Annotated in this window: 90 protein-coding genes, 4 tRNA genes and 2 pseudogenes (1 of these 96 running past the window's edge); 54 read left to right on the top strand and 42 right to left on the bottom strand. The window is 33.1% G+C overall.

The annotated features are described in order from the left end of the window. Window positions 1–1,333 carry the 5' end (the start) of a translocation/assembly module TamB domain-containing protein gene (locus tag HM982_RS16290; protein WP_246296893.1) on the bottom strand. 3,071 nt of this gene lie to the left of the window's left edge, so 1,333 of the gene's 4,404 nt are visible here — the first part of the coding sequence; it begins with the start codon at window positions 1,331–1,333; the stop codon falls past the left edge of the window. A gap of 169 nt (window positions 1,334–1,502) precedes the next feature. On the opposite strand from HM982_RS16290, the gene tsaD reads away from it, so the two are divergent. The 10 genes from tsaD to HM982_RS16240 all read left to right on the top strand — a co-directional run bounded on the left by tsaD (window position 1,503) and on the right by HM982_RS16240 (window position 8,483). After that, window positions 1,503–2,525, top strand: coding sequence for a tRNA (adenosine(37)-N6)-threonylcarbamoyltransferase complex transferase subunit TsaD (tsaD, locus tag HM982_RS16285; RefSeq protein WP_179354394.1), 1,023 nt, complete (start codon window positions 1,503–1,505; stop codon window positions 2,523–2,525). Between the two features lie 289 nt (window positions 2,526–2,814). After that, window positions 2,815–3,447: a peptidylprolyl isomerase gene (locus HM982_RS16280; protein WP_179354393.1), complete on the top strand. Its 633-nt coding sequence runs from the start codon at window positions 2,815–2,817 to the stop codon at window positions 3,445–3,447. Beyond that, entirely contained in the window at window positions 3,447–4,151 is a 705-nt protein-coding gene (locus tag HM982_RS16275) for a 16S rRNA (uracil(1498)-N(3))-methyltransferase (protein WP_179354392.1), read from the top strand. The genes HM982_RS16280 and HM982_RS16275 overlap by 1 nt, the downstream gene beginning before the upstream one ends. 4 nt (window positions 4,152–4,155) lie before the next feature. Further along, entirely contained in the window at window positions 4,156–4,797 is a 642-nt protein-coding gene (locus HM982_RS16270) for a DUF4159 domain-containing protein (RefSeq protein WP_179354391.1), read from the top strand. Window positions 4,798–4,850: 53 nt separating this feature from the next. Next, complete coding sequence (locus HM982_RS16265; protein ID WP_179354390.1) at window positions 4,851–5,360, top strand: TrmH family RNA methyltransferase; 510 nt, start codon at window positions 4,851–4,853, stop codon at window positions 5,358–5,360. 82 nt (window positions 5,361–5,442) lie between these two features. Further along, the gene (locus HM982_RS16260) at window positions 5,443–6,531 is read left to right on the top strand and encodes an AI-2E family transporter (protein ID WP_179354389.1); all 1,089 of its coding nucleotides are present in this window, start codon (window positions 5,443–5,445) and stop codon (window positions 6,529–6,531) included. A 6-nt stretch (window positions 6,532–6,537) separates the two neighbouring features. After that, window positions 6,538–7,716 (top strand): class I SAM-dependent methyltransferase, encoded by a 1,179-nt coding sequence (locus HM982_RS16255; protein WP_179354388.1) that lies wholly within the window; start codon window positions 6,538–6,540, stop codon window positions 7,714–7,716. 445 nt (window positions 7,717–8,161) lie between these two features. Beyond that, window positions 8,162–8,250 (top strand) — tRNA-Ser (locus HM982_RS16250). A gap of 51 nt (window positions 8,251–8,301) precedes the next feature. Further along, a tRNA-Pro gene (locus HM982_RS16245) sits at window positions 8,302–8,376 on the top strand. Window positions 8,377–8,409: 33 nt separating this feature from the next. Continuing rightward, window positions 8,410–8,483 (top strand) — tRNA-Arg (locus HM982_RS16240). A gap of 698 nt (window positions 8,484–9,181) precedes the next feature. Here HM982_RS16240 and HM982_RS16235 read toward each other — a convergent pair. The 7 genes from HM982_RS16235 to HM982_RS16205 form a co-directional block, all read right to left on the bottom strand. Then, a complete protein-coding gene (locus tag HM982_RS16235) occupies window positions 9,182–10,090 on the bottom strand; it encodes a leucine-rich repeat domain-containing protein (RefSeq protein WP_179354387.1) in 909 nt (302 codons plus the stop codon). Between the two features lie 71 nt (window positions 10,091–10,161). Beyond that, entirely contained in the window at window positions 10,162–18,069 is a 7,908-nt protein-coding gene (locus HM982_RS16230) for a LamG-like jellyroll fold domain-containing protein (RefSeq protein WP_179354386.1), read from the bottom strand. 298 nt (window positions 18,070–18,367) lie between these two features. After that, window positions 18,368–20,368 carry a cytochrome-c peroxidase gene (locus tag HM982_RS16225; protein WP_179354385.1) on the bottom strand — a complete coding sequence of 667 codons (2,001 nt, stop codon included), beginning with the start codon at window positions 20,366–20,368 and terminating at the stop codon, window positions 18,368–18,370. A 1-nt stretch (window position 20,369) separates the two neighbouring features. Then, window positions 20,370–22,226, bottom strand: coding sequence for a cytochrome-c peroxidase (locus HM982_RS16220; RefSeq protein WP_179354384.1), 1,857 nt, complete (start codon window positions 22,224–22,226; stop codon window positions 20,370–20,372). A gap of 668 nt (window positions 22,227–22,894) precedes the next feature. Further along, window positions 22,895–23,398 carry a DUF523 domain-containing protein gene (locus HM982_RS16215; protein WP_179354383.1) on the bottom strand — a complete coding sequence of 168 codons (504 nt, stop codon included), beginning with the start codon at window positions 23,396–23,398 and terminating at the stop codon, window positions 22,895–22,897. 546 nt (window positions 23,399–23,944) lie between these two features. After that, window positions 23,945–24,409, bottom strand: coding sequence for a GNAT family N-acetyltransferase (locus tag HM982_RS16210; protein ID WP_179354382.1), 465 nt, complete (start codon window positions 24,407–24,409; stop codon window positions 23,945–23,947). Window positions 24,410–24,413: 4 nt separating this feature from the next. Next, a complete protein-coding gene (locus HM982_RS16205; protein ID WP_179354381.1) occupies window positions 24,414–24,947 on the bottom strand; it encodes a hypothetical protein in 534 nt (177 codons plus the stop codon). A 314-nt stretch (window positions 24,948–25,261) separates the two neighbouring features. Between HM982_RS16205 and HM982_RS16200 the strand changes: the two genes are divergently transcribed. The 7 genes from HM982_RS16200 (at window position 25,262) to HM982_RS16170 (ending at window position 38,378) form a co-directional block, all read left to right on the top strand. Then, window positions 25,262–26,476 (top strand): DNA polymerase Y family protein, encoded by a 1,215-nt coding sequence (locus HM982_RS16200; protein ID WP_179354380.1) that lies wholly within the window; start codon window positions 25,262–25,264, stop codon window positions 26,474–26,476. Then, window positions 26,476–29,433 (top strand): DNA polymerase III subunit alpha, encoded by a 2,958-nt coding sequence (locus HM982_RS16195; protein WP_179354379.1) that lies wholly within the window; start codon window positions 26,476–26,478, stop codon window positions 29,431–29,433. Before HM982_RS16200 ends, HM982_RS16195 begins: the two co-directional genes overlap by 1 nt. Window positions 29,434–30,386: 953 nt before the next feature. Beyond that, window positions 30,387–31,358, top strand: a complete 972-nt coding sequence (locus HM982_RS16190) for a hypothetical protein (protein WP_179354378.1) — start codon at window positions 30,387–30,389, stop codon at window positions 31,356–31,358. A 239-nt stretch (window positions 31,359–31,597) separates the two neighbouring features. Then, window positions 31,598–33,946: an EcoAI/FtnUII family type I restriction enzme subunit R gene (gene hsdR, locus HM982_RS16185; RefSeq protein WP_179354377.1), complete on the top strand. Its 2,349-nt coding sequence runs from the start codon at window positions 31,598–31,600 to the stop codon at window positions 33,944–33,946. Beyond that, a complete protein-coding gene (locus HM982_RS16180; protein ID WP_179354376.1) occupies window positions 33,943–35,421 on the top strand; it encodes a type I restriction-modification system subunit M in 1,479 nt (492 codons plus the stop codon). The genes hsdR and HM982_RS16180 overlap by 4 nt, the downstream gene beginning before the upstream one ends. Before the next feature lie 3 nt (window positions 35,422–35,424). Continuing rightward, complete coding sequence (locus HM982_RS16175) at window positions 35,425–37,089, top strand: restriction endonuclease subunit S (protein WP_179354375.1); 1,665 nt, start codon at window positions 35,425–35,427, stop codon at window positions 37,087–37,089. After that, complete coding sequence (locus tag HM982_RS16170) at window positions 37,086–38,378, top strand: SIR2 family NAD-dependent protein deacylase (RefSeq protein ID WP_179354374.1); 1,293 nt, start codon at window positions 37,086–37,088, stop codon at window positions 38,376–38,378. The genes HM982_RS16175 and HM982_RS16170 overlap by 4 nt, the downstream gene beginning before the upstream one ends. A 357-nt stretch (window positions 38,379–38,735) precedes the next feature. Here the strand turns inward: HM982_RS16170 and HM982_RS16165 are convergent, their stop codons facing one another. Next, complete coding sequence (locus HM982_RS16165) at window positions 38,736–38,981, bottom strand: helix-turn-helix domain-containing protein (RefSeq protein WP_179354373.1); 246 nt, start codon at window positions 38,979–38,981, stop codon at window positions 38,736–38,738. Window positions 38,982–39,377: 396 nt separating this feature from the next. On the opposite strand from HM982_RS16165, the gene HM982_RS16160 reads away from it, so the two are divergent. The 5 genes from HM982_RS16160 (at window position 39,378) to HM982_RS16140 (ending at window position 48,547) form a co-directional block, all read left to right on the top strand. Further along, the gene (locus HM982_RS16160; protein WP_179354372.1) at window positions 39,378–39,911 is read left to right on the top strand and encodes an RNA polymerase sigma-70 factor; all 534 of its coding nucleotides are present in this window, start codon (window positions 39,378–39,380) and stop codon (window positions 39,909–39,911) included. 60 nt (window positions 39,912–39,971) lie between these two features. Further along, entirely contained in the window at window positions 39,972–41,141 is a 1,170-nt protein-coding gene (locus HM982_RS16155) for a FecR family protein (RefSeq protein ID WP_179354371.1), read from the top strand. A 226-nt stretch (window positions 41,142–41,367) separates the two neighbouring features. Next, window positions 41,368–44,523 carry a SusC/RagA family TonB-linked outer membrane protein gene (locus HM982_RS16150; RefSeq protein ID WP_317167436.1) on the top strand — a complete coding sequence of 1,052 codons (3,156 nt, stop codon included), beginning with the start codon at window positions 41,368–41,370 and terminating at the stop codon, window positions 44,521–44,523. A gap of 13 nt (window positions 44,524–44,536) precedes the next feature. Then, window positions 44,537–45,928, top strand: a complete 1,392-nt coding sequence (locus HM982_RS16145) for a RagB/SusD family nutrient uptake outer membrane protein (RefSeq protein WP_246296888.1) — start codon at window positions 44,537–44,539, stop codon at window positions 45,926–45,928. Window positions 45,929–45,958: 30 nt separating this feature from the next. Continuing rightward, window positions 45,959–48,547, top strand: coding sequence for an alpha/beta hydrolase family protein (locus tag HM982_RS16140; protein ID WP_179354370.1), 2,589 nt, complete (start codon window positions 45,959–45,961; stop codon window positions 48,545–48,547). Between the two features lie 20 nt (window positions 48,548–48,567). On the opposite strand, the gene HM982_RS16135 is transcribed toward HM982_RS16140, so the two are convergent. The 5 genes and pseudogenes from HM982_RS16135 to HM982_RS16120 form a co-directional block, all read right to left on the bottom strand. Then, a complete protein-coding gene (locus HM982_RS16135) occupies window positions 48,568–48,837 on the bottom strand; it encodes a DUF6520 family protein (protein WP_179354369.1) in 270 nt (89 codons plus the stop codon). 74 nt (window positions 48,838–48,911) lie between these two features. Next, window positions 48,912–49,883, bottom strand: a complete 972-nt coding sequence (locus HM982_RS16130; RefSeq protein ID WP_179354368.1) for a hypothetical protein — start codon at window positions 49,881–49,883, stop codon at window positions 48,912–48,914. Window positions 49,884–50,000: 117 nt separating this feature from the next. Then, window positions 50,001–50,393: pseudogene (locus HM982_RS18695) on the bottom strand (MauE/DoxX family redox-associated membrane protein); the annotation flags it as partial. 98 nt (window positions 50,394–50,491) lie between these two features. Continuing rightward, window positions 50,492–51,439, bottom strand: a complete 948-nt coding sequence (locus HM982_RS16125; RefSeq protein WP_179354367.1) for a helix-turn-helix domain-containing protein — start codon at window positions 51,437–51,439, stop codon at window positions 50,492–50,494. An 89-nt stretch (window positions 51,440–51,528) separates the two neighbouring features. Continuing rightward, the gene (locus HM982_RS16120) at window positions 51,529–51,903 is read right to left on the bottom strand and encodes a DUF7793 family protein (RefSeq protein WP_173589331.1); all 375 of its coding nucleotides are present in this window, start codon (window positions 51,901–51,903) and stop codon (window positions 51,529–51,531) included. Between the two features lie 202 nt (window positions 51,904–52,105). Here HM982_RS16120 and HM982_RS16115 point away from each other — a divergent pair, with 202 nt between their 5' ends. The 6 genes from HM982_RS16115 (at window position 52,106) to HM982_RS16090 (ending at window position 58,358) form a co-directional block, all read left to right on the top strand. Next, window positions 52,106–54,508, top strand: a complete 2,403-nt coding sequence (locus HM982_RS16115) for an aminotransferase class I/II-fold pyridoxal phosphate-dependent enzyme (protein ID WP_179354366.1) — start codon at window positions 52,106–52,108, stop codon at window positions 54,506–54,508. 27 nt (window positions 54,509–54,535) lie between these two features. Further along, window positions 54,536–55,375 (top strand): RteC domain-containing protein, encoded by an 840-nt coding sequence (locus tag HM982_RS16110; RefSeq protein ID WP_173589329.1) that lies wholly within the window; start codon window positions 54,536–54,538, stop codon window positions 55,373–55,375. A 275-nt stretch (window positions 55,376–55,650) separates the two neighbouring features. Beyond that, window positions 55,651–55,929 carry a helix-turn-helix domain-containing protein gene (locus tag HM982_RS16105; RefSeq protein WP_179354365.1) on the top strand — a complete coding sequence of 93 codons (279 nt, stop codon included), beginning with the start codon at window positions 55,651–55,653 and terminating at the stop codon, window positions 55,927–55,929. 8 nt (window positions 55,930–55,937) lie between these two features. Further along, window positions 55,938–56,585: a hypothetical protein gene (locus HM982_RS16100; protein WP_179354364.1), complete on the top strand. Its 648-nt coding sequence runs from the start codon at window positions 55,938–55,940 to the stop codon at window positions 56,583–56,585. Continuing rightward, complete coding sequence (locus HM982_RS16095; protein WP_179354363.1) at window positions 56,569–57,225, top strand: P-loop NTPase family protein; 657 nt, start codon at window positions 56,569–56,571, stop codon at window positions 57,223–57,225. Before HM982_RS16100 ends, HM982_RS16095 begins: the two co-directional genes overlap by 17 nt. 11 nt (window positions 57,226–57,236) lie before the next feature. After that, complete coding sequence (locus tag HM982_RS16090) at window positions 57,237–58,358, top strand: exonuclease/endonuclease/phosphatase family protein (RefSeq protein WP_179354362.1); 1,122 nt, start codon at window positions 57,237–57,239, stop codon at window positions 58,356–58,358. A 112-nt stretch (window positions 58,359–58,470) separates the two neighbouring features. Here the strand turns inward: HM982_RS16090 and HM982_RS16085 are convergent, their stop codons facing one another. Continuing rightward, entirely contained in the window at window positions 58,471–58,827 is a 357-nt protein-coding gene (locus HM982_RS16085; protein ID WP_179354361.1) for a 6-phosphogluconate dehydrogenase, read from the bottom strand. A 574-nt stretch (window positions 58,828–59,401) separates the two neighbouring features. On the opposite strand from HM982_RS16085, the gene HM982_RS16080 reads away from it, so the two are divergent. Further along, window positions 59,402–60,382 (top strand): hypothetical protein, encoded by a 981-nt coding sequence (locus tag HM982_RS16080; protein ID WP_179354360.1) that lies wholly within the window; start codon window positions 59,402–59,404, stop codon window positions 60,380–60,382. A gap of 620 nt (window positions 60,383–61,002) precedes the next feature. Here the strand turns inward: HM982_RS16080 and HM982_RS16075 are convergent. Next, on the bottom strand, window positions 61,003–61,656 hold the full coding sequence (locus HM982_RS16075; RefSeq protein WP_179354359.1) for an N-acetylmuramoyl-L-alanine amidase family protein: 654 nt from the start codon (window positions 61,654–61,656) through the stop codon (window positions 61,003–61,005). 188 nt (window positions 61,657–61,844) lie between these two features. Here HM982_RS16075 and HM982_RS16070 point away from each other — a divergent pair, with 188 nt between their 5' ends. The 7 genes from HM982_RS16070 to HM982_RS16040 all read left to right on the top strand — a co-directional run bounded on the left by HM982_RS16070 (window position 61,845) and on the right by HM982_RS16040 (window position 68,730). Then, window positions 61,845–62,132 (top strand): hypothetical protein, encoded by a 288-nt coding sequence (locus HM982_RS16070; RefSeq protein WP_115812857.1) that lies wholly within the window; start codon window positions 61,845–61,847, stop codon window positions 62,130–62,132. Window positions 62,133–62,402: 270 nt separating this feature from the next. Then, window positions 62,403–64,805 carry a TraG family conjugative transposon ATPase gene (locus HM982_RS16065; protein ID WP_179354358.1) on the top strand — a complete coding sequence of 801 codons (2,403 nt, stop codon included), beginning with the start codon at window positions 62,403–62,405 and terminating at the stop codon, window positions 64,803–64,805. Window positions 64,806–64,872: 67 nt separating this feature from the next. After that, window positions 64,873–65,448 (top strand): conjugal transfer protein, encoded by a 576-nt coding sequence (locus HM982_RS16060; RefSeq protein ID WP_449489501.1) that lies wholly within the window; start codon window positions 64,873–64,875, stop codon window positions 65,446–65,448. Between the two features lie 2 nt (window positions 65,449–65,450). After that, entirely contained in the window at window positions 65,451–66,293 is an 843-nt protein-coding gene (locus HM982_RS16055; RefSeq protein WP_179354356.1) for a hypothetical protein, read from the top strand. Between the two features lie 11 nt (window positions 66,294–66,304). Beyond that, a complete protein-coding gene (locus HM982_RS16050) occupies window positions 66,305–66,919 on the top strand; it encodes a conjugal transfer protein TraK (protein ID WP_179354355.1) in 615 nt (204 codons plus the stop codon). Between the two features lie 20 nt (window positions 66,920–66,939). Continuing rightward, a complete protein-coding gene (gene traM, locus HM982_RS16045; RefSeq protein ID WP_179354354.1) occupies window positions 66,940–67,866 on the top strand; it encodes a conjugative transposon protein TraM in 927 nt (308 codons plus the stop codon). A 30-nt stretch (window positions 67,867–67,896) separates the two neighbouring features. Continuing rightward, entirely contained in the window at window positions 67,897–68,730 is an 834-nt protein-coding gene (locus HM982_RS16040; RefSeq protein ID WP_179354353.1) for a DUF4138 domain-containing protein, read from the top strand. A gap of 126 nt (window positions 68,731–68,856) precedes the next feature. Here HM982_RS16040 and HM982_RS16035 read toward each other — a convergent pair whose 3' ends face one another. From HM982_RS16035 to HM982_RS15915, 25 genes are all read right to left on the bottom strand, one after another. After that, window positions 68,857–70,107 carry a type II toxin-antitoxin system HipA family toxin gene (locus HM982_RS16035; protein WP_179354352.1) on the bottom strand — a complete coding sequence of 417 codons (1,251 nt, stop codon included), beginning with the start codon at window positions 70,105–70,107 and terminating at the stop codon, window positions 68,857–68,859. A 5-nt stretch (window positions 70,108–70,112) separates the two neighbouring features. Beyond that, window positions 70,113–70,400 carry a helix-turn-helix domain-containing protein gene (locus HM982_RS16030; RefSeq protein ID WP_092470001.1) on the bottom strand — a complete coding sequence of 96 codons (288 nt, stop codon included), beginning with the start codon at window positions 70,398–70,400 and terminating at the stop codon, window positions 70,113–70,115. A 75-nt stretch (window positions 70,401–70,475) separates the two neighbouring features. Then, entirely contained in the window at window positions 70,476–72,062 is a 1,587-nt protein-coding gene (locus tag HM982_RS16025) for a type IV secretory system conjugative DNA transfer family protein (RefSeq protein ID WP_179354351.1), read from the bottom strand. Between the two features lies 1 nt (window position 72,063). Continuing rightward, on the bottom strand, window positions 72,064–73,092 hold the full coding sequence (gene mobB / locus HM982_RS16020; RefSeq protein WP_179354350.1) for a MobB family relaxase: 1,029 nt from the start codon (window positions 73,090–73,092) through the stop codon (window positions 72,064–72,066). A gap of 4 nt (window positions 73,093–73,096) precedes the next feature. Beyond that, the gene (locus tag HM982_RS16015; RefSeq protein WP_179354349.1) at window positions 73,097–73,489 is read right to left on the bottom strand and encodes a BfmA/BtgA family mobilization protein; all 393 of its coding nucleotides are present in this window, start codon (window positions 73,487–73,489) and stop codon (window positions 73,097–73,099) included. Between the two features lie 397 nt (window positions 73,490–73,886). Continuing rightward, complete coding sequence (locus tag HM982_RS16010; protein WP_179354348.1) at window positions 73,887–74,060, bottom strand: hypothetical protein; 174 nt, start codon at window positions 74,058–74,060, stop codon at window positions 73,887–73,889. A gap of 60 nt (window positions 74,061–74,120) precedes the next feature. Continuing rightward, window positions 74,121–74,501, bottom strand: a complete 381-nt coding sequence (locus HM982_RS16005; RefSeq protein ID WP_179354347.1) for a DUF6876 family protein — start codon at window positions 74,499–74,501, stop codon at window positions 74,121–74,123. Between the two features lie 77 nt (window positions 74,502–74,578). Continuing rightward, window positions 74,579–74,932 carry a single-stranded DNA-binding protein gene (locus tag HM982_RS16000; RefSeq protein ID WP_179354346.1) on the bottom strand — a complete coding sequence of 118 codons (354 nt, stop codon included), beginning with the start codon at window positions 74,930–74,932 and terminating at the stop codon, window positions 74,579–74,581. Window positions 74,933–75,557: 625 nt separating this feature from the next. After that, a complete protein-coding gene (locus HM982_RS15995; protein WP_179354345.1) occupies window positions 75,558–76,103 on the bottom strand; it encodes a hypothetical protein in 546 nt (181 codons plus the stop codon). Between the two features lie 16 nt (window positions 76,104–76,119). After that, the gene (locus tag HM982_RS15990) at window positions 76,120–76,281 is read right to left on the bottom strand and encodes a hypothetical protein (RefSeq protein ID WP_179354344.1); all 162 of its coding nucleotides are present in this window, start codon (window positions 76,279–76,281) and stop codon (window positions 76,120–76,122) included. Window positions 76,282–76,539: 258 nt separating this feature from the next. After that, a complete protein-coding gene (locus tag HM982_RS15985) occupies window positions 76,540–78,336 on the bottom strand; it encodes a ParB/RepB/Spo0J family partition protein (protein ID WP_179354343.1) in 1,797 nt (598 codons plus the stop codon). Between the two features lie 459 nt (window positions 78,337–78,795). Continuing rightward, window positions 78,796–80,748: a heavy metal translocating P-type ATPase gene (locus HM982_RS15980; protein ID WP_179354465.1), complete on the bottom strand. Its 1,953-nt coding sequence runs from the start codon at window positions 80,746–80,748 to the stop codon at window positions 78,796–78,798. A 31-nt stretch (window positions 80,749–80,779) separates the two neighbouring features. Continuing rightward, complete coding sequence (locus HM982_RS15975; RefSeq protein WP_226543850.1) at window positions 80,780–81,274, bottom strand: methyltransferase family protein; 495 nt, start codon at window positions 81,272–81,274, stop codon at window positions 80,780–80,782. A 153-nt stretch (window positions 81,275–81,427) separates the two neighbouring features. After that, a complete protein-coding gene (locus HM982_RS15970) occupies window positions 81,428–81,844 on the bottom strand; it encodes a Fur family transcriptional regulator (protein ID WP_179354342.1) in 417 nt (138 codons plus the stop codon). Between the two features lie 3 nt (window positions 81,845–81,847). Further along, on the bottom strand, window positions 81,848–83,047 hold the full coding sequence (locus HM982_RS15965; RefSeq protein WP_179354341.1) for an efflux RND transporter periplasmic adaptor subunit: 1,200 nt from the start codon (window positions 83,045–83,047) through the stop codon (window positions 81,848–81,850). 4 nt (window positions 83,048–83,051) lie between these two features. Beyond that, the gene (locus HM982_RS15960) at window positions 83,052–87,386 is read right to left on the bottom strand and encodes a CusA/CzcA family heavy metal efflux RND transporter (protein ID WP_179354340.1); all 4,335 of its coding nucleotides are present in this window, start codon (window positions 87,384–87,386) and stop codon (window positions 83,052–83,054) included. 123 nt (window positions 87,387–87,509) lie between these two features. After that, the gene (locus tag HM982_RS15955) at window positions 87,510–87,821 is read right to left on the bottom strand and encodes a DUF6660 family protein (RefSeq protein WP_179354339.1); all 312 of its coding nucleotides are present in this window, start codon (window positions 87,819–87,821) and stop codon (window positions 87,510–87,512) included. 107 nt (window positions 87,822–87,928) lie between these two features. Continuing rightward, complete coding sequence (locus HM982_RS15950; protein ID WP_179354338.1) at window positions 87,929–88,375, bottom strand: heavy-metal-associated domain-containing protein; 447 nt, start codon at window positions 88,373–88,375, stop codon at window positions 87,929–87,931. A 21-nt stretch (window positions 88,376–88,396) separates the two neighbouring features. Further along, window positions 88,397–90,175, bottom strand: coding sequence for an efflux RND transporter periplasmic adaptor subunit (locus tag HM982_RS15945; protein WP_179354337.1), 1,779 nt, complete (start codon window positions 90,173–90,175; stop codon window positions 88,397–88,399). Continuing rightward, window positions 90,165–90,647 carry a DUF305 domain-containing protein gene (locus HM982_RS15940; RefSeq protein WP_179354336.1) on the bottom strand — a complete coding sequence of 161 codons (483 nt, stop codon included), beginning with the start codon at window positions 90,645–90,647 and terminating at the stop codon, window positions 90,165–90,167. The genes HM982_RS15945 and HM982_RS15940 overlap by 11 nt, the downstream gene beginning before the upstream one ends. 19 nt (window positions 90,648–90,666) lie before the next feature. Next, entirely contained in the window at window positions 90,667–93,165 is a 2,499-nt protein-coding gene (locus tag HM982_RS15935; protein WP_179354335.1) for a heavy metal translocating P-type ATPase, read from the bottom strand. Next, on the bottom strand, window positions 93,165–94,385 hold the full coding sequence (locus tag HM982_RS15930; RefSeq protein ID WP_179354334.1) for a TolC family protein: 1,221 nt from the start codon (window positions 94,383–94,385) through the stop codon (window positions 93,165–93,167). The genes HM982_RS15935 and HM982_RS15930 overlap by 1 nt, the downstream gene beginning before the upstream one ends. Further along, complete coding sequence (locus HM982_RS15925; protein ID WP_179354333.1) at window positions 94,382–98,110, bottom strand: efflux RND transporter permease subunit; 3,729 nt, start codon at window positions 98,108–98,110, stop codon at window positions 94,382–94,384. Before HM982_RS15925 ends, HM982_RS15930 begins: the two co-directional genes overlap by 4 nt. A gap of 111 nt (window positions 98,111–98,221) precedes the next feature. Then, window positions 98,222–98,635 carry an HYC_CC_PP family protein gene (locus HM982_RS15920; RefSeq protein ID WP_179354332.1) on the bottom strand — a complete coding sequence of 138 codons (414 nt, stop codon included), beginning with the start codon at window positions 98,633–98,635 and terminating at the stop codon, window positions 98,222–98,224. Between the two features lie 213 nt (window positions 98,636–98,848). After that, window positions 98,849–98,930, bottom strand: a tRNA-Leu gene (locus tag HM982_RS15915). A 284-nt stretch (window positions 98,931–99,214) separates the two neighbouring features. On the opposite strand from HM982_RS15915, the gene HM982_RS18585 reads away from it, so the two are divergent. From HM982_RS18585 to HM982_RS18575, 3 genes are all read left to right on the top strand, one after another. After that, a complete protein-coding gene (locus tag HM982_RS18585; protein WP_317167435.1) occupies window positions 99,215–99,355 on the top strand; it encodes an Arm DNA-binding domain-containing protein in 141 nt (46 codons plus the stop codon). A gap of 132 nt (window positions 99,356–99,487) precedes the next feature. Next, on the top strand, window positions 99,488–99,697 hold the full coding sequence (locus HM982_RS18660; RefSeq protein ID WP_317167438.1) for a phage integrase SAM-like domain-containing protein: 210 nt from the start codon (window positions 99,488–99,490) through the stop codon (window positions 99,695–99,697). Between the two features lie 266 nt (window positions 99,698–99,963). Continuing rightward, complete coding sequence (locus HM982_RS18575; protein WP_394354362.1) at window positions 99,964–100,320, top strand: tyrosine-type recombinase/integrase; 357 nt, start codon at window positions 99,964–99,966, stop codon at window positions 100,318–100,320. Between the two features lie 171 nt (window positions 100,321–100,491). On the opposite strand, the gene HM982_RS15905 is transcribed toward HM982_RS18575, so the two are convergent. Then, window positions 100,492–101,193 (bottom strand): MFS transporter, encoded by a 702-nt coding sequence (locus HM982_RS15905; RefSeq protein WP_394354363.1) that lies wholly within the window; start codon window positions 101,191–101,193, stop codon window positions 100,492–100,494. A gap of 89 nt (window positions 101,194–101,282) precedes the next feature. Between HM982_RS15905 and HM982_RS15900 the strand changes: the two are divergent. The 15 genes and pseudogenes from HM982_RS15900 to HM982_RS15830 form a co-directional block, all read left to right on the top strand. Continuing rightward, window positions 101,283–101,645 (top strand): annotated as a pseudogene (locus HM982_RS15900) (DUF4138 domain-containing protein); the annotation flags it as partial. 181 nt (window positions 101,646–101,826) lie between these two features. Next, on the top strand, window positions 101,827–102,018 hold the full coding sequence (locus HM982_RS15895; RefSeq protein WP_179354331.1) for a hypothetical protein: 192 nt from the start codon (window positions 101,827–101,829) through the stop codon (window positions 102,016–102,018). A 417-nt stretch (window positions 102,019–102,435) separates the two neighbouring features. Beyond that, window positions 102,436–103,017: a hypothetical protein gene (locus HM982_RS15890; protein ID WP_179354330.1), complete on the top strand. Its 582-nt coding sequence runs from the start codon at window positions 102,436–102,438 to the stop codon at window positions 103,015–103,017. A gap of 492 nt (window positions 103,018–103,509) precedes the next feature. Continuing rightward, on the top strand, window positions 103,510–104,640 hold the full coding sequence (xerA, locus tag HM982_RS15885) for a site-specific tyrosine recombinase/integron integrase (protein WP_179354329.1): 1,131 nt from the start codon (window positions 103,510–103,512) through the stop codon (window positions 104,638–104,640). 112 nt (window positions 104,641–104,752) lie between these two features. Further along, window positions 104,753–105,424: a hypothetical protein gene (locus HM982_RS15880; protein WP_179354328.1), complete on the top strand. Its 672-nt coding sequence runs from the start codon at window positions 104,753–104,755 to the stop codon at window positions 105,422–105,424. 151 nt (window positions 105,425–105,575) lie between these two features. After that, window positions 105,576–106,676 (top strand): PD-(D/E)XK nuclease family protein, encoded by a 1,101-nt coding sequence (locus HM982_RS15875; protein WP_179354327.1) that lies wholly within the window; start codon window positions 105,576–105,578, stop codon window positions 106,674–106,676. A 136-nt stretch (window positions 106,677–106,812) separates the two neighbouring features. Then, on the top strand, window positions 106,813–107,667 hold the full coding sequence (locus HM982_RS15870; RefSeq protein WP_179354326.1) for a hypothetical protein: 855 nt from the start codon (window positions 106,813–106,815) through the stop codon (window positions 107,665–107,667). Between the two features lie 177 nt (window positions 107,668–107,844). Next, the gene (locus HM982_RS15865; RefSeq protein WP_179354325.1) at window positions 107,845–108,381 is read left to right on the top strand and encodes a hypothetical protein; all 537 of its coding nucleotides are present in this window, start codon (window positions 107,845–107,847) and stop codon (window positions 108,379–108,381) included. Window positions 108,382–108,531: 150 nt separating this feature from the next. Then, window positions 108,532–109,422 carry a carboxypeptidase-like regulatory domain-containing protein gene (locus tag HM982_RS15860; protein ID WP_179354324.1) on the top strand — a complete coding sequence of 297 codons (891 nt, stop codon included), beginning with the start codon at window positions 108,532–108,534 and terminating at the stop codon, window positions 109,420–109,422. A 42-nt stretch (window positions 109,423–109,464) separates the two neighbouring features. Beyond that, window positions 109,465–110,379, top strand: a complete 915-nt coding sequence (locus HM982_RS15855) for a hypothetical protein (RefSeq protein ID WP_179354323.1) — start codon at window positions 109,465–109,467, stop codon at window positions 110,377–110,379. 148 nt (window positions 110,380–110,527) lie between these two features. Beyond that, entirely contained in the window at window positions 110,528–111,331 is an 804-nt protein-coding gene (locus HM982_RS15850; protein WP_179007420.1) for a hypothetical protein, read from the top strand. Window positions 111,332–111,494: 163 nt separating this feature from the next. Next, window positions 111,495–113,183, top strand: coding sequence for an ATP-dependent nuclease (locus tag HM982_RS15845; protein WP_179354322.1), 1,689 nt, complete (start codon window positions 111,495–111,497; stop codon window positions 113,181–113,183). A gap of 159 nt (window positions 113,184–113,342) precedes the next feature. After that, a complete protein-coding gene (locus HM982_RS15840) occupies window positions 113,343–113,900 on the top strand; it encodes a receptor L domain-containing protein (protein WP_179354321.1) in 558 nt (185 codons plus the stop codon). Then, the gene (locus HM982_RS15835) at window positions 113,857–114,567 is read left to right on the top strand and encodes a hypothetical protein (RefSeq protein ID WP_179354320.1); all 711 of its coding nucleotides are present in this window, start codon (window positions 113,857–113,859) and stop codon (window positions 114,565–114,567) included. The genes HM982_RS15840 and HM982_RS15835 overlap by 44 nt, the downstream gene beginning before the upstream one ends. Before the next feature lie 158 nt (window positions 114,568–114,725). Further along, window positions 114,726–115,145, top strand: coding sequence for a hypothetical protein (locus HM982_RS15830; RefSeq protein ID WP_179354319.1), 420 nt, complete (start codon window positions 114,726–114,728; stop codon window positions 115,143–115,145). Window positions 115,146–115,343: the final 198 nt, after the last annotated feature.

Below are 115,343 nucleotides of genomic sequence, written 5' to 3'. Positions count from 1 at the left end.
AATCGAGTACAAAGATATCTCCTGTTACTTCGGTACTTAAATTATCTATCGTAAAGCCTTTTCCATCGACATCAAGGTTTAAAGTGGTTGTTTTAACTAAGGGGTCATTAATTAGTTTTCCGATGTCAAATTCTTCTAAAACAACATTTCCAACATAACTTGCATTATCTATATTATTGATATTTGTAAGTTGTAAATCGGATTTTATAAACCCTAAATCAGTATTTATATCAATTTTGGCTCCTAACTGTTTTGCTGTGATATACGAGGTACCTTTTATTTGAAAATTTCCAACTTTAGAAATCACACTCGGAATAGAGTTACCTAATAGACTTGGTAATAACGCTGTTAAATCATTATAATTTGATGCTAAGTTTTTAAAATCACCTTGCAGAGCAAAGCTATCCTCCTCATTACTAAATAAATTTTTAAAAGTGATATCACCAATAATTCTGGTATTAGTAGATGTACTAACATTAAGGTTAGTTGCATTAAGATTATTTAAAGTCCCAGATAAATCAGCATTAAAATTAGCATGTTGATCAATTCCAAATTCATCAAAAAAGACATTAAGCTCTGTTAGTGAAATATCCGAATCCCTAAAACTTGCCTCAACATTAACTTTATCTTTAAAATATTTTAAATCTTCACGTTTATAGTCAAACCTTAAATCACCTTTTAAATCTGACAATTCAGTTTTAATATTTAGATCACTAAAATTCATGTGATCTAGCGTATATTCAAAATTTGCCATTAAATTTTTAACCGCAATACCTCTACTATCTCTAAAGCTAAACTTATTAATCCGACAACTTACCTCAGGACCATTAATTAAAAAATTAGTGGTATTGGCGTTTAATGCTGTAAATTCAAAAACTTTTGGGGTTTCTAAGTTTTCGTCTGAGAGTTTAAAAACACCTCCATCTATAGACACGTCACTCGAAGAAAACAGAAATTCGCTAGGCCCAACTCTTGGGTTGTCATTATCGAATTTAGCAACAAACACATCTAAATTCGTTTCGGCTTCCCCTTTATAGGTCTTTAAGTTAAAAAGTACATTTTGAAGTTTTATATCTCCAAAGTTCAATTTACTGTTGTACAAATTGCTAAAACTAATGATAGAGCTATTTAATACACCGACACTAATTAAGGTATCTTTTTTGTAATCTCTAATCAGTATTTCTTTGAGCTCTATATCGCCATTAAGTTGAAGACCAACACGCCCTACATTAATATCGGTTTTAAAATCATTATTTAATCTATCTGTAACATATTTACCTAGCTTAGTTTGCACAGCAGGAATAGACAATACCAAAAACAAAATGAAAAACAAAAGCAATAGTATTGCTATAATTTTCCCTAATATTTTAAGTATCCGTTTGATAGAAATAATGAGTTTTTAATGTGTGAATTCTTATTACCTTTGCCCATATAATACGTTGTTAAATATAGCATTGGACTATGAATGGTAAAATTAACAATTATTGTGCCTAATATCGACTATGAAAAAAGAAAATATTTACATCCTAGGAATTGAATCATCTTGCGATGATACTTCGGCTGCTGTACTTTGTAACGACAGAATTTTAAGCAATGTTGTTGCTGATCAAAAAATTCATGCCGAATATGGTGGTGTTGTTCCTGAATTAGCTTCAAGAGCTCACCAACAAAATATTGTTCCAGTGGTTCATCAGGCCATAGAAAAAGCAGGTATTAAAAAAGAACAATTAAGTGCTATTGCATTTACAAGAGGCCCTGGTTTAATGGGTTCTTTATTGGTAGGGACATCATTTGCCAAATCTCTGGCTTACGGTTTAAACATTCCTTTAATTGATGTTAACCATATGCAAGCGCATATTTTAGCCCACTTTATAGATGAGGACAATCATAAAAAACCGCCTTTTCCCTTTTTAGCAATGACTATTTCTGGTGGACACACACAGATTGTTAAGGTCAGTAGTCATTTTAAAATGGAAGTTTTAGGCGAAACTATAGATGATGCTGTTGGAGAAGCTTATGATAAAAGTGGAAAAGTATTAGGTTTAGGCTATCCTGCTGGTCCGGAAATTGACCGAAGAGCACAACTAGGTAACCCTAAAGCGTATCAATTTACCAAACCAAAAGTTGAGGGCTTAAATTTTAGCTTTTCAGGATTAAAAACCGCTATTCTTTATTTTGTTCAACGTGAAGTAAAAGCCAATCCTAATTTTATCGAAGAGAATTTAAATGACATTTGTGCTTCTATTCAATATACTATAATTGGTATTTTAATGGCTAAATTGAAATTAGCAGTGAAGCAAACAGCCATAAAACACATCGCTATAGGTGGTGGTGTTTCAGCTAACTCCGGAATTAGAAAAGCTTTAAAAGAATCTGAACAGAAATTTGGATGGGCAACTTATGTTCCAAAATTTGAATATACAACAGACAATGCAGCCATGATTGCTATTGTTGGTTACCTAAAATATTTAGAAAAGGATTTTTCAGATTTTGACGTGATGGCAACAGCACGTTTAAAAATCTAGTGATTTTTGATACGCGTTAGAATTAATACGTCAACTCCTTTAGAAATGTACCCGTTATAACATTCTATCGGAAAAATAAGATTATTATAAAGACAATGAAGTAAATTTTGTTTCAGTTTTAATAGGGTTGCTTTATTCCATACAACATATTCAAAATCACTCTATAAAATTGATTTGTATTTTAGAATTGTTAAAACATCTGTTAACATCTTATGAGCATTATTTCAATACTAACTTAAAATTTAGTTTTTTTGCACTTACCCTGAATCAAAAACTAAATAAATTTAACATGAAACATCTTTTTACACTACTATTATTACTGCCTTTAATAGGTTTTTCTCAATCAGAATTAGAAACACAACTCGATTCTATTTCTACACCAGAGGAAGCACAAATATTTTTAAAGGCCAACAAACCTAAAAAAGGAAAACTTTTCACTTTTAACAAAGCAAAGCACAAAACTAAATTAGCCGATGAGTTGTTTAACATGGCTAAAGGCGGAAAAAAAGTTATTAGAACAGACTTTAAAAAAACGTTTTATAAGGTTGTCGATAAAGCCGATGTTAATTATTCAAAATTCAGAATTATAGAGTTTAATGCTGCTAATACATCAGATGAAGAAGCGAAATCTAGACGACAAAAAATATTAAATCAATTTCTGCAAGGCTACCGTTTTAAAGACTTGGCTAAATATCACTCGCAAGGGCCAACGGCAAAAATGGGTGGTGATACGGGCTGGATTAAAGCCGGCGACATGTCTGAAGCTTTTGATGCTGTAGCATTCAGCGAAAGCAATCCTGTAAATGAAGCTTTTATGGTTGATGATTTAGACAATAAAATCTATTATTTAATTCTTAAAACTGAGCCAATAACCTTAATTGAAGAGGTTACGGTATTAAAATTTACTGAAGATATCGATTAATGCAATTATTCTATAATCAAAATATTTCAGAAAACGATACAAGCTTTAGCTTTGATAAGGACGAAAGCAGACATATCGCTAAAGTTTTACGTAAAAAACAAGGAGATACTTTACATATAACCAATGGAAAAGGTTGGCGCTTTACTGCCGAAATCACACAAGCAGACCAAAAAAACTGTGTGGTTTCGGTTAGCTCTAAAAGCTTTCAGCCAAAGCGGAACTACAACTTACATCTCGCAGTTGCGCCTACTAAAATGAATGATAGATACGAGTGGTTTTTAGAGAAAGCAACTGAAATAGGTGTAGAAACCATTACGCCTATTATCTGTGAGCATAGTGAACGTAAGGTTGTAAAACTTGAACGTTTTGAAAAAATTATTCAGTCTGCAATGAAGCAGTCTTTACAATATTACTTACCCATACTCAATAAACCCATAGCGTTTAAGGAGTTTATAGGTCAAGAATTCACCGAAGCCACTTATATCGCTCATTGTGAAGAAACCGATAAAAAATCTTTAAAATCACAGTTAAAATCAGCAACTGATTGTCTCATTTTAATTGGACCAGAAGGCGACTTTAGCGTTAAAGAAATTGAAATGGCCTTGCAACATCAGTTTATTCCCGTAACTTTGGGTGAGACTCGTTTGCGTACTGAAACAGCTGCTATTGCTGCTTGCCACTCGGTTGCGTTTTTAAATGAATAAATCAATGAAAAGCCTTTTAACCTTATATTTTTCACTTTTTTCTATTTTTCTATTTGCACAAGATGTTGCCATTTTAAAATATAAAGGTGGTGGCGATTGGTACAGTAACCCAACAGCATTACCTAACCTAGCAAAATATTGCAATGACCATATAGATACAAATATTAATGAAAGCGTTCAAACTGTGGAAGTCGGTAGTATTGATATTTTTCAATTTCCACTGCTACACATGACAGGCCATGGCAATGTATTTTTTAGTGATGACGATGCCGAAAATTTAAGAAATTATCTTATTTCAGGTGGCTTTCTTCATATCGATGACAATTATGGTATGGCACCCTACATTACTAAAGAATTAAAGAAAGTTTTTCCAAATAATGAATTAGTTGAAATCCCTAAAGACCATAGTATTTTTAGCACTATTTATGAATTCCCTAACGGACTACCAAAAATCCATGAGCACGATGGCAAAGCACCTCAAGCTTTTGGTATTTTCCATGAGAGTAGACTTATCTTATTATTTACTTTTGAAAGTGATTTAGGAGATGGCTGGGAAGATGCCGAAGTCCACAATGACCCAGAAGAGGTTAGAACAAAAGCATTACAAATGGGCGCTAATATTGTAAAATATGCTTTTGAAAACTAATACGGATTTCAATATATACCAACATATTTAAATCCTTCTAATTCTACACGCTATTGCAACTCAATCATTACAACTCCACCTTTAAGAAACAAAAACACCCTATAACAGTCGTTTGTGATAATGTTAGAAACGCGCCAAACATAGGGAGTTTATTCCGTATAGCAGATGCTTTTAATATTGAGAAACTAATTTTTTGTGGTACTGATATTGCACTAGGAAAACGAATGACTAAAACATCTCGTTCTACAGAAAAATATGTATCGTACAGTATAAGAGAAAATATAGATACAGAAATTCAATCCTTAAAAGCTAATAATTATTACCTCATTGCTTTAGAGATTACAGAAGACAGCCAAGCCTTATCGCGTTTTAACTTAAATACAAAACAACCCATTGCCTTAATTTTAGGCGATGAAAATTTCGGTGTTTCAGAAACAACCTTAGAACAAGTAGATGCTGTTGTTCATATTAATATGTTTGGAACTAATAGCAGTATGAATGTTGTACAAGCTACAAGTATTGCGCTTTATGAGATGACAAAACAATTAAATCAAAGCATTTAAAAGAGTAATTATTACTCAATTAAAGCTATAACAGATAAAAACTAAACTATAATATTTCAGTAGCTTTAACTATATTTATCGCATGAATTCAAAAATCATAGCCAACGGAATTTTAAGAGCAATAGGCATTATTTTAGCCATCGCTTTACTACTCTTTTTTCTCTATAAAATTCAATCTGTAATCGTATATATTGCCGTTGCTGTAGTTATTTCTTTAATTGGAAGACCAATCATTTTATTTTTAAGAGAACGTTTAAAATTCCACAACACCTTTGCTGTGGTGGTAACCATGGTTTTATTATTAGGCGTTTTAACAGGGCTTGTTGGACTTTTTATTCCGCTTATTATCGAACAAGGGCATAATTTAGCCTTACTTAATATTGAAGAACTACAAGGTAATATTGAGCATTTATACGATCAAATTATCACCTATTTTGAATTTAATAATATTGATGTTGAAGCCTCAATACAAGATACAAATGTACTCTCTAAACTAGACTTTGCCATTATCCCTAACTTTCTAAATAGTTTTATAAGTGGTTTAGGCACCTTTAGCGTCGGTTTATTTTCGGTACTTTTTATTTCATTTTTCTTTTTAAAAGACAGCAAATTATTTGAAGATGGCGTTATGACTTTTGTGCCTAGCGGAAATGAAGAACGCTCCAAACGCTCAATTACCGCTATAAAAGATTTACTATCACGCTATTTTGTTGGTCTTATTCTTCAAATTTTAATTCTATTTGTAATTTATACGATTGTATTATTAATCTTCGGAATTGACAATGCCATCGTTATTGCTTTTCTATGTGCACTACTTAATCTGGTGCCTTATGTGGGGCCTTTAGTCAGTGGTTTTTTAATATTACTATTAAGTATGTCTAGCAACATAGGCGAAAATTTTAGTCAAGTTATATTACCCAAAACAATCTATGTCATGATTGGGTTTATTTTTGCACAATTGGTAGATAATTTTTTCACACAACCCTATATATTTTCAAAAAGTGTAAAATCACATCCTTTAGAAATTTTCTTAGTCATAATTATATCGGGCATATTATTTGGAGTTGTTGGTATGATTGTCGCCATTCCATCTTACACCGCTATAAAAGTTATTTTAAAAGAATTTTTATCGGAATATAACATTGTTAAAAAGCTTACTAAAGGGTTATAGTTTAGTTTGAATAAAGACTTATTACATACTGATATTCAAGAATTCATATCTACACATATAAATTCAGATACCTCATTGTTAATGTTGAAAGGCATTCCGTTTAAAACGGTGGATCCGAAATTAATTATAGAACAAATTGAGGCCAAAAAACGTTGCGAAAAAAAACTTCCTTCGTGGTTTAATACTGAAAATATCTATTTCCCCAACAAACTTAATATTGAACAAACTTCATCTGAGACTACAGCAGAATATAAAGCGAACTTAATTTCAGGCAATACTATTATTGACCTTACAGGAGGGTTTGGAGTTGATGCTTATTACTTCTCAAAACAAGTAAACAAAGTTACCCATTGTGAAATCAATACCAAACTTTCAGAACTCGTTCAGCACAATTTTGACGTCCTAAAGGCATCAAACATCACTTGCTTAAATGAAAATGGTATTGAGGCTTTAAAACGACTGAATCAGCCTTTCGATTGGATTTATATTGACCCCTCAAGAAGAGATCAATCTAAGCAGAAAGTATTTTTATTAGCCGACTGTGAGCCAAACATAGAAACACATCAAAATCTATTTCTGCACTATGCCAAAAACGTGATGATTAAAACATCACCATTATTAGATCTAACAGCAACACTTTTAGATTTAGCATATGTAAGAGAAATTCATGTGGTAGCACTAAATAATGAGGTTAAAGAATTACTGTGGGTTTTAGAACGTAATTATGAAGGCAAAGTCATTATTAAAACCGTGAATTTACAAAAGAACCATTCGCAACATTTTGAATTTACTATTGGTGAAGAACCTGAAGCATTGGTCAAGTATAGCAAACCGCTTACTTATCTATACGAACCCAACTCAGCAATATTAAAGTCGGGAGGATTCAATTCGGTTAGTGCTATTTTAAACCTAAATAAGTTACACAAACATTCTCATTTATATACTTCTGAAGCACTCTTAGAATTCCCTGGTAGGCGCTTCAAGATAGAAAAGATATTACCTTTTAATAAGAAAATATTTTCTAAAGAAAAGATTACGAAAGCTAATATTACAACACGAAATTTTCCGCTTTCAGTTCAAGATATAAGGAAAAAATTAAAAGTTAAAGATGGCGGAACAACGTATCTATTTTTCACTACAACTTATGATGAAGCTAAAATAGTTCTTGTATGTTCTAAAATTTAAGGCTTTAAATAAAAGTCTTTTTAAATTGTATTGGTGTCCTATTAAAAATAATTAAACTTTAATAAAACAAACGGTTTTAAGAGTTTTGAAGAATAAGAACATGCTATTATAAAAGCATAAAAATAAAACTTGTTCTCAACTCGTTAGAAATAGGTCTTGGTTCTTATGCCTAACAGCAAAGCGGCCTTCGGACAACGATGACTAAAACACCTAAATTTCCTTTTTTCATTACTTTATCATAGCTTCACTAAAGCTAATTTCAATATCTTTTTTACATCCTACAGTAAAAAATATAATCGCTATATAATTGATAAATATAGAGTTAAAAATAGGATTTAAAATCAATGTCTTTTTTTGAATAAAAAAATTTTTAAATAGTTGTGATATTTTAAATGTTAATGTATATTTGCACCCGCATTTAAAGACATATGTTCTTATAAATATTGGAGAGGTGCCTGAGTGGCCGAAAGGAGCGGTTTGCTAAATCGTCGTAGGTGGAAACACTTACCCAGGGTTCGAATCCCTGTCTCTCCGCTAAATTTACTACAGCGTATGCGACTGTAAGTAATATTTAAGATAATCATTCGGGGTGTAGCGTAGCCCGGTTATCGCGCCACGTTTGGGACGTGGAGGCCGCAGGTTCGAATCCTGCCACCCCGACTTTTATTGAATTTTTAGAGTTTTACTCTAAATGGTCGCATAGCTCAGCTGGATAGAGCACCTGCCTTCTAAGCAGGCGGTCCTAGGTTCGAATCCTAGTGCGATCACAAAAAGCCTTACTAGAAATAGTGAGGCTTTTTTGTATTCAAAAAACTTTTGTATCAACCTGTAAATCAACAGGTTTCACCTTTTTACTATTAACAAGGACAAGTCTGAATTGAACAAAAATTATGACTAAATATTAATTATTAAGTCAAACTATTTTTAAAATAATACTCGATTACGCACACTTTACGCACACAAATTGCTTTTTAACAATATTTTAATAAAATATGGTAATAAATACCACTATAACATTTTGATTATAAAATACTGTTTTGTGAATAAAAAGATATAATCCTATATTCTGTGGGAAAATAAGCCACTGATACATGTGATTTATACTTCCAATCATTAAATTCACTAAGACAAACTCTGTACTGCCTAGATAGCTTTTTACAAATAACGTTTTAAAACTCGCAAAATAGTATGGTATTCACTTTAAGGAATGATCCTTTATAATCCGGGTGGTCCTAAATTCATCTCTTAAGTGATACCAGAAGCACTACTAGAAATAGTGAGTTTTTTTTGTGTTTTATAATTATGAGTTACTCTACATACATTCCATATTCTGAATTAAAAAACAGATTTTATATTGGCCATTGAATTAATCTAGAAGTTAAACTTCAGTGTCATAATACGTTGATACTAATTTAGAAGAATCGTAGGTTGTATTATCTGTAAAATAGTATTCCATAATTAAATTCTACCAATAAACGTTACAATTAGGTAATTCTTCTTTTATTCTTTCAATTTCCTTATTAGGAAAATTATTACCTTTTAAAATTAAGGTCTTTAAATGTTTCAATTTTGATAAATCATTAGGTAATGCTGTCAGTGCATTATTTGATAAAATTAATAGTTCTAATTTAGAAAGCGAAACAATACTTAAAGGTAGCTCTTCCAATTTATTATCATTGATGATAAGTGTTTCTAAATTGGATAATTTAGAGATTTCAACCGGAAGTGCCTTAAGACTATTGTGCTCTAAATTAAGAGACTTTAAATTGTTAATCAATAACCAATCCGAATCAAATTCATAAAACTGATTATAACCTAAATTGAGCGCATTTAATTTTTTTAACTTAGAAAGTTCTTTCGGTAAAAACCGTAATTGATTATGATTTACCTCTAACACTTCTAAACTTTCACAAGTGCTTATGTTTTCTGGCAACGATGTTATATCATTGAACGATAAATGTAAAAATCTCAATTTTGTTAATTCGCCAATTGTTTCTGGGACTGCTGTAATGTTGTTAGCAGCGATATTGAAACGAACTAATTTTTTAAACTCAGAAATATCTTTTGGAAGAAATTTTAGGTCATTTTGCTTTACAATTAAGACTTCTAAATGCTTTAACTTAAAGATATCATAATTCCAAGATTCTAAACTATTACCCATCATATTTAAAAATATGAGCGATTTAAATTCTCCTATTTCTTTGGGCATGTTAAATAGATGCTGATCTCTTAAACTTAATTGCTCAACCTTATTGGCTTCTTTATTAGCCAGTTCTATGGCATTAAATAACCTTGTTTCTTTAGGATTTGCATTTTGGGCTTGGACCACAGCAAACCAACTAAAAATGGCAACAAAAACGGTATAACGTATCATAAATTAGTGTATATAAATAGAAGCAGACAAAAATGTCTGCTTCTATAATTATTAATGTATGTTATTATAATTTACTTCAACAACACTTTAAATTGTTGCTTCACATCATTTGTCTTAACCGTTAACAAAAGCACTTGATTATCTGCTTTTAACGTTCCTAAGTTTAGTAATAACTGATGATTGTCATCAACACTTAAATTATTATAGTTGATTAAAGTTCTACCTAAAATATCTGTTACTTCTACAGTTACCGTTTCATCTAAGAAAGAAGCTGGGAATTGTAATGTTACGTTTCCTCCTGTAGGATTAGGATATAAACTTATATTTTTAATAAGTTGTTGATCAATAATACTCAATGGCTCTTCTTCTCCAATATTTTCATTTAAAGCAAATACAATAGTTGCTGAAACATTAAATGTAACCTCATTTCCGCTAGCATCTACTTGCGATGTATTACTTCCACTTGGATGTTGTACTGAAAAGAAACCATATTTATAATCTGGAGTAAAGGTTAAACCCGTAGGCTCCGAGCCTGATGGCATAGACGCAAACAACTCTATATTTGGATTACTTTGCGTATGATCTGGACGCACAACCCATATGTAATTTTTACCTCCATCTTGAAGTACCCAAAGGTTGCCTTTGTCATCAAAAGTTAAGTTATCATTACCGTCTGCCCAAGCTTCTGACTGTGTCCCATTCTCTGAAGTTACATCATAATTCATTCCACCTACAAAGGTTTCAAAATCACTTAAGGTCACTCCATTGTCGGTAAATCTGTACACACGACTTAAACCTTTAGCAGCAAAATAAATTTTACCGGTTATTGGATTAATTTCAACATCTTCAACACCATTAAAAGCTGTACCTCCAAGATTACCAGCAATAGTGCTTAAGTTGTTTCTATCGGACTGTGTGTCATTTGGAACTTCAATCCAAGTTCCTGTTGAAGAACTAGGGTCGTTGCCAGATAAGGCAATATCCATATTTAAAACATATACTGTTCCTTCTGTAAGATCACCGGGTGTATCCATTACGTATTTATAAACACAATGTGTACCGCCATCTTCTCCGTAATAAGCTGTAGTTCCATCATCGGTAATAACAACATTTTCATGATTCATTCTACCCATTGCCCATAACTTATCTTTTTGGCCATCGTTATCATAATCTAAAACAGAAGCTGTTACAGGATCAATTTCGACTAACCAACCTACATCTTCATAGCCATCGCCATTGACATCACCAGAATTTGTACTTTCTTCCGCTGTAACTACGGTTCCCCAAGGTGTGATACCACCAGAACAGTTACGTGTTGTAGTTACTAAATCTGTACCATAAAAATCTACTGACTGACTTTCATCAACTTCCCAAAGTTGGGTAGTTGTATTTAGATTAATATCTAAGATAGATACTCCACCAGGTGTGTTTTCATGATTTACAGATAAATACCCTTCTTCACTACTCCCTTCAATAGCTACATAAGCTGTAAAGTCATTAGTCCCTGGCATATTACCACCTCCTAGTGAATACGGGTCACCTTCTTTCATAACGACCTGAAAATTATGCTCAGGGGATAAAATTAAGTTACTTGTTTGTGAAGTTGGTGTTATAGACGTTAAACAACTGATGTGTTCCTCGTCACAATCTATCGCTAAATCTTGTGTATTCTGAATATATAAATCGAAACGTGTATCTGAACTTGAAGCATTTGCTTGATGAATTTCTACCGCAATGCGGTTAACCCCTTCTACAAACATCTCTTTTGCAACCGTAGACGTATAGTAGATATTTTCATTAATACCATCAATAGCACTACTTGCAGTAGTTAAATAATCTACAGTTTCTGTAGGCATATTGCTACGTAATACCTCTACACCATTAATATAAATAATAGCACCGTCATCTCTACGTAGTCCTAATTCTACCATATCACTTAATTCACTTAAAGACACTTCAATATCTTTTATGTAATAGGTGGTGATGTATTTATTACTGGCATCAGGACCGTAAGCTACTTCTGTATTTACAGGATCTCCATAGCCAAAAGGCGCAAAACCTCTGTTCCAAGGAATCACATTATAGTCTAAAGCTAACCAATCTGTTCCTAAATCGGTACCTTCATCTAAAACATACCATTGTTCATCTTTGTGTACAGGATAATTAGTTACTTCAAGTGGTGGTAACTCATAATCTACTTCCATATCAAAACGAACATCTGAACTTGTGCCGTTATTTTGGTGTACCTCTACCGCTATAACATTTTCTCCATTTTGAAGTAAATTAGCTGTTTGCATTGTTGTCCAAGCACTTTCTGCATCTCCACTTATTTCTCCTGAAGCATACATATCATATGTAACATCACCTTCAGGCATATTTAATCGAAAAGCCTCGGTTCCATTAACATAAACAATAACACCATCATCATACATCATATTGAAAACAAGGTTACCAATAGCATCCACATCTTCTACATTAAAAATATGACGGAAATAATAAGTTGGGTGTTTAGCGGAAGCATCTGTACCATAATCTAACGTAGTACTTTCTACACCATCGCCATAACCTAGAATAGCGTTTCCAAATAACCAAGAACTATCATCAAACATTGATGCAGTCCAAGTTGTTCCTAAATCTTGCCCTAAGTCATTGTATTTCCATAACCCTCCAGATACAATAGGAAAGCTTCCTGTAGGATATTCATTAATATTTTTCCAAGCTAAATATAATGGTTGTCCTTCATCAAATGCTAACTCATTAAAAATAACGATATTATTTTCCTTAATTCCTGTTGCTACTATCTCTACAGTTGCTGAAGGATCTCCAGATAATAAATAATATTCATTTGCAATAAGCTCTACTTGATTTAAGTTTTCAAATACTTTGGATACATCGACCTTAACAGATCCTGAAGCCATAAATAAAGGATCAATTTTCCATCGGCTATTTAGATATAAAATATTAGTTTCTGAAGCCTCTGCTGTTGGTAACACCTCATCGCCTGCTTCTTTCGAAAACACAATATTACTGTTGAAATCAGTGATAGCCTCTGCATAATACATTCCGTTAGAATCATCATTTTTATAACTCCAACTTCCTACAATTTGATTATTAAACGGTGCTTCAGCAACACGTACCGGACTTGTAGCAGGAACAATATCTGCATCTGTATATGCAACTTCTAATACTGTATTACCTGAATTTACAAGGTATCCACTATCGTCTTGATTAAACGTATAGTTAAATGCTAAGTCTACATCTGAATCAAGAAGTGTTTGATGCATCTCTGCTACAATCTCGTCTTGAGTTTTAGCTTTGGTCCAAATTCTTAATTCATCCATAATAGAATTTGATTCGCCATTGTAATTAATAGTTCTGCCTAAGGCAAAATCCCAAGTGCTATTAGGTGCATAAGCATCAAAAGCATTAGTCGCTTTTAATTCGCCATTTACATAAAGTTTTAATTCACTATCTAGAAGTGACACTGTAACTGCTATATGGTTCCACTCGCCAATAGTTAATGCATCTCCCGACTCTGCTTTATTCCAGCCAGAACCATTAGTACCAAACACAGCATTAACAGAATTATTAGTAGGCAGTTCTAATGAAAAACCAGTTGTGTTATCATCAATTCTTCCATGGTTAGATAATAGTGGTACGTTGCTACCTGGATCCTCCGTTAATTTAGTCCACAATTCAATTGTAAAATCGCCTGCTAAAACAGCTTCTATATCAGCTGTAGGTATTTGAGCTTGATGACCACCTTCAAGATTAAAGGCGCCACCTTGAGCAAGAATTGCCGCTGCGGTATCAACTTGATAAGCTATGTAATAAACACCATTACCTATCTCAACATCATTAAAAGTTACGACATTATCAGTTGTTGTATCAGTAGAAGCTACAACTTCATAGGCTACTTGAGGATCTCCTTTAATTAAGATGTATTCTCCAACCGTCGCCGTAATCATTTCTACATTTTCAAAAACGGCAGACAAATCAATTGCGATATCAGTGGCGGTGATATTCATAGCATTAACATTCCACCCACCAGCTATATAATGTGTATCTTCCTCTATAGCATTTGGTAAGTCTAATATTGTATTATTACTATCTCTACCAAAAACGATGTTTTCTATGAAGCTACTAATGGTTCCATCTACAAACATACCACTTGTAGTCTCACTCGTATAACTCCAACTTGCAGCTATAACATCTTCAAAATCTACAATAGATTCTGCAACAGGACTCGTAGCGGCTATAATAGATGCATTAGTATAATTAACTTCACTTACATTTATACCATTGTTCTCTAATACTCCATTATCATCTTGATCAAAAGTGTAATAAAACTGTAGATTTTCATCCGTTATATCTAATACACTATGCATACCCGAAATAATCTCTTCTTGTGAACGCGCTTCTGACCACATACGAAATTCATCGGCTAACAAAAGTACTTGCTTTCCGTATCCTAAGCTTCGACCAAGGGCAAAATCCCAAGTACTATTTGGTGCATAAGTTGTAAATGCTGTACTTCCTTCTAATTGACCGTTAATATAAAGCTGCACTTCACCTCCAGGTGTGGTACTTACAGCAATATGATTCCATTCGCCAAAATGAAGCACTGTTGCAGAAGTAACTTTCGTCCAACCAGAACCATTTCCATACACCGCACTTAAGCTATTGTTATCCTCCAACTCTAAAGTAAACCCTGTAGTATTCCCATCAATTCTTCCATGGTTAGAAAGAATAGGTTTTTCACTAGGATCAGCAGGTAAGTTTAACCAAAGCTCCATGGTATGTGCACCTCCTAAAATAATTTCAGGTGAGGTATAATGAATTTTCACATCGTGATTATCTACCAAGGCTAAAGCACCTCCTCTTCCTGGAACAAATTCGCCTTCTTCCCAAGCTAAGTAATAAACTGATTCTTCAATATTAACATTATAAAAACTAATGCTAGTACCATCAAACGTACCTTCATCTACCATAGTAAATTCGGTTTCGCCTTCATTTTGCTTCAATAAATAATAATGCCCAGCAGCTGCTGAAATGGCACTGGCAGATGTTGTTCCCACAGTTTCTTCTAAATTAAATTTAAAAGTTGCAAATGGGGTGTTTAAAGGATCTATTTTCCATCCGCCTTGTAAATATTGAACCTCAGACATATTTGAGACTTCTGAAATAGCTGTGTCGTCTTGTTTACCTACTATAATGTTACTTGTAAATAAGGTAATGTCATCAGAAAAACTTAAACCATTATTAAGACTACTATTATTCTTACTCCATTTACCTGAAACAAAGTCTCGATAAATAGCTGGAATATTTCCTAAAGGAGCCGTGCCAGATGTTAATGCTGCAGAAGTAATGTTCATTTCATAATTTACGGCTCCAGCACTAGTAATAGTCGTAGCGGCTTCGGTTGCAGGTGTAAAATTGTAATACAACTCTAAGTCCGTCTCATCACCTACTAACGGATAATGTAAAGACTGCTCAATCTCATCAGATGTTAAAACTTTGCTCCAAATACGCATATCATCTATATCACCTTGGATAGCACTTCCGTAATTAGGACTGTATCCAAATCCTAAACCAAACGTATTAGGGTGATAACCGTTATATGCCATTTCAGTTACAAAAACACCATTGAGGTAGTATTTAATGTTTCCTCCTATTTCTGCAGATATAGTGATATGATTCCATTCTCCAACAGTCCAAGCATCACCTTGGTTGTCTATCTTATTCCAACCAGAACCATTAGTTCCTACAACGACATTTAATTTATTATCAGCAGAAAATTCAAGAGAAAGTCCTGTAGAATTGTTATCAACTCTACCATGAGTAGAAAATATAGACGCATTACTTGCAGGATCTGTATTTAATTTTGCCCAAAATTGAACCGTAAAATTATCTGCGAATAATGCATTAGAAATATCAGATGGAATTCCTGTTTGCTGTGCGCCTGATAAAGTTAACATCTCACCACGATTAGATTCTACATCTGCATTTTCTAATATGTCATTATCCGAAATTAGTCTGGCATATAACTCTAAATCATCAATGCTACCTATAAATTGTTTGCCTTCTATATTATTTCCTATTAGAAAATCAGAAGAAGATGCTGTAGGAGACGATACATTATTCCATGTTTGAATTAAGAACCCATTATAATACAAGGTTAATTTTTTTCTTACGTTATCGTATTTCCAAGTAATGTACGACCAACTATTTTCTAAAACGCTATAGTTACTCTCATGTGTAATTCCTGTCGCATGATCTTTATAATTTAAGTTTCCGTTATTAGAAATTCCAAAAGAAACTCCTGAAGTCGCATTAGCGTCAGAAACTATAGTTGCTCCATTAGATGCTAAAATACTTGGATTAACCCAAAAACTTAAGCTATACGCTTTATCATAAAAATTTAAAGCTGTTGAAGCAGGTACAGAAAGTGTTGTATTTTCAGAAAACACCAAAGCACTGTTTGCATTGGCATCTTTATCGTCTCCAAAACTATAGTTAGTCGCTTCTAATACATGATTATACTCTGAATTATCTACTACAGCATTTGTGAAATCTAAAGATAAATTATGTGCATCAGAATTTTGGCTCGTTAACATATCTTGGTGAACTACTTCTTCGAAAAATGTGGCACCATCAAAACCAACATATTCAAATTTTATTCTTCTATCGCCTTCCTCTCCATAAACATTTGTACGCACATAGCCATGCTTCACTCCTGTAAGAATATCATTTGAAGCACTATAGTTTACATTATAATTCCCTTCTTCACCATTACCTCCAATATCCGAATTGATATTACCAGACATAATATCGTACATGGGATATTTTGTATCTCCTTCACGTACCATAAAACGTTGATCGTGTATATCTGCACAATAAGACAGAACGCCGTTAATATTATTCGTTTGAATAAATTGTAAAAATTCATCGGCTTGGTTACTCACACTAAAGTTTCTACCTCCAACTTCTCTAAAGGTTGGTGTACCATTTATAATAACTTTAAACGTTGCTGTTGAATTAAGCAGTCCTTGTTTTAACCACTCTAATTGTTCATCACCAAAATGATCTGCAGTACCATCTCTGTAACTTCTGTTATCTGTTAAGAAAAACTCTACATCCTTATAAACATAAGAAGAATACAAGCCTTCGCCTTCTACCGTATCTAAATATTCAGGATTTGGCCACCAGTCCTTAAATATATCGCGCATTTCTGGTAATGTAGCCATTGTTTTATCGAACTCATTCGGTCCGGTATCATGGTTATCTGTAATAGATAATTGTGGCATTGCCATAGTTAATTGATCATGAAACTGTCTGTAAAACATATAACGATCAAACGCCATATCTTTATTAGCCCAATCATCTATTGCATCTGGACACTCTCCATTTGCATGTTGTAACCCTAAAAGGTAAGTAGCATCACCTAACCAAACCATAAGATCAGCATCTTCTGCTGCCATATGGTTAAACATCTCTGGATTACCATTAATATGTGTTAATGATTCCGGAATGTCTACACAGCGAGACGTATCATAAATTCTTCCGCATCCACCTGCTAAAAATTCAAAATTGTCTATAACATTTTGGTCGTTAGTGATTGAGGAGGTTCTTTCAGATGCACTACCGTTAATTTGCAAACTAGCAGTGTACGTTTCACCTTCCGTTAAATTATCAAATTCATAAGACCTTAGGTAATAGCCTATTCTGTCGTCAGAATTAAAAACTGTGCCACTCAACTCTGTTGCTTGAGCTTGAGAACCCGTCATGGATAAGGAAAGTGCATCTCCTGACCCTGTGTTATCTTTAGTAAGTACCCATACTCTCACCTTGTTTTCATAAACAGGACTAAACATAGGACCAAACACCAAAGAATCTCCTGGTATGACTGTTTGAGCATTAAGCTCAAAACTCATACAAAGAGAAAAAAACAATAAAATAAATAGTAAAATTTTTTTCATTTTGGTTGTGTTATTTTTTTAAGAATTATAAATCTAGGTCAAAAGTAAACCGCTCAAAAGGATTGAATTTTAAGAGAAAATAATGTGATTGTTAAATATCAATCAATACTTAACAGTTGCTTAATAAGCATATTTGGATTAATTAACTAAGGAGGTTTATTTAAAAATAATTAACGCTAATTATTTTATTAAAAAACTAACCAACAAACGAATAGCTGTTTAGCTATAGTTACAGTTATGTAAAGGATAGGTTAAGAAGTTTACTTATTTTGTTTACAGTAGTTTCACATTACACTTTTTAATGAGTAAAGTCTTTTGGAACATCATTTAATGACGTCATAAATGCTATAATATCTTGCATTTCATCTTCAGTTAAACCTAAAGGGTCTGGAGCTAAAGTTTGATTTGGCACTTCGTAAGCTAAGCCAATACCCTGTGCTCCCCCTAAATTATAAAAATCTAAAACCTCTTCTAAAGTCGTATAAGCGCCGTTATGAAAATATGGAGCTGTTAAGGCCACATTACGAACTGTCGTTGTTTTAAACGATTTATTAAAAATTTGATGGTGATCTTTACTTAACCCATTTTTTATACGCCCAGAATCCGTATCGACAACATATGAACCAGGACTTTGTAATACCCCTAAAACTTCACTTTCATTTTCGTGAAATAATGGAGGAATCAAACCACTAAAAGTTGGTGCAAAATGACAAGTAGCACAATTAGCTTTCCCCATAAACAAGTTGAAACCTCTTTTTACATCGGCACTGAGATAAGACGTTTCATCACGAATGTATTTATCAAAATCACTATTGAAAGATCTTAAGGATATTACATACGATGCTAATGCAGATGAAAATTGATACCTATTAATGGCGTCTGAATTATAAATCTCTTTAAATTGATTTTGATAAACTTTATCTTCATTCAATTTTTTTACAATAGCTATAATACTGGTATTAAACTCTAAGTGATTATCAATCACGTGTTCGGCTTGATCTTCTAAATCGAAAGCTCTTAGGTCGTAAAAATACCGATCTGAAAAAACTGAATTTATTAATGTTGGAGAGTTTCTATCTAATCTTTTTCCAACAATACCTGCTTTCGACGTTCTTTCCCCATCTGAATACGCAAGTTTTGGGTCATGACAAGTTGCACAGCTTATTGTATTATTATTACTTAAGGTTTTATCAAAGAAAAGTTTTTCTCCTAACTGTCTTAATTCCGGACTATCCTCATCTTTTTTTAAAAGACTATAATAATAAGGGTTTAAAAAATCATCAGAAAATATGTTTTCGCTTAGCGCATTCCATGATGGCGTTTCGTTAAATTTTTCTGATGACGTTGGTATCTCTAATTCTTGTTGAAGTAATAGTAGTTCTTTGTAAAGAGGATTTAAATACGATTTTATGAAAACCAACCTATCAAAAGTCTCAAAACTATGATGTCTTTTAAGAAACCGTTGTCCGTCTTTAAATAATTTTCCTAAAGTCAACTTATGCTTCTTACTAGCATTAATTAACGGTTGTAAAATTTCTTCTACACCATATAAAGATGCAGAAGCTTCCTCAATAGCATTTAAAGAACCAGGCGTATCAAAACCTGTTATGCCTCTACTAAATACTCGAACTAAATCTAATCGAGACGATTCAATAATTTCGAAATTAAAATAGTACTTTCTCAATGCCATTGATTGGTGTACTATTTTGAAAGTAACTTTAAGTTGTGCTGTGAGTTTTAATAATTCGTCTTTATAATGAAATGCTTCTTCTGAAAAAAGTAATTCGTCTATGCGTTGTAAACCTGCAGGTGCTAATATGCTATATGTCTCACCACTATAATGACCTGCTTCTAACATGTCTAGCGGTAATGAATTTTTATAATTTTCTATAGATCCTAAATAATAGTTTCCTTTTTCAAAATCTTGACTCGTTGATAACGGAGACACATGATTTAAAGGCGCACCATTAATATACGCGTTAATGTGTTTAGGGTAATAATACATTAAAACGCCTTCTATTCGCTTAAAAGCTTTTCTGGTATTTAGACATTGGTTTTGAACTTTTTTTATAGATTTCTTAGACGAGTCTAAATCTATAGCCATTGTATTAAGAATATCTATTTGTTGCTCTAATTTTTCTAATTCTGAATCTATAAATATTTTATAGTAGTCATTATAATCATTAGAGATATAGGTGCGATTATCTTGATTAATAAATCCAAACAGTCCAAAACCAACACCTGCTAATAACACAACAAAATAAAATGGTTTTCGTAATATTTTTAAGCTAAAATTCATGTTATTGTTTTAATGCTGGATTATCACTTAATGCCTTCATAAACAATACTAAATTTTCCTTTTCTTGCTCTGTTAACAGCAAAGGGGCAGACGGTAGGGTTTGATTGACAACCTCTAATCCTAAACCAGCACCACCGCCTAGATTATAAAATTCCACAACTTCTTCTAAAGAACTATAAGCACCATTATGAAAAAAAGGTGCTGTGTACAATGTATTTCTTACTGTCGTTGTTTTAAATGATTTTTCGTAAATCCAGCCTTCTTCTTTATAAATGCCGTTTACAATCCGACCTCTATCAGTATCAACACCTTTGACTGGCTCATTTTCTTCTTTTAAAACACCTAGAATTTCACTTTCATTTTCATTATAAAAAGGAGGAACAAGTCCAGAGAATGTTGGTGCAAAATGACACGTAGCACAATTGGCTTTTCCCATAAACAAATTAAACCCTTGCTTAACTTCTTCTGATATGTCTTCTATTTCACCTCTAACATATCTATCAAATTCACTATTAAAAGAACTTAATGACAATACGTATGAGGCTAACGCTTTAGAAAGATTTTGACGCATAATGCCTTTTTTTCCAAAGATAGTTTCAAACTCTTTTTGGTATCCGTGGTCTTTAGTTTTCAATTTTTCTAAAATTGAACTATATGCTGTATTAAATTCTGAAGGATTAAAAATAACATGCTCTGCTTGTTGTTCTAAAGAAAACGCTCTTAAATCATAAAAATAGCGATCAGCATATACTGCATTTAAGAGTGTCGGCGAATTTCTTAAAACTGTTTCACCTTGAATATTGCTCATTGATTTTGGAAGCCCATCTGCGAATCCTTTTTCTGGCTGATGACAACTGGCGCAACTCATATTATTTTCACTACTAATACGCGTGTCGTAGAATAGCTTTTCACCAAGATTTTTTAGAGCTTTACTATCTTCACTTTGGGTTAGTTCGGTATAACTGTAAGGATTTAAAAAATTAGCATCAAAAATTGATGCGCTTTCTCTATTCCATCCGCTTATATGTTCTAGATTTTTATCTGAATGTTTTGCTTGATAATATTTCAACTCCTTATACAAAGGATCTAAATACTGCTTCAAAAATTGTAGTCTATCAAAACTTTCAAAATTAGTATTGTCATTTAAAAACGTTATAGATGTACTAAAAAGTTTGATACATGTTTTATAGCTTACTTCCGATTGCTTAGAAATATACATACTTTTAAAAAAGGACTTCATGGACTCTAAAGACACTTTAGCTTCTTCCATTGCATTTAAAGATCCAGGAGTATCAAAACCTGTTAGTCCTAAAGTATAGATTCTTACCAGTTGTAAACGCATTACATCAATTATACTTTCATTTTGTATGGGATCATCGTATAACCGATTGTATAAGGTTAAATATTTACTTTTTAATCGTTTGGTAAGTCCATAAATCGTATGACTATTGTCTAATATTTCTTCCGAATACACTAATTCATCTAACACTTGTAAACCTTCAGGCTCTAAAATTGATGCTGTATTTTCAAACTCTAAACGCATTAAAGGCGCTCCATTAATATGCTTCTTAACATATTCTGGGTAATGATATGCTAAATAGAACTCTATTCTTTTATATTGTAATCTTGACTTAGAAACAGACCGCTTTAAATCTTCGTAGGTAACTTCTCCTTCTTGATACATTTCTGCAATGGCATCCATCTCAGAAAAAACCTTATAGGTTTTAAGGAGTTCATTCTTGATAAAAGTGTCATGTAAATCCTCTTTATTTTTCAAATTGAAAGAAAGAAACAGACCTATTATAAAGACACCACTCACACCTAAAAAAAATCTTAAAAGTGATATTGATTTCATCATTTACATAAATTTATAAGTCAACAAATATATTAGTGCTAAATGAACTAGTAGTCATCCCTAGGTTAAGAAATGTTTATATAAAATTAGAGTAACAAACGCCTATATTAATTAATAACAAATCAATACACTTAAATTTATAATAAAAATCGATATCATTTCTTTTTGGACTAATTTCAATAAAAATAGATAAAGTAGACATATTTTTATATTAACATGTAACATAAGCTTAATTCAAAGAAAAGGTATATAATATTTAGGCGTTTCAAGTTAACTAAGATTCTATGAATGAGTGGCATAGTTACAAAACTGTTATAGCAAAAATAAAACAACCAAGATTTTTAGGCTATTCTAAATAATTTTGAGGAGGTAAAAAATTTATTTCTTAATTATTTAAAAAGTATTTAAAATTTTTAGAGCGGCATTACAACCTATTTTTATCCCTACCATTAGAGACTGCCATATGAGTAATAAGTTGTACATAAAGTTAATTTTTCTAAAGACTTTTCTATAAGAACTCAGAGTTTTAGAGCACTAATTTAAAAGTGTAATATTTATTTCTTGAAATAATTTTTATACCACTCAATTTGATCGTGATCCTTCGCATTTTTTTGGATAATATGCACGGAATCAATTTTAGAATAAAGAATTTCCAAAGATGCATAATCTCTTTAGCTAACAATTTTAATTCCGTTTCGATTCAATTGTGCTGCACAAACTCCCATACCAATTTGGTATATAGGGTTCTGAGAAAACCTAGAACCGTTATAAATAACCTGACTACCACAAGCACCACTAGAATCCATCATTATAGCTAACTCAACGTTATTTTCTTGAGCTATACATAGCATTTTTAAAGATGCATTAATCATCTTAGAAGTTACATCTTTACCTGTTTGAGTAATAACTTTTGCATTTCCATCAAGAACATCATCGCCGGTTCCGCCTTCACAGTCTGGTGTTTCTCTTGGTGTACCCATAACATAATCTTCAGGACAAAATGAGATCAAATTTACATTTTGATAATCCATCAATTTCGAAGCACTAGGGTACTTCCCATAGCTTGTTCCGTCAACGCCACACATTTCACCTAGCAAACATGCACTAAATAATATTCTTAAAGGGTTATTCTTGGTAGGAATCCTTAAATTATTCAAATAGTCTTTATCTGTCATATTTATATATTAAAAAGTACATGCTTGTATATCCACACCACTTGAACTGTAAATCGTTACAGCTTAAAAAGTATGATTAGTAGATTGGCTTTTTAATCACCCTAAAAATTTCCATGTCAAAAACCTTAAAATAAGTCTCTGCTACATATTCGTTATAATAGGGAATAAACTTTATAATTTTTTTTCTCACATCTTCATCGTAAGCTTTCAACTAAGCCTCTTTAATATTCCCTAGCTCAATTGTATTAATTTGTATTGTTAGTTCTAGCATTCCAGTTGTACCTTACTTTTCATTAGCAATATCACTAACATTTGGATAGTCCATTTTTTCATTCTTCTACCTATCCGTTTATCTACTTGTTTTTATAGTTTAAAGATAAATTTAAGCTTATTTTAATTATATTAATTAATTGCATTTTGTACAGCTATTCTAATACCAACCTATTTATCAAAGGTTTGGTTGAGATATAACTCAACTTTAAAATATCATTTAATTGCTCTACTATAACATAAGAAGTACTTTCATGAAAAATTAATGAGTTTTACTCATTTTTTTACCACAGTACTTTGTTGTAGGCATTTTTTTTTCATTTCGTAATGATTTTCAGATTCTGATATTTGTTCAAATCCTAAATTTTCATAGAATTTTTTTGCACGTTTATTTTCTTTTAATACTCTCAATCCGATTAGTTTCTTCTCTTTTTCCGCTTCTTTTATTAACAAATTCATTATTTCTGTTCCAAACCCATCGTTCTGAAATTTTTTTCCAAGTATAAGATTTTCAATATAAATTTCAGAATTGAAAACTCTCTTTGTCCAGTAGCCGATTTCATTATTTTTCAATTGGATTATTTCTGTCTTTTTCGGGTCAAAGTTGTTTTCGTGTAAATTAACTTGTATTTTTTCGTCCCAACCCCAAATTTTCTCTATGTAGTTTTCCAGCCCATCCTTTTTCAGTCGATAAGTAAGTTCTAAATCACTATATTTTGCGGGTCTAAAAGTAAAAACCAAAATATTATAAAGTTTCTATGCTTTTAATTGTAATTCCAACAAAGCAGTCGTCCAAGCAATTCTTTTTTGTATAACCACAAGTAGAAATTAAACCATTATTTTCAGACTCAAAATATGACGTTGCTCCTTTTCTTTTTATTAACCATTCATGTTCCGCTTTTTCATATATTTTATCCAAGGTTAATGCTGTGGAAGCACTAGTGTTTTCGTATTCCGGACTATTAATTTCATTTTCATTCTCTGTCCATTCCAATTGTTCTACAGGGATAAAATCTTCTGCTCCAGCTGTGTATCTGAAAGCACGCTCAATTATTACTCCATTAGATACTTTTATAGTAGTCTCCCAGCCATAAGTTGTAAAAACTGAACCTCCGCTAACGACATATTTATATGAATTATTTGATGATTCTTTAAAAATTAACCAAGCATTATGACTATTTTCAAAATCACTTTGGTAATTAAAATCATCATCTGATGAACAAGAGGAAATAATACTACTTAATAGTAATAAAGTAATAATAAGGATTCTGTTTTTCATTATTTAAATATTTTATTTACAGATGTCATTTTCTTCATTTGGTTGCGTCAAATTGGCTACAAAAATTGGAAATAGTCTATATTCAAATTGTTTATGTCTGTAACAAATTTAAATAATTTACTCGACTTATATACACTTAAATCTACGTACGACCAGCGTGTTACATTTTGTTCTTTTGTGTCTAAACTAAAAAGAAGAGCAAATTACATTATTGAAAATTACAAAGAGTGTAATAATTAAGTGATAATGATAAAAAAAACAAATTGCTACATAAAATAGCAATGACTACTACTAATTGTAGTTAATTTTGAATTGTGAAGAAGAATATTTTACATCTAGATTTAGATACGTTTTTTGTCTCCTGTGAACGACTGATTGATAGGCGTTTGCAAAACAGACCGTTATTGGTCGGTGGTACTAGTGACAGAGGTGTTGTGGTTGCTTGCAGTTACGAAACTCGTTCATTTGGTGTTCATTCAGGTATGTCAATGAAAGTTGCAAAAAGATTGTGTCCAGAGGCAATTGTAATTCGTGGTGACTCCTCTATTTATACTAAATATTCTCATATTGTGACTGAAATAGTGAAAGAGAGTGCCCCTGTTTTTGAAAAGGCAAGTGTAGATGAGTTTTATGCTGATTTATCTGGTATGGATAAATTTTATGGCTGTTATAAATATGCTTCAGAATTACGGCAGAGAATAATTAAAGAAAGTGGGTTGCCCATCTCATTTGGTTTATCTGCAAATAAAATTGTATCCAAAGTTGCAACAGGTGAAGCAAAACCTAATAATCAATTAAAAATAGATTCAGGATTTGAAAAATCTTTTTTAGCACCATTATCAATAAGAAAAATCCCTTCAGTGGGTGAAAAAACGTATCAAATATTATGCAATCTAGGCATTGATAAAGTAGGTATTGTTCAACAAATGCCATTAGAAATGATGATTAGCGCTTTAGGCGCCAATGGTAAAACGATTTGGAAGAGAGCAAATGGCATTGATGATCCACCATTGATACCTTTTCATGAACGTAAATCCATTTCTACAGAGCGCACCTTTAGTAGAGATACTATTGATATGGCTATTCTCAAAACAACAATTTTTGCAATGGCAGAAAGCTTAGCTTTTCAATTAAGGCGCGGAAATAAATTGGCAGGAACTATAAGTGTCAAAATTCGATATTCTGATTTTAATACGTATAATAAACAAATCAAAATTTCTTATACTAGTGCAGATCATATTATCATTCCAAAAGTTTTAGAGCTCTTTAAGAAACTGTATCAACGTAGATTGCTCATCCGTTTAATTGGTGTAAAAATTAGCGATATAGTAAGTGGGAATTATCAAATTAACTTGTTTGACGACACAGAAGAGATGATTAATTTATATGATGCTATGGATCATATTAGAGGGCGTTATGGTGAATTAAGTGTAATGAGAGCATCGTCTATGGGAGCTAAAACAATTGGACGGTTTCAAAACCCTTTCAATGGTGAACCACCAACTTTATTAGCACATAGAAAACAGTAATGTATATTAATTGTCATACATACTATTCATTACGTTATGGAACGTTATCGGAGATTGAGTTATTAAAACTAGCTCAAGAAAATGGCATAAACGCATTAGCTTTAACAGATATAAACAATACTTCGGCATGTTTAAATTTTATTAGAAAGGCTACGGATTTAGGTATTAAACCTATTGTTGGTATTGATTTTAGAAACGGAACTGATCAAGTTTATATAGGGCTTGCTAAAAATAACAATGGATTCAAAGAGCTTAACGCCTATTTGTCCCATCACTCTGAGCAAAAGTTATTACTTCCAGAAATTGCACCAGCTTTTAATGATTGTTATATTATATACCCCTTTGAGAAAGTGTTACAGTTAGAAAAGTTTAAATTTTCTTCTCATGAGTTTATCGGTGTATCCGTTGAAGAATTACGAAAACTTAGATTCTCAAGATTATTAGAATTTACTGACAAATTAGTTATTCAACAAACGGTTACCGTAAGAAACAAAAGAGATTTTAATGCGCATCGTCTTCTAAGAGCAATTGATAATAATACTTTATTAAGCAAATTAGACAAGACAGAAGAATGTTTAATCACCGATAAAATGTATAGCGTAGAAGACATCTATAAGATTTTTTCGGACTTTCTTTATATCATAGAAAATACTAGTGCGTTATTAGAAAACTGTAATATAAAGTTTGAATTTGGAAAGGAACGGCGTTCACAGAATTTAAAATTGTACACCGATTCTTTTGAAAACGATTATTTATTACTAGAAAGACTTTGCAATGAAGGTTTAAACAAGCGTTACGCTATGCCAACTCAGAAAGTGTTTGAACGCTTAAGAACAGAGTTGGAAACAATAAAGTCATTAGATTTTGTTTCTTTTTTTTTAATCAATTATGATATTGTATCCTATGCAAAACGAAAAGGCTATTTTCATGTGGGGAGAGGTAGTGGAGCTAACAGTATTGTCGCTTATATAATAGGCATAACTGATGTAGACCCAATAGAATTGGACCTCTATTTTGAAAGGTTTATAAATCCTTTTAGAGCCTCACCTCCCGATTTTGATATTGATTTCTCATGGAAAGATAGAGATGATGTTACGGCATATATTTTTCAACGATTTTCTCATACAGCTTTATTAGCTACTTATAATACGTTTAAGTTTCGTGCCGTTGTCAGAGAACTAGGTAAAGTATTTGGCTTACCAAAAGAAGAAATAGATAAGCTTAGCGGGGGAAATTACTCCATGGATAACATAGATGATATTTCAAAGTTAGTTTTAAAATATGGAAAATTAATTGAAGGATTTCCTAATTATCTCAGTGTACATTCAGCTGGTATTCTCATCTTAGATAAACCAGTTCATTGTTATTCTGCTACAGATTTACCGCCTAAAGGTTTTTCAACGGTACAATTTGATATGATTATTGCAGAAGATGTTGGAGTATTTAAATTCGATATACTAGGACAACGAGGCTTAGCTAAAATTAAAGATGCATTAGAAATCATTAAAGCGAATAGACCTGAAATTTCATCTATAGATATTACGAATGTTGAAGCATTTAAAAAAGATGAAAAGATTAATCAACTTTTAAAGTCAGGAGGTGCTATTGGGGCCTATTATGTAGAGTCACCAGCTATGCGAGGTTTAATGCAGCAATTACAAACTCAGGATTATTTAGGTTTGGTCGCTGCAAGTTCAATAATTAGACCAGGTGTTTCAGGCTCTGGGATGAAAGAAGAATATATTAAACGACATCGTTACCCTGAGAACAGGAAGAATGCTAATCCAATTTTGTTAAAAATTATGCCAGACACTTATGGCGTTATGGTTTATCAGGAAGATGTATTAAAAGTTGCACATCAATTTGCTAATCTAACTCTTGGTGAAGCCGATATTCTAAGAAGAGGAATGAGTGGTAAGTATCGCTCACGAGAAGAATTTTTAGCTGTGGAACAAAAATTTATTTCTAATTGTAGAGCAAAAGGATTTGGTGACGAATTGATATTTGAGGTATGGAACCAAATTAAAAGTTTTGCAGGTTACGCTTTTGCTAAAGGACACTCCGCTTCTTATGCCGTAGAAAGCTACCAGAGTTTATACCTTAAATGTTATTTTCCTTTAGAGTTTATGACAGCTGTATTGAATAATGGAGGTGGTTTTTATAGCACAGAACATTATTTACATGAGGCTAAAAAACAAGGTGCCACTATTTGTTTGCCCTGCATTAATACTAGCGATCATCCCAACCGATTGATTGGTAAATCTATTTACTTAGGTTTTGGTTATCTGAAAAATGTAGAAGTTTACACTATTCAAAGATTACTAACAGAACGACAGCTTAATGGGATATATAAATCATTAGATGATTTTGTAGATAGAGTTGCTATAAGCATAGAGCAATTGTCCATATTCATAAGAATTGATGCATTTAGGTTTACTGGTAAAACCAAAACAGAGTTGCAATGGCAAGCACTATTTAAGTTGAATGCTAAAGGAGGTAAGAGTAATCAAGCAAAACTATTTAAATCACAACATAAGGAATTTAAACTTCCTAAGCTCGATAGTACTTGGATTGAGGATGCTTATGATGAAATGGAACTATTAGGGTTTCCTTTGTGTGGTTATTTTAGTTTAATAGAAGAGAAAACGAGCAATGGTGTTTTTGCCAGCAACATGAGAGATCATGTTGGTAAGAAAATTTTGATTTATGGTAGTTTGGTAACAACAAGATATAATAGAACATCTCAAGGTAAGCTGATGCGACTTAGCACATTTGTAGATTTCGCAGGTGACTATTTTGATGCTGTACATTTCTCTAATGTAGTTGAAAAATACCCTATTAATGGCTTAGGGATTTATGCTTGTTATGGAATAGTAAAGGAGAGATTTGATTTTTGTAGCATTAGTATTGTTTTTTCTAAGAAAATGAATTTAAAACAAAACCCTAGAAACTTATAAAGCATAGCTAGTATGTGCTAATATAAAGGTTAGTACGTATGTGCAAAGCGCATATATTTTGGCTCCGTGTGAATTTGAAACATACACACCGTCTAAAATTAAATCTTAGTAATTTTGTTCAATTTTAAACAGAAAGACCTTCACTAAGCTAATACCTTAAGCCAATTATGTAGATGATCAGATGCTTTAAACTTTATATAAATCTCCAATAAAAGACACTCCACCACTCTACTTTAAATTTATTAGGCTATACCCTATTTCAACCCTCATATATACACGTCCTTGTTTATGTCTTTAATTACAATATGACTACAACCTTTTACAAACACACTTAAACCGTATTTTACTGGGATAAAATACGACATAACCATACCATAACAACGCTATAAGCACTACATAACCACGCTATAACCTGTACTTTGTATTTCTGCTTTTTGGACCTAAATACAGACTAATGTTTGAATAGAAATCCTTAATTAATGGTTGACTTGACAATAGGATTTGCAGTAAGTAAATTTTCTATAAATAATATTAATACAAGTCTACCACCCTACCAGTAATTTATATAGATGAACCGACCACAAGCTTAAAGGCCATAAAATAAAAAAAGACGCCCTCTAATTAAACACCTAACGCCGCTTATAGCAGACCAAAACTATAGCATTGAAACTATGAATACCACCTTGCATAATCAAAGCGTGTTTGAGCTGTTTAGGGTTTTGGTTATTATGAATTGGCTATTACGGTTTACCGTAAGTAATTTAGAATAGAAGGTTTTATCTTGGCTTTTAATGAAGCGTACGTAACTTTACGTATAGGTTTTTGAAAAAAATAGAATTAACTTCGTGGCACATGACTGTAACTGTTTAAAAAACTTGCTATTACCCACTTAATTTGTGGGATATGAGCGATAAAAGTTATGATATAACAAGTTCTATGCAATTTGACAAAAATTGAGATTTAAAATAACATTAAGACAAAACGGAATTCATTCTTTCAAAAGAGGATTAGAGACTTTACAGAAATACGAAAAAGGTAAAGGAACTGATAAATTTTTATTGAAAGAATCAATTATGTTTATACATCACGGAATTGAATTGTTACTTAAAGAAATTCTTGTGACTAAAGGAAATGAACATTTGATTTATTCAGACATTTCGGAATCAACTCTTAAAAAAGTCATTCAAGCAAAAAAATCAAAAGTTAGCGTATTTGATTTACCAAAATCACCTAAAACTGCAACTTATTTAGAAGTAATTATGAGAGTTCAAGCATTGGTTGACAATGTAGAAATTACAGAAAAACTCGAAACCAAATTAATTGAACTTAACACTTTTAGAAATAATATTGAACATTATGGAATTCAATCAAAATTAACAACCATTGAGAATTTACTAATAGGACTTAAAAAACCTCTAACCGAATTCTTAACAAAATACATTCCAGAAATAGAAACAGAACTAGCAGAAAACTGGAAAGAATTAGACGAGGAAATATTAAAATCTATCTCAAAATTGAGAAATTCTGGAGCAATAAAAAAAGCACAAATAAAGAATCAAAAAGCGGAAATAGAATACGCAAAAGATTACGAAGAATATAAAACTATTCAACCGCAATCCACAGTATCAAGGGAACTTTATAGAAGTTATTGGGAAACAGGAGATGCAGTTTTAAAAGCATTAATTGATGGAAGTGTAAGACTTCTAAAAGAAATAAAACATTTAACTGGTTCAAGAATCATTTTATATTCTAAAGATGAAGTTTACGAAATAAATGTAGATATTAATTCATTAGAAAAGTTTACCGAAAAATCAATAGAAGAAATCAGAACAAATTGGAATGATAATTTTTCCAATAAATATGTGTATTCAAAACAAGGAAGAATTGAATTTTTTAGTAAGTTCGGAGAAATAAAAACTGCATAGAACACCGTATATAATTTATTGCTAGTTCTAGCCTACTTACGAAAATCCTCGCGGATTTTATATTCGGTTTTTATTTGCTAAATTACGTGCTTAACCACGCAACAAACCATATACAAACACGTTGTATGCAATGCCGAAAACAACAATTGACAGTATGTAAATTGAAGTTTTGGAAATTTCATTAAGATATGAACCAAAAGGAATATAACTTTACACCAAGAATAAAAAGCAAATTATGAATGGATAAAAAAGACAAAAAGGATTTAAGCGAAAGCGACATCTGTGATCTATTCATAACACCAGCGATTAAACATGCAGGATGGGACTCATACACTCAAATACGAAGAGAAGTTACACTTACTCCTGGACCAGTAATTGTTCGAGGTGAAATGTCTGCAAGGAATAAAAAGAAAAAAAAGTTTGCTGATTATGTGCTTTCATGGACTAAAGCAGTTAGAATAGCTGTTGTTGAGGCTAAAGACAATAAACATACTGTTAGTAGTGGTATGCAACAAGCACTAGGATACGCTGATTTATTAGGTGTACCAAGTGCTTTCAGTTCAAATGGAGACGCATTTGCTTCTCATAATAAAGTAATAAAAGAAGGAGAAGATATTGAAACAGAAATTCCAATGCATTCTTTTCCATCTCCGGAGGAATTATGGAATAGGTATAAAGAATTCCATGGAATTGAAGAGGAAAAGGAAGAATTAGTCCTTCAACCTTTTCATACAGATGGATCAGGTAAAGAACCTCGTTATTATCAACTCGAAGCTATTCACAGAACAATAGAAGCAGTTGCCAAAGGCCAAAACAGAATTCTACTTGTAATGGCTACCGGGACAGGTAAAACTTATACTACTTTTCAAATAATATGGAGATTATGGAAAGCAAGAGCAGCAAAAAGAATCTTGTTTCTCGTAGATAGAAATATTCTTGCAGATCAAACCCTTGTAAATGACTTCAAACCTTTCGGATCTGTAATGACCAAAATCAAGAATAGAAAGATTGACCCTTCTTACGAAATACATTTAGGGTTATACCAAGCACTTACAGGACCTGATGAGTCTGACAAAATATTCAAAAATGTTTCTCGTGATTTCTTTGACTTAATAGTCATAGATGAGTGTCATAGAGGAAGTGCATCAGAAGATTCTTCTTGGAGAGAAATTCTAGATTATTTTGAAGATGCAATTCATTTAGGTTTAACAGCGACACCTAAAGAAACTAAATATGTTTCTAGTATTACATATTTTAATGAGCCTGTTTACACTTATAGTCTCAAGCAAGGAATAGAAGACGGGTTTCTAGCGCCTTATAAAGTGGTGAAAATTGACATCGACAAAGATGTTGACGGTTGGACACCTCCAGAAGGAATGGAAGATGATTTGGGTAATGTAATTGAAAGTAGAGAATACAATCAAGCAGATATGGATAGAGTCTTAGTTCTTAATCAAAGAACTAAACTTGTTGCTAAAAGAGTTATGAAATTATTGAAAGCAACAAATCCATATTCAAAAACCATTATTTTTTGTGAAGATATTGATCATGCTGAGCGTATGCGAAAAGCAATCGTAAATGCTGCTGGAAAAATTGCTATTGACAACCCTCGTTATGTAATGAGAATTACTGGAGACAGTGTTGAAGGTAAAGCTGAACTAGACAACTTTATTGACCCTGAAAGTAAATTTCCAGTTATAGCAACTACTTCAGAATTAATGACGACAGGTATAGATGCAAAAACTTGCAAACTCATTGTGTTAGATAAGACTATAAAATCCATGACCACTTTTAAGCAAATTATTGGTCGTGGTAGTAGAATAGATGAGGATTTTGGAAAATACTTTTTCACTATAATGGATTTTAAAAAAGCAACGGAGCTTTTTAAAGACGAAAAATTTGATGGCGAAGCTGTGGTAATATATGAACCTGATGATGATGATGATCCTGTACCACCAGATCCACCAGAAGGTGACAATGATGATGATGGGGTAGACGAAGATGAGGGGAATGGAAGAAACAAAATTTATGTAGGTGGTGTTCAAGCTAATATTAAGAATGAGAGAATAGAATATCTAGGCTCTGATGGTGAGCTCGTAACAGAATCTTATAAAGATTTTAGTAAGAATAAAGTTAACCAAGAGTTTTCATCGTTAGATGAGTTTCTAAAAAAATGGAATGAGGCTGATAAGAAAAAGAAAATAATTGAATTGCTAGAAGAACATGGTGTTATCCTTGAAAACTTGTCTGAGTTAGTTGGGAAAGATTTTGGTGCATTCGATCTTATATGTCATGTCGCTTTTGGTCAACCTCCATTAACAAGAAAAGAAAGAGCTGAAAATGTTAAAAAACGGGATTACTTTACCAAATATGGAGATCAAGCTAGATCAGTTCTTATGCATCTGCTCGAGCTGTATTCAGATGAAGGCTTATCTACTATTGAAAACACTAAAGTTTTAAAACTTAAACAATTTAAAGATATAGGCACTCCAGCTGAAATTATTAATGGAGTGTTTGGTGGGAAAAAAGCTTACCTAACGGCATTAAAAGAATTAGAAAATGAATTATATAATAAAACGACTGCATGAGTAATGTATCAGGAATAATAAAGTCCATACAGGACATCATGAGAAAAGATGTTGGTGTAGATGGTGATGCCCAAAGAATTAGCCAATTAGTATGGTTGTTTTTCTTAAAAATATTTGATGATCGAGAAGCTGAAATAGAACTCCTTGATGATGATGATGAATACGAGTCTCCTATTCCAGAAGAGTTGAGATGGAGAAACTGGGCTAAAGACAAAGAAGGTGCTACTGGTGATATTTTGTTAGGCTTTGTAAACAATCAACTGTTTCCAACTTTACAGCAAAAGCTCAACCTCGATGGAGAACAAGGACAGAGGGCAGCTGTTATTCAAAATGTATTTGAGGATACCTATAATTACATGAAGTCAGGAACTTTGCTTAGGCAAGTAATCAATAAGATATGTGAGATTGACTTTAATACTTCTGATGACAGACATACTTTCGGAAATATCTACGAACAAATTCTTAAAGACCTACAAAGTGCTGGTAACGCAGGAGAGTTTTATACACCAAGAGCTGTCACCACATTTATTGTAGATAGAGTTGCTCCGCAATTAGAAGAATCAGTACTCGATCCAGCATGTGGAACAGGTGGATTCTTAACTAACGTAATTGACTACAAAAGAACAAACTTTGTAAAATCACCTGATGATGCCATTACATTGCAAGAATCTATTCATGGTGTAGAAAAGAAAGCTTTGCCGCACATGCTTTGTACAACAAACATGATTCTTCATGGTATTGATGTTCCTGTAAGAATAAAACACGATAATACATTAAGTCGTCCGTTACGTGATTATAAACCAAAGGATCGCGTAAATGTTATTGTTACCAATCCACCTTTTGGCGGAATGGAAGAAGATGGTATTGAAAACAATTTCCCATCTAGTTTTAGAACACGCGAAACCGCAGATCTTTTTATGACGCTGATAATTCATTTACTCAAAGATGAAGGTCGTGCTGCTGTTGTTCTACCAGATGGATTCTTGTTTGGTGATGGCATTAAAAACAGAATTAAAGAAAGGTTATTGACCGAATGTAATCTACATACAATTGTAAGATTGCCAAAAGGGGTGTTTAATCCTTATACGAGTATCAATACCAACATTCTCTTTTTTACAAAAGGAAAACCAACTAAGCATATTTGGTATTACGAACATCCTTATCCAGAAGGAATAAAGAATTATAATAAAACCAAACCGATGCGATTTGAAGAATTTCAAACCGAAATTGATTGGTGGGGAAATGAAGCAGATGGTTTTAAAACTAGAAAACAAACGGAACAAGCTTGGAAAGTTTCTATTGATGATATTATTGATAGAGATTATAATCTTGATATTGACAATCCGCATGTTGGTGAAGTTATTGATTACGACCCAGATGAGTTATTAGCTAAATATAATGCAGAACAACAAGAAATTAATTTACTAAGAGATAAGCTTAAAGCAATTCTATCTGAATCATTAAAAGCTGAATAGAGTATGATAGATACTATTATTAAGAGTTTTGATGTCTGGTCTGATGCTCAGGGGATAAAATCCAAAGGAAGAGTAAAAAGTATTGAGAACATTAGCCTTGAGGGAATATCGAATCTAAGAAGTCTTATTCTCCGTCTTGCACTTCTAGGAAAGCTAACTACACAAGGTGCAGATTACGAATCGGCCTCAGAGTTACTAAAAAGAATTGAAGAGGAAAGAACAAATGAAGGGATAAAATCACTCCCCTTGAAAGAAATTGAGAGCAATGAATTTCCTTACATTCTGCCGAAAAAATGGATTTTTGTTAGACTACATCAAATTTTAAGGATCAAATCTGGTGATGGCCTGACTTCATCAAAAATGAACAAAAATGGTGATGTCCCAGTATTTGGTGGTAATGGGATAACAGGTCATCATGATAAAGCCAATATTAATAAAATATCACTAGTCATTGGTAGAGTTGGTTACTATTGTGGTTCTGTTCATATAACTCCTAAAAATGCATGGGTTACCGATAATGCTTTTATCACTCATTTTTCTGAAACAAATATTGACATTAACTTTTTAGAATGGTTACTAAAGGGGACAAACCTAAAAGTCAATCAAAAAGCAACCGCTCAGCCTGTAATATCTGGCAAAAAAATATACCCAATCATAGTTGGCTTACCTCCTCTTAAAGAACAAAAACTCATAGTGGCTAAAGTTGATGAGCTTATGTCATTATGCGATGAGTTAGAACGAGAAAGAGAAACTAATCTTAAAACTCATAAACTATTAGTAAAGACCATTTTAGAAACACTAACCCAAGCAAAAGATGCTGATGAATTTCAGTTAGCTTGGGAAAGAATGTCTACTCACTTTGATACACTTTTTTGTACAGAAGATAGTATTGAACAGTTGAAGGTAAACATTTTACAGTTAGGTATAATGGGAAAGTTGGTAAAACAAAATCCTAATGATGATTCAGCAGATAAATTACTTGAAAATATTGCCAAGGAGAGAACAAGATTAATTAAGAAAAAATTAATCAGGAATCAAAAACCACTTCCTGCAATTGATGAAGAAAATCTTCCCTTTCAAATACCAAATAATTGGTCATGGTGCAGATTACAAGATTTAGTAACATTACTTGGGGATGGAATCCATGGCACTCCAAATTATTCGATTAATGATGAATACTACTTTGTAAATGGGAATAATTTAAGTGATGGCGTCATAGAAATTAAACCAAATACCAAAACAGTTTCGCAAACAGAATTTGAAAAACATAAGAGAATTTTAAACGAGAGAACTGTTTTAGTTTCAATCAATGGAACAATTGGTAATACTGCATTTTATAACAATGAGAAAGTCATGTTAGGAAAAAGTGCGTGTTATTTTAATTTGTTTGAAGGTGTAAACAAAGAATACATAAGGCAACTCATAAAATCAAAATACTTTTTAGAATATGCATATGGTGCTGCTACTGGAACTACAATTAAGAACGTTTCACTAAAAGCGATGCGATCTCTTCTTGTTCCTCTCCCTCCAATTCATGAGCAAAATAGAATAGTTGAAAAATTAAATGAGTTAGTGATAACTTGTAATTCAATTAGCGAAAAAATTAAAAAATCTGAAGATTTAAAAGTTATTTTATCAAATACAATAATTGAGAAATCAATTGCATGAGTATCCTAGATAAGACATATCATGATATTTCAAAATCTCTTAATGGTGAAGTGAAAATTTGGTGTGATGAAGACAATCATAAATTATTCGAGTATTTCTCAGATTTTAATGAATGGTTAGATGGAGACGAAGGCCAATTAATAAGAATTGATAATAATCTTGAAGGCTTATCACAACCTAGTAAAGCTTTTTACGCTGGTGACCCTGAAGCATATAACCAAGTTTTTAAAATTTTTAGGCAAGAGCAACAAGAACGAATTTTAAGTAAAACTCATATATCAGATACATTTGGGGATGAACATTGGTTTGACAAAAATGAGTCAAGATTTGAACAACTCATGGAATGTCTTGAAGGAAAAACAGTTGTTCCTTTCATTGGCGCAGGATTATCTGTTGATGGTGGTTTTCCTGCTTGGAATGCGCATCTAAGGCAACAAGGAAAAACATCTGGAATTAACCCAGATCATGTTGATGATTTAATTAATCAAGGTAAATACGAAGAAGTCATTGAAGAAATTGAAGCCAAAGGTTTTAGAGATGCCTTCATTCAAGAACTAAAAGATGTATTCTCCAAAACAGGAAAATTGACGGACACCACTTGGCGAATTAGTGAGTTATTTAATGACACCATTCTTACAACAAATTATGATCATCTTATTGAACAAGCATTTGAAACAGGAGGTCCCGATAAGCTTCAAGTTCTCGATCCAACTAATATTTTAGAGGATCCAGAAATTAATAAGACAACAATTATAAAATTGCATGGTGATATTAAGAAGCCAACACAATGTATTTTAGGAAAAAATCAATATGACGAGACTTACGGTAATACTGATTTAGATCTTAAAAAACCTATTCCGAAAATTCTATCCTATCATTATAAAACGAGTAACTTATTGTTTCTAGGAAGTAGTCTTTATCAAGATAGAACAATGCAAGTATTCAAAGCAATAAAGGATGAAATGAATAAGGCAGGTGATATTGATAGACCAGCTCATTTCTGTCTTGAAGCAATGCCTGAAGAAGAGACTGAATTAGTTGAAAGGAATGCTTACTTAACGAATTATGGAATAATACCTATTTGGTTTCCGAAAGGGCAGTATGATTTTATTGAGCAGATTTTACGTCTAGCTAAGAATGAAATGAGATACAGAGGTCATGATTTAGGAAAGCAAATGAATATCCCAAATAAAGAAGAACAAAAACAGGTAAATGTAATTCCAAGTGAAATTGTTGTAACGGAAAAAGAAAGTTTATGGGAAAGTGTTAGGAATTTCTTTGGAATTTAAAAAAGCACAACATACAACAAAGACGTATATAAAAAATAGCGGTAAAATCGCTTAATCGAAAGAAAATGAATAAATTAAACGTCTGTTCTAAACCGATAAGTTATTGCTTAAAATCCGCTACTTTTCATATACAAGACCGTTCATTAAAAACAAGACACAACACGACGTCTCAATCATGTGTTCTTTCCATTAGGCGCCGAAGAAGACGACTTTTCGAAACAATGGAAAAAGAGAACGTAATTAATTTTAGCTTGTATATTTCCATACCACCATTATACAAGAAATAATGGCTAAAATTATTAGTATTATAATAATATGGTTGGCGTAGTTTTTAGACGGCTTCTCTTCCAATAGCTTTTATTTGCAAGATAAATCTTCTAACTTAAAATCAAATAATTCTTTTGGGTGGATTTCTAAGCCCTTTGACAACTCTAAAATTGTTGTCAATTGAATATTCCTATTTCCTTTTTCTATTTTTCCAATATCGCTATAATCAACATCGCAGCGCATTGCCAATTGACGTAAACTCAATTTACGATCGATTCTTAGTTCCCTCAATCGTAAACCAATTAATACTAAAAAGGTGCTTTTACCTGGATGCATTCTTACATTCTTGTTAAGGTAACAAGGTCAAAAGTTTCATGAAAAAAGTTGTGGGTACTTATACCCACTAATATATTTTTTTATTATATTTGGATCATATTACATACATTTGCGAGTCTTCGATTTAAAAATATTTGAAGCCATCGCTTGGAATCTCGTCTAGAAAACTGGTAATTTTTTGCAGAGAGATGATAAGTAGATAGGCTCACGTCCCGGGCGTGAGCTCTCTTATCTCTGCACGGTATACCAGTACCTCTAGTCGATAAGTTGAGTTTCACGCCTATTTTTTTTACTCTTTTTAAAATTCAAAAATTTCGGAAAGTTTTATCTAAAAAACGCTTGGTACTCTTTATTAAAAGGAAATCTTTTAAAATTTCCTGGTAATACCAATGCATTATGTCTGAAGGCAAAGTACACCCCAAAAATTTGGATGGGTTGAAGTCACTTTTTGAGACCCTCTACCCTTCGTTGTGCTTATTTGCCAACAAATATCTCAATGATATGGATGCGGCTAAGGATGTTGTACAAGAGGTATTTATTAAGATCTGGGAACGCGACACCTCATACCCTAATTTTTATGCGATAAAAGCATTATTGTATAAAGCCGTTAAAAACCGCTGTTTGGACTATCTGAAAAGTAAATATCATAAAAGTATGGTGCAATCTCCAGATATTGACTTTGACCACATGGTAAGTGATGACTTTTTCTATACCCAATTAACACTTACAGATACCTATGCCCAGTTAGAGACCGCTATAAAGCAACTACCCAAAAAAAGTGAAGCTGTTATTAGGTTAACGCTAAATGCCTATACTAATAAAGAAATCGCTGAAGAACTCTCTATAAGTAAAAACACTGTTAAATCTCAAAAGCGTATTGCTTATAAGAAGCTAAGGCAAGCTCTTGGCAGCCTTCTGAATATTTTTTAATTCTTTTTTACACCCTCTTTTTAATTTTTGTCGTTTTGGTGTTATAACCCACGGTTTAACATGACAATTTTTAGAGACCTATTTAAACTCAGCAAGAAACTATCTAAAGCTCTACTTGAAAATAAAGGCTTAGAAGATTTGGAAGCAACTGATTTGTTTTCAGATGATGCTAAGACGCATATTAAACAACATCTGTCTAACGAAGCCATTAAAGAAAATTTAGAACTCCTTAACCAAATTGATAAGGAGGCGGATTGGAAAAACGTAGCGCAAAGCATCTCTGGTGATTATAAATTAAAACCTAGAAAGCGTCGTTCTATGTCTACTTTTATGAAAGTGGCTGCTGTGGTGATTCCTTTAGTCTCGTTAACCTATATAGTACTTCATAATCGTACTAACACCACGCTTTTGGAGGTAGAACCGCTACCGATTATAGCAGGAACGGATAAAGCCATTTTAACCCTTGACGATGGTGTAGATATAGCTCTTGAACAGGATATCCCCTATGAAAATGACGTAGTTAAAAGTAATGGCGAGCGCTTAACGTATACCAAGGCCACTACCCCTTCTAAATTGGCTTTTAATTACCTCACCGTTCCTAGAGGTGGGCAGTATCAAATTGCATTATCTGATGGTACTTTAGTCTGGTTAAATGCAGATAGCAAACTAAAATATCCTGTAAATTTTGTTGAAGGAGCGCCTCGCATTGTTGAGTTAGTCTATGGCGAGGCTTACTTTGACGTGTCCCCTAGTGCCGAGCATCAGGGTAGTCATTTTAAAGTGCTCACCAAACAACAAGAAGTGGACGTTATTGGTACCGCATTTAATATAAAAGCCTATAATGACGAGTCCTATATGTATACCACCTTGGTTGAAGGTCGCATAACTATTGGTATAAACCACACCTTAGCCCAATTAATCCCCACAGAGCAAACCAAAATAGACTTGAGAACAGGCCAGTTGACTAAGTCTATAGTGCATGTAGATCACCATGTGGCTTGGGTAAAGGGTTACTTTAATTTTAAAGATACCTCTTTACAGGACATTATGAAGGTGCTTTCTAGATGGTATGATGTGGATATATCCTTTGCGTCTGATGACCTTAAAGACGTCCGTTTCAGTGGTCTTCTAAATAGAAAACACAATATTAATACTCTACTAAACGGAATTAAAAACACACAATTTATAAATGCTTATGAGATAAAAAACAAGACGATTACAATTAAATAAGAAAAGGGATAAAGCTACTACCTGGACAGTACTCAGCTAAATCCCCTTTATACATTAACCGGTTTTAAACCAATTAACGCACAAATTTATGCAAATTAAATTTACAAGCTTGCATTTCTTTCGATGGAAAGGCATGTCGATGTTCCTCATGAAAACTTTATTCCTCCTATTCTGCACTACTGCTTTTAGTCTTGCACCAAGGGCTACTTTTTCGCAAAACGCGAAAGTGACCATCGCCTCTGATAAGACTATGAGTATTTATGAGGTGTTGGAACTGATAGGACAACAAACAGAATGTACCTTTATTTATCAGTCTGACATATTTAACGATGTCCCTAACATCCCACTCAAAAGCGGAGTGATTAAGGTTATGACGTTATTATCACAATGCCTTCCAGAATCGGATTATACGATCACAACGACTAACGACACTTATATTACCATTAGTAAAAAGGCATTACAACCCACAAAACAGCGACAGATTGAAGTTAAGGGTGAAATTACCGACAGCGCAGGACTTCCTATTTCTGGGGCGTTTATATCTATACAAGGCCGTAATAAAGGTACTACGTCGTTAATTGATGGCACCTATAGTATCAATGCTAGCGCTGATGATATCTTGGTCTTTTCGTATTTAGGTTTTTTAAGTCAGACTATTCCGGTTGATGGCCAACACGTGATTAATGTACAGTTGCAGGAGGATGTTACTGCGTTTGATGCTGTGGTGCTTAATGCGGGGTATTACGCTGTAAAAGATAGAGAGCGTACGGGGAGTATTGCTAAGGTTAATGCAAAAGTTATAGAAAAGCAACCTGTAAATACCGCCTTAGATGCTTTACAGGGCCGGGTAGCAGGATTGGACATTGTGTCTACTACTGGTTTGGCTGGAGGAGGCTATACGGTACGCATTAGGGGTCAAAATAGTATTGCCGCGGGAAATGACCCTTTATATGTTGTTGATGGAGTGCCTTTTGATACTGGTAGTTTAGGGAATCAAACGCTTAATGGATTAGTTTTACCGCGAAATAATATCAATCCCCTAAATACTTTAGACCCTAATTCTATTAGCTCGATAGAGGTGTTGAAAGATGCTGATGCCACAGCGATATACGGTTCTAGAGGTGCTAATGGTGTAGTTTTAATAACTACAAAACAAGGTAATACCGGAAAAACAACAGTTTCTATTGATGCATCAAACACCATGGTGACAGCGACTAGACTCTTGGATTTATTAAATACGCAGGAATACCTATCTATGCGACGAGAGGCATACGCACAAGATGGTTTGACAGAATATCCGATGAATGCTTATGATGTGAATGGTACTTGGGATGAGAATCGTTATACGGACTGGCAGCAAGAATTTTTAGGTAATACGGCTATTAACAGTAGTGTAAATGCATCAATTAGCGGAGGTAGTGAGCGTACTCGATTTAATATTGGGGGTAGTTTTATGAATGAGACAACTGTATTTGCCAATGATTTTAATTACAAAAGAGGAACTGTTTATACCACATTATCCCATGGAACAAAAGAAGACAAGTTTCGTTTTCGTTTTTCAGCAAATTATGGAACTGACAGCAATTTTTTACCTACAACAGACTTAAGTGCTAAAGCTAAGTTGCTTTCTCCAAATGCACCAGCTTTATATGATTCTATGGGTAATTTAAATTGGGAGAATTCAACATGGGAAAATCCTAATGCTGATTTAGAGAGGACTTATGAAAACGAATCTCAAAATTTTATGGCTAATACCGTTTTAACTTATACACTAGTTAAGGGGTTGGATGTGATGGCAAATTTGGGGTATAATAGTTCTGACTTTGTAGAGGAGCAATTAAATCCCCATACTAGGTTTAACCCTGCATACGGACTTACAAGTGCTGCTTCAAGCGCTTTAAAGAATATTGGTGAACGAGAGTCTTGGATTTTTGAGCCTCAATTGAATGCTCTTTATACCATAGGAGGAGGGCAACTTAGTATGACCTTAGGTGCTACTTTGCAGCACAGAGAGCAATCATCTTTTGCTATTTATGGATTTGGTTATCCCAATAATAGTTTGATTAGTCATTTTAGCGCCGCCAACACCTTACGCATCTTAAATGAGAGTAGTAGTCAATATCGTTATCAAGCACTCTACACACGGTTGAATTATAATTGGAAGGGAAAGTATATTTTGAACTTAACAGGACGACGTGATGGCTCTAGTAGATTTGGTACAGGTAATAAGTTTGCAAATTTTGATGCATTAGGATTAGCATGGATATTTTCGGAGGAACCCTTTTTAAAGGATTTGAAATGGTTAAGCTTTGGTAAATTAAGAGGGAGTTATGGAACCACCGGAAATGACCAAATAGGTGATTATCAATACCTAGATACATTTACTATTTCCAATGGCAATTATGATGGTAATATTGGACTTGTGCCCTCAAGATTATACAATCCGTTTTATGCTTGGGAGAAGAGCAGAAAGTTTGAATTGGCAGTTGAGTCAAGTTTTTTTCAAAATCATTTGCGGTTAGAGTTGGCTTATTATAACAATCTATCTAGTAATCAGCTTTTAGGGATACCACTACCAGGTACTACTGGATTTAATTCCATCAATTCTAATTTGGATGCTACGGTTGAAAATACAGGGTTCGAGTTAAGCTTGGAAACCATTAATTATCAACAAGAGGACTTTAACTGGAAAACTTCTGCCGTCCTTACAATACCCAAAAACGAGCTTACCTCTTTTGAAGGTTTAGAGGAGTCCACTTATGTCAATCAGCTTGTAATTGGGGAACCTTTGACTATTACTAAAGGTTATCATTTGCTTGGAGTGAACTCAGAAACGGGGATTTTTGAATTTGAAGATTATAATAATGATGGTATAATAACACCAGAGGACCAGCAACATATTTCTGATTTTACACCTAAGTTTTATGGAAGTATAGGTAATAATTTAAGATATAAGCAATGGAATTTAGATATTCTTTTTCAATTTGTAAGGAAGGACGGTTTTAATGAGCTCTTTGGCACAAATTATCCAGGGGCTTCAAGAAACCAACCAAAAAGTGTTTTAAATCAATGGCAAGAAACTGGTGACACAGCTGATATGCAAGTTTATACCTCTGGGGCTAATGCTGCAGCTGTGATTGCCTACTCTAGATTTAGGCAAAGTAGTGGTGTAGTAACGGATGTATCTTTTGCTCGCTTAAAATCTTTATCTCTTTCATATAAGTTGCCCTTAAAAGAGTTGCCTTTAATTGATTGTACATTATATGTGCAGGGGCAGAACCTCTTGACATTTTCAAAATTAAGAAGTGGTGATCCAGAACAGATTTCAGGGTTTACACCACCTTTACGTCGCTTTTCATTTGGTGTAAGAATAAAACTATAAAAAAAATATTATTATGACACAGTATATCCGTAACCAATTTAATGACAAGATTGTTTGTTTAGTAGCTTGTCTAATGCTATTAACGTGTGAAGATTTTATAGAAGTGGATTCCCCTAGAGGTCAAATCTCCAAGGAAGTTGTTTTTGAAGATGAATCCACAGTTAATGCAGCTGTCAGCACCGTTTATGCTAAGTTAAGAGATGAGGTTTTACTGACTGGCAATCTCTATGGCATGAATGTTTTGATGGGCTTTTATAGCGATGAAGTAGATTATTATTCAGATATCAATTCTGATATCTATCCTTTTTATTCTCACGAAATCATTGCGAATAATAGTGTTGTTAATACCGTATGGTCTGGTGGTTATGAAGTTATATATATGACCAATTTATTGCTGGAAGGTATTGAGGACTCAACAGGATTAAATTCGACTATAAAAGAGGAGTTGAAAGGAGAGTTACTTTTTTTAAGAGCTTTGGCGCATTTTTATCTTGTTAATTTATTTAACGACATACCATACATTGAAACAACAGATTACTTAATTAATCAGGATGTGGCTCGCATATCAAAAGATTTGGTTTATGACCATATTTTGGAAGATCTCTTACAAGCTAAGTTGTTATTAGAAAGTGCGGATGTTTCAGGTGAGAGGATAAGGGCTAATGGTTTTGTTGTCTCAGCATTTTTGGCAAGGATTTATCTCTACCTGGAGCGATGGGAGGATGCGGTCAATGAGAGTTCTTTGATTATTAACACTACGGATTTATTCCATCTTGAGAGTGTTGAAGATGCGTTTTTAAAAAACAGTAGCTCTGCTATACTGCAGTTGAAGCCTAAAAACGCTGGGGATAATACAAATGAAGCAATTTCATTCTACTTTATTTTTGGACCACCGTATTTAATGTCATTAAATCCATCTCTTGTTTCCTCATTTGAAGCGAGTGATTTAAGGTTGCAACATTGGATACGAACCGTTACAAATGGCAGTGAAAATTGGTACGCACCTTTTAAGTATAAGCAAATTGAAAACACTGGAACTAGCTTAGAATATTCCATTGTGTTTCGATTGGCAGAGCAGTATTTGATACGATCTGAAGCACGGATGCGGTTGGGCAATACAGAACTAGCTGAGCAAGATTTGAATATTGTAAGAGCTAGAGCTGGTTTAGAAGCTTATGCTGGTTTATCTACTGTGGAGTTGTCGAATGCTATTTTAGAAGAACGGAGGCATGAACTTTTTACAGAGTTTGGACACAGATGGTTTGATTTAAAGCGATTTGGTGAAGCAGAAAATGTTTTAATAAATGTAAAGCCAAATTGGCAATCACGTGATCATTGGTTACCTATTCCAGAGCTGGAATTACTAATGAATCCCAATTTATTACCACAAAATACCGGTTACTAATTTATGAAGGTTCCTTTTAGTTTAAGAAAAGTGTTGCAGGGTGCTTTTGTTCAAAGTATAATTTTTGTAGTTCTATTTATAAGCGGCTCTTTTGGGTTATGGGGTCAAAATGGACGTTATAAGTCAGAATTAGATACGTTATGGACCAAAGATGTTTTTATACAAAAATTAAGTAATGACGGTAATTGGGTAACTGTAAAATCTATACATAACCAAAAACCAGATTCTTATTTGTTATTAAATACATCAACTCATCAGACCAAAAACTTAGGTGATTGTTTTAAACATGACTTTAATGTCACTAGTACCTGGCTTGGCCTTTTGTCACCTAATCATAATTTGGAATTAATGTCCCTGAGCGATGATAGAGTTTTTACTTATGAAGGAGTTATAAATTTTGAGTTTGATGCACAAGGTGATTATTTAAGCATTAAGAAGCAAACCAATAATTTTGAAAGTACTCTTTTAATTATGGATCTTGAAAGTTTTGAAGAGATAAAAATAGAAAGGATTAAGGAATTTGCATGGCATCCAGTGAGTTCCATACTAGCTCTAAATACTGAGTTAGGAGATGGCAAGGAAGTATCTATCCGTTACTTAAATAACCGTGATACTGAAGTTGTTACTTCTAGCGCGGCACATAGCTTTAGTCAATTGCAGTGGAATACGCATGGAACGTCTTTGGTATTTATTGAATCAGACAAAGAACCTATAGCTATACACTCTAAACATTCAAACGGTTTGCATTACGTTATGGGTACCGAGGCTTTTGAGAAGCAGTTTCCTAAATATTCACTAACACATCAGGAAATAAAGTTATCAGATGATGGTGAATCTGTATTTTTTTATCGCATTCTGAAGGAACAAAAAGAGACCTCTTTAAATTTAGAGTTGGAAATATGGGACACAAAAGATGCTTGGATATATCCTAAAATGGCTTATTACAATTCACATGAGAATCAGTATTTTTTAACCTTATGGAATTTGACTGAAAACACATTACAAGAAGTTACCAATGTAGATACGCCTTCGACTAAGTATCATCCAAATCATTCGTTTGCTTTAGTTTATAACAAGCTACTGAATGAACCGCTCTATAAACAATTTGAGGATGTCAATATTTTTGTTAAGGATTTAAAGACAGGTAAAAAAGATCTTTTAGTTGAAAATCAATACAATAGGCAAGGCGATGTTTCCATTTCTTCAACTGGACGATATGTTGCTTACTTTAAGAATCAACATTGGTGGTTGTATGACACTAATACTGCTGAGAAAACTAATCTTACCAAAGAATTGAGTGTCTCGTTTGAGAATTTAAATATACATGGCTCTAGAGATTTTTCACCTTATGGGAGTCCAGGCTGGAGTGATGACGATAGATATATCATTTTATATGATGAATATGATGTTTGGTTAGTGCCAACTCAGGAGGGATTGAAAAAGCGTATTACCAGAGGCCGCGAGGATCAAGTACGTTATAGGATTAGTAAAGACTCTCGACGACACGATTCCGATTTTGTAAATGCCTTGAGAAGTTATGCTGGTTTGTCTTTCTCGTTGAAACAATCATTGATTTTTAATATGATTGGTAAGGATCTACAGACTGGTTATTCTGTTTGGAGTTCTGACACACAATCAATAGATACGATTTATTATGGTTCGAAATTGAGTGATAATTTATTAATTGCAGCCCAAGGCGAGCATATTGTTTTTAAAAAAAGCAAATATAATTATCCACCAAGTGTTCATTCTTATAATCTAAATGATGAAACGGAAAAATTATTATTTCAAAGCAATCCTAAACTATTAGAATATGATTTAGGTGAAGAAACAATTTTTAGTTATGCCCATAAAAATGATACTCTTAGAGGCTTGTTATTTTATCCCTCACATTTCGATCCGACCAAGAGTTACCCTATGATAGTTAAAACCTATGAAAGCTTTGGAACATATGATTTGATGTTCAAGGCTCCTGGTCTAGAGGAAATGACAGGTTTTAACAAGTTAAACTACATCACTAATGACTACTTTATAATGATACCAACTGTAAAATACATCGATGGTCAACCTGGGGTTTCAGCTTTAGAATCCGTCACATCAGCCGTAAAAGAGGTCATAAGGGCATTCCCAATTGATAAGGAGCGTATTGGTATTATAGGTCATTCTTTTGGAGGCTATGAAGTTAATTATATAGCGACAAGTAGTGATCTCTTTAAAGCTGCGGTCGCTGGTGCGGCTGTAAGCGATTTGGTAAGTTGGTATCATGATATTGGATGGGATTGGCGAAAGGATCAAATATGGAGGATAGAAAATCAGCAATTCCGGATGGCTAAACCCTATTATTTAATAAAAGATAAGTATCGAGATAATTCCCCGATTAATTTAGTTGAAGAGATGAGTACTCCACTATTATTGTGGAATGGGCAGAAAGATTCTAACACTAATTGGGCACAAGGGATTTACATGTTTATGGCTATGAAAAGACTGAATAAACATGGTAAGTTATTATTGTTTAAAGATGAAGGTCACTTTTTGGTAAAAAAAAGGAACCAAATTACATTATCGCTTCAAATAAAAAATTGGTTTGACTCCTTTTTAAAAAAAGAATGGAGTGAATAATTCACTCCATTCAACTTCCACTAATCCTCTTGACTATGAAATAAGGGAATACTACAGCTCGTAGCACTGTCTCTCAATTCAAATACCTGCTCACCATTGAAATTACAAGGGTACAAATTTACTTGGTCACATTGTTTAGTGGTTGGCACACACAAACCACTTTGCATGATATAACCAGTTACAAAAGCCTCATCCTCGTTGGATGCGATTTTCTCTGTGGCAAAAGCAAATACTATTGCCAACATAAATACCATAAATGGTAAAGCTGTTTTAATGATTTTTGTTTTCATAATTTAAAAATTTATGTTACGACCTACTATATTTCAGGTGTTCAGTCTTTCTCCTGATACTGCGCAGTATATCTCTATTTTTTTAGGTGTTCTGATTTGATTTTGTAAATCCATAGTTGGTTATCTACTAAACCTATAACCCTGTCGTTTTTAACTTTGAATTCCTTTAATTTTTTATTTGGTTGGTGATAGAAGTAGAAACTTTTTATGTATGAATTGTCTCTAATATCATATTGATCGATGATACTGGCTGATCTTAAGATATCTTCCTCCTCATATTTTCCTAATCTATCAGTACTCACATACAAATTGTTTCCATAAATTGATGCAAAGCGATTTACCATAATTGATTTGCCTAATTTGTATTCCGCTTTATTGGGATAATAAGCTACATCTATTTGGGCTTTACTTATGGTATCTATGGTTTTACCTTCAGTGCTATTTGATAGTTGTTTATCTGCAATTATATATTGGTTACGATAATAGTATACGTAGATTATACTTTGGTTTTGCTCGTCCCATAGTAGTAACCCATCGGTGTCAAACGTTCCATTAATTTGTTGTTTTAAGATAGATGGGTGAAGACTAAGTTGTGTACTGTCTTTTTTTGATTTTAATATTCCTAGTGTATTGGCATTGGTTTTAGTACTTGTTGTTAAAATTGCTATTGAGGCACTATCCATGATTTTGTACTGATAGAAATAGGCCTTGTCATGTGAAAAAAGGCGTGCTTTCCAGTCGGCAATTGCTCCTTTAAAAAGCACAGGCACCGTCCCATCACCAACAAAAAAGTGTGGAGGTTTGACTTCGATTCTCACCCTCTTGTAAGGTAGTTGGTAATTTTCAATTTCTATTTTGATGTCTTGGGTTGTTTTTGACTGCGTATTGATAGCTTTTAGATATAGTGGGGCGAAATGATTACCGAGATATATGATATCCTCATGACTACCTGCGATATAAAAAGAATTAGATTCCAGAGTGAAATTACCGTCTTCTAACAGGGCATGTGGTATGTATTTTCTTTGGAATGCATTGTTTCGTTTCATTGTATTATCAGAGAGGAGATAAAGGCCAACCATTAGACATACAGCAATTAAAGACATTGGTAATAACCTGAGAGCTAGTTTTGTTTTAGAGATTTTTTCAGATAAAAAGATACCCCATAGCGCTAGGGCTATGTACGCACAATTGAATATAAAATGTTCTGTCCAACTCAAATCTTCCAAAACCCCACCGCATGAACAAGGTGTAAAAGAAGTGAAGTTGAGGATGATTACTATGTATGCAGTAAACATTACCATGAGTATGTATGCTGCATATAACCCTATAATTCTTGTTTTTCCTAAGGCTAACAGTAGAGAGGTAAGTATCTCTATGATGATGATCCCGTAGGCTACTGGAATGGCAAAGGCTCCAAGGATTGGTGACTGCCCTAATTGCGTTTGAAAATTTTGAAAATCTAGTAGTTTACTGCTCGCTGCATAAACGAATAATAGAATATATAAAAGTTTAGATAAATTTGGTATGTATCTTAGTATTGATGAAACCGATCTCATATCTTTTGTTTTGATATGGTAAAGGTGTTAAGTAATTTTGATTTTTAACGGATAAGCCCTTTACTCTAAAGGATTATATATAAATACAAACGAAATTATTACTTATCATTAGAGATAGAATTCTTTCTCAATGCACTTGGAGAATACCCATAACGCTTCTTAAACACTCTTGAAAAGTGAGGCATACTTTTAAAACCTACCCTATAAGCAATTGATTTAAGCGACACATCACTATATTGTATCATCATTTGAGCTTTTCTCAACCGTTCTTGCATTAAAAACCGATGCACGGTGGTGCCGTATAATTCCTTAAAACCATACTTCAGTTTAAATTCATTAGTCCCTATTTGCAAGGCAAAATCTCTTAAAGACGGCAGCTCAGTATCTAAATTATTGATTATTATGTCATGTCCTTCTCTTATTTTACGGATATCTTCGAAGCTTAATCTAAGTTTTGGTTTGGACGTTTTATTTTTGGAGTTGACACCCGACTTACTGTCTTTAATAACTCGCGCTTTTAAACTTGCGTCTAATTGTTTTTGAAAATTAGAACGATGAATAACTGAAATGAGTGTCCTACTATTTTTAGTATTGAGTCCTTTAAAAGTTGTGATATACACATTTTTAGGAATGAGTAGATTTCCTTTGGATTTAAATTTTAAGGACATGGCGGTATCAAAAAACGCTTTCTTTCTAATTTGCTTCCAGGTCTTTTTCCATTTCTGAATAGAAGATTTCGCTATAAAAACCTCAAAATAGTTACCTATAAAATCTTCATACAAGTACGACAAAACATTACATGCCTGCTGATTAACCATTTGAATACGTCCTTCTGAGTCTAGAATAAAACTCATTTGAACAATGTCTAAAAGCGTATTTTCAGTATTTGTAAACCCTTGATGAATGATTGTATCTTGAATTTCTTCTGCCAACATGTTTAAAGTTACAACAAGCGCTTCAAGCTCATCATTTTCTTTGGAACGTTCGATGCGATAGAAGAAATTACCAGATGCCATTTCTAAAAGCATTTGATTAATAAGTTTCATTCTTTGCGCTATAACATAATCCATCTGAATCGGTTTACGTCCTCTATATCACCAACAGGTATGACCTATAACCATAACTGCTGCATAAATCATTTATATTGATTCAAAAAAATTAACGCTTGTTCCATAGTCGTAAATGCTTCTGTAGGAATTGGAGGTTTACTGGTACGTAGATAGAATTTAGACAACATATCTGAAACAGGCGATTCTACAATAAAAGCTACAGCTTTAATTAATGTAGAACCTTCAATGGCTAAATACACTCTTGCAGCTTTATTGATTTCTTTAATTTGACGTACATCGCATAGCACTGGCAGAAAAAGACCTTCATGAAGTGAAAGTCGGTCCTTAACAACATACACGGCCGCAGGTAAATCTAATATAACATCTTTGCGATAGGTTACATACAAGATTCCATTAACAATATTATATGTAGCATACTCATTTTCAAGTGCTATTGACATAATGATTAAGAAAACTGGTTATTGATAAATATAAATTTACAAAATAATCAATATAACAATTGTACCTCACTTAACTATCATTAGTCAATATGGATTAATCATTATCTACAAAGGATTAACAGTTGCCTTAAAAGGATTTAGCAGATGCGTATTTATTCAATTTTAAATAAAAGCTATTAAATTAATTGCAAAACAAATTACGATGGCAAAAATTAAACACAATAATTTCCTAGACACTGTTAATAATGTATTTACAGATGCCATAGATGAAGGTGTACTCCATCTCTATGCTGAAGGAGACCATTTTTCGGGCAGAACTATTGGTGTAAAGAACCAAAATCTCTATCATTTTGGTACAACGGGGTATTTAGGTTTAGAGCAAGATCCGAGATTAAAAGAAGCTGCTATTAATGCTATTCGCAGATACGGCACGCAATTTCCCTTATCTAAATCATACATTTCTAATCCGCTCTATAAACAATTAGAAGAAAACGTTTCTGCAATGTATCAACATCCCGTTGTGATTACTAAGAATAGTACTTTAGGCCATCTTGGTGTTATTCCGAGTGCTGTAAAAGATCAGGATGCCATTATTTTAGATCATCAAGTGCACTGGAGTGTGCAAAGTGCTGCTAAAGTATTAAAAACAAGAAGTGTCCCTATAGACATGATACGTCATAATGATTTAAACATGTTGGAGGATAAAATAAAATCATACACCAATAGCCGCAAAAAGATTTGGTATATGGCAGATGGTATTTATTCCATGTTTGGTGATTTTGCTCCGATAAAAGATTTAAAAGCTTTAAGCTTAAAATATCCGCAATTGCATCTCTATTTTGACGATGTCCATGGTATGAGCTGGATTGGAAAAAATGGAACAGGTTACGTTATGAATGAAATCGATGCGCTTTCAGAAAATATGCTCTTGTTTGGAACCTTGAGTAAAACCTTTGGTGCCAGTGGATCCGTATTAGTCTGCTCTAACAAAAAAATGCACAAAGACATAAAAACCTTTGGCGGGCCTTTGACCTTCTCTGCGCAACTAGAACCGGCATCTGTTGCAGCAGCCACTGCTTCTGCAGAAATTCATTTATCCCCAGAGATATATAGGCTTCAAGACGACTTAAGATTAAGAATTCAATATTTTAACGACTTATTAGAGCAGACAGATTTACCTGTTGTTGACAAAAATATGTCACCAGTATTCTTCATTGGAACTGGTATGCCTAAAACGGGGTATAATTTTGTCAATCGTTTGATGAAGGAAGGATTTTACGTCAACTTAGGCCTATTTCCTGCTGTACCCGTAAAAAACACAGGTGTACGGATTACGATATCTAGACATAACCAACGTACAGAAATTAAAGCTTTGGTGGATGCTATGGTTTATCATCTCCCTAAAGCACTTGAAGAAACACATACAGACTTACATCGCGTACATCAAGCCTTCAAATTAAAATCAACAATTAAGACTGAAAAAACGATAAGTAAAAATCTAAGCTTACAATTAGAAACTTCTATTTCAAAAATTGATAAACAAATGTGGAACAACTTGGTTGGGGACTGTGGTATTCAAGATTGGGACGGACTTCAATTTTTAGAGAAAACATTTAGAAATAATATGTTAGAAGAAAATAATTGGAATTTCTGGTATCTCATTGTTTGTGATGCGCAAAAGCATCCGGTCTTAGCCACTTTTATTTCCTCATCGCTTTGGAAGGATGATATGCTAGCCAACGCTACTGCGTCTAAAACTCTTGAAGAAAAGCGCAAATCAGATTCCTATTACATGACCTCAAACGTTTTAAGTTTAGGATGTTTATTCACTGAGGGTAATCACCTCTATATCAACGACAATCATCCGAGTAAACAAGAAGCTCTACATATGCTAATGCAAACTTTAGAGACATTGGAACAGCGCTATAATTCTAAAATGATTGTGCTTCGGGATTTTAGTATGAACGATAGCTTAAATCGTTATTTTCTTGGTCAGGGTTTTGTGAGAATACAAATGCCAAATTCATGTCGTATTAATTTAAGAGCTAATGAAGCCATTGAAACTTATATAGCTAGACTTTCCTCAAAAAACAGAAAACATTTGAGGAAAGACATTTTAGCTTATGAACCCTCGTTAGAGATATCAATTTTGCCAACACTCAATGCTCACCAACTCAGCCAAGTTCATTTACTGTATAATAATGTCCGCTTAAACAACCTTGGACTAAATACCTTTCCGTACCCTATAAAATTGTTCAAAAACATGTCTGATCATCCCAATTGGGAATTTATACTCATACATCATCCTGAACAACTAAACAAAATCATTGGAGTAATGTTTTGCTATAAAAATAACGCTCAAACCTATGTTCCGTCCTTAGTCGGTATGGACTATGATTACCTTAAAATCTATCAGACTTACAGACAATTATTGTATCAAACGCTTAAGAGGGCCATTCAATTAAAATTTAAAACCATTGATTTGGGACTAACCGCTTCATTTGAGAAAAAGAAACTTGGTGCTGTGGTAGAAGAGAAATATGCCTATATACAAGCTTCAGACAATTACACTTTGGAACTTTTGGGATTACTAGAATGTCGTTGAAAATGAAACACATGGCTTTGTATAGTTATGAAGTATCAAGAATTAATATCAGAATTTGAAACAACGGTGGAGTCTTTGGAGTCCCGTACTGATGATATATTATACAAAGCCGAAAATGGCATTGCTAAAGCTGAAAAATGTATTAAGAAACTCCGAAAAAGTGTCCTAAAAAAAGGGTTTAGTTCAAAACATGAAGAAATTAGTTTTTTTAAGCATATAAAACCTCAAATATTCAGTCGATTGATTTATTACGTTAGGCTCTTTAATATAGAAAGTAAACGCCCTAGAAGTAGCTCCAAATACCAAATAGAATATTTAAATAATCACATCAATAAATTACAAGTCTTTTTCAATGATAATTTAGAGTTCTATCACTACTATCGCAGAGGGGCTACGACACTAGATGAAGAATATTTTATTAGAGGCAAATCTGATTTACGATTGCCAACTGAATTCTTTCACTTTTTTATTGATGACCAGTTTTCTACGTGTCAAGACACCACAGTAGCCACAATTATAGCCTATGATATGTTGATTGTTTACCTGCAACAAGAAATTGAAAAATTACAATCTCATAAAGACACAAAAAATAAGACAATGAAGCAAACATCTTCAAAACTTTTCTGGACAGGAAGCAAAACAGAATTAACGGAGTTAATTTATGCTCTGCATAGTAGCGGATCCATAAATAGCGGAACTGCCGATATTAAGGAATTAGCCTCTATGTTTGAACAGGTATTTAACATCGAACTCGGTAATTACTATCACACTTTTATAGAAATAAGAGCTAGAAAAAACAGTCAAACAAAATTTTTAGATTGGTTGACAAAAGTACTTCTGAAACGCTTTAAGGATTCGGATGAATAATCCTAAGTTTCCCCCAAGTTGGGAATACCATATCTGCTAAAAAACTCCATTATTTTTAATACAAAATAGGGCAATACCTTTATTGAACTCGCCCTTCTCATCTACAAAACTATTCAAAACTTATATTAAAAAAAACTCCCATCTCTGGATAAACTATTGAAGACCATAGAATAATCCCTCACAAATTTGCATAACGAAAGTCAAATCAACAGAATAGAGACTATCAAAATGTTTAAAGACCTTTTTTTAGTCTCTTTCTTTAAAACCCTTTTATTATGCCAGCCACTATAATCACAACAGATGATTTAAGAGAATTTAAATTAGAATTACTCGCTGAAATTAAGGACATCTTAAGTAAACAATCACAGGGCCAACTGAAGAAATATATAAAATCTTCAGAACTCATGGATTTACTCAAAATTAGTCCAGGTACATTACAGAACCTCCGCATAAATGGTACCCTTCCTTTTACAAAGGTTGGAGGTATTATATACTATGATGCCGCAGAAATTCAAAAGGTAATGGATAAGAACCGTGTAGACAATACCATTTAAAACGCTTTATGAACTATATAAAACATCTCAATTCAATATTTCAAATATTCTATTTAGATAAGCGATTAAACCCAACACATGTCAGTTTATATATGGCACTATTTCAATGTTGGAACGTTAACCGGTTTCCTAAAGAATATTATATCGATAGACAAGAAATTATGTTGCAATCTAAAATTGGATCAAAAGCAACCTATCATCGCTGCCTTAAGCAATTACATAGTTGGAACTACATACATTATTTGCCTTCTCATAACCCCTATAAAGGGAGCAAAATTAGGATGCTCATTTTTGATACAAGCTCTAAACAAGTTCTAAACAAGCGTGAAACAAGCACTGAACAAGCATTAGTACCTAATACAAACATTACTAAACAAAAAGAAAACATAACTAAAACTAAGCTACCAAAAAATGAATTTGAAGTTATTGTTTTTTTTAAAAGTAAAAAATGGCCAACGATTGAAGCTTCAAAATTTTACAATCACTATCAAGCGATTGGCTGGAAAATTGGTGGTAAAATAAAAATTGAAGATTGGCACGCCAGCGCTAGTAATTGGATGCTTAAAGCAAAGGCACTTGAAACTAAACATGTAGTGTCTCATAAAAAGGACAACTTGAGCACCTCAAAACAAAAAAATTATGGTCAACCCTTGTAAACTCATTGAAGAAAATATAGCATATTCTATTGGATCCTTTACTGGCAATGAAGTGATTTACGACTTTGAAAAAATATTAATTTATCTCGATGTTAAAGGAAAATTGCTATTTGGTAACCGTTTTAAAATCTATGAAGAAGACCATGATATTATTTTAAAACTCTGCCATTACCTTATAAAAGATGAAGACAATTGCGCTAAAAATGATATTGACATCAACAAAGGCATATTACTTTCTGGACCAGTGGGATGCGGTAAAACAAGTTTAATGTTATTGCTAAAACATATCGTCCCGCTACAAAAACCATATATTTTAATTCCGTGTAGAAATATTGTATTTGGGTTTAATCATATTGGTTATAAAATTATTGAAGATTATGGCTGTAGGCAATTCTTTTGCTTCGATGATTTAGGTGTGGAACCTATGGGACGACATTATGGAAAAGACTGTAATGTAATGGGAGAAATTCTGATCTCGCGTCACGAGATTTTTTTAGACCACAAGATAAAAACACATGCCACCACTAATCTAAATGCTGAAGAGTTGGAAGATCTATATGGTCATCGTGTCCGAAGTCGAATGCGCGAACTATTTAACCTTATTCACTTTGATGAAAACACCAATGATAAACGCAAATAAAAACACGTATTATGAAAATAGCCACCTTTAACATTCAGAATTTATTTCACCGAGACAAAAGCTTACTTGACAAACCTTTTGGAAAGAACCTCAACGATTGGATACAAGAACTCGATACATTGATGCTTCATCCTTCTAAATCCGTGAACCAACAAGACCGCATTAAAGAGTTATCATTTCTCATTGGTTTTGAAAAACCAAGCCCTCGCCCTTATGCTATTTTACGAAGAAAATCGGGATTTCTCTATATGAAAGGCTTAAGTCATTCTTTAGAAAATAAAGCAAATGATATAACCAATTGGAATGGTTGGGTGGAACTTCAAACTATTCCCATCCAATCGAAGGCAACGGATCACAAAGCACGGGTTATTGCTGATGTAAATCCTGATATTTTGTTATTACAAGAAATTGAAGACAGAGCCTCTTTTGAAGAATTCAATCAGCTCATTCTTCCAAAATATGGATGTCAACCGTATCCACAATCATTTGTCATACAAGGCAACGATATGAATAGTTTAGAAATGGGTATTGCGCTTAGAGAAGGGTATCATCTTGAGTCTGTAAGAACGCTCAACATAAACACCACCCTAAACGACGACGGTAAAAACCTCATCGTATATGAAATTACCACACCTTCCAAAAAAACAATTTGGCTGCTCAATGTCTACCTCATAAAAGACAAACAGGATAAAACCTATTCTGACACCATTAGAAAAAATCAAGCGACGCGAATTGCAGCGATTTATAATCAGCTTAAAGCAGAAGGTAAAACCAATATCATCGTTGCAGGCACATTTAATGCTCCTCCTTATTGCAATACTTTATCTCCTATAATCCAAGATACAGACTTAAAAGACATTACTAAACATGGTTCTTTTGAGGTGGACACTGACAAAGGGAATGATGCCAATTATTTTAGATTAGGTGCTTACCGTATGGGTGTAAATATTAAGCAAAACGATTATATGCTCTTCTCCCCTGCTCTATTTGATAAGATTACTTCGTGTGGCTTAAATCGTAAAGCAATGTGGCCAGAAAAACAACCACAATGGTCTATTTACAAATCTGTTTCTAATAAGAATATGGCTGCTAGTGCGCATCCTTTGGTTTGGGGGGAAATGTTAGAAATGTAATAGGATTATTGATGAATATTGGAATTACATTAACATTTTAAAAGATTACGATCGCGAAATTAACAACTCGTGGTGTGAAATAAATTAATCCTCTGCTATTATATAATTTAGATTAATCAGGTCTTTGAACTTCTTCCACGCCTTTGATATAGTATTTAGTGTCACCTAACCAGAAAAATGTTTGGTAGCGTTCAATATAGGTCAGTTTAATAAATGTCCCTTGAAAATTTTGCAGTTTATTTATGACATCTTGATCTGATTTCTCAACTGAGAAATTAAATTGTAGTTCTTCTGATACCCCTTGACTTAATTTTCCCTCCCAAGTTTTAAATATGACACCTCTTTTGCTGAACTTAACTAAATCACCTGATCTTACGCCCTCACTATAGGTCACAAAATATGCAAAACAGAAATATGCAGCAAAAATTAATAAAGCGCCAATTAGTATTTTAATTAAGATTTTCATCATTAAATTAGTTATTAATTACCTTCAAATTTAAGCTATTTTATAGATTTTTTATAGCTCATTTAAAATTAAAACAGACTCTATTCTTCATATAAATATCCTGAAAATATTTAACTATTATTATTTAAAAAAATTCATTGTCGATTTATTTAACTGTGTTTTACTGAGAACTTTGAATTCAAATAGTTTCTTAATAAAAATGTTGAGCTTTATTTCATATTAGTTACTTAAAGTAATCGCGTAAATATTATGCAGAAGGATTATATGCTCTTCTCTCCTATTCTATTTGATAAAAACGACAATTTGTGATTTAAATCGCTAAGCGATGTGGCCAGAAAAACATCCACAAAGGTCAATTTATAAATCTGTATTTAATAAAAATTTGGCTGCTAGTGAGCTACCTTTGGTTTTGGGGAAATTTTAAAAACCCTTGTTATTGGATTTTAAAAGATATTTAAAGTTAGTAGTTTGCAAATATTTACTAAATTGCTAGTAGTATAAAATAAATAACAAGCAACTTATGCTTTAATTTTATAAGAAATAAATAAAATTACATAAAAGATTAAATAAAATATTTATGGCAGAGAGTCTAGATGTTAAGTTTCATGTATTTGATTTAGAGTTTCAGGCTTATAAAGAACAATCTGGGAAGTTAGGAAGTTTTACTATTTTTAAGTCATGTATTAGAAAAATAAACGACGAAAAGACTGAAAACAGAAGATTTATAATTATTGACAGACATGAATCAAGAGACAAAGCGGAATCAAGAAAGTTATTTATATCTTCAGCTGCCTATTCTCATAAAGATAAGATGTTTAAATGTAAAATTAATTTATTAAGAGACAAAGCTCCTTCATTTCTAGACAAAGAAAAACTTACAATTTCATCTAACATAAATCTAAGAAATAAAGAACTTGTGGAAACTACTAATTTCTATGTTGACATGGATAAAAATAATTTCCCTACCATCATTTGTGAATATAACAATCTTGGTCCAAAAATTTCAGATATAGAATTTTACTTTAGAACTATCTCCTCAAGGAAGCACTTGTTTATTTCTAAAGCTTGTAAGGCTAAAATACATATGGAAAAATCAGTTGAGCATGTACTCGAATCAATGCAGGACATTTTTAGATTTAAGTTTAAGGCTAAACCTGAAAATCTTCCGTCACTTTATAGAAATATTGATGACGCTTTTATTTCTAATATGCAATCATTAGGAAATACAGTTGACCCGAAATCAATTAGAGTTGATTTATCTTTTAAAGATCAAAGTGGCAAAAATCTGACTAGTTCAACAAATCACAAAATGATGAGCACATCAAAAAAAATATTAAATGCTGTTCTTAACAACACCAAAGTCATTGAAGATATTGATGACTTTTTCATTGAATACGAAGATTCAGATGGGAATAGCAATGATTTCAGCCTTATTAGAGGTAAGGTTTTTTTAGAGTGCGATTGCCCTCTAAAAGATGGAAAAAAAGGTCTTTTAGATACCAAATTTCTATTTGAAGAGATAAATAGTAAATACTTAGATTATAAATCCAGTAAATAACATGTTTATAAAGATATTAGATATCTACTATAAAAGACCTTTGATATTCGATGTTATAATCAATATTGCTATAATACTTGGTGCCTTATTAATTGAAAAGAATAGTTATTACAAATTTGAATTTGATAGCAATTCACAAATGATTCCTTCCATTGGAATCACAATTTCAGGATTTATATTGACAATGTTAACTATTCTTCTAACTCTCAAATCAAATTCTATTATTAATAACGATAAGAACAAAAATTCTCCTGTTACATATGAAAATAACTTTAAAGTTTTTTTATCGTCAAATTTATATTCTAAATCAATTACAATTTTAAAAAATGGTGTAATCTATTTGCTAATGATTTCATTCCTGACTTTAGGAATTAGTGTCATACTTAACGCTATATATAATTCAATTGGTTTATATTTAAATTTAGTTTGTCTAGTATCGACGATATTGGTTTTTCTTAGATCATTTTATGTTATAAACCTTATTTTTGAAATGCAAACTAAAAGTCCTCAAAAAAATTAATATGCCAATGCCACCGACAATCATTCTTTTCTAAATAGAGCATTAAATAATTCTACTATAATTTCCTTCAAACTTTTCACAAGAGCAATTATAAACTCACTCATAGTCTTAGGCTTTTAATAATAGCTTGAAGTATAACCAAAGCAATAGCATTCTGAGACTTTTCTTTAGTTAAGTAAATAGCCTCGTCGGATTTAGATAAAAATCCTAACTCTAATAGTATTGACGCATTACTATCATTATCTCGTAATACCTGAAAGTTTCCATATTTCAATCCTCGATTTTTAATACCAAGAACATCTGTCAATCCTTTCTGTACTGTAAGCCCTAAATAAGTAGATGCTGATGCCTGCGCTTCACTTTTAGGATAAACAAAAACGTCTGTTCCAGCTGCGGTTGTATTTATAGCTTTATTGCAATGGATTGAAATAAAAATATCCGCTTTTAGTGTTTTTGCCAAAAGAGTTCTATCTCGAAGGGCTATTAAGGTGTCTGTATACCGTGTGAGAAATAACCTCAACGGATTCTCAAATAACGTATCATTGAGAACTACCATTTTAGAAGCGATTGCTAAAACGATATCTTTTTCCTTAATACCTTGTGCGGTCATAGCTCCTGGATCTCTTCCACCGTGTCCTGGATCTATTACAATAATGGGTTTATTTTCTTGGTCTTTCTCATTCTGCGTATAAGAAAGATTAAAAAAAACCAGGCAGAGTAGTAATACTATAATTTGATTTAACGTATACATCATAATCATTTTAGATTACACAATATTCAAGAAATCAACCACTTCCTTAACAATCTTCAAAAGTTTAACACCACTTAACGTTAAAATTTAGAGATTTTCTTCCGTCAGCTTCATTTCGTAATAGATTTCATAACGTATTAATCAAAACCTGCCATTTAGATCCCATCGATAAATGGCTAAATCTAGCACTTATGAAAAAATTAATGTTTACGCTATTCACATTTTTACTGACAACAGCCACAAGCTTTGCTCAGATTGGTGGTATTGAAGACTCCGTTAATGATGTTTCAGATACCATAAGAACCATATTTCCCATCATTTTGGGAGTCATTTTTTTAATTGGATTTCTCTTTAACGCTGGTCATTTCTTTGGAGAAAACGCAGATCTTAAAAAAGGCATTACCCGAGTTCTCGTATTTGTATTGATTGCAGGTGCAGTGGTAGGCATCTTTACTTACCTCATAGGCATCGTTGTCTAATGAAACGGTTTGAAGTCTATAAGAACATAAGAAAACGGGCAGCCATTTTTGGATTGCCCATTGCTCTATTTGCCTTAATGATGGTGGTTATTCTAGCCTCATTATTAATCATCATTTTCTCATTCAGCTTTGGGATTATAATTGGTCTGATGTTTTTTAATGCCAGCTTATATGTGGCTCTAACACGGATCACAAACCATCCACAGCTTTTTCAGATGACAAAAGCCTTTCCAAAACTTATAAGTAACAAAAGAATTTCTGTTTTAAATTATGAACACAATTAACCTTTCAAAATATCAACCCATTGTCGCTATTAAAGACCATATGGTATTTGCCAACAATGGTAATGTAGTGTTGTGCTATGAGGGGCATCTGCCAGAAATCTATTCCTTATCTGAAAAGGATTTTGAAGATATACATGGTGCATGGTTTCAGGCGTTAAAATCCTTACCTATTGGCACCGTGGTCCATAAACAAGACATTTATCTTAAAAAAAACTATCACTCAGAACCGCTTCCAAACACCACCTTTCTCGAAAAAGCCACACACGCGCATTTTAAAGGTCGTGAGCATATAACACACCACTGTTATTTGTTCTTCATCTTAACCAAGAACAAGGCTCTAAACCATCCTAAATATGTCAACCCTTTCAAAACAATTTCAAAAGGCATTGCACAAGAACTAGATGAAAATATTAAAAGCTTCGCCAACGCCGTAAACGATTCCGTTTCCTTTATCAACAACAGTCGTAAAATGGAATTTCGTCCACTACCACCAGAAGCTATTCAACAATTAACACGTCAATATTTCAATGGTTTCAACGAGGGGGTCGACACGGACATTTTATTGGAAAAGAAAAACGTCACCATCGGCGAAAACCATTTTGATGCACTTGCCGTCAACAGTGAATTATGCTTTGGAGACCATGTACAAAGTAGCAAAACCAATGAGAAATTTACTTCGGACGATTTTGTATTTCATCAAGGATTTATTGATGGTATAGGACTTACACTTAACGAGAATCACATTGTCAACCAGATTCTTTATCTGGACGACAAGCAAAAGTGGCGTAAGCTATTGGATAAGAAAATCGAGGAACTTAATAAGAGTTCCAATTTTGGTTCACAAAACAAAGTCGTTCTAGGAAAAATTCAACACATTTTAGATCAAATTAATGCCGATGATAATTCACGAATCATTCGTGGTCATCTCAATATTATCTATTGGTCAAAAGACGCTAAAACTTTAGATAAGATCACCTCACAAATTAAGACTGAATTTAAGGAATTGGATATCATTCCTTATTATCCAAGAGGTGAAGAGCGCAAAAATTATATCCTGAACAGTTACTGTTGCTTTTCATCCAATTTCTCAAACAACGATTTGTACGTTACCGATTTGAAACACGGGCTTTGTCTGTTCATTAATAACACCAATTACAAATCCGATAAAACTGGCATTATTTTTAACGATAGAGAACATAACATTCCGGTGTTAAAAGATGTTTGGGATGAAAAAAAGAAGCGCATCAAAGCTCGGAATTTCGCCATTTTCGCTCCCACAGGTGAAGGCAAATCATTTTTAGCTAATAACATCTTACGGCAATATTTTGAAAGTGGTGTACGATTAGTCATCATTGATTTGGGGGGTTCTTATACCAAATTTGCCAAACTCTATCCTGATAAGTATACCGTATTGCGTTATGAAAGCGGACAAAACTTAGGGATCAATCCCTTTTATATCAGCGAGGTCAAAGATCTGACTCCAGAACGCTTAGAGGATTTATCGGTATTTCTATTTGAACTGTTTGCTTCCGATATAAAAGTCACCAAAGCACAATCGGTTTCGGTTAAGAAAATATTGCGTCATTACTATCGTCATACATCTAAACAGCATTCGCTCGAAGACTTCTACAATTATATAGAAAAGCACCAGAACGATCTTCTGAGTCGCTTAAAAATCCATCCCGACTACTTTAATGTGACCAGCTTTTTGCACGTTATGTCTGAGTATGTTGGCGATGGTCTATATAGTTTTCTATTTGAAGTAAGCGAAGATCAGACGTATAAAATCGAAGATAAACGCTTAATTGTTTTTGAACTGGATGAAGTGAAAGACAATAAGGAAATTTTGTCGGTAATGTTGAAGTTAATTAAATCGGCGATCCAAAGAACCATATGGAAAAACAGAGCCGAAAAAGGCATCATTTTATTCGATGAGTTCGCGAAACAATTGAAGTTTGACAATGTCTTAGAAAGTGTTGAATTTTACTATCAAGCGATACGAAAACAAAATGGAGCTATTGGGATCATCCTACAATCCATTAATCAACTTCCAGACAATGCAACCTCAGCAAGTATTTTAGAAAACACCCAAGTTATCTATAGTCTGAATAATGAAAAAGGTTATGAAGAACTTGTAAAAAGACTCAACCTATCGAGCCATGATTTAAACCAATTAAAATCCATTAAAAACAATCTTTCTGGATCCCGGAAGTACACAGAAATGTTCATCAAAATCGGAAAGGAAAGCAACATTTTCAGGCTCGAGGTCCCGAAGGAAGTCTATGCCGCTTACTTAACTGATGGACAAGAAAATGAAGCTATAATGGCCATGTATGAAAAAAGCCAAAATATGGAAATGGCAATTAAAGAATTCACATCAAAACTATAATATTATGAAATTATCAAACAAAATTCTCGAACACTTAAGCCATAGACTTGCTCTCGGTAAAACAAAAATCAAAACATTAGTTTTGGGGGGCATCTTAAGTATTATTCTTTTATGCCCTGACAGGGCTACTGCCCAAGGCATGCCCACCTATGACAACACCAATTTTGTTAGTCTTGTAAAGCAATTGGTAGAATCGGGCAAACAAACTGCGCAATTGATTAAGTCTGTGCAATTTTTGAAAGACGCTAAAGAAGCGATAGAAAAAGTATCTAGTGTGGTACAACAACTCCGAGCGGTTGAGGAAATTGCACAAAACAATCAGCGTCTAATTCAAGTGATGCAAACTGATTTACAGGACATTTTGAACTCACCTTATATACAACCTGAAGAAGTAACTCGAATTGCAGAATCCTTTGATGCTATCGTTCAAAACGCTTTAGATACCGTAGATTTTATTGACGAAGTCCTATCGAGTGACCATCTAAAAATGACGGATGCAGAACGTGCTGAAGTTCTCAGAAAGAAGGAACAAGAATCTAAAGCAATGGTTGTGAACATCACGATAAAAACGAAGCGCTACAGCGCTATTATTTCCTTTAGAAAAATGCAAGACAAAGTTAATAATCGCGAAACAAACTTTTAGAAATGACCGCAGCGATTCTTTTAGGAATTGGACTTGAGTATATCGATACGATTTTTCAAACCATACAAAACAGCAGCTTCTCGCAATACACTATTGCAGGAATGAAAACGCTAGCGGTTTTGTTTTTCTTGATCAATATTCTAAAAAAATACAATGAAGGTATTGCAGATAAAGATGGGTATTCTTGGGGATTAAGTCCTGGTGAGCTCGCAAAGAATTTTGCTGTTGTGCTCTTGGTTATTTTCTCAACGCAGGTGTTAGGTTTTTTTGATGGCATATTAGTAGCCATTGAGGGGCAATATAGAGGGACTGCACCTGCGTTATTACCATTACAACTACAAGATTTACCACTTGAAGAAGATGTAGGCTTATTAGATGCTGCAAGTATGGCAATGACCCTACTTTATGAAGCTTTATTTACACCACTCTATGGATTCAAGCTCTTAGCCTTTATACTAAGCACCATGCTTTGGATTTTGGATCTATTTATCTACCCTCTGTTTTTAGCAGAACGCTTCTTTCTATTAGGAATTATGCAAGCCTTTTTTCCTTTGGTTATAAGTCTCGCCGTCTTTGAAAAGTTCCGTTCACTTGCCTATACCTTTTTTAAACTCTATGCAGCCGTCTATATGTTAGTTCCTGCTTTCTTCTTAGTCAATGTATTTATCAATGCGATCTATACGGAATTAAACACCAATTTCTGGACCAACTTATTTGGGACCGATTTTGGTCAAGGCTTTTTTGCACCCGTTGTAGAATTAGGCACCGTTGGCTTTATAGTTTTCTTAAAATTTAAACTCTATAAGCGCGCCACATCATTTACGTTAAGACTATTTACCAGCTAATCCATCTCTATATGAAAACACCCTACAAAAACATCTATAGCGTATTAAAGCTCAATCGATTTATTGTTTTAGCCGTGGTTATTTGCGCCTTACTATCGAGCACTTTTTCCGTTTGGGTCGTATTTAAGACCCATAAAAACGCCTTGGATAGTGTTTTTGCCATCAATACAGATGGTAGCATTATTCCGTTGAAACTCGTTAAACAAAAAGAAAATTTTAAAGTGGAAGCTTTGGCACATTTAGAACTGTTTCATAACTACTTCTATAATATTGATGCCAGCAATTATGAAAAAAATCTGGAAAAGGCGCTTTGGTTAGGCAATAGTTCTGTAGATAATTTGTATCGGCAAAAAAAAGCAGACGGTGTTTATAACCGATTATTACAATATTCCTTAGTTCAGAAAGTACTACAAATTACTTCAGAATTAAAGGAACACAATGGCTCATATACGTTTACTACAACTACCATTTTTGAAATTAATCGAGGCTCTATTGTCGATACCTATGAATTGGTTTCCACAGGGAATTTAATTAGCGTTGACCGGAACTTCCCAAACAATCCACATGGTCTTCTGATTACCAATTATTTTGAGAACACCTTAAAAAAGCTAAACGCTAAAAATTGAGTCACTAAAAAAATCCGCAAATGAAAGTAGAAAAGAACAAAATAGTATTTATAACAGTATTAGCCATTGTGTTCATATTCCTTATTTCTTATAGCCTAATGCTCATGGGAGATGATGACAATGAAAAGGACAGCCTTGAACAGACGTTGATTCCTGATTTAGAAGACAACCAGAAAACATATGATTCTAAATTAGATGCGCTTAATGATTTAAAAGAAGTACGCGAAACCAACGCTCCTAGTATCTATGATGAAAAATTAATGGACTCCATGGGATATTACGATCCAGAACTACCAGAACGCAATAAAAAACGCATTGTAGATAGTATTTACGCCGCTGGAAAAATTCAATATTCAGAATTAACACATCAAAACTATGGCCGTAAAGTTAAAACGCCCCCCCCTATAGCCATTGATTCTTCAGAAATAATTAGGGAGTTAAAAATACAAGCTAAAGAATTGGGCCTGGAACATCAACTATTTTTTGCGGCTGCCCCAACACCCAATACACTTTCAATTGTTGATCATACAGATACCACAATTTACGCCGTTGTTGATGGAGACCAAATTGTAAAAGCAAATACGCGATTGCGAATGCGACTTACTCAAGCTGCAATGGTCAATGGAAAGCAAATGCCTAAGAACACACTTTTATTTGGCTTTATAAGCTTTCAGCCCAATCGTGCTTTAATTGAAATTGAAAACGTCAATCATCAACCCACAAAACTCAAAGCTTTCGATTTACAAGATGGCAGTGAAGGTATTTATGTGGAAAACAACTTCAGAGCCGAAGCGACCAGTGAAGTTCTGGACGATGTTATAGGAGATATCAATATTCCAACAGTTCCACAGGTCGGTGGCATTACAAAAGTATTGAAACGTAGTAATCGAAATGTGAAGGTTACCGTACTGAACAATTATAAACTTATTTTAAAACCAAAATTATGAGCTCACAATGGGCATTTAAAACACACTCTTATGAAAACGTATATGAGCATTCTAACCCTTATTATCACTTCCGCTTTTATGGGAGCCCAAACATCAACAACACTTGACACTATTTACGCCAACGACACCAAAAATGTGGCTCTCTTTTTCCCAGAACCTATCCGCCAAGGCATCACAGGTTCAGATAATTTTGTATTTACCTACAATCGTGATAAAGAACAGTACTTCGGTTTATTACAAGCCAAACAAGGCAAAGAAAGCAATCTATTAGTCATTAACAACAACGGTTCCATATTTTCCTATATTGTAAAATATAAAGCACAGCTTCCTAAGCTTAATTATTTTATTCCACTAGCCTCTAGTATTGGGAATGAAAAACCAAAAGTTAAAGATTCTATTCAAACTGAAACTTCTGAAAAAAGTATTGAACACGACACTTATTATTATCAAAAATTCTGTTCATATTTACTAGATTTAAAACAACACTTTGGTTATTTTACAAAGCGACATAGTCGTGTGATTCTGAGTCTTGAAAATATAGTTTTTGATAAAGAAGCGCTTTACTTCGTTATTCAAATTCGGAATAATTCTACTTTAGATTATGATTTAAACTTCTTAAAACTTTCCATTGAAACGCGACAAAAAGGTAAAAAGAAATCATTACAACGTTTATATCAAGAGCCTATTTTTAAACATCATCTGCCTTCTAAAATTGCCGCCAATGAAACGGTAAGATTTATATATGCTATGCATAAATTTTCACTATCGAAGGATCGAAGAGTTATTTTAGAATTGAACGAGAAACATGGCGAACGAAATATAGAACTTAAAGTATCGCATAGATATATCAATAACCCCAATTAATACGGTAATGAAAGGCACCGCTATGCTCCCATTGGAAGATTTTTGACCTTTTTTGTATCCAAAAAACATAAGAGTTACAATTTTTAAACATAGAGTAAATATTTGCACCTCCTAATTTGGATACACTTATTTCCTAAAAGCCGCAGACATTAGCGCTATTTCCGAGTTTTTAATTCCGATGTCCTTTGCCACTGCCTTCCAATCTTTAACTACGGTTAACACGTCAGTAAGTATGCCATTCATTTCTGTATCATTTAACCTAAAATACGCGCCAGCACTTTTAGCAAGGTCAAAGCTTAGAGCATTATCGTCCATATCTATATTCAAAGACAATCCTTCTTTTTCTATTGAAGGATTTAAATCGTACGCTGGTGATAAAATCCAACCTTTAGCCGTTAATAGAAATCCATGATTACGCATATGATCATCCGTATTAGAAATCGCAATATTGAATACGATTCGACGCCAAAGTTGATGTAAATTAGCGTCTACATCGGCACCATAATTCTCTATAAATTCAACAATTTCAAGATAACTTGGTGCAGAATCTTTGAGAATATCTTCTGTGTTTCCTGTCATCGTCATTGCAGACGCGAAGTGAATACGTTTTCTATTTTTTCTATCAAAACGTCTCGTTAGAAAAGTGTGGTATTCACCACTAATCTTTTCTATTTTAGAATCTGCCATTTGAATTCCTGCAGCAGTCGCTAATTGATATGCTAAAAACTCCCAAGCGGCTTTATCAACGGTATCGGTCTTTGATGGAAATTTTGCAATCCAAAGATTCTTCTTGGCATCCAGAATATTCGCCTTTGGTCTTGCGCCACCGAGAGAAGATCCAGGCGCTATCAAAACGGCGATCCATTTTCTTATAGCATCACTATAATCATCACTTTCTAATTGATTTACAGCCTCTTGAAGTTCACCAAGTGAAGACCAAGGAGGTGTTGGATTTTGGTTGTCATTATCTAAAAAAGGACCATCTATTTTCGTTTTAAAGCGCAGGGCTCCCATTCGACTCTCATCATAAACTCCAAGAAGATAATCAATTTCATAGAGGGCACTTGCTTTTTCATTCTTTGCCCTAGCCTCTTGCGCCGCCCTACGCTTCATTAAGGTCTTCCCCCAAGTGTCTGGCATACTATCCAAAAAAATCCCAAAATTCTCCTTGTTATTGGGATATTGCGGTCCCGAATAGAACAGGATATCAGGATCTAATAATCGCTGCGCATCGGTCTTTAGCCAATCTTTACCATACTCAAAACTAAAGGCCTTTTTACCTTTCGCAAAATGCGCAGAAAGCACACCAACGAGGGTTGGAGTTTCTAAACCATCCCAATCTGCAAATACGTATATGTCAAATTTTCCTTTAGCCATTTTGCTTATAATAAATCAAGATCCTGTAATTTTCGTCCAAACTCATCATCGACAGCGAGCTTAAGAAAATCGTCTTGAAGATTCAACACTCTAAACACATTAAAATAGTGCCCTATAGCTACAGCTGGGTCTCCTTTTTCTATACGATAAAGCGTTGCTCTGTGAATACCTGCACGTTCAGAAACCTGCTCTGTTGTTAACTTCCTTCTTTTTCTTGCCAGCTTTATATTCTCGCCTATCTGTTCAAAAATCTTCTGATATTTAGGAAGAAGAATGGTTTTCTTAGAATTCATTTTGTCGCTTATTTAAAACAAATATAGACATATCGCTACAAATAAGCGACAATAATCGATACACTTTATTTCTAATCACTTAAAAATTGATTGTACCTCTTCATAAATCCTATCAAAATTAGCTTGTAAGTCAGCCTCAGAATAATCCCGTGACCTTCCAGGTAATCGTTTTTCAATTCTAGGCAATTTAAATTGAACTTTTCTATCCTTTCCATCAGCGAACGTAATAAATTCGCCTTCTTTTAGTCTAAAAAACACATCAGCTCTAATTTTGGCCACTTCACGTTCCCCTGTGGTAATTCGGGTGTCAAAATTGAGATTATGACCACGATTAACACTAGTAGTTTCTTTTTTTACAATTTCAAAAAAGCGTTCATAATATTTCGCGGTGTCTGGATCATTTACCTTACCAAAGAACTGATACGATAAATTACTCAAAATGGCTTTACTAGCCTTATCTCCATACATCATATCGTTTTGAATTTTGTCTTGCATCACGTAAATCGTGGCAATATCATAACTTCGTAACGTCGCAGGAATGCGGTGCATATTTAGTAACCGAATTGTAGGAGCTTCTTCCATGAGTAAAAATGAAGGGTTTGAATTTCGCACGCTCATTTGCTTTGTGATGGTATGCACTATAGTGGCGATAATTGGCGAATACGCAGTCTCATATTTTGGAGTATTAACGACTGAAATCACAAGCGGTTGCTCTTGCGTATTAATATTAAGAGGAACATCATCTGCAGATAGGATCATAAAAATACGTTGTGTACTTATTTTTTTAAGCGCATTAGCCAAGGTACTTTTTACACCTGCGGTTTGCCTATCAGAATCCTTACCACTAATAAAAGCATCCGCCATCGCTCTAGATGTTGTATTAGAATTTAAAAATGCGATTAAACTATCGGTATCTAAAAATTGATACATTGCTATTAAGTGGGGCAATGTACACAGGTGTGGATAGGAGGTACGTAATTTCCAAATCAGTCCACCGATTAGTCCTTCAGCAGCATCATTAAAGAACTTGGTTGTACCTATACTCCCCGACTCTCTTTGTTCTAATAAGTTTTCAATTAGTACTCGTGCCACTTCGTTGACGCTTTCCTCATTAATCATATATCGAGGTGCAATTGGATTCACGCGATCAAAAATAGTATCGAATGAAATCACTTTAAAATCAATTTGTTTTTTTTCAAATAAAGGAAATGCCATTTCTGTAATTTCAAAGTTTTTATAATCGTGGATGACACCCGAAAATTTGTAGTTGCTAAAATGCTGAAGAAAATTAAAAACGACACTCTCTGTTTTCCCACTTCCTGCAGAACCGATTATTGAAGCGCCTCGTTTGATATTATTAATTTTAAAACTACCACGTTTAGTTTTAAAATAAACCTGGTGCTTAGCATCAAAATTATATTTTTCCTTGTGAAGAAACACATATAAAACGGTGTTTATAAGCAAGAGTATACAGCCTATAAGAAGCAACATTATATACCATTGCTTTTCGTAGTAGCTGAAATTAAAAAGTAGCCCTAAACAAATTACAGTCCAAATAAGATTCATAAAAAAGGCATATTTAGTTATTTTGAAAAGGCTATAAAATAACAAGCTCATTCCAAATATCACTCCAATAACAGCTATAATTCCCCTTATGTCCATGCTATATACCAATGGAACTTGATTTAATTGCCACCTCCACACCACGTTTTAAATACCTAATGGTTTTGAGCGCTAACTGTACTTGATTTGTTGGAATACTAGCCATAGGCACACCAGATTTCGACAACATCTTAAAAGCAATCGCTTTTTCACTTGCAGGCAGTCCCAATAATGTTGTAAAGTAGAGCTTCGGATTTTTAATAAAATCTTTTTTCGATTTATAGGATGCCACATAGTTCCGTTTGTAGCCAAACGTTTTATCAAAAGTGCTTTCTGCTTTTGTAAAAAAGGCATCTCTATCAAATCCTCGTTTCACTAATTTTCCGTTCATCATAACTTCCGACGCTTTGTATTTAGATCCAGGAGACAAACTCACAGAATTTGAAGCATCTTTTCTACTTACTACAATATGAACATGACTTTGATTACCCGCTTTTTTCATGCCTTGAACAATTCGTTTTCCATTCTGTTGATGCGGTGCATCAGCCTCCAATTTAAGTATATCGGATTTCATATGTTTCGTATTACCTTCTAATTGACCTTGCTCAATTTTTCGAATAGCCTGTTTTAACTGCAATATTTTTGTAGCAAATGGTTGGTTCTCTCTTACTTGTTTATCTGTACCTTTAAATTTACGTTGGTGTTCAATTTTAGCAAAATATTTTATGTTGTCGACAGTTATTGGTTTACCATTAATTTCACGATTGAAGGACTTTGCATAATCAGTCATTAGAGCTCTAGTATATCTTTTTAAATCTTCAGTATTATTTTGTAAGTTTCGTAACTCTGATGGACTCGGATTTATGGTAATAGAATAAAATTTCGGTTCTTTCTTTTTGAGTTTTGCTGTATTACCATCAATGTCTTTCACGACTTCTTTAGCTTCTATTTCATCTCCATATTGGTTAAAAAAGTGCTCGACATCGTCTTGCGCCAAGCCTTGATTTTCTTTCTCTAGGTATGCAACAAAATCCGCAGAACTTTGCGAATAATCGCCCCCTAATTTTTGAGCTGTGATGGTGATATACATATTTTTATAAGTGATTATTAGACTCTTTTTTTTCTACAAACCGAACGTTCTTTTGTTTGAGTTCTTTTTCCAAAATGCGTTTCTTTTCTGCTGACTCAAATTCCATAAACAAGGATTGTAACATAGCAGTTGTAGGTTTGTCATGGTGCTTTTCAATGTCTTTTATGATGGCGATTACCGCATTGATTCGTTTCTTGATTTGACTTTCTAAGGTTTTCATATTCGGTCCTAAAGTTTCGTTTGGAGATATCCCATTAGTTTCAAAAAAGTCGAGCATCATTAAAAGTGTCATTGATTTTGAGCGCGACATTTTTTTACAAAATTCATTAAATTTTTGAGCCACTGAAGTTTTAATACTTAGGCTTTCAAAGCGTTCTTTTTCATATCCTTTATCCATATTTCCTTGAAAAATTTGTTGTTCTTATTGGGCTAACAGCTTTTTTCCGTGAAAAACGATGGTAAAACTTCAAAAACCAAAACAATCAATTGCTATAAACTATTGATTTTATTAGTGTTTTGGAAAAACTAAAAATTGAAACATCGCGCTAGCATGTTACCCTCTTGCTATTCCTTTTCGTCCAGCTCGCTGGACAAAAAAAATACCATTTCATCCAAAAATGTAATGGCTTTTTAACGATTGCTAATTGTAATTCGATTTTTTAAGAGTGTTATTCTTGAAGTTTAAAAGTATCTTTAAGGAATGGCTCTTTTTGTTGCAGAATATAAAATAACATGACAAAAAAAAACCTCTAAATAATTAGAGGTCCTGGGTTAATAATTCAATTATAAATCTTCTAAATATTAAAAACATAACTATAAGTGTATAAATTTTTAATCATTTCTTCGTCTATCAGGCTATCATAATCTGCGCCAGTTTCGTCAACATACTTTTTAATGGAATCTCCATAAAGATATGTAACGTGTTCTCTTGAAACTTGTAAAAGTTCCTCTTGCTTTTCCGAACTCAAATCTTGAAATTTAATATAAATCATATCTCAAAAATTTAATATAAATCATATCTCAAAAATTCAATATTCACTTGGAAGCATCAGCGTATTATTTACAAAAAATAATCGCAATTCATCCAAAGGAAAATCGGTTACATTATATCGGTGCGTTTCAAAAATTTTATCATTTCCATCACTATAATTAATGATGGCTTCGCATTGCTTTTCAAACTGTTCCTTTTCAGAAAGTCGTTTAAAATCGATGGTAATAAATTCACTTCTATTCGATAAACTTTTTGCAATTACGGATGCATCAGTAATCAGCCAAAAGCATTCCGCTTCGTTGGCTAAATATTTTAATCCATCAGTAAAACGCGTTCCAATTAATGGAATTTTAAAGAACATTTCTGTACCACAAAAATGTTGCAAATCGGTTTTTATTTTGTTAACTTTATCATTCATTGTAATTCTATTTAATAAGATTAATAATGAAAAAGAGAGCGCATCTTTCCACAGGAACGCTCTCTTTTAATTTTCAACTATTCCGTAGCGCCATCGCCTTTAATTCCCAAAAGCAAGATTTCATCTACGACCACTTCGGTAACATATCTTTTTTCTCCCTCTTTGGTTTCATAAGAGCGTGAGGTTAGTTTACCCTCTAATGCTACCTCTTTTCCTTTGCCTACATATTTTTCAACGATTTCGGCAATTTTTCCCCATGCTACAATATTGTGCCATTGGGTGTTTGTTACTTTCTCTCCCTTAGAATCTTTGTAAGATTCATTGGTTGCGATTGAAAATTTTGCAACTTTCTTTCCGCTTTCAAGGTTTGTGATTTCTGGCTCGTTTCCTACGTTGCCAATTAACTGTACTTTGTTTCTTAGAGTGCTCATAATTAAAAAATTTAAAGATTAATATTGACCTATCTGAACCATTCAGAAAGGCTTTGTTATTGATTTACTTATTATATCCAGAGCGTTTTCCTTTTTTTGTTTTTTTAACTTTTGTTCCGCTTCCTTTTTATTGATTTTGTAAGATTTCATAAGATTCATTTTAGATTTACTTCCCATAGAGCCGACGCTGTTACCTTCTTTTTGTTGCTTAGTGCTTTCGATATTCAGCTTTGTTTAGACATATAAAAAGTGCGAGGCACGAGCCTGATTATGCTGTCGTTCAAAGCTGAATGTTGTTATTTTGCTGTCAAAAAAAGGTATGACGGTGTTGGATTACGGAAGTGATTCTAAATTCTTTGTGAAATACAAAATCATAGGAAGTGGAACAAAATGCAAATATATTTTTCCTTATTTAGCGGACTTGATTCACGCTTTTTACTTGGAATGTAGTGTTCCTTTCCAGAGAAGCGGAAAGGGTTAACGTAATGGAAAGTCAAAAGTGTGGATTAGGTCCAAGACTTTGATAATGAAGTTCTTTTTCTGGAATGTAGTTTTTACGGAATGGAAGGAAATGTGCTGAATGGGATAGTAAAATAAATTCCCCTCGTAAATTGAATATTTATTTTTAAAATAGTTTCTCTTGAATATCTAGAATACCATCTTCTTTTGACACTTTATTCTTTTTCAAAATGTCTTTTAGAGCTTTTCGTCGTTTATCGTAAATCCATTTTCTAAGATTATTCAACATACCCATTTCATAATCAGACAGTTCTTTTGGTGCTATTTCAGTCATAGCTTCTAATTGTCCATTGTTTCTAGACTGCATTGCATATTGAAGCCCTAGCCATGTATAAATATTTACCCATTCTGTTTGCATAGGTGCTTCATAAGTTCTTGGCATTATGTAAGCTAAAGCCTCTGTAAGTGATGCCATTTTTTCATGTGTCATTGAGCAAATGATTCTTGATAATTTTATCCTTCCAAGTATGTCTTTTGGTATGGTATCTTGCCATGCGGATTTAAAAACAATAATTGGACTTGCAAGACAATCCATAAAATCGAAAACGAAATCACTCTTATCCTTTTTAGTTGGTTTTACTACTTTTTCTTTTGCTGATATCGGCTTACATTCAAAACCGAAATCGAACTGAACTACTTTTAAATTTTCCATGATGTAAGATTTTAAATTAAACGCTATCTAATAATACTTGATAATTCACAGGATGCTTTTCTCTGTAATAAGCTAAATGACTTTCTCCACTATCGACATCGTAATTTTCACTACTTAATTGATAATGTTCTTCTGCTTCTTGTAATGTCATGTCGGGTTTTTCGGATACTTGTTTCATAATTCTAAGATTTTTTGATTAAACAATATTTGAGCAGTACCTAAACGGAAGCTAAAATCACAGCTCAAAAGGAAACGGAATAAATAAGCGTTGGATGATGGGTAGGCTTTATGCCGTAGTCTTTTGACGGGTGTATTTTACGAGTTTACCTTTGCGCTGATATTGATTGAATACTTTCTACTTACCCATTTTCATGAACGACTATATAAAAAAATAAGAGCCAGCACGAATGCTGACCCTTACTTCCAACAACAAAAGCTAATCGTTTAATTCCTGAATTTTCTTTTCAAGATTTCCTATTCGCTCTTTCAAACGTGTTTCACGCTTGTTTCTCTCTTCTACATATTCCTTTTCAATATTGGCAATTTTGGTTTTATAATACCCTTGCATCGCATTGTAGAATGAAATGTTTGTCAGGTTATTAACGTGATTGCTTTCGCCAAAATGTACTTGCTTGGTAAGAATGTACCGAATCAACTTATAAAAGGTTTCCTTTTTGAAATTCTTTTTGAAATTCTCGACAGTTTCCACATCAGTCATCTTGGATGTGTTGCCTAATAATTTTGAAAAGTGTTTTTGTCGACCTACATAGTCCACATTATTTTCAAATAAGGTTAATGAGAAAGCCACCATCTCATCTACCGAAAGCGCTTTCTTCTTTTCAATATAATCGGTTTGACGAATCATCTGAACCATATCCTCAAACTGCTTGTTATGCTCAATGTGTCTTTTACGGATTTCCCTTTCGTTGATTTTCACGATTTGTTCTTCTGGTGTACAATCGGCCATTTTTCTATTGGCTATCGGCTCAGAATATGTAGAATTTTCCGTTTTTGAATCTTCTTTTATCTTCACAAAAATTACTTTATTTAGGTACGTTTTTGGATGAAACATAACACCATCTACAAATCCATTTTCCTTTGCGGAATTATATGTTTCCAACTCTTCCTTGTAATTCTCAATCGCTTCTTCTAGTTCAGTTTTTAGCTCCTCTTCAGAATAGTCGTAATGTTGGTATTCTGTCTTAATTACTTCTATTGTAGGCTCAATTGGCTCTTCGATTATTTCAACATCATCCAGAAGGTAAACTTTCAATCCGTTTTGTTCCAATTGCGATATAATAAGCTGATTGTTGTCGTCATCCGCCCAGTATTTGCGAATTTCAGGAATCAACAACACATTCTCTTTCTTCGATTTTTCAATCAAGTTCAAAAACGACTTACTTTTCTTCGTTTCATAACATGCTGATTTTGTACACACCATTTTACCATCGCCAAACAAATTGCCTTGATTCATTGCGTTGAACGGACATGTTGTACAGGCACCAACTTTGGTAATTAATTTTTCATCGACCACATCGAAAGGTGCTTTCTCCAAATCGTAAGTCTGGTTTTTAATCATCTGATTAATTTGATGTGAACTAAAATCCTCTCCCATTGTTTCCAGCATCATTTGCTGTTCTTCTGGCTCGAAAAGTGCCACACCTACTCCTAACGAAATAGTCATTTCGCCATTACGAACAAACACTTTAAAACCTTCAATTAGACCGGCTAATTTTAAACGTTGCCTTACAAAGTTTTCTGTTCTTCCCAACCGTTTTGAAATCTCTGTTGGCGAATATTTTTCGCTTAGGAATACTACCGCTTCGGCTTCTTCGGTAGGTTCAACATCTTGTCTTTGCAGATTTTCGATAATTTGAATTTCCAGAACATCATTATTAGCATATTCCCTTACGATACTCGGAATTGTCTTCCTCTTTGCCAATTTGCTTGCGCGATACCTACGCTCGCCCATTACGATGATGTAATCTTTTCCAGATTTTCGGACTGTTATAGGTTGCAGAACACCATGCTCTTCGATGCTTTCAGACAATTGCTTAAGAGCTTCCTCGTTAAAGGACTTTCTTGGTTGCATCGAGTCTGGAATAATCCTGCCGATACTTAGCTCTTGAACTTGAAGTCCATTGGCGCTTTGTGTCAATTTCTTCTTGACTTCATTTTTAACGGTGGCTGTTGCCTCTCCGTTTTTGCTTACAGTACTTGCTTTTGTTGTCATAATACTTAAATTTTAGATTAAACAATATTTTTGCAGAACCCAAACGGAAGACAAAATTTCTGCTCAAAAGGAAACGGAATAAATGAGTTGTGGACGAAGCGTTGGCTTTATGCCGTAGTCTTTTGATGATAATATTTTGCGAGTTTATCTTTGTACCAATATTGATATAGATATCTCTCCCTATTAAGCGGACGTTATTTCAAAGTTTTATATTGGGAATATAGCGTTCCTGCTCCCAAAGTTTTGGGATTAGGCAGGATTAAGCGAAGTGGAAATCTAAAACCTTGGAATTGTGTCCAAGACCTTTGATAGTGAAGCTCTTTTCTTGGAATGTAGAGCAACGAAATGTAGGGAAATGTGCTGAGTGAGCTTATTTCAGTATTATTCAAACTAAATAACCCCTGCAAAAGCAGAGGTTAGAATTAAATATATAAAAATTTATTCTATTTATTAATTTTATTATTTCCATTGCATCTTCTGCAACCTCACAGCATTCAAAATGGCTAATAAAGCTACACCTACATCAGCAAATACCGCTTCCCACATTGTAGCCAAACCACCTGCTCCCAAAATCAGAACTATTACTTTTACTCCAAATGCTAAACCAATGTTTTGCCAAACTATTTTTCGGGTGGAACGACCTATTTTAATTGCTCTGACCACTTTTGAAGGTTGGTCAGTTTGAATAATAACATCTGCTGTTTCAATCGCTACATCACTACCTAATCCGCCCATTGCGATTCCTACATCGCTTGCTGCTAAAACTGGTGCGTCATTAATCCCATCTCCAATAAAAGCAATCTTATTATTAGTGTTCTGTTTTAAAATTTCAACTTCATTTAATTTATCTTCTGGTAGCAAACCTCCTTTGGCATTTTCAATTCCTAACTCTCTTGCTACTTGTTGGGTAATAGAATCTTTATCGCCTGAGAGCATCATAATGTTTTTAATACCTACTTTGTGCAATGCTGTAATTGTTTCTTTTGCATCCTCTTTTAATTCGTCTGCTATCACAACATAACCAGCGAACTTATTATCTATTGCTACTAATACTATGGATTCTACAATAGAATCAGTTTCAGTTGGAACATCTATATTATTGGCAAGCATTAAGGCTTTGTTTCCAACTAAAATTGTTTTACCATTTACAACCCCTTTTAAACCTTTACCTGCGATTTCAGAAACGTCTTTAGCTTCAAAATCTTCTCCGTCTTCCTTATACTCCATTATGGCTTTTGCGATAGGATGTGTGGATTGCTGTTCCATAGCCATTAAGTACTTCATAAAATCAGATTCTTCCCAACCAATAGCCTTTACTTTTTTAATTTTAAAAACGCCTTTGGTAACAGTTCCAGTTTTATCCATTACCAACGTGTTAATTTTGGTCATTGCATCTAAAAACGAAGCTCCTTTGAACAAAATTCCATTTTTTGAAGCTGCTCCTAATCCGCCGAAGTAACCCAACGGAATGGATATAACCAAAGCACATGGACAGGATATAACCAAAAATATTAAGGCACGATATAACCAATCTCTAAACACATAATCATCTACAAAAAAGTATGGTAAAAATGTAACAGCAATAGCCAAAAACACTACGATAGGTGTATAAACTCGTGCAAATTTTCTAATGAACAATTCGGTTTTAGATTTTCTCGCTGTGGCATTCTGTACCATATCGAGAATTCGAGCAATTGAACTATCCTTAAATTCTTTTGTGGTTTCAATTTCTATAACACCATCCATATTAATACTGCCTGCAAATACTTTTTCGCCTTTTGCAATCGTATCAGGTTTGCTTTCGCCAGTCAAAGCAGCTGTGTTAAACGAACCTTTTTCGGAAAGTAGAATACCATCCAAGGGAACTTTTTCTCCTACGCGTACTTGAACTTTTTCTCCAATTTCAACCATTTCTGGGCTTACAGAAGTGTAATCATCATTGCGATATACTAAAGCCTCATTTGGCCTTACGTCGAGCAATGCCTTAATGTTAGATTTCGCTCTGTTGACTGCTGCGTTTTGAAATAATTCGCCAACTGCATAAAACAACATTACTGCAACGCCTTCAGGATATTCGCCAATAATAAATGCACCAATTGTGGCTATCGACATCAAGAAAAATTCTGTGAAAACGTCGCCTTTTTTGATACTTTCCCAGCCTTCTTTTACAACAGGAAACCCAACAGGCAAATAAGCAATTGCATACCAAATAATACGTAGCCAATCTTTAAAAAAACCAACATCAAAATAATCCAATGCTATTCCAATTATAAGCATTGTAAAACTTATAACTGCAGGTATATATGCTTTAAAATTATTGGGTTGACCACTATGGTCGTGACCATCATCGTGACTGTGTTCTTTTTCAGAATTTGGTTTGATATCTTTTAAGTTAAGTTTCTTTTTTTTCATCATTAATTTAATACTTCAAATTTAAAATTGTTTATATCCACCTTCTCACTTTTTTTGCATACTCAAAATAATCCTTTCCAAACTCTCTTTTCAAAAATTCTTCTTCTAACCTAATTTGTGTATTTATACTTATAGTTGATAATGAAATTATCAATAGTGTAAAAGCATTTGGAATGACCAAAAACAATCCCATATTCGCAATCATAATTCCTAGAAAGATTGGGTTTCTGGAAATTGAAAATAATCCTTTAGTTACAAGTTTTGTCTTATTTTTTTCATCAATTCCAATTCTCCACGAATTAGCCATATGTGATTGAGCAATCCAAACTACGATTAGAGAAATAATTAAAAATCCCCAACCAATTATAGATAAAATTTCATTTTCTATATACCAAAAAGGAAGTAAGTATTTATACCACTCAATCTTAAAAGCGTAAATACCAACAATAATCAACTCAATAAACGTTATAGCAGTAAATACCTTTCCATTAAAACCATGAGCATCATCAGCTTTATTAAAGGTCAATGGATTAATGCCTGTTTTACTTTTTAACAACAATGACCTTACGACAAATACGAGCAAAAAGTAAACGACTTGAAAACTAAATAGCAACATCGATTTTTTATTTTGATTATTTACAACAAAAATGCTTTAAATATCTATGCAATGGAAGTGCATTTATTGACCACTACACTTATCACAAATCCCTTTTACTACCAAGTTTACATTTTCTGAAACAAAACCGTCAGGCACTTTAATTTGAGGGATTTTATGTTCTGTTAAACAAATGGTTTCATTACAGTTATTACAATGAAAATGCAAATGCAAATCGGTTTCAATCTCGCAATTACAACCCTTTTCACACAAAGCATATTTATTAATTCCTGTGCCATCGTCTATTTGATGAACGATAGCTTTTTCTTCAAATGTTTTAATGGTTCTGTACAACGTTGTTCTATCTGCTTTCTCAAAGGCATTTTCTATATCGCTCAATGTAACTGCAACTTGTTTTTCTGCAAGGAACTTATAAATTAATAAACGCATTGCCGTTACTCGTATGTTTTTTGACTCTAAAAATTGTTCTATTGTTTTCATAATTTAATGTTCGTGTTCTGCTTCTCCTTTTTTCATTTCAGCAATTAAATAATACGCATTATTATAGGCAAACCTTGTAGTTTTATCTAGTTCTTCAGTAAATTGAACAGCTATCCAATTGCCATCTTTTGCTCCTAAAAGCACTTCAATAGGTTTAAAACTCCAATCTTCATCTTCTCTTTCTACTGAAAAAACATAAAATCTATCGCCCTCTTTTATAATAGCACTTTCTGGTAGTGCATTTGTTTCTGCATTCTCAACTTGAATTTTACCTTTTATATACATTCCTGGAATTAGATTTCCTTTTTTGTTTTCAATTTCAGCATGTACGTGAAGGGCTTTAGGATTATCTTCAAAAATTTTACTTACCGAGTAGATTTCTGCTGTAAGATCTTCGTCTGTATTAGACTGTAAATTGAAAATCACTTTTTGACCTTTTTTAACTTTATAAACGTCTTTTTCGAACACCATTAAGTCCGCGTGAACGTGATGCGTGTTTACGATTTCGAAAAGTTCGGTTTGTGGTTCTACATATTGTCCTATTTTAACCTCAACTTTTTGTACAAAACCTTCTATTGGACTTCTTAATGATATGCTTTGAGCAATTGTCCCATTTCGTACTGATGACGTGTTTATGTTTAATAGTCTTAATTGCGCTTCCAATCCATTTACCATCGCTTTAGAGGCATCATATTCCGCTTCTGCTTTTTGAAAATTTGCACCAGAGCCAACTCCTGCATCATATAATTTTTGTTGACGTTCATAGTTCTTCTTTAAAAAATTACTGTTGCTAAAAGCATTCAAATAATCAGTCTGCATTTTTATAATATTAGGATGTGATAGATAGGCAACTACTTGACCTTTATTAACTTTATCGCCTTCAATTACTTTTATAGATACCACATTTGCACCAACAACAGACGTAATAGCCGCTTCGTTTTGTGGTGGTACTTCCAATGTGCCATTAGCTTCTACATAACCGCTCATATTACGCAATGCTAAGGTGTCTGTTTTCATTTTTAAGGCATCAAACTGTTTCTGTGATAGCATCACTTCTTCTTCATCACTATGAGCTTCTTCAGCTTCTGGCTTTGCATCTTCATTGTGAGCATGACCATCGCCTTCTTTGTGGCTTTCTTTATTTCCACAAGCAACAACTAAAACTGTTAGTAGTGCTAAGATTATATATCGTGTGTTTTTCATTTTCTTATTTATTAAAATATTGTAGTTGAAATGTACTTCCTAAATAATTTATTAATGCTTCTTGAGCTTGTAATTCAGATTGAATAGCTTCTTTTATGAGTTGTGTAAACCCTGTATAATCTACCTCTCCTTCTTTATAGGCAAATAAAGCACCCACTTTTTGTTCTTTCACAAGTGGTAACACCTCATTTTTATAGAAAAGCCAAGACGTTTTCCATTTTTGATAATTCTCTTTTGATTGTAGAAACTTGGATTGTAGGTCTTGTTTTTTGAACTGAATGTTCGTTTCTGCAATTTCCTTATCGATTTTTGCGGTTTTAACTTTCGCTTTATTTGTGCTTGATAAAAAAGGAAATGAAATACCTGCTTGATAGGTGTAAAAACCTGAGTTACCATTTACGTTTTGTAAACCACCTTGAAGATTTAACTTGGGTAAATTATCTGCTTTGGCAGCCTTATATGTTGCTTCTGCTTCTGTTACCTGTAATTGTGCTATGCTATTTAAGGGATGCTCTTCTAGGTTAAACGTATTAACATCAATGTCGTTAGTAATTTCAAAATCATTAGGAACACTATAGAATGTATCAGAAACCAGCCATAGATTTAACTGTTGTAATGCAATAGCATAGTCACTTTTTGATTGCATAAATCTATTTTGAATCTGTAAGGCTTGATTTTTAGCTGCTGAATATTCTAACCTTGAAATAGCTTCTACTTCAAAATTCAATGCTACTGCTTTTTCAAAATTGGTATATATAGAATCTAACTCTTTGTATAAATTATAATTCCTTTTACTCTGCAAGGCATTTGCCCACGCCTTTTTCACTTCCAATTCTAAATCTAATTCTGAAAGCTGAAACGCTTTTTGAGCTAATTGAATGCGTTGTTCTTGCAAGCGCTTTTTTGCAGAAATACCAAACACATCAATGTTACTTTGACCAATTCCGATAGCCGTATAAATACCATTTCCGCTATTAACTTCCTCGCCTACTGTAAAAATCTGAGTTGTACCAAAATCATAAGCTGTAGCTTTTAGTTGTTCCTGTTTTGTGATTTCTAATTGCTTTTGTTTTAAAAGCGGAAAATTTTCTTTTGATAATTTAACAGCTTCATTCATGGAAATAGTTGGCAACGTATCGTTAACTTCTTGGGCGTTTCCTGTTATTGGTAACAAAAACATAAAAGCGACCATTGCAGTAACTGTAATCGCTTTTTTATTTGCTCTTAAGTTGAATGATTTGTTTTCTACCCAATGATATAATATAGGTAAAACGAACAATGTTAATAATGTAGAGGTTAATAAACCTCCAATTACAACAGTTGCTAAAGGTCGCTGCACTTCTGCACCAGCTGATGCTGAAATTGCCATAGGTAAAAACCCTAAAACATCTGTAAAAGCCGTCAGCATAATTGGCCTAATTCTTCGTTTTGTACCTTCTATAATTCTATCTTTAAGATTGGTAACACCTTCTTCTTTTAACTCATTCAGCCCGCTTATCATTACCAGACCGTTAAGAACAGCGACGCCAAACAAAACAATAAAACCTACACCTGCCGAAATACTAAAGGGCATATCCCTTAACCACAATGCTACTACACCACCAATGGTTGCCATAGGAATTGCGATATAAATCATTAAGGTTTGTGGCAACGATTTTAAAGCAAAATAAATAAGTACAAAAATGAGTAATAACGCAATTGGAACTACAGTTTGCAATCTGTTACTTGCACGTTCTAAGTTTTCAAATGCACCACCATACCTAATAAAATAGCCAGTTGGTAATTCAAGTTTAGCATCTAACTTTGATTTAATCTCGGTTACTAAAGATTTTACATCACGTCCTCTTACATTAATACCAACATAGGTCCTTCTGTTTGTATTATCCCTACTTATTTGCATTGGGCCTGCTTTGTAGCTTATATCAGCAACTTCACGAAGTGGAATTTGAGTACCAGACGGTAAATTGATATATAAATTTTGAACATCTGAGATATCCTTTCGGTTTTGAGAATTTAATCTTACCACTAAATCGAATCGCTTTTCGCCTTCAAAAATAATTCCTGCTGTACCACCTGCAAAAGCCGATTGAACAATTTGATTTAAGGTGTTTATTTGCAGTCCGTATTGTGCTAATTTATTTCTATTGTAGGTAATGGTCATTTGTGGTAAGCCTGTTGTGGCTTCGGCTTTCATATCTCCAATACCTTCTGTACCTGCAATAATTTGAGATATTTCTTCTGCTTTTTGAGACAGTACATTTATATCTTCTCCATAAAGTTTTATAGCAATGTCCTCTCTAACACCTTCTAGTAATTCGTTGAAGCGCATTTCGATAGGTTGTGTAAATTCATAGTTGACACCTGGAACGATTTCAACCGCTTCTTTCATCTTCTCTATCAATTCATCTTTTGTAGTGGCTGTTGTCCATTCGCTTTTTGGCTTCAGAATTACAAAAACATCAGCCAAATCCATTGGCATTGGGTCTGTTGGAATTTCAGCAACACCAATTCGACTTACAATTTTTTCAACTTCTGGAAACTTTGCCTTTACAATTTGTTCAATTTTTGTAGTCGTTTCAATAGTTTCAGTAAGGGAACTGCCAGGTTTTAAAATAGCGTGAAATGCAATATCGCCTTCATCAAGTTGTGGTATAAATTCGCCACCCATTCGAGTAAATATAAAGACTGCAAAACCGAATAGAACAACAGAAATACCTATTATTAGTTTTCCTTTTTTTAGGGCTTTTTCTAATAAAGGTTGGTATTTACGTTCTACCCAATGCACAAATTTGTCGCCATAAGATTTTTTGTCATTTTTTGGTGCTCTTAAAATCAAGGCAGACATCATTGGTACATAGGTCAAACAAAGCACCATGGCGCCAATCATTGCGAAAATGAAAGTCAATGCCATTGGTTTAAACATTTTCCCTTCAATACCTTGTAAAGCCAGAATTGGAAGAAAAACAATAAGGATAATAAGCTGACCGAAAAACGCAGCATTCATCATTTTTTTTGAAGCATTTGAAGCCACTTTATCCCTTTCTTTTGTTGTAAGGCTCTTCTTTTTTAGTACTTGGGATGTAATGAGAAATACAGTACTTTCAACTATTATTACTGCTCCATCTACAATAATTCCAAAATCAATCGCACCTAAGCTCATTAGGTTTGCCCACACGTCAAATACATTCATCAATATAAAGGCAAACAACAACGATAATGGGATAGTGGATGCTACTATTAAACCACCTCGCCAGTTTCCTAATAAAAAAATGAGTACAAATATTACAATTAATGCGCCTTCAATAAGGTTTGTTGCTACAGTTGATGTAGTTTCTGCTATTAATTTACTTCGGTCTAATAAAGGTTCAATAATTACACCTTCTGGTAATGACTTTTCTATTTGAGCCATGCGCTCTTTTACATTCTCGATAACATCGTTTGAATTAGCCCCTTTAAGCATCATTACCAAACCACCTACAACTTCGCCTTCGCCATCTTGTGTTAATGCGCCGTAACGAATGGCAGAGCCAAATTGCACTTTGGCAATGTCTCGAATAGTTATAGGGATATTATTTATATTTTTTACTGTAATTTTTTTAATATCATCCAAACTACGCACTAAGCCTTCGCCACGAATAAAATTGGCTTGATGGTTCTTTTCGATATATGCACCACCTGTATTTTGATTGTTGTTTTCCAACGCTTCAAAGACATCGGTAATTGTTAATCCGATTGCTCGCAACTCATTTGGATCGACAGCGACTTCATATTGCTTAATTTTTCCGCCAATAGCATTAACTTCAACAACACCCTCAACCATTGCCATTTGACGTTGTACTATCCAATCTTGCATGGTGCGCAAATCAGTAACCGAATATTTATCCTTATATTCTGGTTTGACTTTAAGTGTGTATTGATATATTTCTCCAAGACCAGATGAAATAGGCCCCATTGAAGGTTCTCCGAATCCCTCGGGAATATGTCCTTTAATGTCGTTGAGTTTTTCAGCGACTAATTGACGCGGTAGATACGTTCCCATATCATCGTCAAAAACTATGGTAACAACTGATAAGCCAAAACGAGAAATGGAACGAATTTCTTGGACATTAGGTAGATTGCTCATTGCTACCTCTACTGGATAGGTTATGATTTGCTCGATATCCTCTGTTCCTAAATTTGGTGCTTGTGTAATGACTTGTACTTGGTTGTTGGTAATATCTGGAACAGCATCGATTGGTACTTGGGTCATACTCCAAATACCTGCTCCAACAATGGTAAGCGTTAGCAAACCAATAATGAATTTGTTATTGATTGAAAAATCAATGATTTTATTAATCATAGAAAGTGTGTTAATTCAGTTAAACTTCTCGATATAATTCTAAAATGAAAATTAGAATTACTCGAAATGAAAAGAGCCATAATAGGCTTGAAATTGGATATAGTTATCCTTAAAAAAACTGAATTAAGCCCTAGGTGGCTGTAAAATGGAAGTAGTAAAATCTTTTTCTGTACCATTTAAGTAAAGAAAATCTTGAGTAGATATATAAGGAAAATTAAATTTTAAATCTGCAAATTGAAAATATGTTGCATTTATATGGCAACATTGGCAAATACAAAAAGGCGAACATAAATCTGAATCTTGGTGCTGATGGTCATTGCCCATACCTTGTGAAATCTCAGTTTGCACCTCATTATCAAGCGTAGCATTATCTTCGCAAGGTGCTAAATTAAGCGCGAAAATATAAATTGATAATATGAAGGCTAAAAATTTCATCGTAGCAAAGATATACATTATTTAATGCAATGGTGTTGCAAATAACGTAGGCATGTAACTTTTATAATAGAAGAGCCTTAATTAACAAGGCTCTTCTATAATTATTATTAATGGTCATTGTCTGAATGATCCTCTTCATTTTTATCTCCTGATTGATTCATTACCATATCATGTTCATATTTACAACATCCTGGCAGATTACTATATGCTTCTTCGCTTCCTGCTACTTTTTCAGTATCATAACCTGATGCTGCAATTGCGTTATGGATTGCCATTTCATCTGTTTTAGAGTCATCAAAAGACACGTCAATTTTCTTTTTATCGACATCCCAATTTGCACTAGCAACACCTTCAACTTTGTTAACCGCTTTTTCGATGGTTTTTTTACACATTCCGCAATTACCTCTAACACCAAAAGATATGTCTGCCATAGCCATGTCTTTAGATACTTCCGTTTTTGTTTCTGTTGATTCTTTTTCTTGCTTGGTTTCGTTTTTACAACTTGTTAAACCTATAGCCATTACTACAGCTACACTTAAAATTACTTTTTTCATTGTTTTAAAAATTAATTGCTATTATTCTATTACTTGTTTTACTTCTCCACAGGTTAGCATTGCACCACCAAAATATGGATTGATTACTTTTTCTTCCCTACTCAACCAAAAAGCACCATTGTTATCGTCTACCATCGGACAAAACTCAACAAAGACTTTTTCATTGATACCAAAAGTTTGAATTGTACTAATTAAATGTGATGAGAGGTGCTTAAAATGATTTCGTTGTGATTCAATATTTGATGTGCTTGAAATTGATGTTGCCGATGCTTTTATTTCTTTTTCTAATGACATCCAATGACCATGAGCCTCTTTATCTTTTAATAGCTTCATATCAACCTTAGATAAATTACCCAATAGTCTTTTTGATTCTGTCATTACGTTATTAGTATCATCTTTAACCAAAACGTCTTTTAATTTGATATAATCATTAAAAACTACTTTCAATTGATTTTGAAAGTTCTTAGAAACTTTTATCCTCTCATTCATATTAGAATGATTCTCATTATTTGCTGAAGGATCCTTTTCCATTCCAAGATGTCCTTCATGACCAGTCATAACTTTACCACCTTCTTTATTCATCATTGATTTTTTGCCTTGTAATTGGGCTGCTGCATCAACGGTAAATGTTCCATTTGTTACTATCTCATCGTCAATTTTCAAACCCTCTAACACCTCATAATTATCGCCAATTTGATTACCTAATGTAATAATGCGCATTTCAAAAACAGGTTGAGTAGGGTCTGTTTTTATATAGACAACTGAACGTTCTCCTGTCCATAAAACGGCTGTAGATGGAATAGTCAATACTTGTTCGTTACTTGAAGAAATTCCTTTAATATTTCCTTCAACAAACATTCCTGGCTTAAAAACATTCTGTTTATTATTAAGCACCGCTCTTAATTTCACAGTTCTTGTTCTTGTATCTAAAACAGGATCTATAAAATCTACTTTAGCTTTGAATTCTTTATTAGAATAAGTATTGGTAGTGACTGAAATTTCTTGTCCTTTTTTAAATAAATCGATTTGATTTTCATACACATCAAAATTTGCCCAAACCGTGTTTAGATTAGCTATTTTGAGTAAAGGTTGACCTTGTTTAATATAATCGCCTTGTTCGACTAATTTATCTGAAACCGTACCTGAAACCGTTGCATATACCGGAAAGTTTTCTTTAACCTTACCAGAAGTTTCAATTTGATTAATTTGATTTTCAGAGAGCTTCCACAATTTTAATTTGTTACGCACAGCTTTGTATAATGCAGGTTGTGATTCCTTTAATGAAGCTGCTGTGATGAGTTCTTGTTGCGCTGCATATAATTCTGGCGAATAGATAGTTGCCAATAACTGCCCTTTTCTAACTTCTTCGCCTGTAAAGCTCACATTTAGTCGTTCTATTCTTCCTGAAAAATAACTGACTTGGACTGCATTCGCTTCTTCATTCTCTACAATTTTCCCTGATAGTTTAACTGTATTATCTTCTGTTTTACCATTACCAACAATTGACGTTTGAATGTTTGCCAATGCCATAGCGTTTTCTGTAAGCTTGAATTGGTCTGCTAATAAACCATCTGCACTACTTTCCGCAGGAATTAAATCCATACCGCAAATTGGGCAATCGCCAGCTTCTGGTTGCATAATTTGTGGATGCATAGAACACGTCCACATTTGGTTGGTTTCTGTTGTTGCTTCGTGATTATGTTCAGTTTCTTTAGCAGATGAATTACCAAAAAGAAACCATCCTAACAAAAGTCCTACTGCTAATATTCCTATGTAAATGACTAATTTATTATTTTTCATTTTCTAATCGTTTTATCATTGCTTTCATTTCTTCTATTTCTTTGCGTTGCGCTTCAATAATAGCATTTGCTAATTTTTTGACTTCTGGGTCTTGAATATCTGCTCGTTCACTTGTTAGTATGGCAATAGAATGATGAGGAATCATCCCTTTTAACCAAAGCACATCTCCTACAATTGGTGCTTGTGCTCTAACTAATCCTAATGCACTTATAAAAAGCACTAGGCTTCCTATAAGTATTGCTATATTCTTCTTTTTGTTTTTATACATTTTCAGCATGAATAGTAACATAATAACTGCCATTGTTGAAATCCCTAAACACACCATATAAAAGCGAGTCAAGCTGAAATATACATGGTCTATGGCATAGGTATTTAAGTACATGGTTATATACATTGCTATAAATGACAATCCTAACATTAAAAAAAATGTTTTATAGTTTCCTTTATTTGAGTGTTGATTTGAATTTTCCATAATTATTTTGATTTTATAGTTAAACTTTAATTGTTCTTAATCTTAATGCGTTGGCTATAACTGAAACCGAACTAAAACTCATTGCTAATGCTGCAATCATTGGCGATAATAAAATTCCAAAAAACGGGAATAAAACACCTGCCGCAATTGGTACACCTAATGTGTTATAGATAAGTGCAAAGAATAAATTCTGTTTAATGTTTTTCATTACAGCATGGCTTAAATTTCTGGCTTTTACAATACCGTGCAAATCGCCTTTTACCAAGGTTATCATGGCACTTTCTATAGCTACATCTGTTCCTGTACCCATTGCGACACCTACATCACTTTTAGCAAGTGCTGGTGCGTCATTAATACCATCGCCTGCCATAGCAACAACTTTTCCTTTTTCTTGTAATTTCTCTACTTCTTTAAGTTTGTCCTCAGGCAACATACTTGCTTTAAAATCTGTAAGATTTAGTTCTGTTGCTACTGCTTGTGCTGTGTCGTGATTATCGCCTGTTAACATGATGACTTCAATACCTTTGTCTTGAAGTTCTTTAATGGCTTTGGCGCTAGTTTCCTTAATTTTATCGCCTATTACTACATAACCAGTAACCTTTTTATCTAACGATAAATAAGAAACTGTTTTCCCCTGTTTCTGATATACTTTAGCTTCTTCTTCCATCTGCAAGGTTATCCCAGCATTGGCATAATCCATCATCTTAGGATTTCCTAATGCCACCTTTTTATTATTAATAGTAGCTTCTACACCTTTACCTGTAATTGCACTAAATGCTTCTGATTTTAAAATTTCAGCGTTTTGTTCTTTTCCATATTTAACGGTAGCTTCTGCCAATGGATGTTCGCTGTTTTTGTTCAACGAAACAATATATTCCAGAATGTCACTTTCGCTAAAACCAGTATCAAAAGAACCTACTGTTTCAACGGTTGGTTTTCCTTCAGTAATTGTTCCTGTTTTATCTACAATTAGTGTCGTAACCTTATCCATTTTTTCAAGTGCCTCAGCATTTTTAATTAAAACACCATTTTGAGCACCTTTACCAACACCAACCATTACAGACATAGGTGTTGCCAATCCTAAAGCGCAAGGACAGGCTATTATCAAAACAGCGATAGCATTTACAAACGCATAAACATAAACTGGTTCTGGTCCCCAAATTGCCCAAACCGCAAAAGTTAGTAAAGAGATAATGACCACAACAGGCACAAAATAACCTGATACTTTATCGGCTAAATTTTGAATTGGCGCACGACTCCTACTGGCATTGTTAACCATGTGGATGATTTGAGAGAGTAGCGTATCACTCCCCACTTTTTCAGCTTTCATTAAAAAAGACTGGTTGCCGTTTATTGTTCCGCTACTTACTTTATCATTTACTGTTTTATTAACGGGAATTGGCTCTCCAGTAATCATTGACTCATCAATAGTTGTATCTCCTTCTGTTATCGAACCATCCACAGGAATTTTATCGCCTGGTTTTACTTTTAGAATATCATTTAATTCAATAGCATCGATGGTAACTTCAACATCTTCGCCATCTACAACTTTTATAGCTTTATTGGGTGCTAGCTTTAACAATTCTTTTACTGCTGAATTGGTTTTACTATGCGCACGAGCTTCTAAAAGTTGACCTAAAAGCACTAATGTTAGGATAACGGTTGCTGCTTCAAAATAAACGTGTACTGCTCCAGATTCCGTTTTGAACTGACTTGGAAAAATGTCTGGAAAAAACATACCAAAAACACTAAATAACCAAGCAACACCAGCACCTATTCCAATAAGTGTAAACATATTAAGATTCCACGTTTTTATACTTTTATAGGCACGTTCAAAGAACATCCATGTTGCATAAAAGACGACAGGAATTGATAATGCGAACTGAATCCAATTCCAATATTTTTGTTCCATGATGTCATACAATGGATTATTGGAAAGCATTTCGCTCATTGCGATTAAAAAAATTGGCAATGTAAATACTACTGCAATCTTAAACTTTTTAAATAATTTTTTATAGGTTTTCTCTTCTGCTGAACTATCTGCTTCCATTGGTACTAAATCCATTCCGCATTTAGGACAAGCACCTGCTTCATCTTTTATTATTTCTGGATGCATGGGACACGTCCATTGCTCTGATGAAGTTGTGGATAGATTTTGTTCTTCGACTAAATCCATTCCGCATACAGGACAATCGCCTGGTTTATCATAGATCTTATCGCCTTCGCAATGCATAGGGCAATAAAATGTACCTGTGCCTTTACCTTTTGGCTGTTTTTCCTTTTCTACTTTTGTATGAAGGTGTTCTCCTAATTTATGAATACTATATTTTCCGCCATCCTTCTTTAAAGCTTCTTGAAACCTTTCTATTGGAATATGAGATTCCATCTCGATAGTTGCTTCTGCTTTTTCTAAATCAACAGAAGCCTTTGAAACACCTTCCACTTTTGAAAGTGTTTCTTCTACGTGACTACGACAACCGTTGCAAGTCATTCCGTGTATGTGATATGTATGTTTCATTATTGCTGTGTTAAATAATTAATAATCGTGGTTTGCACATAGTAGGTTTTAACAGACTCAATTTGATTCATTTGAAACTTCAATTGCAATTCTTGTATATCCAAAACGTCATTAAAATCAATCGTTCCTGTTTCGTAATTTTTAATAAGAATCTGTTCAGCATCTTTAGCTTGCTTTAAATTTTTAGCTTGGGTTTTGTAACTTATTCTTGATGAAACCTTATCGTTTATTGCTTTGTCTAATAGTGTTTCTAAAGTATTTGTACGCTCTTGTTTTTGTGCCAAAATCTCTTGCTGTTGCAACTCATTTTGTTTGGTTTGGGATTTGTACTTATTATTGAATATGGGAATAGATAATGATACCATAGGCATAATTATATCTTTTCCATTGTCACTAAAATCCATGTTAGGACGTTTATCAACATTGATATAATCTAAACCGAAACCAATCATAGGACTGCTTTCTTTTTGGTTTAATAATTCGGATTGCTCTACCGACTGATAGAGTTTATCGAATTTCAGTAATTCAGGATGTAGGTCCAAATTTTCAGAAGTTATTTCAAAATCTTCTGAGGGAATTATTAACTCGTTAACAACAGAAACTTCTACATCTTTATCACGATTTAAAAGCTTATTCAAAGTAGTTTGCTCCGCTAAAAATTGTCGACTTAAAACATCCAATAATTGTTGCATTTCATTTTGACGCATTTGTAATCGCAATACATCTACAGCTGAAGCTTTGCCAACTTCAACTGATGTTAAGGCTAATATTTCGTAGGTTTTAAGTAGTTTAATGTTCTCGTTTAAAACATCTTGTTTTGCCTTATTAGCATACAAATTGTAATAGGATTGCGATACCGAAGCCATCAATTTTCTTTTAGCAATAACAATGTCCTCATATTTAGCATCTGCCAAAGCACTCACATAGTTTTCTCTTGCAGTTATGTTTCCAAACCAAGGCAACATTTGTTTAGCAGATACTTTAAAGCGTTGCGCTCCTGTTCGAGTTTCTGGTTCGCTTACGAAGTAACCCACTCCAAATTCGGTATTAGGTAATGTATTTACTTCATTCACTTTTTCGGAAGCAATGCTATACTGTAATTCAAACTTTTGAATTTCAGGATTGCTATTTAATGCTTCACTAATAAGTGTTTCTAATTCTTGTGCATTAGAAACACTAAAAGTTAATAAACCTATGAGTGTATAAATTATTCTTTTCATTTGTTTGCTCTTTTCAATTTAAACTCTTCTCTCCAGCTATATAATACTGGCACAATAAAGTAAGAGGTAATGTCTATAACCATGCCTCCAAATATTGGAATTGCCATAGGTATCATAATATCACTTCCTTTTCCTGTGGATGTCAATACTGGAAACAGCGCCAAAATGGTAGTTACAGTAGTCATTAAACAAGGACGAATACGTTTTTCGGCTGCCTGTAAAGCGGAAGCTCTAATGCTCTTTCTATCAGAAGGTTTTTCACGCTCAAAAGTTTGCGTGAGATAGGTTGCCATTACAACACCATCATCGGTAGCAATACCAAATAATGCTATAAAACCTACCCAAACTGCGACACTTAAATTGATGGTTTTCATATTGAAAAGATCTCGCATATTCTCTCCAAACAAACTGAAATTAAAAAACCAATCTTGACCGTACAGCCATATCATTATAAAACCACCTGCAAATGCAACTGTTATTCCTGTAAACACCATTAGTGAAGTAGTAACAGATTTGAACTGGAAATACAGAATCAAGAAAATAATAGCAAGTGCTAATGGAACGACAACTGAAAGTGTTTTTTCAGCTCGTAACTGATTTTCATAAGTACCTGTAAATTTATAACTGATGCCTTTAGGAACAGTTAATTCTCCTGAATCTATTTTCTGTTGAAATAGAGCTTGTGCATTTTCAACAACATCAACTTCTGCAAATCCATCTAATTTATCAAACAATACGTAGCCGACTAAAAAGGTGTCTTCACTTTTAATGACTTGTGGACCTTGCTCATATCTAATAATTGCTAATTCACTTAATGGAATAGGACTTCCTTTTTCAACAGGAATATAAATTCCTTTTATATCTTCTGGATTACCACGTAGCTCTCTAGGATATCTAACTCGAACAGCATAGCGCTCTCTTCCTTCAACAGTTTGAGTTATAGCCATACCGCCAATTGCTACTTTTAGCACACTTTGTACATCTTCTATGGATACACCATAACGTGCTATTTTTTCTCTATCAATATCAATAAGTAAATAAGGTTTACCTACAATTCTATCTGCAAAAACAGCTTGCTCTTTTACACCTTCAGCTTGTTTAAGAATGGTTTCTAGTTGCAATCCAAAAGCTTCGATTTGTTTTAAATCTTGCCCTTTTACTTTTATTCCCATAGGTGCACGCATTCCTGTTTGAAGCATGACCAATCTGGTTTCTATGGGTTGTAATTTTGGAGCAGAAGTAACTCCTGGTAATTTGGTAACTCTAACTATTTCATTCCAAATATCATCAGGACTATTAATCTCTGGTCGCCAATTACGATAGAATTCGCCATCATTATCTTCGATAAGTTGAGCATGTCCAACTTTTGTAAAAACAGTATTTTCTGAATTATTAGGGTTGGCGATGAATGTTCCATCTTTCAACTCAAAAGCACCATCGTCGTTTACTTTGTAACGTTGTCTTTTTCCTTTTGAATTACGCATGTAATCAGATTTATACTGAATCATGTTTTCGTACATGGACAAAGGCGCAGGGTCTAATGCAGATTCTGTTCTACCAGATTTTCCTACTACGGTTTCAATTTCTGGAATGGTGGCTACAGCCATATCTAATTGCTGAAGCACACGTTTATTTTCCTCAACACCGGAATGCGGTAATGAGGTTGGCATTAATAGAAAAGAGCCTTCGTTTAGAGATGGCATAAATTCTTTTCCTGTATTATTCATTATCCATCCTCCAGAAACAAGCACAGTTGCTGGAATAATTAAAAATAATAACTTGTTTGCTAAAGCCCAATTTAAAATTTGACCATAGTACCTTCTAAAAATTGAAAATATTCCTAAAATTCCGAAGCAAATAATAGCCACAAAAATTAAGTTTACTAGAATACTTCTGTCAAAGCCTAATGGTCTCCAATATTCGGCAAGTAAAAATATAATGGCAGTACATGAAATAATAATATTTACAAGATTGCTGTTTTTTTTATTTAGTTTACCCAAAACTCCAAGTAAACCTGTAATACCAAAAGCAATTAAAATAATCCCTAGCCAATATCCAGTAACCATAATTGCGATTCCAGCAATTATTAAAGCACCATTTATAATGTATTTAAATGAACTTTTAAGTAATGTTTTTCTGAATAAATAAGCTGCGAATGGTGGAATTAGAAATAAGGCAATAACCAAAGATGCTGATAATGCCATCGTTTTGGTAAATGCTAAAGGTCTAAACAAATTTCCTTCTGCACCAATCATTGTAAATACAGGCACAAAGCTGATGATTGTAGTTAATACCGCAGTTAAAATTGCTCCTGAAACTTCGGCAGTCGCATTATAAACTACTTCATTTGTTGTTAACTCTGTACCATCTTCTCGTAGTCTTAATTTTTCGTCATCGAGATGGCGAATCATATTCTCTGCGAGAATGACACCTACATCTACCATAGTTCCAATAGCAATAGCAATACCAGAAAGTGCTACAATATTGGCATCTACGTTAAACAGTTTCATGGTAACAAATACCATTAATACTGCAACAGGTAACAATCCAGAAATTAAAACAGAAGCTCTTAAATTGAAAACCATAACAATAATAACCAAAATGGTAATTAATATTTCTAGTGTTAATGCTTCGTTTAGTGTGTCTAATGTTTCTTGAATAAGTTCGGTACGATCATAGAAAGGAACTACTGTTAATTGAGATGTTCGTCCATCTGCCAATACTTTTGTTGGTAATCCTCCTTTTAGTTCTTCAATTTGCGCTTTTACATTGTTAATGACTTCCATCGGATTAGCACCATATCGCGCCACTACAACACCACCAACAACCTCTGCTCCTTCTTTATCCAATATGCCTCTTCGTGTTGCTGGACCTAATGATACTTTAGCTATGTCTTTAATCTTAATTGAAGTAAAATCTTCGGAAGTAACTACAGCATTTTCAATATCTTCAACAGATTTCACATAACCCAAACCACGCACTAAATATTCAGCTTGATTGATTTCTAAAGTCTGCGCACCAATATCTTGATTGCTACTTTTAACCGCTTTTACAACTTGGTTTAAACCAATGTTATATTGACGCATCAACTCTGGATTGACATCAACTTGATACTCCTGAACATAACCACCAATGGAAGCTACTTCAGAAACCCCACTTGCAGTAGATAAAGCATATTTTACATAGTAATCTTGAATGCTACGCAGTTCGTGTAAATCCCAACCACCAGTAACATTTCCGTTTTCATCTCGACCTTCAAGAGTGTACCAAAATATTTGTCCTAAACCTGTGGCATCTGGTCCTAATGCAGGATTAACACCTTCTGGTAATAATCCACTTGGTAATGAATTGAGTTTTTCTAGAATTCGACTGCGACTCCAATAGAATTCTATATCTTCTTCAAAAATGATATAGATGCTTGAAAACCCAAACATAGAAGAACTACGAATGGTTTTTACTCCTGGAATACCGAGTAAAGAAGTCGTTAAAGGATAAGTAATTTGGTCTTCTATATCTTGTGGCGAACGACCATCCCACTTTGTAAATACAATTTGTTGATTTTCTCCAATATCTGGAATGGCATCTACCGCTACAGGGTTGCTTGGTAAAAATCCTGTGTCCCAATTAAAAGGTGCGTTTACAGTTCCCCATCCAACGAAAAGGACGAGTAGCAAAACTGCTACGAGTTTGTTTTCTATTAAAAATTTGATGCTTTTATTTAGCATTAGCTTTGATTATTAAACAGTTAGACATTGGCGTTAAGAAAACACCGAATACAGCAAATTATCCTTATGACATCATACAGTCATAGGATAAAACAGTCTATTGTTTAAAAATCAAATTAAATAAGTCTCGTCAATCTTGAAGATTTCCTTTATGACGAGTGGTGGTTCGTATTCTTCAAAAGAAGATACATTGTTGTCTAAACCTTCAAAAAGGTTAATATAAGTGTAAACAAATGAAGCGATGAATACCTGTTGCTCTAAAGAAATTTTGTCAACTTGCAGTTGTAGTTCGTATTGCCCATCAACTACCAATTGTTCATCATTACAACAATTCTTTTTTGTAATAGAACAACCTTTAGTTGAAGGATTATCCATTTCCATTCCGCATCCTTCAGCTTTATGGAACATAGCAGTTTCTACCAAAGTATCTCCACAATAATGCATACTAAGGGTAAATGACATTGTAGAGAATAACACTACAAAAGCCATTGACAAAGACATTATTTTATGGAATACTTGTTTCATACTGATTGCAAAGTTACGAAATTTTGAAATGATAGTAATTAATTAACAAGAGTTTAAGTATTCTGTAATAGTAATTACAGTCAAAAACCACTAATTCATTTCAAATTAAATGAATCTAATAAAAAATGAAAATGTTGTACCTATGTTGTACCTGAACAAAAAAAGCTCCTCAAAATTGAAAAGCTTTTGTCTACGATAACGCAGTTTAAAATGTGCGGGAGAAGAGACTCGAACTCTCACACCTCGCGGCACCAGATCCTAAGTCTGGCGTGTCTACCAATTCCACCACTCCCGCATTTTAATATTTTAATAACTTTTTCTTGCCTAATTCCTAAGTCTAGCGTGCCTTTGACCAAATAACACCAAAGCCACTCATTTACAACCAAGTACAGAACATATCATTTTCTTTGATATTATCTAACATCAGCTGATTTCAGCATTTGCTGTACCCATGTTGTACCTAAAAAGACCAATAAATTTATATCTTTGAGGTAATTCATAGGTAAAAACTACATTCAAAATTGAATGTTGTACCTGTGTTGTACATGACTTGACTTTCGTGATCAAAACAGGTTAATTATGTCATCAAATATTAAAATGGTTCTTCGTAAAAAAGCAAATTCAAAAGGTCTCTACCCTTTAGCAATTCGGATTACGAAAAATCGTCGTTCAACGTATCAATATGTTGGTCATTATATTGACATTGAGGATTGGGATTAGAAAAAAATTAGAGTTAAAAAATCTCATGTAAACTCAAATAGCTTAAACAGTCTATTATCTCTAGAATTATCAAAATTAAACAAGACATTAATACCCCCTTCAGTCTAAAAAAAAGACGCTTCGGCTAATCAAATTAAGAAGGAGTTATACAGTTCTGGTAGAAATTCTACATTCTTTGAACTTGAGCAAGAACACTTAGATGATTTAGAAAGTTTAGAAAAACTCAATAGACTCTCTGCTGATAAAGCTTGGATTAGTTATATACTCAAATACTATAAATCTAAACAACTCACTTTTCAAGAAATTGACGAACGCTTTTTGAAAAAGTTAATGTTGTATTGAAAAACTAAGCATAAACTCTCAGAAACAACTATAATGAATATTATGGTACTCATTCATTTATTATACAATAGAGCAACAGAACAGAAAATTGTAAGTAGAGAATTATACCCATTTTTGGAGGAAATAAAATAAAAATTAAGTTTCCTGAATCTATAAAAATAGGACTTAATATTCAGGAAATTAAAATTATTGAAAGTTTAAATGATCTATCGCCTAGTCAAAAACAGGCAAGAAATGTTTGGCTTGTCAGTTTTTACTTTGCCGGGATGCGAGTTTCGGATGTTCTTTTTACCCAATGGTCAATGGTTTATGATGGAAGATTGAACTACAAGATGAGCAAGAACACCAAAATTGCATCACTCAAAATACCTCAAAAAGCAATGACAATTTTGAAGTATTATGAAAATAATAAAAATGGAGTTGATGATTTTATTTTTCCTGAAATGAAAAAGGTAGATTTCAGTAACGCCAAAGACGTTTATAATAAAATCAAAGTGGCGACCAGTAAATTCAACAAGAACCTAAAATCAATTGCTAAAAAAGCAGGTATCAACAAGAAAGTAACAATGCATATTGCGAGGCACTCATTTGGAAACATCGCAGGGATTCTATTCATCCATTGATGTCACAAAAGCTTTACCGACACAGCGATTTGAAAACCACCATAAACTATCAAGCTAACTTTATCCACAAAGATGCCGATGATGCTTTGGATAGCGTTATAAATTTTTAGTTGAATTTTTCATTCTCTACAATACTCTACTCCAAAATTCAAATTGAATCCTATCTACAATTCAATTACGTTTCCCACGCTCCAACCAGCTTCTTACCCCCATCATAAGTAAAGCCAGAACCCCAAAGAGTAAGGTTAACCAAGGAGTATAAACCACACTTTTAGTAGCTATTAGCCATCCACCAGCTGTAGTTCCTAAAGTGATTCCTAAATTTCCAAATGAAGTGGCAAGACTATTTGCAAATTCTAGGGATTTAGGTGCAGATGAAATCATATAGGTAGAAGCATTTAAAAAACTTGGAGAATACAAAAATCCCCATATTCCTATAACTACAATTGTAGCCACTGTATTTCCTCCTGAAAAATGCAGTAATATCGGTATCAGGATGGTTCCCAATAGGAAGAAAGCAGTGGTTTTTGTAATATTCTTATCCAACATCTTTCCAGCCATCCAATTCGCCAGTACCCCAATGATTCCAAATACAAACATCATATAACTCACCATCGTATTGTCCATATTTTTGGCCTTATTTAGGTAAGCTGCAAAATAGCTGTAGGTAGAAAACCAGACGGCTATCATAAAGAAATTCATTGCCGTACTTGCTATAAAAGTAGGTTGTTTCAATATTTTTAATTGACTCCCATACGTCTTTTTCTCTGTTACGGGCATATTAGGTAAAACAGTGTATATTGCGATTAATGCGATTAATGCGATAACGCTAATCGCTGATTTCACATAAAACGAATATTCCCAAGAAAATATACTGGCTATTTAAGTAGCAAAAGGAACGGTAGTCACCATTGCAATGGCCACACCACTAAAAACAATGCCTACGATTTGGTTACTTCACAAAACGAAAAAGTGGTGTAATTTTGAGCATTGAGAATATTGTTTTTGATAAAGAAGAACTCTACTTCGTTATCCAAATTAAGAATAATTCTACATTGGATTACGATTTGAATTTCTTGAACCTTTCGATTGAAATTCGGCAAGAAGGAAAAAGAAAATCATTGCAACGTCTCTATCAAGAACCGATATACAAACATAATCTACCGTCTAAAATCAAGGAAAGTGAAACGGTACGATTTGTTTATGTGATGCCTAAATTTTCATTGTCCAACAATCGTAGAGCGATTTTGGAATTGAACGAGAAAGATGGCGAACGCAGTATAAAACTGAAAATATCGCACAAGTATGTCAATAACCCAAATTAATAATACCGTGCAAAAACTTCTTTATTATTCGATAGCCTTTATTTTCATTTTCTGTGCAACGGGAAAAGATAATAACCCAGCTGAAGTAGCTGAGACCATAACTGAAAGCTTTTCCAAAAACGATGAACCCCCATTAAATTAAAAAACCGCCGATAGCGGATATTTGGCTTACAAAGCAATTATGGGCATTTTCTTGGATATGAAATTTGCAGATAGTGAATTCCAATTAATCGATGAAGTTATTAATAATGATGTCGCTTGGTTAAAATACTTAACTGCTATTTACGATGTACCTGGTACCTTTAAATTGGAAAAGGTGGATGGGAAATGGTTGGTTAGTGCAAGGCATCCGAGGGTGGAGGTGCCGTTTTAGAATATTTCATTTTATCAACTTGATAATTGTTCCTTTTTTAAACTTTTTCTGTGGATTATTCTAAACCATAATATTGGGGGATTTTATGGTTTATCATTAATTATGAAAGTAGCAGCGAAGAAATACGCTATGGTCTTTTTAACTAAGTTTATTGGATAAAATAAATTGTTCTCTTGCAACTAGACGGATATCGATAATTAAATTTTAAAAACTAAAGTTTAATATTTGAATTACAAAAATATTATGATTATGATGCCACTACCTTTCTAAAGAGGCAAAATTCTGTTTAACAGAATACATACAGCCCTTAACAAAACGCTGGTGCTTAACAATTTGATAACTTTAATTACGGAAAAACCGTAATTTTAATTTAAAATACACCAATACCTTTAACTCAAATAAAAAACCTAATCTATCATGAGAAATTATCTTAAACAATCATACCAATTAAAAGAAGTAAAATACTGCGTTAATACCCTGTTTTTCTTATTTACACTATTATTTATCGCTTGCAACAATGATGATGACAATAACTCTGGCCAAAACCCAATCTCACAATTACCACCCGCGACTCAGACTGGTGCCAATACATTTGGTTGCCTGTTGGACGGAGAGCCTTTTTTACCAGGAGGAGGTACCAATCCTCTAGATTGTGTTTATCAACTCATAAATGGTGAGAGATTTTTTAATGTACAAGGTAATGCGCAAGATGAGAATTTCAATTTAATTGGTCTCTCTCTCTCTACAAATGCTAAAGAGATACAAGAAGAAAGCACATATATATTGATAGAAAATAATCCAAATAATGCTTTTGGTGGTTACTTTTTCAATTCAGGTTTTGTTTATACCGATAGCACTAATTCTGGTGAGCTACATATTACTCATCTTGATTTAATAAATCAAACAGTTTCAGGAACTTTCTTTTTTGATGTGATTGACCAAAACGGACACCTACATGAAATAAGGGACGGTCGATTTGACATGCAGTTCACTCAGTAAAATACCTACTTTCGAAGGTATCTCAATTAATAATGAGCGTTGCTGTAGCAACACTCTAATATTGAATATAGACTCAAAGTTAATTATTAATCCATATTCATACACAAAAAGATAAACATCACCTTTTGTGTTTTTCCAATAATGTGTAAAAAAATTTGGATCAAATCCTTCCTGAGTAAGCATGCTTGACCGAACTATAACTTTACCGCCTTTATTATATTCCTTCAATATTTTTCTGTTAAGTTTTAGCTGATTGTCGACTTTATTATAGAATCGTTCCGGTTTATCTTTTGCTTGTTGATATTGATAAGCACTTTTACACTGTGGGTCGCAAAATTTCTTATCGGTTCTTCCCTTTAACTCTTTCCTACAATACAGACAAGTTTCATAAAATCTCATGTTTCCTAAATTAAGTGTATGTTATACGTATCCTATTCGAATAAGATACGATTAAATCGTTTACATCCATTACATTGCATTAAATACTACTTTATGGAAAAAGGAAGGAGCATTACTTTAAAGCATCTTTTAATAAAAGATAAAAGATATATCGGCTTACAATTCAATACAGATAAAATTATTCAGGCCCTTGTTAAAGAATTGCCTGACGTAAGATGGAGCAATGAATTTAATATGGCTTACATTTTAAACACAAATAAAAACCTGAATAAAATATTCAATATTTTCAGTGGGGTTGTTTGGGTGAATTGTAATTACTTTTTTGATAAAAAACCAATAAATGATAATATTGAGCCTATGGATATCACGTGGTTTAAACAACGATCTCTACCAAATAATTTTCGACACTGTCCTACTTCGTACTTAGATAAGTTACAATTAAAAAAATACGCTAATAATACTGTAAAATCTTATATTCTTGCTTTTGAAACCTTCATAAACTACCACAAAGCCAAAGAATTGATACAGATCAATGAAAATGATGTTAGGAACTATATTCTCAAATTAATTCAAGAAAACAAATCTGATTCTTATATAAATATAGCTATCAACAGTATCAAATTTTATTACGAATCTGTACTTGGTATGCCAAATCGTTTTTATCAAATAGAACGACCTAGAAAAGCAAAAAAATTGCCAAAAGTTCTTTCAAAAGAGGATGTTTTAAAAATCATTACAAATACAAATAATTTAAAACATAAATGTATTGTAAGTCTTTTGTACTCATCTGGGATTAGAAGAAATGAATTAATCAATTTAAAAATTACAGATATTGATAGTAAACGAATGCTAATACTCATTGAAGCCGCTAAAGGTAAAAAGGATCGTTATACGTTACTTTCTAATACATTATTAAAAGATTTACGTGACTACTATAAACAATGGAAACCAGAAACTTATATTTTTGAAGGAGGGTATGGAAAACAATATTCCGCACAAAGCGTTGGCCAAATAGTAAAAAATGCCGCAATAAAGGCAGGAATACAAATTACTGTAACACCACATATGCTAAGGCATAGTTTTGCAACTCACCTTTTAGAAGATGGCGTTGATTTAAGACAAATCCAAGTTTTATTAGGTCACAGCTCTACCAAAACAACGGAGATTTACACCCATGTTGCCACGACTACTTTTAAGAAAATTAAGAACCCTTTAGATCTTTAAGAATATATAAAGGATATATATAACATATGTTTTATATATCTTATATTTGGGTATATATAGAACATATGTTCTATATACTATTGTTGTGCAACATTAACCACTCAAACTCTGAATGACGATTAAGAAAATTTCAACTATATTAAATTGGATTGGTGGTTTATCTGCAATTTGGCTTTTCGCTTATCCGAAATTTTATGGACTTTCTGTTTTGGTAAATATTCTGATTCCTATTATCGGAATTTTATTTGCACTAAAGCATCAAGGGAAAGTTGGAATTGATTATAGAAAATGGAACAACACACCAATTCCAAAAATAGATTCAGCGATTCTATTTCCATCATTTGCTTTAATTTTAAGGGCATTAATCGATATTAAAATAATTGGATTTACAAACATCTTTATCTATGCTTTAATAATTAGTATTCCTTTAATTTCAATCTTGTTTTACGGGACAAAAGAATATTTAGTTGGAAAGAAAATATTTGCTGGATTCTTTTGGGGAATTCTATTCTTATTTACTTTTGGTTGCGGAACAGCAATTTTGACAAATACACTTCTTGACCAATCCAAACCTGAATTTTATAAAGCAAAAATTATAAATAAGAAAATTGAAAACGGGAAAACCATAGCGTATAGAATTGATTTTGAACCTTGGGGTCCAATTACGGAAAATGACTTAATGCGTGTCTCTAAAACTGAATTTGAAAGACTAAATGTGAATGACTCTATCGAATTGGAATTAAAATCTGGATTTTTAAAAACTCAATGGACAAGAAAAAAATAACGTTGCACAACACCGTGTATAATTAATTGCTTTATTTAGCTTACTTGCGAAAATTCCTGCGGAATTTTCACGGGTTCGTAAAAGTTTGCTAACTTAGTTGCTAAACCACGCAACTAACCATACACAAACACGTTGGCATTAATACGAAAAAATGACTGTACCTGAAATAATTACCGAATTAAAAAAGTCACCTTTATTTAACTTGTCATTAAGTTCAAAAGAATTATTTCATAGTAATTTTATTGCTTGGATTTGTGAAAATTATCAAATAAGTTTCGGAGAAATTCTTGCGAATCATTTTACAGAGAAATTTAATTTTTCAGATAAAAAAATAATTTCAGTTCAACGAGAAACTAGAAATTTGGATTTAACAATAGAATTTAACCAAATCAAAATAATCGTTGAAAACAAAGTTAAAAGTGTTCCCGACAGACAACAACTAATAGATTACAAAGGAAAAAGTAATTCAAATAATATTTTTGTTTTACTTACAATCATAAAGCCAAGTTTTGAGTTAAAAGATTTAGGTTGGGAATTATTAACATATAGAGATTTAGGAATTTTATTATCTAATTTAATAGATAGAATTATAGATGATTATCACAAAAAAATAATTCAAGATTACATCTACTTCATAAACAATCTATCAGATTTATTAAAACCATTAAGTTTAAACATCGAAGATTCTTATTATGACTTTTACGGCTCTGATTACAAACTTTTCAAAGAAATAAGACTTCACGATTTATACATCAAATACAACTACGCTGAATTAGTTAAAGAAATAGAGAAATATTTAAAATCTAATTTAACCAATAAAGAAGTTAAAATTGGAAAAAGGTATTCCCACGAAACGAATAGAAACAAAGTAGTTATTAGCACAACTCTAGTTAATGGAAAAGGAGTTATTAATATTGACTTTTCAGACCAAGATGAAATTATTTACGGAATTATGCTCGATGGAGGTAGATACAATCACTATTTATATGCTTGGGGAGAAAAGGAAAAAGAGAAAATTGAAATTGCAGATAAGTTACAACTTGACAAAAAATGGTTTCTATTTGACTTTGTAAACGAAAATGAAGTATATCCTAAAAACGGAAAAAATTATAACCGATTTGGAAAAAGTATGATATATCGTTCTATCAAATTAAATAATAATACTTTATTAAGTGTTTTATTAGAGAGAATATTAAAAGATGTAAATAAACTAACTGAAATAAGTACTAATGCCAACAACGTGTATAATTAATGGCTGGTTCTCGCCTACTTACGAAAATCCTCGCGGATTTTCTATTCGGTTTTTATTTGCTAAATTAGGTGCTTAGTCACGCCACTAATCATACACAAAACCGTTGGCAACAAGCTAAAAAAACCCGAGATTATAAATGATATTACAGCAAAAAACATTAGAAAAACTTCGGGAATTAATAAATGAAGAAACCGAATATAGGAAAGGACACGAATTAGTGAAATTTTTTAATGAACTAGGGTTTAATGATACTTATGGACAAGGCTTCCCTTCGAGATGGATTTACACAGATGAAAAACTGAAAAACATAAATGGAAGTCCCAAAATCGATAAATGTATAAAGAAACTGTTTGCACCTGTAAATTACATAAGTCGATTTGCAGAGTTAGACGGATTTATTACAGATTTTAATCAATATTTAGCTTTTGATGGTTGGAAAGTAATTAGAGATAAAACTGAAATTAAATTTAAAAAAGCTGGAGAAATTGACTTTGAAACTACAGAACAAAAATCCGAATTAAAAGAAGATGACTTTTTAAATCGTGAATTTGAAGATGTCAAAATAGACTTAATTGGACTTGACGGAACTATAACTGAAATTCTAAATTTAAGATTTGAGGAAATTAAAAAATGTTTAGGTTCAGATGCACCTTTATCTGTAATATTTATGTGTGGCAGTACTCTTGAGGGAATACTTTTAGGAATTGCAATGAAAAAACCGAGAGAATTTAATACAGCTAATTCATCACCTAAAGATAAAGAACAAAAAGTTAAACCCTTACACGAATGGACTTTGAATAACTTAATTAATACAGCTTTTGAACTTGGATTAATTAAAGAAGATGTGAAAAAGTTTAGTCACTCATTGAGAGACTTTAGAAATTATATTCATCCATTTCAACAATTAAGTTCTGGATTTAATCCTGACAAACATACCGCAAAGATTTCTTGGCAAGTTCTGAAAACAGCAATTCATCAACTTGGGAAATAAAGCCAGATTGCCAACACCGTATATAATTTATTGCTGGCTTTTTGCTTACTTACGAAAGTCCTCGCGGACTTTCTTTGTCGGTAATTATTTACTAAATTAGTTGCTTAAAACACGCAACAAACCATATACAACAACGTTGTGTGCAATGCCCAAACAAACCGTTGAAAATTGAACTGATTGAAAAATAGATTATTTAGAATAGGAAAAAATGCACTCGCGATTTGGGGAGGAATATCATTAATTGGAGTAATTCTGATTTTAGGCTATCTCGCCTACTCTACTTCAATCGGAAATAAAACTGTCGAGAACAAAGCGACAACATCTGACGTAAGATTCGTGCTGAATTGGTGCAGACTTGGAGACCAAAGAATTGAAAAAGTGCTGAATAGTTACGAATCGGGACGTTCATTCACAGGCGATTATCTTGATGCTTATGCAATAGAAATCTCAAATGTGACAGAAATGGAACTGCAAAATAGTAAAGGTTGGCATCGATTAGATAGTTTGCCAAAAGTATTAAATGATGCAGTGGAATTAGCAAATGGTTGGCAATATCAAATTCCTTGGTTTCCGAAAAGGGAAGAACTGAATCCTGAAAGCGTTTATGTTTATCCTTGGAGTATATACTGTCACGGAACTGACCCAACTGGAACAGAATTAATTTTTGTAATACCAAAAGATAAAATGGTTTATTACATTGGAACTAAAATGTAAAAAGCACAGACACACAACACCGTGTATAATTAATTGCTTTTTTAGGCTTACTCACGAAAATTCCTGCGGAATTTTCTCTGGCAAGTAAAAGTTTGCTAAATTAGCTACCAAACCACGCAACTAACCATACACAAACACGTTACCACACATATGAGAAAAATCCTGCTTATTACATTAATTCTGTTTACAAATCTAATTTATAGCCAAACAAAAGGGACTGTACTTGACAGTATATCGCAAGAACCAATTCCATACGTGAATATTTGGGTTGAAAACGAAAACATTGGAACAACTTCAAACGAAATTGGTCAATTCGAGATTAACGAATCTTTGAAAGACAAAATTCTGATTTTTTCTGCAATTGGTTTTAAAAGTAAAAAAGTAAATTCCAATACAATTGAAAAAAAGATATTATTAAGTCCTGAAATTACTGAATTAGAAGAAGTTTTAATTTCAAATAGTTCTATAGATAAAGAATTTAAAGTTGGAGAATTCGAGGAGTCTGACGTTGGATTAAATATGGCTTGTTGGTCAAGGCCTTGGATACTCGCAAGATTTTTTCCATACGAGAAAGATTACGATGAAACTCGATTTATAAAATCAATAAAAGTTAGGACTACAAGTGATATTAAAAACGCAAAATTTAATATTCGACTATACGCAAAAAATGAAAATGGAGAACCTGGAGAATTTCTTTATAACAAAAATATAATTGGAATCGCAAAGAAAGGTAAAAGGCTTACCGAAATCGACCTGTCTGAATATGATATCTATTTTCCTGAAGATGGACTTTTTATCGCTATAGAATGGTTAATCATTGAAGAAAACAAGTATGAATTCAAAGTTAAGTGGGTTGATACTAAAAAAAAAGAAAAGAAAATTTCTTATGAACCAGCATATGGAGTTATTCCAAGTGAAACAGGTGAAAATAGCATGATTTACATTTCTGGTAAATGGCGAAAAATTTGGAAAAGTAAAAGTCCTGAAAAATACAAAGACAAATATGGATTATTAGCAATGGAACTAACTCTAACAGATTAAGTATAAATTTGTAAACCATAAGCCTAGACGAATCAATAAAAAATGAAAATAAAAACCACAATTAGTCTTATTTTATTATTCTTGCTCGTTTTCATAACATATGGACAAACAGAAAGAGACCATATAATTAATGATTCGATTTATCCAATTATTCACAATTCTGAAAATTATCAAGAAGTAAAAAATAGAATTTTGAATTTAGAAAAATCTTATGGCTATGAACCAGAGTTAAAATATTCCTTGATTAATTACAGCTTCCGAAATAATGACATACAATTCTTTAAAAAAGAAGTAAAGATTTTAGTAGAAAAATATGGATTGCAACTAATCTATTTGAATGGCAAAGAGTTTTATTACGATGCAATAACAAAAGGAGAATTGGCTGAATGGTTTAAGGACATGTACTTAACAAGCCATTTTGTTTGGATGAAAAACAATTTTGACAAGCAAATTCCTCTAAAAAAACTGAATGAAATAAAAACAAAAGACCAGCTTATTAATCAATATACAAGTCAAATTTGGAACGAATTAGAACTTGATTCAACACAAAAATCAATACAAAATAAATTAATTTCCGATTTCTATTATTCAAATATTTCAGAATTATATGAAATAGCTAATAGTAACAATAAATATCCTAGCGCTAAAAGTTTTGCCATAATTCAAAACAATTTTTATGTAGCAGAAATTCATAATTTACAAGCAAAATCAAATATTGAAAGATTTTGGACATTATTTTATCCTTATTTCAAAAAAGCATATTTAAATAATGAAATCACTTATTCGATTTTTAAAACTTATGACCAAATGAGTTTTGTGCATTTTGGTAATCAACATTTTGGACTATTGGAAATTGACAAAATTCCTGAAATCTATAAAAAAGAAAATTTCATAGAAGTGCCAATCGTTGATTTGGATTTTTACAAGAAAATAAAAAAGGAATTTAACTGGAATTAAAATACGTGTGGTAACACCGTGTATAATTAATTGCTATGTTCTTCTCTACTTGCGAATATTCCTGCGGAATATTCACAGGTTCGTAAATGTTTGCTAACTTAGTCGCTAAACCACGCAACTAAACATACACAAACACGTTGCCAACAATATGAAAAACAGCCTGCTAATAATAACTCTTTTATTATTTCAATTTGGAAAAAGTCAAGAAATAGACTTGTCCGATTGGGAAATGGATAGTATACCAACTAGCTTTAAAGAATTGAATGAAGCCAGTAACTCAAAGTATCGTTGGAGTTTCAATAACTTAAATGATACAATTACAATTGTAGAAAATAAATACACTAGAGTTAATGGAGACGAATTGCCTTTCTCAATTGATAGTGTAAAGAACATAAGCGGAACAAAATATATTAAAACTGTATTTAATGGTTATTTGATTGGATATAATCACGGCGAATTTGGAGGTGGTTTAAAATTTATTTCAACCTATAACGATTATAATTATACATTGGAGCTAATCGACAAAAATGATGAATGGAAATATCCTTACATCCCAAAGAATGTATGCGACATTTTTGAATTTAATGACAAAATCTATGCAACTAGAGGTTTGGCACATATGATTGACGGAAATGGAGGTCTTTATGAAATTATCTTTAAAGATGGTAAATGGAATTATAAATTCGAATCAAAACTGCCAGGAACACCAGATATTACTTTTGTGCATAATAATTCATTATATATAATTACTACACAACATATTTTAAGGTTTGATGAAAACGAAAAAATGACTACACTTTTAAAATCACCAATTTATTGGGGCTATTTATATCCAACAAATTCGTTTATAAAGAAAAATGACATTTATTTAGCAATGAGAAAAGGAATTTTAATAATCAGAGATTTTGAGTCTGAACCGAAATACGAATGGCATACTAAAAAAATACTGTAGGCAACACCGTGTATAATTAATTGCTTGGTTCTTCACTACTTGCGAAAATTCCTGCGGAATTTTCACGGGTTCGTAAAAGTTTGCTAACTTAGTTGCTAAACCACGCAACTAACCATACACAAGACCGTTGCCTGCAAGCTGAAAAAACAACCGAAACAAACATATGGAACCAAAAATTTGGATTAGTAAAATAACATTTAGTGACAACACAACTATTGAATTTGAAAGTAATGACATAATTGCAATTGTAGGTCCAAACAACTCGGGTAAAAGTGCCTCTTTGAAAGAAGCGTCAAACTTTTTAAAAACTCAAAACACAAAGAGTAAAGTTATCAAAGCAATAGAATTTTCAAAGAGTGGTTCAGATTCTGAGTTGATTGAATATTTAGAAAAAATTTCCAAAAAAGAATATACAACAAATCCAGAGCCTTATTACAACGGAATGGGATATAGAATCTACGGAGGTTCTGTCAAAAGTTGGTGGAACAATGTTTCGTCTGGAATAGATAATTTATCAATCGTATTTTCAAAAAATCTCACAACTGAAGAGAGATTAAAAGCTGCTAATCCTGCATCTAATATAAAACTAACAACTGAATCCCCTAAACATCCAATAAATTTACTTCAAAAGTCAGATAAAATAGAAAAACAGTTTAATCAATATTTTAAACAAGCCTTTGATTTAGATTTAATTGTCCATCGAAATGCAGGTAATGAAGTTCCTTTATATGTTGGTAAAGCACCCAAAATTGTAAGTGGACAAGATAGGCTTTCCGAATCTTATCAAATTGAGTTAGAAAAACTAGATTTATTACACGAGCAAGGAGATGGAATGAGAAGCTTTGTTGGAGTGTTATTAAATGCTTTTATTGGTAGTCAAAATTTATTATTCATAGATGAACCAGAAGCATTCTTACATCCACCACAAGCAAAACTTTTAGGTAAAATGTTAGCTACAGATTTACCTTCAAGTACGCAGCTTTTACTTGCAACTCATAGTCTAGATTTTTTGAAAGGGCTTTTAGAGGGAAGTTCCAAAAACTTAAAAATAATACGAATTCAACGAAACGGAAAAATCAATAATGTTAACACGTTAAATAATAGTGAAATTGATTCAATATGGAGTGATTCATTATTAAGACATTCTAATATTCTAGACGGTTTATTTCATACAGATGTTATCATTTGTGAAAGTGATTCTGATTCACGTTTTTACTCTGCGATTCTATCTGCCGTAAATGAAAAAAAAGGAATTTCAAACTCGGACACTCTTTTCATTCAATGCGGTGGCAAGCATAGAATTCCAACTGTAATAAAAGCTTTAAAAAAATTAAATGTCCCAGTAAGCTCAATATGTGATTTTGATGTATTAAACGCCAAAAACCCGTTAAAGGATATTTACGAAGAATCTGGTGGAAAATGGATAGATATTGAGAAAGATTGGAAAATTGTCAAAGAAGCCATAGAATCCAAACGACCTGAATTGGAAGTGAATGAATTAAAAGAAGAGATTGATACAATTTTTCAGACAATTAGCGTAAAAATAATGCCTAAAGAAAAGTTATCTGCAATTGGAAAATCTTTAAAAAAAGCGTCTGCTTGGGCTCACGCAAAACAAGTTGGAAAATTATTCATCCCAAGTGGACAAGCTACGCAAGCTTATGAAAGATTAATTGAAAACCTCAAATCAAAAAAAGTATATGTTGTTGAGTTAGGAGAATTAGAAAGCTTTGTGAAATCTGTTGGGAATCACGGACCAAAATGGGTAAATGAAGTTTTAACTAAAGATTTAATAAATGACGCGGAAATTGAACCTGCAAGAAAATTTATTGAAGAAATATCCCAAAAATAAAAAGCCAGCAGGCAACAACGTATATAAAAAATAGCGGTTTAGGTGCTTAAACGAAAGATAAATAATAAAATAAAGGTCAGTTACAATCCGAAAAATTAGTGCGTGAAATCCGCTACTTTTCATATACAAGACCGTTAGCAAACATAAAAAACCACGATTATGAAAAAAACAATTATTCTTTTATTTAGCATTTTATTATCTATAACATTTTCGTCTTGTGAAAACGACGATACAATCAATGAAGAAGAACAAATTCAAATAGTTTGTGATGGAGATTACATTTTAAAAACTCAACAAGAAGTTAATGAGTTTGGGAGTTCTGGCTGTACAGATTTAACAGGTAATTTAATAATTGACGATTCTTTAGATGGCATATATGATATTGTAAATTTAGAACCACTTAATAACATAATGAGTATTGCAGGCAATTTAGAAATAGGTTCTAATAATAACTTAACACAAATTAATGCTTTTACAAATTTGAAAACAATTGGACAAAATGTAACTATTGGCTCAAATGAAAATATTACTCAAATAAACGGTTTTAATGAATTGTTAACCATAGATAGAAATTTTATTATCGTTACTAACAATGGTCTAATACAGATAAACGGATTTAACAAATTAGCAACTATTGGATATGTTTTTAGAATTCAACAAAATGATAATTTAAATGAAATTAGTGGATTTGAATTATTTAGACAGTGTTGGTTATAACACCTTAATAGGTCCAGGCTTTCATATACAACAAAACGAAAATCTCGCATCAATTAGCACTTTCAATAATCTATCTCAAATAGATGGCGATTTAAATCTTGCTCAAAACCCAAAATTATTAAGTATAACAGGTTTTAATGCTTTGACAGAAATCAGTAATGCAGGAAAACTTCTAATAAACAGAAACTTTGAATTAAATGAAATTGTAGGTTTCGATAATCTTAATTCAGTTTTTGATGTTAAAATATGGGGAAATACAGATTTAACCGAAATCAACGCATTTAGCACTTTATCCTCAATTATCGAAGACCTTGAAATTTATTCTAATGAAAATCTTTCATCAATTTCCTTCAATAATTTAGCGAGTATAGGAGATACATTCGATTTTAATGAAAATAATAGCATTTCAAATTTAGAAGGATTTTCCTCTTTAACCACAATTGGTGGAGATTTTATAATTTCAAATAATGAGAATATTTCTAGTTTAAATGGCCTATCTAACCTAAATTCTGTTTTTAATATTTCAATTGGCAATCCAAATCTATCAGACCTCTGTGGAATTACTAATTTAATTCAAAGTAACGGTGTTGCTGGAGAATATTTTGTTGGAGGAAATTTGTTCAATCCAACAATGTCAGATATAATGAATGGAAATTGTAGTCTGTAGAAAATTACGTTTGCTAACACCGTGTATAATTAATTGCTTAGTTTTAGCCTACTTGCGAAAATTCCTGCGGAATTTTCACGGGTTCGTAAATGTTTGCTAACTTAGTTGCCTAACCACGCAACTAACCATACACAAACACGTTGTAGGTAATTAAAAAAATGAATACGGAAAACAAAGAAGAATTAGAAAAACAAGAATCTGAAATCAGAAAAAATCTATTTCTTGTATTTGTACCGATTGCCATTATGATTTTCATTATTGCGAATTACCAATCAAACTCTTTAGAGCATAACAAAGAAAAATATTTAGAAAGTCGGAATACTAAATTTAACGGAATCGTAATTAAAAAAAGACAAGAAGGAGATTATACGAGAGCAGGAAGATTTGTTATTTTAGACAATTATCACGAGGAACGTGTTGAAAACAATACTTATTATAGAATTCAAATCGGAGATTCTGTTTATAAAAAAAGTGAAAGTGACTCAGTTTATTTTTATCTAAAAAATGGAGAAATCATAATTGAAGATTACAATGAATATTTAAGAAAGAATTATTATGAATTGCTAAATGAAAAATAACTACCTACAACACCGTATAAAAATAATTGCGGTTTAGTGCTTAATCAAAGGTCGTTGCGTGTTTGTAACGTCTGATTTTCCTTCGGAAAATCCTCGCATACAAACCCGCAACTATTCTTATACATCAACGTTGTGGCACATTTGAAAAACATCGAGATTTGATTAAAATATTTCAGAAATCATTAAAGAAAGAGCTTG

Source organism: Winogradskyella vidalii, assembly GCF_013403955.1.
Classification (GTDB): Bacteria; Bacteroidota; Bacteroidia; order Flavobacteriales; family Flavobacteriaceae; genus Winogradskyella; species Winogradskyella vidalii.
Note: the sequence above shows the minus strand (reverse complement) of the source record. Positions and strands in the feature narration are given on the sequence as shown.

What these genes read in the sequence shown, in the direction of transcription:
- tsaD (WP_179354394.1), top strand. Translation starts at nt 1,503, where the DNA reads ATGAAAAAAGAAAATATTTACATCCTAGGAATTGAATCATCTTGCGAT.
- HM982_RS16280 (WP_179354393.1), top strand. Translation starts at nt 2,815, where the DNA reads ATGAAACATCTTTTTACACTACTATTATTACTGCCTTTAATAGGTTTT.
- HM982_RS16275 (WP_179354392.1), top strand. Translation starts at nt 3,447, where the DNA reads ATGCAATTATTCTATAATCAAAATATTTCAGAAAACGATACAAGCTTT.
- HM982_RS16270 (WP_179354391.1), top strand. Translation starts at nt 4,156, where the DNA reads ATGAAAAGCCTTTTAACCTTATATTTTTCACTTTTTTCTATTTTTCTA.
- HM982_RS16260 (WP_179354389.1), top strand. Translation starts at nt 5,443, where the DNA reads ATGAATTCAAAAATCATAGCCAACGGAATTTTAAGAGCAATAGGCATT.
- HM982_RS16235 (WP_179354387.1), bottom strand. Translation starts at nt 10,090, where the DNA reads ATGATACGTTATACCGTTTTTGTTGCCATTTTTAGTTGGTTTGCTGTG.
- HM982_RS16230 (WP_179354386.1), bottom strand. Translation starts at nt 18,069, where the DNA reads ATGAAAAAAATTTTACTATTTATTTTATTGTTTTTTTCTCTTTGTATG.
- HM982_RS16225 (WP_179354385.1), bottom strand. Translation starts at nt 20,368, where the DNA reads ATGAATTTTAGCTTAAAAATATTACGAAAACCATTTTATTTTGTTGTG.
- HM982_RS16220 (WP_179354384.1), bottom strand. Translation starts at nt 22,226, where the DNA reads ATGATGAAATCAATATCACTTTTAAGATTTTTTTTAGGTGTGAGTGGT.
- HM982_RS16215 (WP_179354383.1), bottom strand. Translation starts at nt 23,398, where the DNA reads ATGACAGATAAAGACTATTTGAATAATTTAAGGATTCCTACCAAGAAT.
- HM982_RS16205 (WP_179354381.1), bottom strand. Translation starts at nt 24,947, where the DNA reads ATGAAAAACAGAATCCTTATTATTACTTTATTACTATTAAGTAGTATT.
- HM982_RS16195 (WP_179354379.1), top strand. Translation starts at nt 26,476, where the DNA reads ATGTATATTAATTGTCATACATACTATTCATTACGTTATGGAACGTTA.
- hsdR (WP_179354377.1), top strand. Translation starts at nt 31,598, where the DNA reads ATGGATAAAAAAGACAAAAAGGATTTAAGCGAAAGCGACATCTGTGAT.
- HM982_RS16180 (WP_179354376.1), top strand. Translation starts at nt 33,943, where the DNA reads ATGAGTAATGTATCAGGAATAATAAAGTCCATACAGGACATCATGAGA.
- HM982_RS16175 (WP_179354375.1), top strand. Translation starts at nt 35,425, where the DNA reads ATGATAGATACTATTATTAAGAGTTTTGATGTCTGGTCTGATGCTCAG.
- HM982_RS16170 (WP_179354374.1), top strand. Translation starts at nt 37,086, where the DNA reads ATGAGTATCCTAGATAAGACATATCATGATATTTCAAAATCTCTTAAT.
- HM982_RS16165 (WP_179354373.1), bottom strand. Translation starts at nt 38,981, where the DNA reads ATGCATCCAGGTAAAAGCACCTTTTTAGTATTAATTGGTTTACGATTG.
- HM982_RS16160 (WP_179354372.1), top strand. Translation starts at nt 39,378, where the DNA reads ATGTCTGAAGGCAAAGTACACCCCAAAAATTTGGATGGGTTGAAGTCA.
- HM982_RS16155 (WP_179354371.1), top strand. Translation starts at nt 39,972, where the DNA reads ATGACAATTTTTAGAGACCTATTTAAACTCAGCAAGAAACTATCTAAA.
- HM982_RS16145 (WP_246296888.1), top strand. Translation starts at nt 44,537, where the DNA reads ATGACACAGTATATCCGTAACCAATTTAATGACAAGATTGTTTGTTTA.
- HM982_RS16135 (WP_179354369.1), bottom strand. Translation starts at nt 48,837, where the DNA reads ATGAAAACAAAAATCATTAAAACAGCTTTACCATTTATGGTATTTATG.
- HM982_RS16130 (WP_179354368.1), bottom strand. Translation starts at nt 49,883, where the DNA reads ATGAAACGAAACAATGCATTCCAAAGAAAATACATACCACATGCCCTG.
- HM982_RS16125 (WP_179354367.1), bottom strand. Translation starts at nt 51,439, where the DNA reads ATGAAACTTATTAATCAAATGCTTTTAGAAATGGCATCTGGTAATTTC.
- HM982_RS16120 (WP_173589331.1), bottom strand. Translation starts at nt 51,903, where the DNA reads ATGTCAATAGCACTTGAAAATGAGTATGCTACATATAATATTGTTAAT.
- HM982_RS16115 (WP_179354366.1), top strand. Translation starts at nt 52,106, where the DNA reads ATGGCAAAAATTAAACACAATAATTTCCTAGACACTGTTAATAATGTA.
- HM982_RS16110 (WP_173589329.1), top strand. Translation starts at nt 54,536, where the DNA reads ATGAAGTATCAAGAATTAATATCAGAATTTGAAACAACGGTGGAGTCT.
- HM982_RS16105 (WP_179354365.1), top strand. Translation starts at nt 55,651, where the DNA reads ATGCCAGCCACTATAATCACAACAGATGATTTAAGAGAATTTAAATTA.
- HM982_RS16100 (WP_179354364.1), top strand. Translation starts at nt 55,938, where the DNA reads ATGAACTATATAAAACATCTCAATTCAATATTTCAAATATTCTATTTA.
- HM982_RS16095 (WP_179354363.1), top strand. Translation starts at nt 56,569, where the DNA reads ATGGTCAACCCTTGTAAACTCATTGAAGAAAATATAGCATATTCTATT.
- HM982_RS16090 (WP_179354362.1), top strand. Translation starts at nt 57,237, where the DNA reads ATGAAAATAGCCACCTTTAACATTCAGAATTTATTTCACCGAGACAAA.
- HM982_RS16085 (WP_179354361.1), bottom strand. Translation starts at nt 58,827, where the DNA reads ATGATGAAAATCTTAATTAAAATACTAATTGGCGCTTTATTAATTTTT.
- HM982_RS16080 (WP_179354360.1), top strand. Translation starts at nt 59,402, where the DNA reads ATGGCAGAGAGTCTAGATGTTAAGTTTCATGTATTTGATTTAGAGTTT.
- HM982_RS16075 (WP_179354359.1), bottom strand. Translation starts at nt 61,656, where the DNA reads ATGATGTATACGTTAAATCAAATTATAGTATTACTACTCTGCCTGGTT.
- HM982_RS16070 (WP_115812857.1), top strand. Translation starts at nt 61,845, where the DNA reads ATGAAAAAATTAATGTTTACGCTATTCACATTTTTACTGACAACAGCC.
- HM982_RS16065 (WP_179354358.1), top strand. Translation starts at nt 62,403, where the DNA reads ATGAACACAATTAACCTTTCAAAATATCAACCCATTGTCGCTATTAAA.
- HM982_RS16055 (WP_179354356.1), top strand. Translation starts at nt 65,451, where the DNA reads ATGACCGCAGCGATTCTTTTAGGAATTGGACTTGAGTATATCGATACG.
- HM982_RS16050 (WP_179354355.1), top strand. Translation starts at nt 66,305, where the DNA reads ATGAAAACACCCTACAAAAACATCTATAGCGTATTAAAGCTCAATCGA.
- traM (WP_179354354.1), top strand. Translation starts at nt 66,940, where the DNA reads ATGAAAGTAGAAAAGAACAAAATAGTATTTATAACAGTATTAGCCATT.
- HM982_RS16040 (WP_179354353.1), top strand. Translation starts at nt 67,897, where the DNA reads ATGAAAACGTATATGAGCATTCTAACCCTTATTATCACTTCCGCTTTT.
- HM982_RS16035 (WP_179354352.1), bottom strand. Translation starts at nt 70,107, where the DNA reads ATGGCTAAAGGAAAATTTGACATATACGTATTTGCAGATTGGGATGGT.
- HM982_RS16030 (WP_092470001.1), bottom strand. Translation starts at nt 70,400, where the DNA reads ATGAATTCTAAGAAAACCATTCTTCTTCCTAAATATCAGAAGATTTTT.
- HM982_RS16025 (WP_179354351.1), bottom strand. Translation starts at nt 72,062, where the DNA reads ATGGACATAAGGGGAATTATAGCTGTTATTGGAGTGATATTTGGAATG.
- mobB (WP_179354350.1), bottom strand. Translation starts at nt 73,092, where the DNA reads ATGTATATCACCATCACAGCTCAAAAATTAGGGGGCGATTATTCGCAA.
- HM982_RS16015 (WP_179354349.1), bottom strand. Translation starts at nt 73,489, where the DNA reads ATGGATAAAGGATATGAAAAAGAACGCTTTGAAAGCCTAAGTATTAAA.
- HM982_RS16005 (WP_179354347.1), bottom strand. Translation starts at nt 74,501, where the DNA reads ATGAATGATAAAGTTAACAAAATAAAAACCGATTTGCAACATTTTTGT.
- HM982_RS16000 (WP_179354346.1), bottom strand. Translation starts at nt 74,932, where the DNA reads ATGAGCACTCTAAGAAACAAAGTACAGTTAATTGGCAACGTAGGAAAC.
- HM982_RS15995 (WP_179354345.1), bottom strand. Translation starts at nt 76,103, where the DNA reads ATGGAAAATTTAAAAGTAGTTCAGTTCGATTTCGGTTTTGAATGTAAG.
- HM982_RS15990 (WP_179354344.1), bottom strand. Translation starts at nt 76,281, where the DNA reads ATGAAACAAGTATCCGAAAAACCCGACATGACATTACAAGAAGCAGAA.
- HM982_RS15985 (WP_179354343.1), bottom strand. Translation starts at nt 78,336, where the DNA reads ATGACAACAAAAGCAAGTACTGTAAGCAAAAACGGAGAGGCAACAGCC.
- HM982_RS15980 (WP_179354465.1), bottom strand. Translation starts at nt 80,748, where the DNA reads ATGAAAAAAAAGAAACTTAACTTAAAAGATATCAAACCAAATTCTGAA.
- HM982_RS15970 (WP_179354342.1), bottom strand. Translation starts at nt 81,844, where the DNA reads ATGAAAACAATAGAACAATTTTTAGAGTCAAAAAACATACGAGTAACG.
- HM982_RS15965 (WP_179354341.1), bottom strand. Translation starts at nt 83,047, where the DNA reads ATGAAAAACACACGATATATAATCTTAGCACTACTAACAGTTTTAGTT.
- HM982_RS15960 (WP_179354340.1), bottom strand. Translation starts at nt 87,386, where the DNA reads ATGATTAATAAAATCATTGATTTTTCAATCAATAACAAATTCATTATT.
- HM982_RS15955 (WP_179354339.1), bottom strand. Translation starts at nt 87,821, where the DNA reads ATGAAATTTTTAGCCTTCATATTATCAATTTATATTTTCGCGCTTAAT.
- HM982_RS15950 (WP_179354338.1), bottom strand. Translation starts at nt 88,375, where the DNA reads ATGAAAAAAGTAATTTTAAGTGTAGCTGTAGTAATGGCTATAGGTTTA.
- HM982_RS15945 (WP_179354337.1), bottom strand. Translation starts at nt 90,175, where the DNA reads ATGAAAAATAATAAATTAGTCATTTACATAGGAATATTAGCAGTAGGA.
- HM982_RS15940 (WP_179354336.1), bottom strand. Translation starts at nt 90,647, where the DNA reads ATGGAAAATTCAAATCAACACTCAAATAAAGGAAACTATAAAACATTT.
- HM982_RS15935 (WP_179354335.1), bottom strand. Translation starts at nt 93,165, where the DNA reads ATGAAACATACATATCACATACACGGAATGACTTGCAACGGTTGTCGT.
- HM982_RS15930 (WP_179354334.1), bottom strand. Translation starts at nt 94,385, where the DNA reads ATGAAAAGAATAATTTATACACTCATAGGTTTATTAACTTTTAGTGTT.
- HM982_RS15925 (WP_179354333.1), bottom strand. Translation starts at nt 98,110, where the DNA reads ATGCTAAATAAAAGCATCAAATTTTTAATAGAAAACAAACTCGTAGCA.
- HM982_RS15920 (WP_179354332.1), bottom strand. Translation starts at nt 98,635, where the DNA reads ATGAAACAAGTATTCCATAAAATAATGTCTTTGTCAATGGCTTTTGTA.
- HM982_RS18585 (WP_317167435.1), top strand. Translation starts at nt 99,215, where the DNA reads ATGTCATCAAATATTAAAATGGTTCTTCGTAAAAAAGCAAATTCAAAA.
- HM982_RS18575 (WP_394354362.1), top strand. Translation starts at nt 99,964, where the DNA reads ATGCGAGTTTCGGATGTTCTTTTTACCCAATGGTCAATGGTTTATGAT.
- HM982_RS15895 (WP_179354331.1), top strand. Translation starts at nt 101,827, where the DNA reads ATGGGCATTTTCTTGGATATGAAATTTGCAGATAGTGAATTCCAATTA.
- HM982_RS15890 (WP_179354330.1), top strand. Translation starts at nt 102,436, where the DNA reads ATGAGAAATTATCTTAAACAATCATACCAATTAAAAGAAGTAAAATAC.
- xerA (WP_179354329.1), top strand. Translation starts at nt 103,510, where the DNA reads ATGGAAAAAGGAAGGAGCATTACTTTAAAGCATCTTTTAATAAAAGAT.
- HM982_RS15880 (WP_179354328.1), top strand. Translation starts at nt 104,753, where the DNA reads ATGACGATTAAGAAAATTTCAACTATATTAAATTGGATTGGTGGTTTA.
- HM982_RS15875 (WP_179354327.1), top strand. Translation starts at nt 105,576, where the DNA reads ATGACTGTACCTGAAATAATTACCGAATTAAAAAAGTCACCTTTATTT.
- HM982_RS15870 (WP_179354326.1), top strand. Translation starts at nt 106,813, where the DNA reads ATGATATTACAGCAAAAAACATTAGAAAAACTTCGGGAATTAATAAAT.
- HM982_RS15860 (WP_179354324.1), top strand. Translation starts at nt 108,532, where the DNA reads ATGAGAAAAATCCTGCTTATTACATTAATTCTGTTTACAAATCTAATT.
- HM982_RS15855 (WP_179354323.1), top strand. Translation starts at nt 109,465, where the DNA reads ATGAAAATAAAAACCACAATTAGTCTTATTTTATTATTCTTGCTCGTT.
- HM982_RS15850 (WP_179007420.1), top strand. Translation starts at nt 110,528, where the DNA reads ATGAAAAACAGCCTGCTAATAATAACTCTTTTATTATTTCAATTTGGA.
- HM982_RS15845 (WP_179354322.1), top strand. Translation starts at nt 111,495, where the DNA reads ATGGAACCAAAAATTTGGATTAGTAAAATAACATTTAGTGACAACACA.
- HM982_RS15840 (WP_179354321.1), top strand. Translation starts at nt 113,343, where the DNA reads ATGAAAAAAACAATTATTCTTTTATTTAGCATTTTATTATCTATAACA.
- HM982_RS15835 (WP_179354320.1), top strand. Translation starts at nt 113,857, where the DNA reads ATGAAATTAGTGGATTTGAATTATTTAGACAGTGTTGGTTATAACACC.
- HM982_RS15830 (WP_179354319.1), top strand. Translation starts at nt 114,726, where the DNA reads ATGAATACGGAAAACAAAGAAGAATTAGAAAAACAAGAATCTGAAATC.